Source organism: Rhodopirellula europaea 6C, assembly GCF_000338295.1.
Lineage (GTDB): Bacteria > Planctomycetota > Planctomycetia > Pirellulales > Pirellulaceae > Rhodopirellula > Rhodopirellula europaea.
This window is the reverse complement of the sequence record NZ_ANMO01000216.1, coordinates 57,672-173,014: the sequence shown is the minus strand read 5'-3', so window position 1 is coordinate 173,014 and position 115,343 is coordinate 57,672. Positions and strand designations below refer to the sequence as shown.

At 55.6% G+C, this 115,343-nt stretch carries 54 protein-coding genes (2 of these 54 cut by a window edge); 33 read left to right on the top strand and 21 right to left on the bottom strand.

Translation table 11 applies throughout. The features are described 5' to 3' along the window. The 6 genes from RE6C_RS22865 to RE6C_RS22835 form a co-directional block, all read left to right on the top strand. Window positions 1-221 carry the final stretch of an amino acid adenylation domain-containing protein gene (locus RE6C_RS22865; protein WP_008660472.1) on the top strand. 2,530 nt of this gene lie to the left of the window's left edge, so the window shows 221 of its 2,751 coding nt (coding positions 2,531-2,751); its start codon lies beyond the left edge, outside the window; it ends in the stop codon at window positions 219-221. Beyond that, window positions 218-1,192 carry a serine aminopeptidase domain-containing protein gene (locus RE6C_RS22860; protein ID WP_008660471.1) on the top strand — a complete coding sequence of 325 codons (975 nt, stop codon included), beginning with the start codon at window positions 218-220 and terminating at the stop codon, window positions 1,190-1,192. Before RE6C_RS22865 ends, RE6C_RS22860 begins: the two co-directional genes overlap by 4 nt. Window positions 1,193-1,303: 111 nt before the next feature. Continuing rightward, window positions 1,304-1,594, top strand: a complete 291-nt coding sequence (locus tag RE6C_RS22855; protein WP_008660470.1) for a hypothetical protein — start codon at window positions 1,304-1,306, stop codon at window positions 1,592-1,594. A 171-nt stretch (window positions 1,595-1,765) separates the two neighbouring features. Continuing rightward, window positions 1,766-2,047: a hypothetical protein gene (locus RE6C_RS22850; RefSeq protein WP_231845665.1), complete on the top strand. Its 282-nt coding sequence runs from the start codon at window positions 1,766-1,768 to the stop codon at window positions 2,045-2,047. A 71-nt stretch (window positions 2,048-2,118) separates the two neighbouring features. Beyond that, window positions 2,119-2,793 (top strand): hypothetical protein, encoded by a 675-nt coding sequence (locus RE6C_RS22845; RefSeq protein ID WP_008660468.1) that lies wholly within the window; start codon window positions 2,119-2,121, stop codon window positions 2,791-2,793. A gap of 130 nt (window positions 2,794-2,923) precedes the next feature. Then, window positions 2,924-3,925 (top strand): lysophospholipid acyltransferase family protein, encoded by a 1,002-nt coding sequence (locus RE6C_RS22835; protein WP_008660467.1) that lies wholly within the window; start codon window positions 2,924-2,926, stop codon window positions 3,923-3,925. A 39-nt stretch (window positions 3,926-3,964) separates the two neighbouring features. Here RE6C_RS22835 and RE6C_RS22830 read toward each other — a convergent pair whose 3' ends face one another. From RE6C_RS22830 to RE6C_RS22820, 3 genes are read right to left on the bottom strand one after another with little or no spacing between them, the layout of a single operon-like run. Next, the gene (locus tag RE6C_RS22830; RefSeq protein WP_008660465.1) at window positions 3,965-5,002 is read right to left on the bottom strand and encodes an ABC transporter substrate-binding protein; all 1,038 of its coding nucleotides are present in this window, start codon (window positions 5,000-5,002) and stop codon (window positions 3,965-3,967) included. Window positions 5,003-5,010: 8 nt separating this feature from the next. After that, entirely contained in the window at window positions 5,011-5,826 is an 816-nt protein-coding gene (locus RE6C_RS22825; RefSeq protein ID WP_008660464.1) for an ABC transporter permease, read from the bottom strand. Beyond that, the gene (locus tag RE6C_RS22820) at window positions 5,823-6,722 is read right to left on the bottom strand and encodes an ABC transporter ATP-binding protein (RefSeq protein ID WP_008660462.1); all 900 of its coding nucleotides are present in this window, start codon (window positions 6,720-6,722) and stop codon (window positions 5,823-5,825) included. The genes RE6C_RS22825 and RE6C_RS22820 overlap by 4 nt, the downstream gene beginning before the upstream one ends. A 142-nt stretch (window positions 6,723-6,864) precedes the next feature. Here RE6C_RS22820 and RE6C_RS22815 point away from each other — a divergent pair, with 142 nt between their 5' ends. Beyond that, the gene (locus RE6C_RS22815; protein ID WP_008660461.1) at window positions 6,865-7,635 is read left to right on the top strand and encodes an MBL fold metallo-hydrolase; all 771 of its coding nucleotides are present in this window, start codon (window positions 6,865-6,867) and stop codon (window positions 7,633-7,635) included. A 60-nt stretch (window positions 7,636-7,695) separates the two neighbouring features. Here RE6C_RS22815 and RE6C_RS22810 read toward each other — a convergent pair whose 3' ends face one another. Then, the gene (locus RE6C_RS22810) at window positions 7,696-8,544 is read right to left on the bottom strand and encodes an SDR family NAD(P)-dependent oxidoreductase (RefSeq protein ID WP_008660460.1); all 849 of its coding nucleotides are present in this window, start codon (window positions 8,542-8,544) and stop codon (window positions 7,696-7,698) included. Between the two features lie 301 nt (window positions 8,545-8,845). On the opposite strand from RE6C_RS22810, the gene RE6C_RS22805 reads away from it, so the two are divergent. Next, window positions 8,846-9,379 (top strand): ATP-dependent zinc protease family protein, encoded by a 534-nt coding sequence (locus RE6C_RS22805; RefSeq protein WP_008660459.1) that lies wholly within the window; start codon window positions 8,846-8,848, stop codon window positions 9,377-9,379. Window positions 9,380-9,505: 126 nt separating this feature from the next. Further along, on the top strand, window positions 9,506-10,723 hold the full coding sequence (locus tag RE6C_RS22800; RefSeq protein ID WP_008660458.1) for a RimK family alpha-L-glutamate ligase: 1,218 nt from the start codon (window positions 9,506-9,508) through the stop codon (window positions 10,721-10,723). Here RE6C_RS22800 and lpxK read toward each other — a convergent pair. Together lpxK and RE6C_RS29605 are read right to left on the bottom strand one after the other, a co-directional pair. After that, window positions 10,696-11,793 carry a tetraacyldisaccharide 4'-kinase gene (gene lpxK, locus RE6C_RS22795; RefSeq protein WP_008660457.1) on the bottom strand — a complete coding sequence of 366 codons (1,098 nt, stop codon included), beginning with the start codon at window positions 11,791-11,793 and terminating at the stop codon, window positions 10,696-10,698. The two genes, RE6C_RS22800 and lpxK, sit on opposite strands and share 28 nt — an antisense overlap. Further along, a complete protein-coding gene (locus tag RE6C_RS29605) occupies window positions 11,790-14,468 on the bottom strand; it encodes a DEAD/DEAH box helicase (protein ID WP_236618445.1) in 2,679 nt (892 codons plus the stop codon). The genes lpxK and RE6C_RS29605 overlap by 4 nt, the downstream gene beginning before the upstream one ends. Before the next feature lie 399 nt (window positions 14,469-14,867). Here RE6C_RS29605 and RE6C_RS22780 point away from each other — a divergent pair, with 399 nt between their 5' ends. Beyond that, window positions 14,868-16,112 carry an ABC transporter substrate-binding protein gene (locus tag RE6C_RS22780; RefSeq protein ID WP_008660453.1) on the top strand — a complete coding sequence of 415 codons (1,245 nt, stop codon included), beginning with the start codon at window positions 14,868-14,870 and terminating at the stop codon, window positions 16,110-16,112. 91 nt (window positions 16,113-16,203) lie between these two features. After that, window positions 16,204-18,945: a PAS domain-containing sensor histidine kinase gene (locus RE6C_RS22775; protein ID WP_008660452.1), complete on the top strand. Its 2,742-nt coding sequence runs from the start codon at window positions 16,204-16,206 to the stop codon at window positions 18,943-18,945. Window positions 18,946-19,000: 55 nt separating this feature from the next. Here RE6C_RS22775 and RE6C_RS22770 read toward each other — a convergent pair whose 3' ends face one another. Next, the gene (locus tag RE6C_RS22770; protein ID WP_008660450.1) at window positions 19,001-22,855 is read right to left on the bottom strand and encodes a hypothetical protein; all 3,855 of its coding nucleotides are present in this window, start codon (window positions 22,853-22,855) and stop codon (window positions 19,001-19,003) included. Window positions 22,856-23,509: 654 nt separating this feature from the next. On the opposite strand from RE6C_RS22770, the gene RE6C_RS22760 reads away from it, so the two are divergent. The 6 genes from RE6C_RS22760 (at window position 23,510) to fliM (ending at window position 70,499) form a co-directional block, all read left to right on the top strand. Beyond that, complete coding sequence (locus RE6C_RS22760; RefSeq protein WP_008660448.1) at window positions 23,510-24,682, top strand: ABC transporter substrate-binding protein; 1,173 nt, start codon at window positions 23,510-23,512, stop codon at window positions 24,680-24,682. A gap of 115 nt (window positions 24,683-24,797) precedes the next feature. Then, entirely contained in the window at window positions 24,798-26,147 is a 1,350-nt protein-coding gene (locus tag RE6C_RS22755) for a DEAD/DEAH box helicase (protein WP_039963108.1), read from the top strand. A gap of 545 nt (window positions 26,148-26,692) precedes the next feature. After that, window positions 26,693-45,094: a cadherin-like domain-containing protein gene (locus RE6C_RS22740; protein ID WP_008660443.1), complete on the top strand. Its 18,402-nt coding sequence runs from the start codon at window positions 26,693-26,695 to the stop codon at window positions 45,092-45,094. A 99-nt stretch (window positions 45,095-45,193) separates the two neighbouring features. Further along, window positions 45,194-67,744, top strand: a complete 22,551-nt coding sequence (locus RE6C_RS22735) for a tandem-95 repeat protein (RefSeq protein ID WP_008660442.1) — start codon at window positions 45,194-45,196, stop codon at window positions 67,742-67,744. A 156-nt stretch (window positions 67,745-67,900) separates the two neighbouring features. Then, window positions 67,901-69,205 (top strand): glutamate-5-semialdehyde dehydrogenase, encoded by a 1,305-nt coding sequence (locus RE6C_RS22730; RefSeq protein ID WP_008660441.1) that lies wholly within the window; start codon window positions 67,901-67,903, stop codon window positions 69,203-69,205. Between the two features lie 7 nt (window positions 69,206-69,212). Then, window positions 69,213-70,499 (top strand): flagellar motor switch protein FliM, encoded by a 1,287-nt coding sequence (fliM, locus tag RE6C_RS22725; RefSeq protein ID WP_008660440.1) that lies wholly within the window; start codon window positions 69,213-69,215, stop codon window positions 70,497-70,499. Between the two features lie 212 nt (window positions 70,500-70,711). Here fliM and RE6C_RS22720 read toward each other — a convergent pair whose 3' ends face one another. Beyond that, window positions 70,712-70,969, bottom strand: coding sequence for a hypothetical protein (locus RE6C_RS22720; protein WP_008660439.1), 258 nt, complete (start codon window positions 70,967-70,969; stop codon window positions 70,712-70,714). A 344-nt stretch (window positions 70,970-71,313) separates the two neighbouring features. On the opposite strand from RE6C_RS22720, the gene RE6C_RS22715 reads away from it, so the two are divergent. From RE6C_RS22715 to RE6C_RS22695, 5 genes are all read left to right on the top strand, one after another. Then, a complete protein-coding gene (locus tag RE6C_RS22715) occupies window positions 71,314-72,558 on the top strand; it encodes a hypothetical protein (protein WP_008660437.1) in 1,245 nt (414 codons plus the stop codon). A gap of 100 nt (window positions 72,559-72,658) precedes the next feature. After that, window positions 72,659-74,539 carry a S1C family serine protease gene (locus tag RE6C_RS22710; RefSeq protein WP_039963177.1) on the top strand — a complete coding sequence of 627 codons (1,881 nt, stop codon included), beginning with the start codon at window positions 72,659-72,661 and terminating at the stop codon, window positions 74,537-74,539. Then, window positions 74,536-75,615 carry a S1C family serine protease gene (locus RE6C_RS22705; RefSeq protein ID WP_039963101.1) on the top strand — a complete coding sequence of 360 codons (1,080 nt, stop codon included), beginning with the start codon at window positions 74,536-74,538 and terminating at the stop codon, window positions 75,613-75,615. The genes RE6C_RS22710 and RE6C_RS22705 overlap by 4 nt, the downstream gene beginning before the upstream one ends. Then, window positions 75,612-77,681, top strand: a complete 2,070-nt coding sequence (locus RE6C_RS22700) for a trypsin-like peptidase domain-containing protein (RefSeq protein ID WP_008660430.1) — start codon at window positions 75,612-75,614, stop codon at window positions 77,679-77,681. Before RE6C_RS22705 ends, RE6C_RS22700 begins: the two co-directional genes overlap by 4 nt. A gap of 125 nt (window positions 77,682-77,806) precedes the next feature. Next, window positions 77,807-78,793: an alpha/beta hydrolase gene (locus RE6C_RS22695; RefSeq protein ID WP_008660428.1), complete on the top strand. Its 987-nt coding sequence runs from the start codon at window positions 77,807-77,809 to the stop codon at window positions 78,791-78,793. Window positions 78,794-78,816: 23 nt separating this feature from the next. Here the strand turns inward: RE6C_RS22695 and pepT are convergent, their stop codons facing one another. The 4 genes from pepT to RE6C_RS22675 form a co-directional block, all read right to left on the bottom strand. Beyond that, window positions 78,817-80,055, bottom strand: coding sequence for a peptidase T (gene pepT, locus RE6C_RS22690; protein ID WP_008660426.1), 1,239 nt, complete (start codon window positions 80,053-80,055; stop codon window positions 78,817-78,819). Further along, window positions 80,052-80,684, bottom strand: a complete 633-nt coding sequence (locus RE6C_RS22685) for a DUF3299 domain-containing protein (protein ID WP_008660425.1) — start codon at window positions 80,682-80,684, stop codon at window positions 80,052-80,054. Before RE6C_RS22685 ends, pepT begins: the two co-directional genes overlap by 4 nt. Window positions 80,685-80,862: 178 nt before the next feature. Next, window positions 80,863-81,540 carry a DUF4190 domain-containing protein gene (locus RE6C_RS22680; RefSeq protein ID WP_008660424.1) on the bottom strand — a complete coding sequence of 226 codons (678 nt, stop codon included), beginning with the start codon at window positions 81,538-81,540 and terminating at the stop codon, window positions 80,863-80,865. 153 nt (window positions 81,541-81,693) lie between these two features. After that, entirely contained in the window at window positions 81,694-82,713 is a 1,020-nt protein-coding gene (locus tag RE6C_RS22675; RefSeq protein ID WP_008660423.1) for a sugar phosphate isomerase/epimerase family protein, read from the bottom strand. A gap of 2,228 nt (window positions 82,714-84,941) precedes the next feature. On the opposite strand from RE6C_RS22675, the gene RE6C_RS22665 reads away from it, so the two are divergent. The 3 genes from RE6C_RS22665 to RE6C_RS30870 all read left to right on the top strand — a co-directional run bounded on the left by RE6C_RS22665 (window position 84,942) and on the right by RE6C_RS30870 (window position 86,484). Next, on the top strand, window positions 84,942-85,133 hold the full coding sequence (locus RE6C_RS22665) for a type II toxin-antitoxin system RelE/ParE family toxin (protein WP_236618441.1): 192 nt from the start codon (window positions 84,942-84,944) through the stop codon (window positions 85,131-85,133). A 731-nt stretch (window positions 85,134-85,864) separates the two neighbouring features. After that, window positions 85,865-86,107, top strand: coding sequence for a ribbon-helix-helix domain-containing protein (locus RE6C_RS22650; protein ID WP_008660414.1), 243 nt, complete (start codon window positions 85,865-85,867; stop codon window positions 86,105-86,107). Further along, on the top strand, window positions 86,107-86,484 hold the full coding sequence (locus tag RE6C_RS30870; RefSeq protein WP_081605742.1) for a type II toxin-antitoxin system RelE/ParE family toxin: 378 nt from the start codon (window positions 86,107-86,109) through the stop codon (window positions 86,482-86,484). The genes RE6C_RS22650 and RE6C_RS30870 overlap by 1 nt, the downstream gene beginning before the upstream one ends. Window positions 86,485-87,025: 541 nt before the next feature. On the opposite strand, the gene RE6C_RS33725 is transcribed toward RE6C_RS30870, so the two are convergent. From RE6C_RS33725 to RE6C_RS32545, 5 genes are all read right to left on the bottom strand, one after another. Beyond that, on the bottom strand, window positions 87,026-87,283 hold the full coding sequence (locus tag RE6C_RS33725) for a ParE family toxin-like protein (RefSeq protein WP_039963095.1): 258 nt from the start codon (window positions 87,281-87,283) through the stop codon (window positions 87,026-87,028). Further along, window positions 87,280-87,477, bottom strand: coding sequence for a hypothetical protein (locus RE6C_RS22640; protein ID WP_008660408.1), 198 nt, complete (start codon window positions 87,475-87,477; stop codon window positions 87,280-87,282). The genes RE6C_RS33725 and RE6C_RS22640 overlap by 4 nt, the downstream gene beginning before the upstream one ends. A gap of 176 nt (window positions 87,478-87,653) precedes the next feature. Then, a complete protein-coding gene (locus RE6C_RS22635; RefSeq protein WP_008660406.1) occupies window positions 87,654-88,136 on the bottom strand; it encodes a hypothetical protein in 483 nt (160 codons plus the stop codon). An 878-nt stretch (window positions 88,137-89,014) separates the two neighbouring features. Next, entirely contained in the window at window positions 89,015-90,361 is a 1,347-nt protein-coding gene (locus RE6C_RS22625; RefSeq protein WP_236618440.1) for a tyrosine-type recombinase/integrase, read from the bottom strand. Between the two features lie 753 nt (window positions 90,362-91,114). Continuing rightward, window positions 91,115-91,255 (bottom strand): hypothetical protein, encoded by a 141-nt coding sequence (locus RE6C_RS32545; RefSeq protein WP_173401823.1) that lies wholly within the window; start codon window positions 91,253-91,255, stop codon window positions 91,115-91,117. Between the two features lie 277 nt (window positions 91,256-91,532). On the opposite strand from RE6C_RS32545, the gene RE6C_RS22605 reads away from it, so the two are divergent. Further along, on the top strand, window positions 91,533-92,084 hold the full coding sequence (locus RE6C_RS22605) for a hypothetical protein (protein WP_008660394.1): 552 nt from the start codon (window positions 91,533-91,535) through the stop codon (window positions 92,082-92,084). Window positions 92,085-92,138: 54 nt separating this feature from the next. Here RE6C_RS22605 and RE6C_RS22600 read toward each other — a convergent pair whose 3' ends face one another. The 4 genes from RE6C_RS22600 to RE6C_RS22585 all read right to left on the bottom strand — a co-directional run bounded on the left by RE6C_RS22600 (window position 92,139) and on the right by RE6C_RS22585 (window position 96,617). Then, a complete protein-coding gene (locus RE6C_RS22600) occupies window positions 92,139-93,038 on the bottom strand; it encodes a sirohydrochlorin chelatase (RefSeq protein WP_008660392.1) in 900 nt (299 codons plus the stop codon). 26 nt (window positions 93,039-93,064) lie between these two features. Beyond that, window positions 93,065-93,445, bottom strand: a complete 381-nt coding sequence (locus RE6C_RS22595) for a heavy-metal-associated domain-containing protein (RefSeq protein ID WP_008660390.1) — start codon at window positions 93,443-93,445, stop codon at window positions 93,065-93,067. A gap of 222 nt (window positions 93,446-93,667) precedes the next feature. After that, window positions 93,668-95,095 (bottom strand): S41 family peptidase, encoded by a 1,428-nt coding sequence (locus tag RE6C_RS22590; protein ID WP_008660389.1) that lies wholly within the window; start codon window positions 95,093-95,095, stop codon window positions 93,668-93,670. Between the two features lie 184 nt (window positions 95,096-95,279). Next, window positions 95,280-96,617 (bottom strand): sensor histidine kinase, encoded by a 1,338-nt coding sequence (locus tag RE6C_RS22585; RefSeq protein ID WP_236618439.1) that lies wholly within the window; start codon window positions 96,615-96,617, stop codon window positions 95,280-95,282. Window positions 96,618-96,815: 198 nt separating this feature from the next. Between RE6C_RS22585 and RE6C_RS22575 the strand changes: the two genes are divergently transcribed. The 7 genes from RE6C_RS22575 to RE6C_RS22545 all read left to right on the top strand — a co-directional run. Continuing rightward, window positions 96,816-97,163, top strand: a complete 348-nt coding sequence (locus tag RE6C_RS22575; RefSeq protein ID WP_008660384.1) for a hypothetical protein — start codon at window positions 96,816-96,818, stop codon at window positions 97,161-97,163. 262 nt (window positions 97,164-97,425) lie between these two features. Further along, on the top strand, window positions 97,426-101,658 hold the full coding sequence (locus tag RE6C_RS22570) for a hypothetical protein (RefSeq protein ID WP_008660383.1): 4,233 nt from the start codon (window positions 97,426-97,428) through the stop codon (window positions 101,656-101,658). Continuing rightward, the gene (locus RE6C_RS22565) at window positions 101,655-112,175 is read left to right on the top strand and encodes a PVC-type heme-binding CxxCH protein (RefSeq protein WP_008660381.1); all 10,521 of its coding nucleotides are present in this window, start codon (window positions 101,655-101,657) and stop codon (window positions 112,173-112,175) included. Before RE6C_RS22570 ends, RE6C_RS22565 begins: the two co-directional genes overlap by 4 nt. Next, window positions 112,175-113,431 carry an aminotransferase class V-fold PLP-dependent enzyme gene (locus RE6C_RS22560; protein ID WP_008660380.1) on the top strand — a complete coding sequence of 419 codons (1,257 nt, stop codon included), beginning with the start codon at window positions 112,175-112,177 and terminating at the stop codon, window positions 113,429-113,431. Before RE6C_RS22565 ends, RE6C_RS22560 begins: the two co-directional genes overlap by 1 nt. A gap of 164 nt (window positions 113,432-113,595) precedes the next feature. Further along, window positions 113,596-114,774 (top strand): quinolinate synthase NadA, encoded by a 1,179-nt coding sequence (gene nadA / locus RE6C_RS22555; RefSeq protein WP_008660379.1) that lies wholly within the window; start codon window positions 113,596-113,598, stop codon window positions 114,772-114,774. Beyond that, the gene (locus RE6C_RS22550) at window positions 114,771-115,247 is read left to right on the top strand and encodes a DUF423 domain-containing protein (RefSeq protein WP_008660377.1); all 477 of its coding nucleotides are present in this window, start codon (window positions 114,771-114,773) and stop codon (window positions 115,245-115,247) included. The genes nadA and RE6C_RS22550 overlap by 4 nt, the downstream gene beginning before the upstream one ends. Before the next feature lie 18 nt (window positions 115,248-115,265). After that, window positions 115,266-115,343: the 5' end (the start) of an aspartate carbamoyltransferase catalytic subunit gene (locus RE6C_RS22545; RefSeq protein WP_008660376.1), read on the top strand. It continues 954 nt past the right edge of the window; 78 of the gene's 1,032 nt are visible here — the first part of the coding sequence; the start codon lies at window positions 115,266-115,268; its stop codon lies off the right edge, out of view.

The following is a 115,343-nucleotide window of genomic DNA, read 5'->3' as shown; positions in this document are numbered from 1 at the left end:
CCGCAACCACGTTGCTGCTCAGCCGAGATTATGTGGTGCCTGGAATCGATGCCCCGCAGTCATTGATCAATGGTTCCGTCATTCAAATGGACGACGAAATCGGCTGGGACCGTCCCGAACTCAACGAGTCAGCGTTCTCGTCACCCGGTGCGATTCGGCACATCACAAAACTCTTGGTCGATGAATCCGACGCCGGCTGTGCAATCGAGGTGCAATCATGAACCCAACCAACACACCCACGACCTCATTCGCAAGTCCCACCATCGTGCCAACGTTGGTCCCGTCAAAGCAGCGGGCGGCGAAACGAGAGCACGCCACCGCGGAACAAGCGGTCGTCTTCGGTAGCCAAAATCATTTGGTCGGCATCTATCATCCAACCACCAATCCAGTCGACGCCGAAACGGCAGTGATCTTTGTCACGCCGGGAATGTTGCACAACGCCGGACCATTTCGACTGCACGTTGACATCGCACGCCAACTCGGTTGTCGCGGCGTTGCATCCTTCCGGTTCGACTTATCAGGTATCGGTGAAAGCTTGCCGGTGGGTGCCAGCGGTCGTTCGATCGATCGAGCCAGCGATGAAATTCGCGAAGCGATCGATTGGCTTCAAGAACAACACGGCATCCAAAACGTCATCCTCTTCGGATTGTGTTCGGGCGCGGACGATTCGATTCACGCAGCACAAAGAGATTCGCGAGTATCCGGAATCATCACGATGGATGCGTGCGGATTTTCCACGCGTCGCTTTCGTTGGAACCGCATTCGACACCATTACGTTCCGCGACTTGCCTCGCTGGACGCATGGAAACGTTTGAGCCGACGGGTCCTTGGAAAAACCTCCGCGTTGGCTTGGTTGCTGCAATTGCTACCCGACTCTTCCAGTCCCGAATACTCAACGATGCCGATAGGATCTGATTTGCGTGAGTATCCCGCTCGCGAAATTGCGGAAGTGGAATTTCAGAGTCTGGTGGATCGCGGTTGCCGACTGCACATGATCTACACCGGCGGAGCGTTGGAGATTTACAACTACGCCGAACAATTCTTTGAAATGCTGCCCGGTGTTCGCTGGAACGACCAGGCCACCGTGGATTTCTATCCCGAAATGGATCACGTCGCGATTCTTTGCGAAGACCGGAAAAAGATCGTTGATCGCGTGACGGAACGGGCGGTTGAGTTTGCTCAGCAAGGCTGAGCGTGAACGTCGACAGCGGGCAGATCCCCTTGCTTTTTGACGCTTGATGACGAACGATGAAGGAAGCGGGAGCGGCTGAGCTTCCGAAAACGTTGGTCAAGGAATGGTTGGATGTCTCGTTTTTTCTTTGGAATGTTGACCGGTGCCGTGCTGATGTACGGTTCGATGCATTACCACTTGGTACGTGGTGAAGAAGGATTTTTCCTGGTTCCGAAGATCAGCAACAACCTGCAAGACGTTTACGTCGACATCCGCGACTACACGCTTGATGATTGGAAGGAGCACAAACCGTTGGCTGCTGCGATCATGAAGAGCAATCGCTCCGAATTGCTGTCCGACTCAACCCTGACCGGATTTCGCGAAAACGTTCATTCGCTGGTCGATGGATTGTTTGACAAGTGATGCAACCGTCACGACCGCTTCATTGAATTCGCTTGCATCATTCGTGTCATTCACGACAACGCGATTCTGAGCCGGATCGTTCGAGCTCGACGGCCGACCAAGTCGATGATTTCCAGCAGCGCTCAGTTCAGAGCGTAGGCTTCACGCGTGATGGGAATGATCGCAATGGACATGAATCGAAATCGGTACTTCATGATCGGAGTCCTGCTGATATTGCTGGGCGTCCAATTTCGAATGGTCGACTCGTTTGTTCTCAATGAACCAACGACGCGAGCGATGGCGAAGATGTCAAAGAAGTCCAACGTTGTCGCCCAAGATTCGTTCAGTAATTTTCTGATGCAGGTGCACCCGAAACCAACCAAACGAGTCCACCCGCCACGCTGGTTGGGATTGGCGATGATCGCCGTTGGCACCGTTGTCAGCCTGCACGCGATCGCCATGCCTCGAGAGTGAACGACTCTTTGGAAATGAGCGCAAACGCCTTGTTGATGACAGCTTCGCACCTCGCGTGAAGAGATCAATCCATGCCTGACAAACGACTGATACAAGGGAACTCGATCGCGGCCAAGCTCATCATCCCCGTGATGCTGGCCGTTTCGTGCGTTCTTTGCTTTGGCGTCGCCACGGTTTCGGCGGCCGATCCAGTCGGGGCAGGGCAATCCAGTTTCAACCGCCAGGACGCGCCGTCCATGTCCAATGGAGCGGCGGGTGTCGGTGATCCGTTGACGACCGCGGGAGTGATCTTGCGAGAAGGCACCCGCGTCGGACCGGTCACGGGACGCTTCGTGCTCAGCGGCCATCGATGGCGTTTTCTACCCGAGCAACCGGATTCGGTTCGGGAACAGAACTTGGACACGCTGGTCCAACACGGGCTGGCTCGCAAACCCACCCAAGAAGAAGAAACGCTGCTCGGAAAGAAGCAACCGATCGGTCGTGGAATTGGAACCTTTGATTCCACCAACCTGGAAGATCCTGACTTGCCAATCACCCCGGCAGCCATCGCGGTGCCGATGACCTTGGTGACCGAAAACCTGATGCTTGACCGAATCTCACGGGCAATTGAGGAAGATTCCAACGACGATCGCTGGACCGTCACGGGTTACGTCACCGAATTTCGGGACGAAAACCGTCTGGTGATCGAAACCACGGTTCGAGCCCCCATGGTCCCCCAGTCCAAAACGGTTCTAGGCGGACGTTGAATTCATCTGGCGACGCATGGCGAATTGCGTCAAAATCCCCAGATATCGCCCACTTCGGCGATGCAAATTCGAGCTGAGCAGGAAAGTCGCCAGCCAAATCACTCAACGTCCTGAATCCGGGTAGGAAACCGTGAAATCGCGTCTGCGTCTGATGCGTCAACGTGCTCTCGACGCGATTGCTTACGCGATGGTGCGTTTGATCGTTGCGTCGATCCAAGTCATGCCGCTGGACATGGGCGATCGATTTTGCCGCGTCGTGGCAGCGATCTTGAGCGGCCCGCTACCCATTCGAAAACAGGTCATCCAATCGACGCTGGCACAGGTTTTCCCCGACCTGCCCGAACAGAAACAAAAAGAACTGACCTTCGCGATGTGGCATCACTTGATGCTGATGGTTTGCGAAGTCGCCTGGGCACAGCGCCGATTGCATCGCAGCAACTGGCACCGACACGTTCGTTTTCATGGTAACCGGACGATGTTGCAACACATGTTGATCGACCGCCCCTCGGTCTATGTGACCGGTCACTTCGGCAACTTCGAAGTCGGTGGTTACACGATGGGGGTGATGGGAGTTGGCACGCTGACCATCGCCCGGCGACTGGACAACCAACATCTGCATGAATGGGTCGAGGACTTTCGCAGTGCGAAGGGCCAAAGCATGGTCGACAAAATCGGGTGCGCACCGATCGTCGAAAAACACTTGAGCGAAGGCGGAATGCTTTCTCTGTTGGGCGATCAACACGCCGGCGAGAAAGGGTTGTGGACCGAGTTCTGTGGCGTTCCTGCATCATGCCACAAAGCTCTCGCTCTGTTTTCACTGACGGCGAACGCTCCGATGTTGAGCGTGTACACACGTCGCGTTGAAGGCAAACCGATGCAGTTTGAATCCGGATTGCTGGGCGTCGTGGACCCGGCCACCGGTTCAGAGAACGGACAATCCGTCGGCCAACTGACCGAGTGGTACAACGAACAACTCGAAACGATGATCGACCTGGCACCCGAGCAATATTGGTGGCTGCATCGACGCTGGCGGAAACCTCCTGAAAAAGTTGCCCGGCGGTTGGCAAAGAAGCGAGAAAAAGCGTTGCAAGCCAACTCGACGTCAACGGCTTCGACATCGCAGGCCGCGTGAACGGCACTGCATCCGAGTTGACCAGGTTGAAACGCGGACTCAATCCGCCGAAGTCAAAAATTCAGTCGTGAAGCAGTCTTCCGCTTTCACGGCGTCCGCGTCGACCAACTCCAGTTCGGTCATCTGCTCGACCAATTCTTGCCACCGCGTTTCGCTCATCGAGCCGACTTCGTCGCTGTTGCCAGACGGCATTGCCAACGGAATCATCTGTTCGGCTCCAAAACGCAGTGCTTCTTCGGTCATCCCATGTTGATTTGCATCGAGAATCGCCGCGTTCGCTTGCTCCGGTGAATCCAAGAACTTCTTCCAACCCGCGACTGTTCCTTCCACCATCGCGCGAACGACTTCGGGAGATTCTCGAATCATATCGCCAGTCGTCACCAAAACACTCGAGTAAGGATTCCATCCCAACTCGCTGACCATCAACGTGCGAACCTCCAGTCCTTGTTGTTCGGCGATCAACGGTTCCGCGACACTGTAGGCTTGCACCGCGATTTTGGGATCGGTCACCATTGCCGCGATGCTGTTGTGGTAAGGCACCTGACGAACATCTTTCAGATAGCCGCGCTTTTCGAGAAACGCGAGATACGCTCGGCCGGCTTGGCGTTGCAACGTCAACCCAGACAGATTCTCCAGGCTTTCGACACCACTATCCGCTCGCACGAGAATGCATCGCGGGTGGTCCTGAACGGCTGCCATGACAGCAACGACGTCCGCACCTTGAGCCCGAAACAAAACCACATCGTCCGCATTGGTGATCGCGAATTGGCTGCGTCCCATCGCCAGCTCGGGTGCGATCGGGGTGGCGCGTCCGCCTGGTTGGATATCAACATCGAGTCCCAGCGAATCGTAAGTTCCATCGACGACTGATTGATAAACGCCGCCGTGCTCAACTTCGGGGTACCAGTTCAACTGAACCGAAACACTGCGAATCGAATCATCTGAATCATTGCCAGATGAGTCTGCTGATTTCTGTGAGCAACCGATCGCGGCCACAAGCAGCAAACAGCCAACGGACGACCAACTTCGCATCCATTCAGACGCACGAAAGGTTGCAGAGTGGGCTGGCGATTGCATCGGTGAACTCAATTCACGAGGAGGTATCGTTTCAAAAACATTCGACTCAGTAGATTCACTCCGCCAAAGAGAATCAAACCCAACAACGTAGAGACTGCCAAAGCTGCCATCAATGCGTCAGTCATCGTCCGGGCTTGCCAGCCCGTCATCACGGCGCCGAGCCCCTCATAGTCAGCCCCGTTGCTGACAAAGAACTCCGCGACAATTGCACCGATCACGGCCAACCCACTGCTGATTCGTGCACCGAGCACCAAAAACGGAATGGCGGTTGGGATCTGGACGCGACAAAGTCGCTGCCATCGCGTGGCACCATACATTCGCAGCAAGTCATTGTGTTCGGGACGAACCGAGGTCAGCCCCGTGGTCACGTTGTTGACGATCGGAAACAAACAAATGATCACAGTCGCGATGACCGCGGTTCGAAACTCGTAACCCGACCAAATGACCAACAGTGGAGCGATAGCGACGATGGGGACAGTTTGCAGAAACACCACATATGGAAAGAGGGCACGTCGCAGCAATCGTGACTGACTGAACAAGATCGAGACGCTGCAACCGATGATCACCGCAACGAACAAACTGACGGTTGCGGTCCACAGTGTGATCCAGCCCGATTTCAGCAAGACATCCCGATGTTGCCACGCCGCTTCGGCAACTTGCCAAGGTGTGGGCAGGAGAAGCTTCGGCAAATCAAAGAGCTTCACGACAAAATGCCAAGCAGCGATTCCCAATGCAGCAACCGCAATCACCGCGAAGGCGGTCCAAACCATCTCACGCCAACTTTGGGCATTCGTCTGAGAGCCTCGTTGCATCTCGTTGCTCATGAGGACGCCCTTTCCGAATTGGACGACGCAGCGTTCTCAAGACCATCGCTGACCTTGCCAAAGAACTCTGCAAACTCATTGGTTCGTCTCAGGTCCTCGTGTGGCTTCGATGTCGAAAGCGGATTGACCATTTCACTGACGATGCTTCCGCGATGCATCACACAAATACGTTCACTGAGCTGAATCGCTTCGGCAATGTTGTGTGTGACCAAAACGCTGGTGAATCGATGATGCCGCCACAAATTCAAATACAAACGGCCGAGTTGATTCCTCAGCATGTCATCCAGTGCCGCGAAAGGTTCATCGAGTAGCAAGAACTCAGGTCTCGTCACCAATGCTCGGGCGATCGAGGCTCGCATCTTCATGCCACCAGACAATTGGTGAGGATAGCGAGTTGCAGCCTCGGTCAGTTGCACTTCCTCGATTGCCGCCAACGCACGTTCCCGCAGTTCTTTCGCGGAGGAGCGTTCGCGACGCCGCCCCAGGGTGAGTGGCAAAGCAACATTCTTGAGCACATTGGTCCACGGCAACAGGGCAGGTTGCTGAAAGACAAACGATGTTGAAACCGAGCGGCGATCAGCCGCGCACGGATGTCCTTCTTCGTGAGCTTCGTCGTATTGGGATTTTTCTACAGCGTCTTCCTGTTTGTTTTCGCTGCCGTGCTGGCTCGGATTGCTTCGCTGGCAGACACCGCTGGTCAGAGGCTGCAGTCCGGCAATCACCCGAAGCAGGGTGGTCTTGCCACATCCACTCGGGCCGACAAATGCCAGCCTTTCTCCTTGCCGGACGCTTAGATTGATGCGATCGAGGGCGCACACGCCTCCGGGATAGGTTACCGTGGCATCGCGGCAAACGACTGCGGTGCCAGCATCGATCTTGTCGGGTAGGGCGTTCATGTCAATCAGAGTTTAATCATTCGACAATGGACTCTGACAGGACGTTTGGTATCTCGCCGACGAGACAGCGCACGACGTACAAATGAGCCCACTTGGACGACATCTCTAAGATGGTGACATTGGGGAAGGCATTGGAAATTCGATGAAGACACTGGAAGTGCATTGTTTGGGAACGGCTGGGTATCATCCCAACGAATCTCGTCACACATCGTGTTACTTCCTACCGAAGTCCGGCGTGCTGCTTGATGCGGGCACGGGAATCTTTCGCCTGCCCAAGCTCATCGAAACCGACCATCTGGATATCCTTCTCAGTCACGCACATCTCGATCATGTCGTCGGGCTGACGTTCTTGTTGGATATCCTTCATCAGCGGCCGGTGAAGGATGTTCGTGTTTGGGGTCAGCAAGACAAGCTGGCAGCCATCCGAGAACACTTGTTCCACGAGAGCCTTTTCCCGGTTGCGATTCCGGTGACGTGGAAAGCGATTGACGGTCACTCCACGTGCGACCTGCACGGAACGGAGATGACTTGGCGACCGCAAGAGCATCCCGGTGGATCGGTGGCTTATCGGCTGAACACACCGCGGCCAGATTCTTCTCCGTCGGATCCACCCGCCACATTGGTCTATGCAACGGACACGCTTGGCGAAGACGATCCGGAATCACTTCAATGGATGTCGGGTGCGGACTTGCTGATGCACGAATGCAATTTCGACAATCAAAATCAGAAGTGGGCGGAGAAGACCGGGCACTGCTATTTGCGAAAAGTACTGGACATCGCTGGTCAAACCAAACCGCGACGTTTGTTGCTCACGCACATCAATCCGATTGCCGAATTGGATATCGCAGACGAAGGCCAATCGCTCGACTGTCCAATCGAAATCGCGACGGATGGAATGAGCGTCGCGTTTTGATATTGATCGCGCCTGTATACTGATCTTGTGGTAAAGATCCTCGCTACTACTCAGACGTGATCAGGTCGCTGCCGTTTCGCGGCGAGCCTCTTCGACACGGTACATCTCACGCCAAGGCAATTGGATGCCGCCGTCGATCGTCAACGTGCTGCCGGTGATGTATTCACTGCGTGGGTCACACAGGAACACTGCACCGCGACCGATTTCGCGAATTTGACCAAGACGCCCCCAGGGCAACTTGGCCCCTTCGGAACGCAACGTTTCTTCTTTGAAGAACTTTCGTTCGCCAGGCGTGTCGATCCAACCCGGGTGAATCAGGTTCACGCGAATTCGTTTCGGTGCGAGTTCCACCGCGGCGGTCCGAGCCATTTGATCGTTCGCGGCTTTGGCCATGTTGTAAGCCATCGCGCCGGGCATCGGCATGTGCGCGTGTGGACTGCTGATGACAACAATGTTGCCCCCGTTGCCACCGTCAACCATCTTTTGGGCGCCCGATCGAACGAGATGAAAGGCGCCCCACATACTGACATCGATCGTCCGTCGGAACTCATCCATGTCGGATTCCAACATCAAATGCCGATCGCTGTAGGCCGCATTGCTAACAACGATGTCCAAACCGCCCATTTGCTCGCACGCCTTGGAAACCATGTCCTGGACTTGGTCAGCATCTGAGATATCAGCCCCGATTGCGAACGCGGAGACGCCCATCGCCTCGCACTCTTTCACGACGCTCTCGGCTTCCTCGGGATTCGAATGATAATTGATCGTAACCGACGCACCCGCTTGAGCCATCTCCAACGCGATTCCACGTCCGATTCCGCGTGAAGCTCCCGAGATCAATGCACGCTTCCCCTTCAACGGTTGAGAAGAATCGGCGGGCGGGATCGAATCGGATGATTCAGCGGACATTCATTCAACTCCAGGGGCAGGGCAAAGGACGGAAAACATTTCCGGCAAACAAATCAGAATAAATCGCCCTCGGAGTATAGCGAATCGGTAACAATGTGTCCGATGCTCTGACGTGGCACCCGCCAAAGTTTTTTGAGCCGCTTGACGTTTCCCACTCTCAATCGTCAATCTGCACGCATCCCATCGCTCATCGTATGCGCTCAATCGATGGAGAGCCCAACGCTGAATGACTGATAGCTTCGGTTGTCACGCACGACCGATTCGACCAGCCATTTGCGATCCTATCCACCAATGATGGCCAATGACAAACGATCCTAGCCCTCATCATCCTGAAACGGAATTCAACGGCTCGAAATTGTTGCCAACAGACCCGTTGGTCGTGATCGGGTGGCGTGAGTGGGTTGGATTGCCAGAGCTAAAAGTTCGACACATTAAGGCCAAGATTGACACGGGTGCACGGTCCAGCTCGTTGCACGCGTTCGATGTGGAAACGTATTTCGAGAACGATGTGGAGCGGGTTCGCTTCTCGATTCACCCCGTCCAGCGTCGTGACGACCTGCACATCGAAGCCGATGTGCCGATTCTGGAGCGTCGCCATGTGCGCAGCAGCAACGGCAATGTCAGCGAACGGATCGTGATTCGCACCGCACTTGAAATCCTACGACGCCGAGTGTTGGTGGATCTGACCCTCGCCAATCGTGACTCAATGGGTTTTCGTATGCTGGTGGGCCGCGAAGCGATTCGAAATCGATTCTTAGTCGATTCCGCCGCATCGTTTTTGGCCGGCCGCAGAAGACGCAAACGTCCCAATGGGACAGAACCACCGTTGAACTGAATCGCCGTAACGTGACCGTCGCACTCGGTCGAAGATAGACACTGCCTTTACACTCGCTTCGGAAGCATCCGTTGCCGGGTCCTGTGGTCCACCTTCAGCAACTCCCAGCATCCTGAGAGAAAACCCTTGAAACTTGCCATCCTGTCATGTTCGCCACGTTGTTACAGCACACGACGATTGGTGGAAGCTGCCGAACAACGAGGCATCAAAGCCAAAGTTCTAAACACGCTGAAGTTCGCGATCGACTTGGCCGAAGGTGAACCCGATCTCTACTATCGCAGCAAGCAACTCAGCGACTACGACGGTGTACTTCCTCGTATCGGTGCATCGATCACCTACTTTGGCACCGCGGTTGTCCGGCAATTCGAGCAAATGGATGTGTTCTGCGCCAACTCATCGGCAGGAATCAGCAACTCGCGGGACAAACTGCGTAGCTTGCAAATTCTGTCTCGACATCAAATCGGGATTCCCAAAACGACGTTTGTTCGCGACCGCAAAGACATCCTTCCCGCGATCGAGCGTGTTGGTGGATCTCCCGTGATCATCAAATTGCTGGAAGGAACCCAAGGCGTTGGCGTGATCCTAGCCGAGAACGTCAAGGTCGCCGAAGCAATCATCGAAACTTTGCAAAGCACCAAGCAGAACGTGCTGGTTCAACAGTTTGTCGCCGAAAGCCGCGGCAAAGACATTCGGGCGTTCGTGATTGGCGATCGCGTGGTCGCCGCGATGCGTCGTGTGGCCGTTGGCAATGAGTTCCGCAGCAACGTTCACCGTGGCGGTCAAACTGAAGCGGTGGTTTTGGATGAAACCTACGCAGAAACCGCCGTCCGGGCCGCTCAAATCATGGGCCTGCGAGTTGCCGGAGTCGACATGCTCGAGGGGGCCAACGGTCCGCAGGTGATGGAAGTCAATTCTTCACCGGGTTTGGAAGGCATTGAATCGGCAACCAAGCTCGACATCGCTGGAGCGATCATCGATTACATGTCCGCACAAGTTGACTTTCCCGAAGTGGACGTTCGCCAGCGTTTGACCGTCAGCCGCGGATACGGCGTGACTGAGTTGCACGTCCGCGATGGATCGGACTACGTCGGCAAGACCATCGACGAATCCGGTTTGCCCGAATTGGACATCAATGTGCTGACGCTCTACCGAGGCACGACGGTGATCCCTAACCCACGATTGAAACGAACGCTGGAACCGCACGACCGATTGCTTTGTTTTGGAAAGCTGGAGGCGATGCGGGGCATGGTTCCGGAAAAAGTCCGCAAGCAGCGTCGTCCTAAAATAAAACGCCTACCCGATTCGGCCGCGACCATTCACGCCGAATCTTCTCGCGACGACTGATTTTCCACCGAGCCACCCATCAACAATTCTAACCGCAGTTGAAGCGGTTCTTCGGAAGTACGATAGGCAAGTTCGATGGGCATGTAGCCCAAAGGCACTCCGGCGATGGAATCGGTCGCTAACTTCACAGCGTCTTTGTGAGTGCAAAGCAGACGTTGCGGCGGTTGCGGGCCGCCTTTCAACTTGGTGACCCAAGAACGCAATTTCTCGCGAGTCGCTCTTTCATACGAATCATGGTCGGGCAGTCGAAGATGATCGACCACGATCGCACCACAATCCAGAACGGTTTGCTCAAACGCGTCGGGGTTGCCAATGGCTGATACCAACGCGACCGGTTGATCGACCAAAACCTCGATCGCCTCCCAATCTCCAACGGAACTCTGAATCGTTGACGGGCGGTGCTCCGTTTCGAGCACCGGGCAGTCAGGAGCATATTGAGCGATCGTGGACCGTATCGCCAGGACTTCCTCTGGATCGACTTGATCGACCCGGGTGATCAAAACCCAATCCGCACGAGTGAAGCTGTCGAGCGGTTCACGCAATGTCCCTCGTGGCAGAACGTGCCCATACCCAAACGGGCAAGTCGCATCCACGACAACAATGTCCAAATCTCTTTGCAGACGGCGATGCTGAAACCCATCGTCCATGACCAAAACCTCCGCGGCCAACTCTTCCACCGCAATGCGAGCGGCTTCGACTCGGTCGGGGTGCTGCACGTGCGGCACGTCGGGTAAACGCTCTTGAAGCTCCATCGCCTCATCGTTCATTCGGCCATCGCTAGCACCGTAGCCCCGACTGACGATCGTCACTCGAAAGTCCATCGCACGAAGCCGACGACACAGATCTGCCACGACCGGCGTCTTCCCCGTCCCGCCGGTGGTCAGATTGCCAACGCTGATGACCGGAACCCCAGCGTGGCAGGTTTCACGATTGCCGCTGTCGTATTGCCGACGTCGATGCCGGGCGGCCGCGTTGTAGAATCCACTGGCACACCACAGAGCTCCTCGAGCCATCGACGAAAAAGGATCTCGAGATTGGCCGCTCAGCAGCGGTCGATAGTCCCAACTCATGGTGTCGATTGTTCCTCATTCTCAGCTGATTCGCTGATCAATGGTTTGGTATTTTTGCTGCCGGTGTTGCGGCGACCACCGGTTAAATCATCCGTCAGGGGCGATTCGGACTGACTCAGTATTTCATCCGTGCTTTGCGGGTCGATCTTCCGGCAAGCTTCCGTCAAAGTGTCAGCGATGTCGTCCAACCAATCCTCCCACGTCTCAACAGTGGTTCCCTTAGGAGGCACATTCGCCATTTCGTCGCACAGCAAAATCATTCGCAAGCAATGCCTGAAAAGAATGCCTTCTTCCTTTTGAAGCTTTCTCGCCGTGACATACTTATTGAAATCGCCCCCGAATTCCAGCAATTCGCCCACGATCCACACCGGGCGAACTCGCACGTCATCGACCTTCGGGAATTCATCTCGGAACAATCGCAGTAGCTTTTCGCCGATGGTCAGCGGCCACACCCGAGGTTCCTCGAACATCACTCGCCCAAACCCGCGGTCCTTCACCTCTTCTTCTTCCTCCTCTTTGCCGCCGCCCAGTTCTTCCATCGTGGCCAGCCCCCGCTGCAGCAGCAGCGCGTCCAAACGATTTTGGGCCAAGGCACCCGGCGGGACGATGTCGTATGATGGCATGCGGGCAAATTTCGCGACCGACCCCGGCACCTCCAGCATGCTTTCCATCGCCGCAATGCGTTCTTGTTCATCGGCGTCCGCCAACTGATCCGCCATGAAAACGCCGAACAACGGATTGACACTTTTCAGCTGAACCAGCCGCTCCAGCCGAACGGTCGGTTTGGCAGTTTCCGGTCGGTAATCCTCAAGCTCGTAACCGCGTTTGGCGAGAGCTTCCGCGTCGTCGAGCGTCTGATTTTCCCCCGCGGATTCCTCGGGCTTCGATTCAGGTTCCGCCGCCCGCATTTCGTCCAACAACTCACCAAACAACCCACCGGTTGCAACCGGCTCGGGCTCATTTGTTCCCGGCTTTGGTTGCCCAGGTTTGGTTCCCTTTGGCGTGGGCTTTCGTTCGGCGGCAATTCGGGGTGGTGGATCCAACTCGATGTAACCGCCCGACCACATCGTGATCAGCATCCGATTGAGATCCTTTTGAGCCACCTCGATCCGCGAAGGCGTCATCAACCGGCGCCCCACCAAATCACGAATCGGCTCGACGTTTTGATCTTTGGACAACAAGTACGCGAGCAACCGCCAAGGCACCTTTCCGCGACTGGACAGATCCGCCGATTTGGCGACCTGTAATTGTTCGAACTGAGTTTGCGTCCAATACGATTCACCGGCCCGGCGTTTTGGCATCTTCTTCTTCAGTTGTTTTTTCGCCTTCAACAATCCCGGATCCTTGGTGTCCTCCGGAATGGAATCGTATTTTTGACGCCATCGATTGATTTTGACGTCGTCCTCATGAGCCAAGGCGAACACGTAGCCTCGATCATCAAACTGGGGACGTCCGGCACGACCAAAGATCTGCTGCGCCGAAGCGATGTCGACCAACTTCTTCTTGTCACGTGGCCCCTTCAGCAAACTCGGCAAAACCACGCTACGTGCTGGCAAATTGATGCCAGCTGCAAGCGTTTCAGTGCAAACGCAGATGCTGAGCAGCTTCTTTTGAAACAACTCTTCGACGATTCGGCGATAACGAGGAAGAATTCCGGCGTGGTGAACTCCAACGCCTCGCATCAGTATTTGCTTGAGTTTTGGGCCAACACCATTGGTGAAATCGGAGGCGTTCAGGATGTCGGACAACTCCTTCTGGCGTGCTTTGTCGATCAGCGATTTGCCTTTGAGCATTTCAGCATTGGTCCAGCACATCGATCGACTGAAACAAAACAGCAATGCTGGAGTTCGACGTTCTTCGTCATCACCGGCCGCAATTTTCTCACAGAACTCGTTCAGCAAATCGTCTTCAACCCACTCGTACTGCAGTGGGACCTTTCGCTCTGTGCCTTGCACCAACTGAAGGTTTCGACCGTGAGCGTTTCGCAACCAACTCGTGAATGCCATGGAGTTGCCGACCGTCGCACTCAACAGCAATGTCCGAACGTGCTTGGGTAGCAATCCAAGCGTCAGCTCCCAAACCACCCCACGTTCGTAATCGTTGAACGAGTGAAACTCGTCCATCACCACGCACGTGACGTCGTCGAATTCAAATGCCTCCGGGTTGAGCAAACGATTGAGCAAAATTTCGGCGACAACCACCAACACCGGAGCGTCCGGATTGACGCTGCGGTTGCCGGTCACCAAACCAACCTGGTCCGCTGAGAATCCCCATCGCACGGCCGACTCTCTGAGTTCGTCCAGTTTTTGATCGGTCAGAGCGATCAATGGCGTCGTGTAGTACATCCGTTTGCCGGTCCGCAACGCTTCGTAGACAGCAGCCTCGGCGATCAACGTCTTGCCAGTGCCCGTCGGTGCACAGACGAGCACCCCATGCTGAGCCGCTGGTCCATCTTCGGTCCGCTGCGTATTTCCAGTGAAATACGCCAGCAACGCTTCCTCTTGAACCGGATACGGCTCGTAGGCAAGCAGCTCAAAATACTCCTCCGCCAACGTGTCTCGATCGAGATCAGGCTCGACCGTGGTAGGGCGGGGGGAAGGGGCTCGGGTGTCGACGGCGAGTTGGCGTTCATGCCGTCTTTGTATCACAACACCGGCAAATTGGGGCAGGCACAACGGGCACCTTCTCCGCCTTCGTCACATGCCTATGACTTCGCTTTCAATCAACCTCCAGCTTAGTTCGTCTGCGTACCCACAACTCAATCGCAATGGAGCATCCCACGCCGAAGCCACAATTCGGTCGTCGATCAGCGAGACTGTTGACCGTTCATTGTCGTCAAAATCGGAAATTTTAAACTCACCGCGATCCCAGCGTTCGACCGTGTTGAGACCCTCCATTTTTGGACGGGCGCCGTTTGAAACCAACGACTCGCAAATCGCCTCCATTTTCGACACGACCATCACGAACACGTTTGTTTGGCTGCTGCACCGATTTGATTCACCTAAGACTCATGTGGTGTGGAACATTCAGGAACTAGGTTCCCTGTGAGTCTTTCACATAAGGGGCAATCTTTCATGAAGACTATTGGGGCAACTGCGCGAGCACTTTCGCTCAAACAGCACTTAACACTGGCGACCATCTTCGCGGTCGTCTGCGTTGGCACACCGTCAGTCGGTGGAGAAACGCCGAAGTCACTCACTGCGTCACCCGTCGATGCGCAACCATTGATTTTCGGGATGTCGACCGCTTTGAGCGGACCGGCCGCGGAACTTGGTATCAACATGCGACATGGGATCCTGGCCGCGTTTGATGAGGCGACGGCGAAAAATCGTCTTCCGTTCAACACGCTCGAGCTCATCGCCCTCGACGATGGCTACGAACCGGCCCGCACCGCTCCGAATATGCATCGACTGACCAACGAGCACAACGTGCTGGCAGTCGTCGGCAACGTCGGAACCCCCACTGCGATCACCGCGATCCCGATCGCACAGCAAACCAAAACACCATTTTTTGGTGCGTTCACAGGAGCCAGCGCGCTGCGAAAAGCAGATTCAGCCGACTATGTCATCAACTACAGAGCCAGCTACGCAGAAGAAACAGCCGCGATGGTCGATGCTTTGGTAGCCAAAGGCATCAAGCCCGAAGAGATTGGATTCTTTACTCAAAACGACAGTTACGGTGATGACGGCTTCTTTGGCGGCTTGGCTGCGATACGACGACACCAACCCGTCAAAGTATCCAGCGTTCCGCACGGTCGTTACCGTCGCAACACATCACAAGTCGAGGACGGACTCGCTGATCTGCTGATGCATCAGCCACTGCCAAAAGCCGTCATTATGGTTGGCACTTACGAGCCCTGCTCGAAGCTAGTTCGCTTGGCACGCATGAACGATTTCAACCCTCAGTTCCTAGCGGTCTCGTTCGTGGGCGCCGATGCACTTCAACGATCGCTCGGCGATCTGGCCAACGGGATCGTCGCGACACAGGTGGTTCCTCATTTCGATAGCGACCTCCCAATCGTCTGCGAATATCGCGACGCAATGCATGATTACGATCCCGATCTGCCGTTATCGTTCGTGTCGCTGGAGGGCTATGTCGTCGGACGAATCCTGATAAGGGCGGTCAATTCAATTAGTGGCGAGATCAGTCGGTCGTCCATCTTGACGGCCTTGGAACAACTCGGGCAATTCGACATCGGCTTGGGCACGCCATTGACGCTGGACGTCGAGGACCATCAAGCCAGCAGCAAGGTTTGGCCTGTTTTGATAAACGCTGATGGAAGCCAGTCACTCTCGTGGAAGGAACTGCTTCGTGAATAGTCTAAACGACGCCGATCATGGGACAACGAAACAACCGTCAAGAAATGCTCATGACGCTCAACGCCGAGTACGGTGGCTCAGTGCAACTGCGGTGTGCAGCGGCATTCTGTTCTTCGTCATCGCAACCGCTCTGTTGAATTGGCACGAAGACAGTCGCGCAAAAGCCAACGCTATCGAAGCCCAAGTCAACGAGGCGAGACTAGCGATGAGCCGAGCGACCGTCAGCCGCAATCACGAAGCAACCCAACTACTTTCGGAATCAACGGCGTTAAACAAGGACTTCTTGAACCGTCAATACGACAATTGGCGAGAAGAACTGTCACTAGTCCAAAACACCTGCAATTCACTCAATGCCGCTCTTTGCCTTCAAGGCGAAAAGCAGCTTCGAATCACAATGGAACCGCTGAAGGAATGGAGCATCGAAGCGGAAGCGTGGAAAAACCGACACACCTATCTCACCGCAACGGCTCAACAGCGATACTCCGAATTGAACTTGATCCTCGCTGAACTGCTGCAGACGGCTGAGAACCAACGTGGCATTCAACGCCTACGTTTGGCACTTGGACTGCGAAGTCATCTTTCAAAAACCCCCAAACCGATTGCGGACATCCTGAAGGACTGTGCCGGTTCGACGCTGACCAACCAACTCAGCGGCGATATCAAACAACTTCGTTTCTACCTCAGCCAGCTAATGACGACTCCTGATGTCGATGACTTGGCAGACATGAGCGAGAATAAAATTCGCCCGCTCTTGTTGCGACTAAAAGCATCAACTGAAGAAATTGGGAAGCTGGACGTGGTTCAGCAAATTGAAACCACCATTTTCAACCCACTGCCAAGCAACATGGCCGATAGCGGACAAACGGAAGATTCAAACCTTGAATCGCCCGGGCTCCTCGCCTTGCAATTTGCACTCGCGGAAAGCAGATCGGAGCGTCAGCGTCTCAGCGAACTCGCAACGGAGCATGCGAACGTGCTCGAACAAGAGCGAAGCAGGCTCGCGTTCGCCGGCACGACGTTGAAGAACCGATATGCAGAAAGCTTTGCCAGAGCAATTCGAAACGTCTGGAGGATCAACCTCGCCTCTGGGGCCATTTTGGGACTGGTGTTCCTCATACTCACCCGCAAGGTATCGCAAGACATCGCGATGCAGGTCGACGCGATTGATAAAACGGCAACCGACTTGGCGAACGAGCAACTGTTTCTTGGCTCCGTGCTATCCAACCTCCCCATTCCTCTTTACTGGAAAGACAAAGCCGGAGTCTACCAAGGATGCAGCCGCTCTTTCGCGGAATGGATAGGGCTGTCATCAGAAGCCGAAATCGTTGGCAAAACCGACATCGAACTTCCTTGGAAACCAGAAACTCGTGAACACAAAAATGTGCTCGAGGATTCGATCATGCATTTTGGAATCCCCATCAAGAACCAGGAGATGGCGAAGCAACGTTCCGATGGAAAACAGTTCATCGTCCTGGCTAGCAAGACACCGTTGTGCAATCTCAATAATGAAAGCGTTGGTTTGGTCGGAGCTTACATCGACATTACCGAGCGGAAAGCTGCGGAGGAACGGCTCAACGGTTTGGCCAAAATTCAAGCGGAGTGCCCGAGCGAAATTTACGTGTTCGACATGCGGACCTTTGAATTGCTGGAGGTCAATAATGCCGCCTGCCAAAATTTGCTCATTGACGAATCAGGGTACCGTGGCAAAACACTCTTGAACTTCATGGACGAATCCAATGGCGAGAGATTGAAAGAACATCTCAAACCGATCATCAACAGCGATGCGGTCGAAGCGGAATACGAGACTACTCATGTTCGATCCGACGGAACGCAATATCCCGTTCATGTTCGTACGCTCACGATCGAACACAAGTCCGAGCAGGTTTTCGTCGCCTGCGCGACGGACATGACGGTCTACAAGAAACTCGAAAACAAACTGCTTCAAGCTCAGAAGCTGGAGTCCATCGGACAGCTCGCTGCTGGTATCGCACACGAAATCAACACACCCATGCAGTGCATCGGCGGCAACATCGATTTCCTCCAAGAACATTCGGATCGTCTGCTGACTGTGGCTGATACGTTCCGAGGATTGCTGGAGATGAGTCCTGAGGAACGTGAAGATCGCCTAGAAAACGTGGCGAAGATCCTCGAAACAAATCGTTTCGACTTTATTCGTTCACAGTTCCCGATGGCGATTGAAGAGACCTCGACCGCGGCCAAACGAGTCGTCGAAATTGTCCGGGCGATGAGAGTCATGTCGCATCCGGGATCTCAGGTCAAAAGCGACACTGATATCAACACACTGATTCGTGATTCAAGCATTCTCAGTCGCAACCGTTGGAAGTGTGTCGCTGAAGTCGAGCTTTCGCTCGATAACGGCCTACCCACCATCGATGCCCTGCCGGCTGAACTCAGTCAGGTGTTCCTGAATCTGATCATCAACGCAGCCGACGCCATCGGTGAAGTGACTGACGATGGCTCTTCTGGACTGGGCAAAATTGATGTGAAGACACGATTCGATGAAGAAAACGTTTACATCGAAATTCGCGACAACGGGCCTGGAATGTCGGATGAGGTAAAGGCAAAAGCTTTTGAACCATTCTTCACGACGAAGGAGGTTGGCAAGGGCACCGGCCAGGGATTGTCAATCACTTACGACGTCATTACCAAACTGCATGGCGGAACGGTAGAGATTCAAAGTGATCTCGGCGAAGGAACTCTCTTCACGCTCTGTCTACCACGTCAAAATCATCGCCAGAAAGCGTCTGACAAACCAATCGCTGACGTAGCAGGAACGCTGGTCCCAAGTGAGTTTGCATCGGCTGTAGTTTGATTTGGGTGAGGGACATCCTCGCTAACTGACCCCAACGTGCAGCTGCCTCGCTGTATCAACGACCAAACAATTTGTCGATTCGCAGCTTCTCGAAGCCCTTGTTCAGACTGTCTTCGAGCTGTTGCTGGCCCCTACCAATTTGCTCCTGCAAGAAGTTCGCACCGGCTTCTTGAGCCGCACGTGTTCCCATATCAGCCACAATCCGCTGGATTCCTGACGAATCCAAACGAGGACGATCCAAGGTTCCGTTGACCGGAATGGTAATCGTTTGACCGGTCAGTGCACTCAAGTCGCTACCGATCCAAGAAGCGTCCAGCGGTATTTGGGCGATCAAATCTAACTGCCCATCCATCGTCACTCGGCCGCTGGTGGTCACCTTGGCTCGGTCAATTTCTAAAAGTAATGCACGGTGATCGACGACCCCACCGGCGACATTGAACTCAATCGTTTGTGCTGGCATCGTTATCAAGGTGCGACCACTGCGAGGTGGATTGGCTCGTGAACCCAACGCGGCAAGTGATTGCAACTGACGTGCACCCGCGATCACCTGATCGGCCAACGGTCCGGCGTTCATGCGAACTTGATCCACTTCCAACCGTCCTCGAATCGTCGATTGATTCGGGTTGTCAATCGAAACCATTCCTTGTTCCAGCGTTGCACTGAACGTTCCATCGACTCGAGCGGCATCCGCTGCGATCGGGGCAATGTACTTCAGCCACTGCCCGGTGATCTCAGGAGTGAGTTGGACATTCTTCGCGATCGGCCCCGGCTTCAAATCAATCCAAATAGCGGGGCGATAGTGAACATCTCCCGCCAACAAGAATCTGCCATTTGCAGCTGAATTGCTGTTCGCCACTTGATAGGTTGCGGGATCGTTAGGGTCATAATCCAACGGTGCGACAATCGGGCCATATTGTTGTTCCACGTAGCGACTGGCGCCGAGCACCGGAATGGTGCTCGGTGCGATGGAGACAACAGATTCAGTCATCTTGAATGGAACTTCTGCGGGTCCAAACCACATTCCCGCCGCGTCGACGCTTTCCCATCCCAAACTGCCGTCCACGTTGAAGGAAACTTGATCCTTAGGCCCTTGCACATACTGCAATTTCAAAGGAGTCGGGTGGACTCCCTCGGCAACGATCAATGTGCCAGTCAAATCGGTGAGTCGCCGCGCGACTTCGTCCATTTTGAAATTCGCGGGGCCTTCCATACGCAACGATTGCTGCTCGCCTTTCCAATCGACGGTTCCCGAAAGAGTCGTCGCGAACCAGTCGCCGGCGATCTGCATCGCTTTGGCCTGAAGCGATGATTCCTGCATGTTCCATTCAGCCCGACCATCAATGCGAAGATTGGGTTCGGCCCAAACAACACGCTTGGTGCTACTAAAATTGACAGATGTCGGCGGGACAGTCTCGACGAGTTCGAACTGTCGTCCGGTCAGATGCGAGTCGAGGAACAAGACCGCGGGGTCGCCGGTTGCCACGATGCTGCCTTCCATTTTCCCTCGCAGCAACCATTCACTGGATTCGGTGTTGCCTGCTCCCGTGTTGCGGAAAGCAACTTGTTGGACGGATCGCGATTTTGGATTGGATTGCGATAGCCGTGGATCCTGCGGACGAGTTGCCATTCGTTCCCGCACACTGCTTTGCAATCGTTCCAGTTCCGCTTGCCATGCAACTTCGATATCGGTCATCCCACCGATCCATTCACCCTGAATGGCGGCGGATGCGGCGTCCCCGGCAACCGTCATCGAACGAATGATCACGTCCTGCTGTGGGTAGCTCGCCTTGCCATCAAAATGCAGCTTCACGAGTTGCTGTTCCCAAACCTGCTCCGACAAGGGAACTTCCAGTTGTGTGATTTGGGCGTCCACCGATTCCAGCAACGCCGCACCGGACTGGCTCATGCCACCTCGAGCGTTGAACCGGAAACCGCCTTGAAGTGACTCATAACCGGTAGGCATCCAGGGTGCCAATGTCTGCGCGATTGCATTGAGTTGACCTTGTCCGCTCATTCGCAATGGAATCAATCGGTCGGCATCCAAACCAGAGATCGCCTGCACCAACTCGACGTCTGCCTCGAGACCGTCACCGAGAACATTCAGCTTTCCGCTGGTCAATTCCGTCAAGTGTCCACCACCACTCGATTGCCAACGCCCGGTCACGTCCAATTGCGACCGTAACGAGGAAGGTTGAAAGCTTTGTCCAGGAGTCAGCTCGATTGCCAATCCTGTCATTCGTCCATCCCCACGCAGACGCCACAACCCGTCGTTCTGAGCGTTCCATTGCAGCCCGCCTTGGACATTGCCTTCCAACCTTCGTTCGTCCAAGTCAATCAAAGGACGCAAGATTCGGGCAAGCTTTCCAAAGTTAATGTCCACATTCGCCGATCCGCTTCGCAAGTCGCCCTGGCCATTGATCGCCGCAAATGGGCTTTCGAGTTCAAATTGCTCGGCGAAAAGTCTTTGAGAATCGCTGGCAACGACCGCCAACACGTCGATGGGGGCAACTCGGACTTCGCCTCCATCGGATTGAGCCTGGATGACACCGCTGCGGATGACCAAGCGACGACGCCGGACGTTTTCGCCACCAAGAGCCGCGGACCGTCCGTTCGCGATGGGTTCGATCCGAGCCTCGACGATCCCATCGACCAACGTGACTCCGTTTCGCAAAGGCAACAACTCTGGCAATGCGCGTCGCAATCGTGGCAGGTTCACTTGAACCGTCGCGGTTGCGTCCACTTGGTTCAGCCAAGCCAATGGATTCGTTGACGTTCCCGCCAATGAAACCGAATCAGGGAATAATCCATTCATTTGCACGCTGGCGAAATCCGTCTTCGCAGCAATTTGCCGTGCGTTGACTCGTCCGCCGCGAATTTGCAAATCGCCGTCGAAAGTCGCCAACTCGTTGTCCCACAACTTCCGGCCGGTCTGAGCATCAGCCGCCACCAAGTTCCGAACATACAATTGACGCAAAACGAGATTGGGTTCTCCCGATCCGGTCAGAATCAGTTGTGTCTTCCCTGAGACGTCTCCTGTGATTGCCGTCGGCAATTCGCTGCTGGGGAAGCGTCGTTGAGCCAAGGTGAGAACGGAAAGCGGCAGTGAGTCGGCGTCGATTTCAACCGCCAACTGCTCGCCATCGGCGGAAACGTTGGCTGGATCCATCGCTAACTTAAGTTGTCCCGCCAGCGATCCGTCGCCACCGCCGGGTTGGCTCAAGACACCGTCAAAGGTGACATCTAGTAAAGAAGCATCGAGAATCGCGTTCGCGTGGGATTGGCTCAGCGTCCATGTTTGGTTGCTCGATGCATCGGTCGCCTGGATTGCGAGATCTTGGATTTTGACCGTGCCTCGCGGGATGAAGTTGGATGGTTCATCAGTCGGGACGAGAAGCTTTGCCAAATCCTGTTCGATCGAAGTGGTTCCATTATCAACAGTGCAAGATAGCTGTACCCCTCGGACCAGCACCTCGCCGAATTGTCCCGTTTGAGGATCGCCCGACCAAAGGTTGCTCAGTGAAATCGAAGTTTGCAAATCGTCAACAGTGATCTCGGATCCACCGGTGCGCCCGACCAGGTGCAAGCCTTGAATTTGCAGAGGCGTCAGCCAACCAAACTGCATCGAAGCAACGTCCGCATCCAAATCATACGAGTCAAGCGTTCGCACCAACAACGAACGTCCCATCGGCGAATGACTGATGAGACTGGGAAAAGCACCAATACCGAGAACAGCAAAAACGAAAAGCACCAAAACCAGTGTTCTTTTGCGTTGCAGTCGGCCCTGACGTCGGCTCCGAGTGCGAACTTCTTGCGAACGTTCCATGACACCCAATTTGGCATCGAGGTCGTAGTTCCGGCCCGCTTTGCGTCGCATCGCCATCGATTCAATCCATGAAAAGTAAGCTCGCATCCTCTTCCATTGTGGTGCGGCGTGGCTAAGCATACTCCTTTTAGACGAACGACCCCAAGAGACGTTTTTGAAACCATCGCCCGAGTTCAGCGTCGGCGGGAGTCCGTCGTCATCCGTCGTTGACCGATCAACAACGCCATCACGCTTGAACAGAACGAGTTCTCATCAAGTGCTCGGTCGGCGCATAAAAAAAGCTCCCGGAAAGTACGAGGTCCTAGGGGGGCGGAGGACAACGCGCTTCTGTTCCGGGAGCCGGTGGTCGGTTTGTTCGATCGAGTGAGCACATCCTTGTGATCACCAACCGAACGTCCGTCATTTCAAAATCCTAACAAGCGTTTCTAGGTCGATCCGTGACCATCCAAACGTCTTGAGAATCTCGCAGCCAATCTCTCAATCAAAAACTAAAAGACGACCGATGCGAGATGCGATTTCAAAACTTCGCACGTCGCAATCGGACCGGGTTGGAGGTCCGTTTGCGACGATGGGGGCAACTTAGCGGGGGCCGCTTTCATGGGTCAAGCCGAGTTCGTAAAAACTCTTTCAGGTTCTTGATGGTCCTTTGACTCCGAGTCATTTTGGTCCCGAGAATCGTTTAGAATCAGCGTGAAAACTTTATCGATTTTCTTTTCACTCCCGTCAAAGCCAACTCCTTCCATGCAGTTCTCTTCACATTCCAACACCGAGAAAAATTCACAGGTTTCTACGGGTGATCCCTCATCTGCCGCGTCACGTTCCGCCGAGTTGCGTCATCACTCTGCAGCAACATCGGATCACCGAGGCTTGATCAACGCGACTGGCTCAAGTGCTTCGATTGGTCAATTGCTAGCAAACCTCGTTCGTCGCTCATTCTGTCTCGTGCCGGTCGTCATGTTGCTGGCCTGCGCTGGCTGCCAGCCTCCTGCGGACTCGTCAGCCGACTCAGGCAACAAAGAGTTGCACTTCGCGGTCATCCCCAAAAGCACCACTCACATTTTCTGGCAATCCGTCAAACACGGCGCAGAGCAAGCCGGCGAAGAAATCGGTGCGAAGATCACCTTCCGAGGCCCATCGAAAGCGAACGACCGCGATGAGCAAATCAATGTCGTTCAAGGATTCCTGAATGCTCGCGTCGATGGAATCTTGCTCGCCCCCTTGGATGCCGACGCGCTGGTTCGTCCCGTGAAAGAAGCGAGCCGAGCTGGTGTGCCCGTTGTGATTTTCGACAGCGGATTGAACACCGACCCTGGCGATTTTGTTTCCTACGTCGCAACCGATAACTTCGAAGGCGGCAAACTGGCGGGCGAGGCGATGGCAAGCGCCTTGGGAGAAAAGGGCGGTGACGTGATCTTGCTGAGGTACGAACAAGGCAGTGAAAGCACTCATCAACGCGAAGAGGGTTTTCTGTATTCCATCGCCGAGTACCCAAACATCCGAGTTTTAAGCAGTGACCAGTACGCTGGCACCACCACGGAATCCGCCATCGACAAAGCTCAGGCATTGCTGAACCGGTTTGGCGATGAAGTCGACGGAATCTGCACCGTCTGTGAACCAACTGCCGAAGGAGCCCTGCGTGCTCTCCGCGAAAGGAACTTGGCCGGCAAGGTCAAACTGATCACGTTCGACAGCAGTGACTCGCTAAGAGAATCCCTTTCGGCCGGCGAAGTGAACGCGATTGTGCTGCAGGACCCGGTCGCGATGGGCTATCAGGCGGTCAAAACGATTGCCGCTCATCTTCGTGGCGAAACACCGGAACAATTCATTGATACTGGTGTTTTCGTCGCGACGGCAAACAATCAAGACGACGAAAACATCGCTCGGCTCCTCCGTCCGGCGGTCTCAGGAGAGTGAATTTGACTGACACAGGTGCATCTACGGGTCGTAACCCGACAAAAATTGCGTTCCCGCCGCATCTGATCAGTGTTGCAAAGGACAAGTTGAGGATAGACTTCCGGGCATGAACAGAATGAGAAATCAACGCCCACCGCGTACAGGACGCGGATCACGACCAGCTCGCTTCGAAGAACCGGTCGACACAATTGCTCTGCTAGAATCCGTTGGACCGGTGGAAACCCCGCCAGAGATGGATTCCTTTGACGAATTGGATTTGTCGCCGATCATGCGTCGAGCGGTCAAAGACGCGGGATTCACAACCCCGTCGCCCATCCAGGCCGCATTGATCCCGCACGCTTTGAATGGCAAAGACGTGATCGGCCAAGCTCGGACGGGAACCGGCAAAACTGCCGCGTTCAGCATTCCGATCCTCGAACAGCTCGATTCCCTAGAAGATTGTCGCGACCCGCAAGCGATCGTGATCGTCCCGACTCGCGAATTGGCTGACCAGGTCGCCGCCGAAGCCGAACGGCTCGCTCGTGGAGTTCCGACGGAAATCGCCGTTTTATCCGGCGGCAAAAACATGAACCGCCAGCTACGCCAGCTGGAAAATGGCACTCAGCTCGTCGTCGGCACCCCCGGTCGTGTACACGATCACCTGCAACGAGGAACACTGCGAACCAACAACGTGTGGTGCGTGGTCCTGGACGAAGCCGACCGTATGCTGGACATCGGATTCCGGCCGCAAATTGAGCGAATCATGCGGAAGTGCCCGCGGAACCGGCAAACGCTGCTGCTGTCGGCAACGCTTCCTCCGGTCGTTCGCCGCTTGGCCGAAAGCTACATGCACGAACCGGTCGTGATTGACTGTTGCCGAGACGAGATGGCTGTCGACACGATCGAGCAGCGATACTTCACGATCGCTCAAGACGACAAAGTCAAACTGCTAGAATCGCTTCTGAAACGCGAAAAACCTGAACAAGCGATCATTTTCTGCCGAACGAAACGCGGAACGGATCGCCTACATCGGAAGCTCTCTCATGAATACGGTGGAGCTTGCGGTGCGATTCACGGCGATTTGCAGCAACGCGAACGCGACCGAGTCCTCCAAAAACTTCGCGATGGCAATCTGAAATTCCTCGTTGCGACGGACGTTGTGGGACGCGGAATTGACATCAGTACGATCTCACACATCGTCAATTTTGATGTCCCTCAAGATTGCGACGATTACGTCCACCGTGTCGGCCGAACTGGCCGGATGGGCCGCGACGGTGTTGCCTACACGTTCGTCGTTCCTGGAGAAGGCGATATTCTGACCAGCATTGAGCAACGCATCAATAAATTGCTGATTCGGGACAAAATGGAGGGTTTTGAATCGCCCGCCGAGAAGGCTGCAGCGGTTGCCGCGGCGGCGCCCGAGCCAGAGAAAGAGCTACGTCGCACCCTCAATCCTATGACGCGAAAACGCCCTCGCCGGCGTTGATTTCGTTCAGGGAACTTTTTTGCAGACCCAACGTCCAACTTGACGCAAGATTGTGTCGATTGTGACGGCTGTGAGTTGCGAGACCTTTGACCCACCGTTCCCGCCCCCTCCTGTGGGTGTAATTCTTGGGTCGCTTTCGTCATCAGAACCGGTGCAATTGGCACATTTATCCCGCGAGAGAACGCTGCGGTAAGTCGCGACGACGCAAAAATTTGCGACGTTATTTACCCCAACTATACTCGTCGGACTGATCGCGCGAGCCACGCCCCAATTGCCCGACATTGACGTCGGTGCGATCCCCAGCAACGCCGTGAGATCAGCCTTGTCATCCACGACTGATCTTTGATTGGCCGCAATTCCGCGGTCCGTTGAAGCTCCGAGATTCACAACAAGTTCGGCGGATTGGGTTGGAAATTGGCTGTTTCGGAAGCCAACCAAGACCCAATCTCTGGTCTGCCTAGAAGGTTCGGTCTATGACCTCGCGTCAGCGAAACACAGTGTCTCCGTCCACGGAAAATGCCTCCTCCCGCGATCGTGCGCCATCGGTGCCAGCTCGTCGTCGGTCCAAGACGTCCAAACGCGGAGGCGAAAGTCGCCAACAGCGTCGACGTCACTTGGTCGAGACGCTCGAAGCTCGGCAGTTGCTGGCTGGGCCACAGCTCATTGGGGTTCAACCCAATGAGGGCGACTTAATCGACGATGGTGCCGTCCGCCAAACCGCCCCTCGCGTGTTGACGTTCCGTTTCGACGAGAACCAACAGATCGACCCAACCACGCTGGGCGGCGTTGAGATCAGTCGCGCCGGTGGCGATGGCGACTTCAACGAAAAGATCGTGATCGAACCGGGTTCGATCACGTTGGGCGATCCCAACGAAAACGAGATCATCGTTCGCTTTGCCGAAAACCTGCCGGACGATGACTACCAAATCAAACTGTTTGGTTACGACAATCCCGATGAAGACATCGTCGGCATTCGCAACTTGAACGGGGAACTGTTCGTTCCAAACGAAGCCGGTGAGCGTGTCCAAACAATCGACTTCGATTTGGACCTGGGTGCACTGATTGAATCGGTCGTGCCGCAGCCGGTTGTTCGCAATGCTGATGGCAGCCTGACGCAGAACCGCAACGAAATCGTTGTTTACTTCAACGAAGATCCGTTGTTCGTCGAAAACGATGCCAACGGCAATCCAACCACACGATCGGCCGAAAACCCTCGTTTCTATCAGTTGCTGCTGACCCAAGACACGGTTCGCACCACCGACGATGTCGTCTATCAACCCGCCAAGGTTGTTTACGACCAAAAAACTTTCACGGCTCGTTTGTTCTTCGATACGGACGACATCAACGATCTGAAGTTCGAGCAAGCTGTCCTGACCGCTCAGGACGCATCGCAACTGGCACAGCTCGAGGCCGCCTTGGTCGCCGGAACGCCTTCGGTGGCCGAAGCCGAAGCCAACTTGGCCGCGTTCAAAGACTCATTCGCTGTTCCCGTCGGTGGCGGCACGTTCCGACTGCGTATTGGCAATGCCATCAGCAGCTCGGCTGAACTGCAGCTGCAACCCGCTGAAGTCATTCCTCGTCCGTTCACCAGCGTTGCTCTGGACAACAGCGGCAGCGAGTTCTTGATTCGATCGTTGTTGCTCGGCGAAGACCAACCCGAACGAGCCGTGACGTTTGTCAATTCCGCCGCGGGTGGATTGGCAGTCAGCCTGGACGCCAACGGTCGCGTCGTGGTCGACTTTGGTGGATCCACACCGACGGTCAACGATTTGCGAGTCGCAGTGGCAAGCACGCCCTCGGTCGCCGGCTTGGTTGAAGTGGACCCCAACAGCTTTGGTTCGCTCGCGTTGCCATTGAGCTTGACCAACAAAAGCGATTTCAATTTGGTCGGTTTGGGCGGCACGCTCACGACCGCGTACAACCTTGGCGAACTCGGTTCGACCGGTGAGTTGTCCAGCGTTCTGATCCGCGAATCCATTTCGCCGATGCCGTTTGATTTGGATCTTCCCGGTGGGAATGACGATCCAGGGCACCGCGAAGTCGACACCGCTTTCCAAGGTCACCTCAACCCGTTGTTCGGTGCTGACTCCGTCGATGGCATCACCGAGATTGCCTACAACTTCGAGTCTAACGTCGCATCGACCGGCGGCACAACGTTCAGCAACCAAATCACCGAACGCCAACGTCAACGCGTTCGCGAAGTGCTGGACCTATGGTCCGCAAAGATTGGTGTGCAGTTCCGCGAAACGGTTTCGGAAGGCATCACGTTCGCCGTCGGCGACAACGCTCGTTTGGCGAGCTCGGTCAGCTTCAACGTGATCAACGCGAATGTTCGTGTTGACGAAACGTTTGCTGATCCAGCGATCGTCTTTAGCAACCAAGTCACATTCGGCACGGCTTACGGCGAAGACTTCACTCGCAAAGCAGCCGCCGGCGTCGGTTTGTTACTCGGATTGGAATTCGCACCTGAATTGCCACCGGAGACATTGCTGAGCGGTTCGTTCGCATTTTTGAACGACACAATCAATCCAGAAACCGAAGCCGACCTGAAGGATCTGGAACCAGTCTTCCCGGGCAACGCAGATGTGTTGCACGGCCAGTACCTGTATCAACCTGACAGTGTTGATATCGACATGTACCGGTTTGAGGTCAACCTCAACGATGCTGATCGATTGGGAACGTTGACCGTCGAAACTTTCGCGGAACGCCTGGCTCAATCCAGCTTGCTCGACACGACGTTGACGTTGTTCCAGGAAGTCCCCGCATCGGCAACTTCCGACTTCGACTTGGGTCCATCGTTGTCGGTTGAGTTCTTGGCCGTCGCGGCTGGTGCCGAAGGCAATCAAACTCGAATCGAATTCGTTCAAAGCGACCGCGCCGCCAACGATGATGCAGTCCGCGTGCTGCGTCGAACCGGTGATGACGGCCAATTGTTGGACAACGTCATCCTGCTGGACGTCCCCCGTCGCAGCAGCGTGGGTGAAGTTCCGGTGTCCGCATTGATCGATGCAATCAACAACGACCCGTTTGCTTCATCGCTGGTTCAAGCTCGCTTGGTCGAAGGTAACGACACAACCGACATTTCACGACCGAATGAAGTCCTGGACTTCTCGCCCATCAGTCTCGCTGGCGGTGGTTTGGAACAGCTCAGCCGCAACGACGACTACTTCAGTGAAGACTCGTTCCTCACCGCATCCTTGGGAGCGGGAACCTATTACATCGGTGTCGCCGCAAGCGGAAACGATGAATACAACCCATTGATTCCTGAAAGTGGTTTCGGCGGGCGAACACAAGGTGAATACGAACTTCTCGTCAAGTTCGACCCCAACGTCGATGAAGTCAACGTGCTTCGCGACATGGACCTCGAAGGCAACAATGCCGGCGATCGAATTGGTGTTCCCGGAACGCCACTCGATGGTGACGGTGACGGAGCCGCTGGCGGTTTGTACCAGTTCTGGTTCCAGACTCGTCCTGAAGAACGAATCTTGGAATTCGAACTGACCGGCAACTCGATCACGCCTCACCAAACGATTGAGGTCATCAGTGGAACGGGTGCTCGTCGGGTTTATGAATTTGTGCCGATCGGACAAAGCTCGACCGTCCCAGGCAGCGTCGTGGTTCAGTACAACGCCACCGTCGGTGCGGGTTCCCCCGCAGCGGGCTTGGCGAACGAATTGGCGACCTCCATCAATCTTTTGACGGGTGTCACCGGCGTATCAGCCGAGGTAATCGGATCGGGTGAATTGGTCCAGTTGTCGGGCGAACGTTCCGTCGAAACGTCCACCAATTTCCGCGGCATGACCATTCATGGTCGCACGATTTTCGTCGATAAGATGGGCGCGGCTCAGGCCGACGGCAGCATCGATTCGCCGATCAACAACATCGCCAGCGACGATGTGCTCAGCGCGTTTTCGGTCGCTCGATTTGGTGACCAAGTTCGCATCGTCGGTAACGGCGGTATCGATGGCGACATCGAAACCGAAGCGGACAACTTCAGCTATCAATTTGGCATCACCGAAACCGGTGGCCAAGTGCTGGAAGACGGCCGCAACATGGAAGTCCCGCAAGGCGTGACAGCTGTCATTGACGCGGGCGCCGCACTAAAATTCCGCAGCGCTCGCATTGGCGTCGGCAGTAGCAGCTTGCAAATCGACCGCAGCGGATCCTTGCTGCAAGTCTTGGGCACACCTCGATTGGTTGAATTGTCGACCGACAATGACGTCAACGATCCGGCATTCGATCCCACAACAACTCTGTTGACGCACGTTTCCGATGCGACCTCCGCGTATGACAACGGCAGCGTGATCCTGACCAGTATGCGAGACCGTGGTGTGGATGTCGCTGCGGCTGGCATCGCTCCGGCAGCGGGCCCTGGCGACTGGGGCGGAATCGTCTTCCGCAGTGACTTTGATGCGGTTCAAGGTCGAAGTTCGTTGGAAGACGAAGGCATCTTCGTCGACCGTGTGAACCACGCAGAAATTCGCTTCGGCGGTGGCAGCAACTTGCTGATCGATTCGGTTCAGCAGTTGGTCAATCCGATCACCATGATCGGTCGACGTCCTACGATTTCGTTCAACGACATCACTCGCAGTGCTGATGCTGCGATCAGCGCTTCACCGGACACCTTCGAAGAAACCACTTTCCAAGGTCCTAAGTTCCAAGTCGCTGGACGTTTCATCGCGGATTACGACCGCGTTGGACCGGACATCTATTCGAACCAATTGATCGATAACAGCATCAACGGTTTGTTCATTCGTGTTCAAACCACCGCGAACCAACCACCTCGTGAGTTGACCGTTGCCGGTCGATTCGACGACATCGATGTGGTTCACTACTTGGCTGAAAACCTGTCGATCGTCGGTACCCCCGGCGGTAGCATCGAAGACGGCATCCGTCCCGATTTGACCAGCTCGGCCGGCAACGTGAATCTCGGCGGCAACTTGGAGCAAGGCACCTACAACTATCGCATGACGTTCGTCGACGTGTTCGGCTTTGAGTCAGCGGCTAGCGATCCGAGTGGCGATTTTGCGGTTCCGTCGACATTGAGCGGATCGTCGATTGAACTTCGCAATCTGCCCGCCATCGGCGGTGTCAGCAACTTCGTCGCCCGTCGTTTGTATCGCAGCATCCCGGGCACGAACGACTATGTCTTCGTCGCTCAGCTGGATGCGACACGTCAAACCTTCGTTGACACTGGCGAACAAACTGCTGCCAACAGCACACTGCTCGATCCAGATCTGGATGGCGTTCGCGGTCGTTTGGACGCTTCGCTTACCATCGATCCCGGTCTGATTGTCAAGCTGAACGGAGCACGCATCGAGCTTGGCCACGGCACTCAGTTGTTGGCCGAAGGCACGGCACAACGCCCGGTCATCTTCACCAGCTTGCTGGACGATCGTTTTGGTGCTGGTGGAACGTTTGATACCAGCAACGACGCGGCAACTGGCACGGTGTTCGATCCCGATCGCGGCGATTGGTCCGGCATCTATGCAGGTCCAAACTCGCATATCAGTCTTGATTCAGCGACGATCGCGTATGCCGGTGGCGTGAGCTTGATTCCCGGTGGTGAAAGCCGCGGCTTCGTTCCATTGCAGCTGCAACAGGCTTCGGCACGCGTCGTGAATTCGCGGTTCGAATTCAACGACGACGGGCAAGATGGTGCGGGCGATGTCGGTCGATTCGGCCGACCAGGCGTTACGCCTTCCACGATTCACGTTCGTGGCAGCCAGCCAATCATTGTTGGCAACGATTTCGTCGACAACCGCGGCAGCATCATCGACATCGACAGCAACTCGATGACAGCCGAACGCATCATCGACCTTGGTCGCCAAACCGGTTCAGTCGATAACTTCGCCGAACTGGACGACAACTATGGTCCATTGATTCGCGAAAACCGCTATGAAGTGGTTGCCAATGCAGCGGCGGGTGAACGCCAGCTAAGCGGCTTGGAAATTCGCGGTGGCCAACTGACAACCGAAAGCATCTGGGACGATACCGATATCGTTCACATGATCTTCGACAGCATCGAAGTCGGAAACCTTCACTCCACTGGCGGACTGCGTCTGTTCAGTCGTGCGGAAGAAAGCTTGGTCGTCAAGCTTTCCGGAAGCGGCACTGCATTCAGCCCAACAAGCGGAACCGGATTGACCGCGACGGGAACGATCGGCGACATCGACGATCGCATTGGCGGTACGGTCCAAATCATCGGGATGCCTGGATCACCAGTGGTCTTGACCAGCCTTGCGGACGATACCGTCGGTGCGGGTCTGATGCCAGATGGCACGGCGTTCTTGGACACCAACGGTGATTCCTTCGCGAGCCGTCCCGACACCAATGATTGGCGAAGCATTCTTTTCGACGAGAATTCGAATTACACAAACATCGAGTTCATCCTGGAACGCGAACTGAAGTCGGAAATCAGCCCAGGCCTGAATGGCTCGGTTGTCACCGCTCAAGCTTTGGGAACCCTTGCTCCGAACGAGTTGTTCAGTGACGAACAGAATCGCTTGGGCTTCGAAGTGGAAGGTTTCCTTTCGCAAAGCAACGATGTCGATACCTATGCATTCACGGGCGAAGCAGGAACTCAGATTTGGGTCGACCTCGACCACACATCGTTCACGCTGGACACCGTGTTGGAAATCCTTGATCCCGACGGAAACGTTATCGCTCGCAGCGACAACTCCTTCGACGAAGTCAATGGCGACGCAGAAGTGGCCATCCTCGACCCAAGTGCTGAAGGCTTGGCCGGATCGCTTCAAGCGAATTCGAACTTCGATGGATTCATGGACTACGACACGGTCAATCCACGTGATGCCGGTCTACGAATCACGCTGCCAGGACCTATTGGCAACTCGTCGAATTACTTCATCCGAGTTCGCAGTGCGGCAGTCAATCCAGACGACGCCGAAGGCGGCCTGACCCGTGGTGGCTATCGTTTCCAAGTTCGCTTGCGTGAAGAGCAAGAGTTCAGCGGCAGCATGGTTCGCTTCGCAGACATTCGATATGCGAACAACGGTATTCACGTCCGCGGTGCCATGGCGAATTCGCCACTTTTGGGTGAAGCACAAGAGAACGAGCAGTTTGGCAACACGTCCAGCAACGACATCGCGGTATCCGATCTGGATACGCCTGGCCAACGAGCACAGTACCTCGGCAACACCTTGGAAAGTCGCAATGGCGTGCTCAGCGTCGGCGGCTCATTGGACACCGTCGCAGACATTGACCATTACCAAATCGATGTGCTCGGATCACAAGGTGCGGTCAGTCGTGACACGTTGATCTTCGACATCGACTATGCCGATGGCTTCAATCGTCCCGACACGATGCTTTCGATCTTCTACGATCCCGATGGCGAAACAGGCGATGCTCAACCACGATTGGTTGCGATTGGCAACGACAGCAACATCTTGGAAGACCAAACCATCCAGGGCGACTCGCCAATTGATCTGTTGCAGCGAGGCAGCATCGATAACGGGGACGCTTACATCGGTCCTCTCGCGATGCCAGGTGGTGACGGAACGTACTACGTGGCCGTCACGGGCGAAGGAACAACACCGGATGTCTTGTCCGATCCGTTGGTCCGGTTGGAACCAATTGATTCCATTTTGCGAATTGTTGATGACCAAATCGCCAACAGCATCCAAACAACAGCAGACGCACCGGTCGAACCATTCTTCATCGACACCAGTGTCTTGCCGTTCGGTTGGTCGACGACACTCGATCGTGCACGTGATGTTGGGCACAACTCCAAGCAAACCTTCAACGGTTCGCGAAATGTGGACTTGTTCCCTGATAGCGTTCAATTCGAATCAGAATCCAATAACTCGTTGCTTGCTGCGGACGACCTCGAAGCCAACCTCGGCTGGAGTCTAAACGACGACCCCAATGTCGGGAACTTCTTCGGCACAAATACCTCGCAGCAGCTCCCACACACCAAGGTGTTCGGGACCACGGTCAACGAAGTGGTCGATGTGTACCAATTCGTTGTCCCTGTCGATGGCTCACGAGTCATCTTGGACGTCGACAATGGTTTCATTCCATTTGCCTATGACACCAACCCTGGCTTCGGCGGCATCGACGTCGATCCAGACATCGAAGATTTCGAAAGCGACAGCGTCGACTTGAAGTTGCAGTTGCTGGATGCCTTCGGCACCGTGATTGCGACGAATTCATTCGCGCCAACCAGCTACGGTGCTTTGGGAAGCACGAGCGACCCATTGAGTCTGTTCAGCGAAGACCCCTACATCGAAACGTTCTTGCAAGCGGGTGTTTACTTCGTTGCCGTCTCGCCCGAAGCAACCGCCTACGACCCAGCGAACCAAGTGTTCTCGTTGGACGTTGCGGATCGCCCACAGCAGGGCACCTATGAACTCAACGTTTCGGTCGAGGACCATGTCACCAGTGGTGGCGACCCGAACAATCAATCGCTGTACTTTGATCGTTCCGAGATTCGCGGCGATTTGGACAGCGTTGCGTTTGACCTGACGGGTTACAGCGACGCTGACCAACCTTACCTGTACTTCGATTACTTGCTCAGCGACATTGGGGATGACGAAGTTCGCGTCATCGCTCGAAGTGACCAACAGGGCGACACCGTTTTGGCGGGCAATGCTGCGGGCATCGCTGGTACCAACGGCTCGTTGTTGCAACAAGACGCCTTGGAAAACTGGTATCAGGCTCGACTGGACCTGGGAGAATTCGCGGGTGACTCCAACGTCATCATCCGCTTCGAATACGACACCGACCTAGCTGCCGGTACCGGTCCGGTCTTCGGTGGAGAAGGCCTGTACCTCGACAACTTCATCGTCGGCTTCGCAGAGCGTGGTGAGTTGGTTGTCGGTGCTGCATCAGGCCGCACTGGATTCACCGGACAATCGCAGTCTGTCCTCGGCGAATACCAACTTGAAATCCGCCCTGGTCAGGAATACACATCGACGACTTCGGCAACGACTCAGACTCCAACGGCCTCGTTTGATACAAACGAGCGACTGGCACGGACGATGACGATTGTCGCTCCTCACCCATCGCAATTGAGCGACGGTGACACGTTCACCATGTCGGACAACGTCCGCAGCGTGACGTTTGAATTCAACAGTTCCGGATCGGTTCTGGCTGGTAACATTCCCATCAATATTGTTGGCGTGACCACCCAAATCGAAGTGGCGGAACGAATTCGAACAGCGTTCAACCTTCCAGCCGTCCAGGCCTTGATTCCGATTCAAGCAACGGATTCATCGGGTGATACGACCGGTGGCAACAATGACATACGGATCAATTTGTCCGCTGCCGTGGTTGGTGATTTCTACAAGGTCGACAGCGTCGCAGATGTGCCGGACGCGGCCGATCCAATCGTGCCGGCAGGAACTCCTTTCCGCTTGCCAGCGATCTACACCGAGTTCATTGGCGACCAAAATGTCCAGCGTCGACAAGACCAATTTTTCATCGACTCAAACAAAATCAGCGACGTTCACGCGATTGGAATTTGGAGCGAACCAGGCGACCGGGGCGTTGATCCCCAAGACATCAAGACGCGTTCGCAATTCGCGTTGGACCTTGGGAACTTCTTCGGATTCAACAACGATGGTTTCTTTGCGGGAGAGGAAAATCCTTACCTGCAACAGCCTCCGATTGGCAACACGACACCGGGCGGTGTCCGCAATCTGCCCACGTTGAACAACTCCGTCATCGGTGGTTTGGCTCCTTCGGTCACGATCGTAAACAACACAATCGACAGTGCTGGCTATTCCGCGATCAAAGTGGATGGCGAAACACGACCATGGCAGATTGATTCGTTCTTCAGCGGTGACTTCCTCGGCGACATCGGCTTCGGCGACTTCATCGCAGATGGTTTGACGATGACCATCGACGCCGCAGGCACTCGTGTCACATTCGAATTCGAAGACATTGGGGGTGGCGTCGTGCCAGCCGGTGGTAGCGGTGTGATTGGTGGTGACGGATACGTTGATGGTCACGTGCCGATTTACATCCGCCATACGGGTCAACTCTACAACCCGCCAACGATTCCTCAGGCGGCACGCCGTGACTACGCTCACACCCGTCACGAAGCGATGATGGCAATTTATCAAGCCATCCAGGGCAGCATTTTGATGACCAATGACCTGGTTCAATTGGTTCATCCAACAATCGGGCCATCCATCCAGTTCGGCGATGAACTGGAAGAGAATCGCTACCTCAGCGACATCTCGTTCCCGACCGCAACGGTGTTCCTGGAAGGTGTGACTGGGATCTATTTCGACACTTCGTTCGCCAAAGGCGGTGGAAACCCATTCGTTGCCAGCCCAGCGGCCGTCGCGGAAGCTCCACAACCTTTCTCGCGAATCGTCAACAACACGATCTATGGTCAGGATGGAACTGAGTCGCAGTTCTCCCAGGCCGCGATCATCGACGGCGTCGATGGAGACGACACCATCAGCGGTGCTCGTGACACGAAGGTTGGCCAAGCCCACAACGGTGCCTACATCACCGACGGAACGATCGGCAATGGCAACTCGTTGCTGACCGCTCAGCAAGACGTTGACTTCTATGAAGTCGAACTTCGTGCGGGCGATCGTTTGACGGTCGACATCGACACGTTGGCAGCCGCCTTGGACATTCCCGAAGGCCCCGATTTGGTCCTGCGACTGTTCGACTCGAACGGCGTTGAAGTGGCATCCAATGATGCCGCCGCAGCTCCGTCTTATCTCGAAACGGCAACGGATCCAACACAGGAAGACACCTTTGTCGACACGGGTATCGATCCGGTCGACACTGCCGACGATACGCAGCCGAACCTTCGTGCGGTCGATCCATTCCTGGACTTCACCGCGACGGCCAAAGGTACCTACTACGTTGCTGTTTCGTTGCAATCCAACGGCGAATACGACCCGAACGCATTGTCTGGCCGCGCCAAAAGCAACGACATCACCGGCAACTACACCATCGCAATCGAAGCTTATGCGGCTCGCGATTTCGTGCTGAGCATCGACGACCAGAACCTGGCCCGAAACACAGGCAACTTGGGATCGACCGGTGATGATTTGATCGGCACCTCGGTCGTGATCACACAGATTCCTGATCGTCAGGACGGATTCGTTGCTCCTAACAGCACAAACTCGATTCGGTTCCTATTCACGGATTCCGTTGGTGGCATCCGCACAAACGACAACGGCGAAACAGTTGTCAACGTTCCGTTGCAACCTGGCGATGGTTTCCGAACGCCGGAAATCATCTCTGCACTGCAAAATGCGATCAACGGAGCAGGAGTTGTCGACAACCCGACGCTGACCAGCCCTCCATTGCCCAACAACGAATTTGACAATGGTCCCGATGACGATGACATCGGTGCTGTTGCGGGCCCAATCACCCGGGTCGAAGCACTCGCTCTCGGCGGACTTGCCGGCAGTGCAGCCGGATTGGAACGTTTCAACTTCTCGATTCCGTTCCCATTCGGAACGGGCAGCGACTTCCAATACGGATTTGGCCACGACCGAACAAGCGAAGTCGACAGCTTGGGATTTGCTGGCACGACAACGTCAGGGCTCGGCACAACCGAACTCTACCTGCTGATCAAGAACGCAGCGAAGGTCGAGATCATTCCACCAGAAGGCGGCACGACTCCGTTGCGAATGGACCCTCAACCAGGTGTTGAGATGGACCAATTGCTACCTGAAACAGGTGTGATGTTGACCGGTGGCAGCAGTGCGACCTTGATCAACAACGTCTTGTCGAACTTGAACCAAAGCATCGTGGTCGAGGAAACCCAATTCCGCGGTTTCAGTCACCCAACCGATCCGGATGAACATATCAAGCCATCCGAAGTCGTTGTCACAAACAACCTGTTCCAGCACGACCAACCACAAACGACTGTGTTCCGTCAGAACATCAACAGCGTTAACAATGGTGGCGTTGGACTGACGACCGATGGTGCCACCGGCCCTAGCAGCGTCAACGGCGGCACCGATGACTTCAACATCACGTTGGGCAACAACGATGCTCTGTTCGTTAACGCCAATGGTGACAACTTCATCCCAGCGTTGTTCTCGCTGGCGATCGACAGTGGTGCGAGCTCGGTGGTCGAACGTGACGCATTTGGTGGCGTGAAGGAAAGCGTTGGTCTGGGTACCAGCAACATCCTGGCACCAACCCGTGACGGAAACGGTGTGCTGCGTGCGGACAACGATCTGGCAGCTCCTCCATCCGGTGTCGGCGGAAGCTTGTTCATCGACCGCGGTGCAAACGAACTGGCCGACTTCAACGGCCCGGTCGCAACGTTGCAGGACCCGCTCGATAACGATGCCGAGGGTCGTGACGGCGATAGCTCCGACAGCTTCCTGCGATTGACGGGCGGCAACCAACAGAAATTCACCATCCAACTGCGTGACACAGGTGACTCGTCCAATCCATTCTCCGGAATCGGAATCGATGATGACACCGTCGTGGTGGCTGCGATCAACGGCTTGCGTCCCGTGGGCGCCAACGTCGCGGTCTTCGAAAATGAAAAGTTGTTGACCGAAGGCATCGACTACACCTTCGATTACGACGAAACAAGCAACCTGATCACGCTGACTCCGCTTGCCGGTGTTTGGCGAGAAGGAAACGCTTATAGCATCTCGTTGAACAACCGTGACCGCAGCGTCATCGTTGCTCCCGATCCAAGCGAAGTGCGTGATGGACAACAAGTCAGCATCACTGACTCGGACGGAGGCACGGTCGTCTTCGAATTTGAGTCGGGCTACCAACTGTTCTTGCCTGAAACGTTGACGCTGGTCGTCCCGGAAGTTGGCATTGATGCAGGCGGTCTCAGCGATGGCGACTCGTTCCGTATCGGCGATGGCGAAAACGACACCTTGGTGTTCGAATTCGATCGCGATGGAACCGTCTTGGGCAATGCGACTCCGATCATCCTTCCCGATACCCAGGTCGACACACCAGAAGGTCGCCAAGAAGTGCGTGAGCGTATCGCTCGCGACATCGAAACGGCGATCAACACGGCACTTGCCGCCAATCCAAACTTCGAAGTCGAAGTCGTCGTTGATGGCGATCGAGTCATCCTTGGTGCTCCTTCGGGATACACCGTCGACACCTCGGCAGGTGGCATGGAACAGGATGCCCGTACGCTAGCCTTGCAAGCACCTCGTGCTGGCACCGCGTTTGGTGGCGTTCAAGTCGGTGACACATTCATCGTCAGCAATGGCAATGTGACTCGCACCTTCGAATTCACCGAAGACGGAACACTCAGCGATCCATCGTTCGTTCCTGTCGTGATCACGGTCGCTCCAAACGAGTTGACCTCCATCGAATTGGCTCAGGTCATCGCGGACACATTGTCCAACTCGGCACTCGGATTGGTTCCGACTGTCGTCGATGATGCGGTTTACCTGAATTTGCCTTCGGCTGGTTTCGTCAACATCAGTGCTGGCCAACTGACCGCCATCGGACTCAGCCGTCCGATTAGCGACGGCGACATCATTCGCGTGACTGAAAGCCCCGCAACGGTTTCAACGTCGATCGAATTGGGCACCGCCTATCCAGCCGGTTTGGCCGTGTCTGATTTCGGTGCAACTCTGGACAACAGTGTCTTCGTTCTACAAACGAGTGCTGGCGATCGAGTTCGAGTTCAAATCGACGCCTCCGAAAACGACTTGATCCCGACTCCAGGCAGCTTTGCTCTGGACATCACCGAAACGGTCACCGACGACGTCGGAAACGAAACTCTGGTTCTCGTTTCGCGAGATGAGTTTGCTCGCCGACTGGCAAGCCTGCTCCGCAACGCCGGACTGAATGGTGATCCAGTCGCTCAAGACCAGTTTGTGTTCTTGAACTTGCCAACCGGCGTGACGGCGACGTTCCAATCCGATTATGGCGGGTTGTCGTTGAGTGAAACTTCCGAGTTTGAAGTTCGACGCACGTTGGAATTCGACTTGATCACGCAGGACGAAAATGGACAGGACACCTTCGACGGTGTTGAGCCTCGCCACTTCCGTATGCCGTTCCGCTTGACCGACACCGCCAGCGATTTGGCTGACGCGGTTCGAGATGCACTGAACAACTCAGCCGATCTGATCAACGGCTTGGCCCCGGGTTCGCGAGTGGTTGCTCCCGGCCAGGTACAGGTCGAGTCCAACGAGACGGTCAACGTCAACGGACAAGACATCATTCCTCAACCGGCCATCATCACGGTCACCGCCGGAAGTTCACTCGAGGTTCGTGGCGAACCCGGTGTGACAGAAAGCAGCACGGTTCAAGTCTTTGGACCATTGTTGTTGACGATGCCAACCCTTGGCGGATTCAGCATCACCAATGGCAGTGCATTGATTCTGCGAGACGACGCGGGCAACGACGTTGTGCTGCAATTCGTTTTGCCAACGGGTCTGAACAACGTCACGCCTGTTCCGGGTGCGATCTTCGTTCCTTACGACTCAAACCAAAACGGTGCGACGTTGGCAGCGAACTTGGCTGCGGTTATCAATGCCTCGCCTGCTGACATGACCGCCACAGTCAATGCGAACAACCAGATCTCGCTGGGACGCATCGATCGCGATCGCGTCGACAACAACGGCTTGCCAGGTTTGCTCGTTCCGGGCACCCCAGGCATCTCGGTCGACCGCGGTATTGTGGCCGATGGAGAAGTGTTGCGACTGCGTCAGGGCGACGTCGACATCTCGTTCGAGTTCGAACTCAGCGATGGTGGTGGCGGAGTTCGTGCGGGCAACATTCCTGTGACGTTCAACTCCAGCAGCTCGATCGGTGAGATCGCTCAAAGCTTGGCAGCAACGATCAGCAACAATCGCGGTGGTTTGCGATTCGCAGTGGATCCTGCAACGGGTCAAGAATTGATGCCAGTGGCCGACGTGGAAGCTGGAACCGTTCGCCTGAACGATTTGCCGGGCACCCAAGTTGACATCTCGGGCTCGACCACACTGAATGTGGTTGGTGTTCCCGGTGGAGCGATCGCGATTCCAATCTCGCCGGACAACAATTCCGAGGATGTCAAACGAAGCATTCTTCGAGCCTTGCAAGGCGTCAATCAACCGGGGCAACCCGAGACAACCACGTTGCTAGCCGAAAACCGTGGTGGTTCGACCTTGTTCGTCGAGAACGCTTCGATCATCGACGGCCCGGTCAGCAACTACTACTTGCCCGCCATCAAGGATTTGGCTGGCAACCCATTGGCACCTAATCGCGAAGATCGCTCGACCCAGTTCACCATTCTGATGCCCGGTATCGGACTGGACTTTGGTGACGCACCCGACCCGGTAGCCGGTGTTCCAGGTCGTTACCCAACGACTTTGGCTCAAGACGGTGCTCGCCACGTGATTGGTGGTGCAAACAATCCTGTTTTGGGAAGTCGCGTTGACGCGGAAGTGGACGCTTTGGCTGTCCGCACCGCCGACGGTGACGACTTGACCATTGATGTGTCTCCGCTGACGCCAGCGGGCGGCCCATTGCCAGCAACCTTGTTCTCCAACACGATTGTTGACGGCGATGTTCGCATCGCAGTGAACCCATCGGACTTCTCTTCGCTGAACCTGTTCGATGGCGAAACGATCACGTTGACGGTTGGCGGTGTCGAAGCAACGTTGGAATTCGACGTTGACGGACGCTTCGAGGAAGACAACTTCGCAATCTCAATCGATGCCCTCGATGAGAATGGCAATGTCGACAACGCGTTGATCAATGAAGAAGACATCGCGGCAGCGATCGTCCGAGCCATCGATCAAAGCCCTCTTCGTCCTGCAGAACGCTCGATCTCTCAAGAGAATGGGGTGTTCGTTGTGAACTTCACCGGCAACGACGAAGACGGCGTGACCTTCTCCAGTGCGACCAACCCTGGCGGAATCATCAACCCAGGCGTGATCACACCAATTGAAGTCACCGCTTCGCCAGGCAGCGTGCTGCAGGCGTGGATCGACTTCAACGCCGATGGCGACTGGGATGACGCTGGCGAGTATGTCTTGCAAGACGTTCAGTTCGAAAGCAACCCAGAGACTCCTGGTCAAATCACTCGTCAGTTCGTGATTCAGTTCCCTGACACGGCTCCAGCCCCCACGGCCGGCGTGAGTGCAACTTACGCTCGATTCCGAGTTTCAACCGAAGGCGGATTGTCGCCGAGTGGCTTGGCTCTGTCCGGTGAAGTTGAAGACTACTTGGTGACCTTGTTGCCAGGTTTGCCACCGACCGTGGATGACGCCGCAGCGAACCGCAACTACACCGTTGCGGAAGGTGCGACGTTGCAAGCGATCGATGCGACGGGAACACTGACACCTTCCATCGCCAATGACAATGGTTTGCTCAGTGCGGTCGTCGAACCCGACGGACAAGACGTTGCGATCTTCGCCGACGACATTGGGTCGAAGACAATCTACGACGTCAACGATGCAACGCGTGTTGCTGGTGTCGTGAACATCGCCGTCGATGGAACATTCACCTTCGATGCTGATGCGGACTTCTCTGGGCAAGCGACCTTTGTCGTGCGTGCAACGGACGTTTCGCCCGGCAACCCGGATGGACAACTTGTCAGCTCGCGAGCGATCACGGCGACCATCACGGTCACTCCGGTCAACGATGCACCGACTTTGCAACCTGGTGTTCAACCGAGCGACGTCTTCACGACGGAAACAATCCTGGAAGACAACGTTGTCAGCCAAGAAGATCAAACATCGCTTGGACCAGTGGTCTTCTCAGCTGCCGACCTGATCGATCCGTACTTCGTCGCTGGACCTGGTTCGGAACCGAACGAGCAAGAGTTGTTCTTCCAGTTCGCTGGCACCGGCTCGACCGCGTTCCAAACGACGCAGGGCGGAACGTTGGCCATCACCAACAACGGCCGAACGATTCAGTACACACCTCCGCAAGATTACAGTGGAGCCACACCTGACTCGTTCATCTACCGAGTCGCGGATCGCGAGGCACCGGGCCAAAACGCGATTGTCAGCGCAACCGCCGCAACGGTTGGTCGCGTGAGCATCGTGATCACTCCGATCAACGACAATCCTCGTTTGGTGGACGACACTTACAGCACCAACGAAGACACTCCGCTGACCATCAATGTCGATGGTGCCGACGGCATTTTGAACAACGACACCGCCGGTCCAATCGACGAGCAGAACGACGGTCAGCAGATCTTCCTGGTGCCCGGTCAGTTCCAACGCATTGTCAACGGTCAAGTGATCAACAACCGCTTCACCGAAGCCGGTGGCACGGTTCGCTTGGACGGCAACCAACTGATCTACACTCCGCGTTCGCAGTTCAGCGGCACCGATCGATTCACCTATGAAGTTCAGGACTCCGAAGGTGGTGTCTCGACTGCGACGGTGACAATCAACGTTGGCAGCGTCAACAATCAGCCCGAATTCATTGGCATCAATGGCGTTCAAGGCGAAACGACTCTGCGATTCGACGAACGCAAGCAGACGGGCGAAGGTGTTAACTTCGACTTGAACGCTTGGTTCCGTGATCCAGACGGCGACGCGATGACCTATGAGGTATCGGCGACGGGTGGAACATCCGTGATCAACCCAACGGTCTCGGGCAACGAACTGAACATCGATTTTGTCCCGTTCCAAAACGGCGACAGCATCCCAGTGTTGATCACCGCTCGCGATCCTTCCGGATTGACCACCAGTCAAACGATTTTGGTCACCGTCACCGGATCGCCAGACGCTCCTGTGGTTCAAGGCAGCTTGAATCCGTTGCAGATCATCGAAGACAACGTCGCCGTCGAAGACCTGACGCAAGTCTTCTTCGATCCGGATGGCGACACGCTGACCTACACGGTCACACGTCTTGGATCGATCGTGAATCCGACAGCGGCCCAAATCGCTGCTCATCCTTTGGTTCAATCGATTGAGTTCTTTGGCGACTCGATGCGAATCACACCGAAGCCAAACCAATCTGGCCAGGTGACGATCGAACTGTCAGCTCGTGACGCACAATTCCAAGCAACTCATCAGTTTGAATTGCAAGTCTTGGCTGCCGAGGATGCACCGACCGGTGTGGAAGATGCCTACGCGGTATCGCTGGGTGGCCGTCTTGAAATCAACGACCCTGCCTTGGGACTGTTGCGAAATGACTTCGACCCGGATCTGAACTCGACATTGCAGATCGCATCGGGCTCGGTCACACAACCGACTTACGGAACGCTCACGCTCAGCGGAAACAACGACGGAACGTTCATCTACACGTTCAACCCTGAGTCCAGCTCGCTGAATCCGTTGCCAACCGGCGACAGCTTCACCTACCGCGTGCAAGACAACACGGGTCGACTGAGTCCACCGGTGACGGTGACGATTACCTTCGGGCAATCGGCCTACCAGAATCCATCGGACCGATTCGATGTGACCGCGGATGGTTTTGTCACGGCAATCGACGCGCTCAGAATCATCAACTTGCTCAACCGTGATGACCTTCGTGATCCCAATGATCCGAACGCTGAATTGACGATCGATCGCATTCCGACTTCACCACCGGATTACTACGACGTCAATGGCGATGGTCGCATCTCCGCCTTGGATGCGTTGCAGGTGATCAACGAGCTGAATACTCGGTCGGTCAACGGTGCCGGCGGTGAACCGTTGCTCGCCGACAACACGACGATCGTTTCGGGATCGTTGGATTCGGCTTCTGCCGGACGTTTTGGTTCCACCCAAGCTTTGGCGTCTCCAGCGGCCACAACTGCCACGGCGGCCAACGCGGTACCAATTTCCTCGGCCATCACCAGTTCCCGAACCCCGGCTGGTGAATTGACTGTCTCTGCGGAAGCGTCGTTGGACAATTTGCTTTCGGTTGGTTTCGACATTGAGTCGAGCCAATCGCAACGCAACGAATTGTTGGCCAACGCACTGGCGGACGACTTAGAATCGTCGTTATCCGAACCAGGCATCGGATTGGACGGCGCGATTGACTCCGCCTTGGTTGATCTTTTCTCAGATGAAACTGATCACAACTAGAATTTGCTGACCTGAGGGGCCCGAAAACGGGCCCCTTCATTGGCACCCCCCTTATTCCCTCCCGTTTTTGATTCATATTCTGCAAGGCTTCGGTCAACCATGACCCAACGACGAAATCTTCGCCGACGCGGCAGTTCTTCGACGCAACCTCGCCGTTTGCACCACCAAACACTCGAGCGACGCGAATTGCTCGCGGCGGAAATTGTCAGCGGGCCTCGTTTGGTCAGCGTGGCCGCGAACACAGGTTCGCAGTTCGATCTGAACGACAACAACGTTCTGTCAGTGGCTCCCTCCGAATTGACATTCCGCTTTGATGGTGGATCGCAGGTCGACGGCAGCACGCTGGACGGAATTCGATTCGTTGCTGCGGGCGGGGACGGAACCTTCGACAGCGAAGACTTCAACGACCCAATCCAACCTGGATTCTTGGGTTTTGAAGGCGATCAAAGTGGCGGCCGAGTTGTGGTGGCTCGATTCGCTGAAACTTTGGCCGATGACCGCTACCGAATCGTGATCTCCGGTTACGACGACACGACCTCGGGCGTGGTCGCACTGCGTGATGCATCGGGACAAGCTGTCACGCCGGCTCAACCGGACGATCCTCAGCGTCCCGCGGTGAACATCGATTTCGAAATCGAAGTTGGGCCAAAGGTGGTCGCAGTTGTTCCACAACCGATCACGCTCAATGGCACCTCACGAGTTCAAGCTCGCGACCAAGTGCACGTGTACTTCAACGATGATCCATTGTCCAACCTCAATGCGGGTGTGGTTCGATCAACCGATTCAGTGTTGTTGCCAGTCGTCAATCCTGACTTCTACAAACTGATCTTCACGAACGACACGGTCGAGAACACAGACGATCCGGTCTACGCTCCGACGTTGGTCGAATATGATCCTGCGCTCAATCGGGCAACGCTGACATTCGATTCTGATCTGTCAGAATTGCCGGACGTCACGGATGGAACCACAACGTTGTTGGGGCCGCAATCCAACAGTGGCAGTGGTACGTTCCGTTTGCGAATCGGACGTGGCGATGACCTTCCGATGGCTCCTTCCAATGTCGCCGCGGTCGAACTACCTGACACGTTTACCAATGCGCAAGCACTGGGAACCAATTTCGGTGGCGGCTCTCAAAGTGTGTTGGTGGATGGTGGACTGATCCGCTCAACCACCGATGTGATCCCAAACTGGCCGGGCGCGTTTGACGCTGCTGGTCTGCGAGAATACCGCCGCGAGTCACAATTGACTCAGCAAATCGATACCACCACCGGTATCAACATTTACCCCTACAACTTTGCTGAACTGTACGGCACAGGTACCCAGGGGCAAAAACTCTCCAACGCGATCACCGAAGCGCAGAAGCAACGCGTTCGTGAGGTACTCGATCTCTATTCCAAGCGAATGGGCGTCCAGTTTGTCGAAACAGAAGACAGCGGTTTGCAATTCGTCACAGGTGACTTGCAAGCGGTCGTTCTGACCGCTGACACCGGTGCAGGTGAAGGCACGCCTTACAGCCTCTACCGCGTCAACGAAAAAGACCCATCGCGTGGCGTCTTGGTCATGGATGCCGGCGAACCATGGTTTGATGGCTATGGTTTGTCACCCGACAACCGTCCAAGCTGGTTTGTCGAAGCTCTGCGTGGCGTCGGCAATGTCATCGGAATCGGCGATTTGTTCGAGCAACCCGATGGCGTCGCCGCGGGTGGATCGAGCCCCGATGAACCCAACTCGGAATTCTTCAGCGAATTCGCCGGCAACTCGTTTCCAAACATACCGACCGAACCTGAATTCCTGAGCCAAAGTGACATCACGCTCGGCCAGGCATTGCATCGTCCCGAAAGCGACGACGTCGACTTCTACTCCTTCAATGTCGCAGAAACCGGTCGCATCACCGCCGAAACGTTTGCGCAACGACTCGAAGACAGCAGCTTACTGGACACTCTCGTTCAGCTTTACCGCGTCGTTCCCGCATCGGGATCCAACCCGGTTTCGTATGAGTTGGTTGCTTCCAACGACGACTTCTACAGCAACGATTCGTTGGTGTCCGTCGACGTCACCGCTGGCAACTACGTTCTCGGCGTAAGCAGCACCGGCAACGACTCGTACAACGGTGAAGTCGAAGGCAGCGCACTTGGTGGTCGTACCGAAGGCACTTACCAACTGCGTGTCACTTTCAAACCTGACAGCAACAACACCATCACCGACACGGCCGGCTCGCGCCTGGACGGCGACGCCGATGGCGTTGAAGGCGGTGAATTCAACTTCTGGTTCCGCACCGCTCGCGAAGTTTCCGCGGCCGACGAACCTCGAGTGTTGTACGTTCTGAAAGACGCCGATGGAGACGACACCAACGACGGTAGCTTTGCTACTCCAGTGCGGACGATCAGCCGTGCATTTGAGTTGGCGGAACCGGGCGACATCGTCCGTTTGCTCCCAAGTGCGGGTGCCGACAATTTGATTTCCACGGTCGCCGACAACCCCGCCTACGAAATCGGGCGGGGCGGTACAGGCGATCGGGCTTTGGCAGACGGCGACGTCTTCGAAGTCCCCAAGGGCGTCACCGTCATGGTCGACGCGGGTGCCATTCTGAAACTGCGGACCGCGAAAATCAGCGTCGGTAGTGAATCGGTCGATGAAGATCGATCGTTGGCTGCCCTACAAGTCTTGGGAACTCCGGTTCTTGTTGACTCCAACGGCGTAGCAACCGATGGTGGTCAGGTCTTCTTCACCAGTTTTGATGACCCAACCATCGGAATCGACAACAACCCGTTGCCCACCGTGCCATCGACCGGACACTGGGCGGGTGTTGAGTTCCGCAACGACTTCGACTTCGCTGAAGGCCGTCCTGTTTGGGAAACCGAAGGGATCTTCCTGGACTACGTCTCGCACGCCAACATGCAATACGGTGGCGGCAAGATCGACACCAACGCGCCGGTCGTGACCCCTCTGCAAATGCACGAGAGTCGACCAACGTTGATCTACAACACGATCATGAACAGTGCTGATGCCGCCATCAGTGCTGACCCCGACAGCTTCCGCGAAACCAACTTTCATTCGCCCCGCTATCAATCGGTCGCTTCGTTCACCAGCGACTACGGACGCGTCGGTCCTGAGATCGCCGGCAACACGCTGATCAACAACACGATCAACGCCTTGTTCGTTCGCGTCGACACTCCCGCTGCCGGCCAACTGCAACCGATGACGGTCAGTGGTCGCTTCGATGATCACGATATCGTCCACGCGATCAGCGAAGTGTTGACCATCGAAGGCAATCCAGGCGGACCTGTCTTGCTGGAAGAACGCCCCGATGTTTTGAGTGTCACAGTCCAAACTTCGACCGCCGGGGGTTCGCTGGCTGATGGGGTATACGACTATGTGATGACCTACGTCACCGAGGACGGAAACGAGTCGTTGGCGAGTTTGGCGACACGATCGGTGACGTCGACAACTGGTGCGGTTCGACTGAGCAACTTGCCTTCGGCGCCTTCTGAGTTTGCCGGTCGAAACTTGTATCGTCGCGATCTATCCGCTCCAGTTGGTGTCATCCGCTATGAACTAGTGATCCAATTGGATCGTCGCGCAACGTTTTATCTGGATGACGGAACAACCCGCGGCGGGATTCTCACCAGCGAGCAAAGCCCTGACCTAAGCGGAGTCACGACCAGCATTGATCCCAACTTGGTCGGAATCAGCGAACTGGAAGAGAACCAGGCTTACGACTATCGCATGACGTTCGTCGATCCATACGGCGGTGAGTCGCGTGCCAGCGCCGCCAGTTCGATGCAAGTCGTCGCCCGCAATGACGGAATCACCCTCGACAACCTGCCGCCCACCGCTGAAGGGTTCATCGGACGAAACCTCTATCGCTCCACACCTAGCACCGGTGAATATGTCTTGGTCGCGCGATTGATGCTGGATGAGACCAGCTTCATGGATCGTGGACTGACAACGTTCGCGTCGAACTTGTTGCTTGGCGAAACGTTGGGCAACGATGCTGACGGTGGAACCAAACTGCTGCCACGCTATGACGCGCGTTTGACGATCGATCCAGGCATCGTCGTGAAGTCTGAATTGGCTCGTATCGAAGCCACATTTGGTGCAGACTTCTATGCTGAAGGCGACGACGGAAACAAAGTCATCTTCACATCGCGTTCGGACGACACGTACGGTGCCGGCGGAACATTTGACAGCAACAACAACGGTGCCAGCACAGGTACCCCCGGCGACTGGGGTGGATTGGTATTCCGACAAGACACGACGGCCAGCCTCGATTTCGCGGAAGTTCGTTTCGGCGGCGGCACCAGCCCCGTGGAAGGTGGCTTCACCGAATTCAACGCCTTGGAAATCCTTCAAGCCGATGTTCGTGTCGCCAACTCAACATTCACACGCAACGCGGATGGATTCTCCAGCAACAGCACGCGTGAAGGCCGAGGATTCAACGACGAATCGGTCATCTTTGTTCGTGGCAGCCAACCTGTCATCTTGAACAATGTGATTGCGGACAACGAAGGTGCCGCGATCAGCATCAACCCAGATGCACTGAACTTCGACGACGTTTTGGACACCGGTCGTGCCACCGGTCCAAGCAGCATCATCGCGACCGAACTTGACAACCAAGGCCCATTGATCGCGGGGAACTTGTTGGACCTCAACACGCTGAACGGTTTGCGTGTTCGTAGCGAAATCATCACCACGGACAGTGTCTGGGACGACACCGACATCGTTCATATCGTTGAAGGTTCGGTCGTCTCGATGACTAACCACTTCTATGGTGCGTTGCGATTGAAGAGCGACGTGGGCCAAAGCCTCGTCGTCAAATTTGGCCCGAACGGCACGTTGGTTGGTAGCGGACGTCCGCTCGATATCACCGATCGCATCGGCGGTACGTTGCAAGTACTTGGAACACCCGGCAACCCGGTTGTCTTGACCAGCCTGAACGACGAAACCGTTGGTGCTGGCTTCACACCCGACGGTCGTGCATTGCTGCAGACCGCGGCCAACGCCACCGATCCAGCTGCTGGCGATTGGCAAGGACTGCAGTTGCAGGCCTACGTCAACGATCGCAACGTCGCCTACGTGCTCGAGAACGAGCGTGCATTGGCATCTGACATCACCATCAATGCCACCCCAGATGATGCACAGGTCATCGGTGACCTCGCGCAGCACGAATACGCCGGCGATGAAAACGAACGTCTCGGATTCAATGTCCGCGGCACCTTGGCGACCCCTCAAGACCAAGATGTTTATCGCTTCACCGCAACCGGTGGCACCGAGTTGTTCATCGACATTGATGAAACGTCGTTCGGGCTCGACACGGTCGTCGAACTGATCAATGTCAACGAAGACGTCGTCGCCAGCAGCAATAACAGTTTCTCGGAAATCACTGACGCAGAGGTCTCAACGACCGACCAAACCAAGCTCTATGCGAACCCCAATCTTCCCAACGGTGTTTCGGTCGACGATGTGCGACCGCTCTACCAATTGGGAACAGGTTCCGTTGAATCACCCAACGCACTCGATGCCGGATTCCGGGTGGTCCTGCCAGGTGACACGCAGCGTGACAACACTTACTACGTCCGTGTCCGCACACTGAACCAAAAGACCGATGGCCAGTACCAACTGTCATTGCGTCTGCGTGAGACAGACGAAACCGCCGGTTCAACCGTTCAGTTGGCCGACATCCGTTACGCCACTGACGCCATCGCGGTCACGGGTGCTCCGCTGCACTCGCCGCTCGTTGGTGACGTGGGCGAAGCAGTCCGCTACATCGATCCGACGCCCGCGAACCGCAACAGTGGCGATGAGCGAACACTGGAAACGGAAAACAATCGTCTCGGATTCACCACAGGAAATGCGCAGACAGTCGGCAACCTGTTGACCTCGGATCGCGGATCCTTGGTCATCACCGGCGAAATCGGCAACATCGACTCAACAAACTTGGACGTTCGTATCGAAGACGTTGATGTTTACCGAGTCGACTTGTTCGCACAGCAAATTTCGCCGGATGTCTTCGACAGCGAAAACCGATTCGTAACCACGACGTTCGACATCGACTACGCCGATGCACTGGGCCGTGTCAACTCATCGATCTCGGTTTACAACGCTGCAGGGCAACTCATTCTGCACAGCCGCGATTCAAACATCGCCGACGATCAAGGACGTCCTCTCAACGGAGTGGACATGGAAAACCTGGACGGCGGTTCCGCCGGCGTTCTGGATGCCTACATCGGACCAGTGGAACTTCCCGAAGGAACTTACTACGTCGCTGTTTCTGGCGAGGTTGCCGTTCCAGAGGCCTTGGATCAATTCTTCAATCCAAACTCGGCCAACCCGCTGACCCGTTTGATGCCAATCAATTCGGTACGTCGAATTGCTGATGACACGCTCGCTGGAAGCAGCACCATCGCTGATTCCGATGACGACCGACAGTTTGAGTTTCGCTCGCTCGAATACACGGCCGAAGCTCCGATCGTTGAGCCGATCTTCGACGACGTTTCAATCGTCCCCTACTCCTTCGACGACATCCGCTTGTTCGTTTCCCTGGATGGAGCGATCTCAGGCAACAACAACAGTGTGCTCGTTAGCGTCAATCCATTTACCGGTCGAGTGGACCGGTTGATCGGGCAATCGGGACAACCTACCGGAGACATTGCCATTCGTCGTGATGGCGAGTTGTTCTCGTACAGCCAGGGGCCACAAAGTGGACAAGAAAACAACGGCAACGTTGGTAACTTCCTGAATATCAGCCCATTCAACGCCGCTGCAAGCAACGTTGGTGACGATGGAATCACGTTCCTACGAGATAACCAAGCTGGAACTGATTTGGAAGGCGATGACGCCGCTCAACTCGACATCAATGCGATGGCCTTCCCACCAGGCCCATCAACGACCAGCATCAACACCTCCGCGGTCAACGACAACGAACGTTTCTTCTTGGTCGGAGAACGTGACAACAATGGTCGTCGTGGCGAGATCCCTGACGAACTGACTCGCAACATCCTATATCAAGCTGTTGCTTCAAACGGCCAAATCACGTCACTTGGCAGCACCAACGCCAACACGCACAGAAACTTCGATGGGACGATCCCCTATCGTTCGTTCTACGGAACAACTTCGGCGGACGTCGAACATGGTGTGATTGACACTGGGTTCATCTACAACACCGGAGCCGATGGTGGTGACATCACCGGCTTGGCTTATGCACCGGCCGGTCTAGGAATCGAGACATTCTTGGCCACGACCGACTTGGGCGGCATTCATGGTTTCGATCCCAACAACACCATTCCGGCTCCACAAGGCAACCTCGAACTGCAAGCCTACAACCGGGTCATCCCAACGACGTATTACGGTCGCGTTGTGGCTGACGCCAACCACTTTTCAGCGCCGTTCGACTTCACCACGGGCGAACGTCATCCCGTCTTCGAAAGCATGTCGTTTGGACCGCAAACGGTCGAAAACGGTCGACTGCAACAAATCATCTTTGCTGCGACTGACGACGGCTGGTTGTACGCATTGGAATTGGACGGGCAATCAATTAAACCTGCCAACGTGTTCTACAACGGTCGATCTGCAATTCAAATGCAGTTTGACAGCGGCCTAGCGGTTGGTGACGGCGCGCGGACGGTCAACGGAATTGCATTTAGCAACCTTGAGATCAACCCATGGCACACCACCACCGACCGCAATTTGGATGAAGGTCAAGGAATCTATCCAGACGAAGCACAAACCCGAATTCGAACGTTCGGTGGCACATCGCTGTACTACGGATTCGAAGTCACCGCAGATGCAGCTGACAACACAATCGCTCGTGCCGATGGTGACAACCTGGGACAAATCGCCCCCGGTGGTAGCCAAGGTTCGGTCGTTTCGCGTCCGTTCGACCTCAGCGAAATCAACCCGGCTGATAAACCGACGTTGTACTTCAGCTACTTCATCGATGTGGAAGCCAACGATGACTATGACGGGGAGATTCCGCGGGCTCAGAACGATTCGTTCCGCGTCTTCGGCGCCGGTGACGATGGCGAATGGAAACTGCTCGCCACGAACAATAACTATCGAGAGCTAGCATTCGATGATGAATACGACTACTTCAACGAAACCGGCATCCTCGTTCAGGAGATCTTTGACGACGGTAACGACTGGCGTCAGGCTCGGATCGATGTCTCGCCATTGGCGGGCAATGAGAACGTTCAAATCCGATTTGACTTCTCGACATCGGGATCGATGCGCACCCACTTCGGATCGATCAATGTATCCGGCACCGCGGGCAAGAACTTGGTCGATGGCGAAGTCATCTCATTCCAAGATGACTTGTTCAATACCCTTCTCTTCCAGACTGTCGTCGGACGCGACATCGTGTTCCCAACGGGCGCCGACCTGGAAATCGGGGATCAGTTGTCGATCGTCGGTCCAAACGGCCCAACCACAGTCACATTTGTCACTGTTCCATCGGCAACGCCGAAGCCATTGAATGAGGTCGTCTTCAATGTCGGCATGACTGCTAACGAAGTAGCAAAAACGGTTGTCGCTTCAGTTGACAAAGTACTCGCTCCTTACTTCGAAGGAGACGGGCGTGTCAGCTTCCGTGCCGCCACCGATGTCATCGTCGATGGCAACATTGCGGCTGGTCAGTCCAATCCAACTCAAGTCGAAGTGACTGCCTCGCGGATGATCATCCCAACGGCACAAACTTTCGAAGCTGGCGAGCAAATCGAAGTCACCGGGCCGGATGGATTGGTGACAACATTGACTTACACCAATGTCGACAACTCCGTTGCACCAGCAACGTTCTTCCCTGGTGAAATCTACGTCGCTCCGTTCGACAGCAAGCAAGCGATTGCCCAGAAGATCCTGGAGCAACTGCCAAACAACACCCAAGCCTACGTCAATGGCTCCGGTGACATCGTCATCCTGGATCCTTCGACAAGTGTTGACTTCATTCCAGCACCAACTGGAATCTCCATCAATGAAGAAGTTGCCAACGAAGGCCGAATCGAAATCACCATCCCCAATGGTGCCTCGATCGCCAACAACGAAGACATCACCTTCGTCGATACCGACGGCAACGATTACGTCATCCGTTTCGCGGACGTCAACGCTCCTGACGTCGTGGGTGATCAACTCATCCCGTTCTCGGACGACAACGCTGGCACACCGGGTGCGACGCTAGCTGACCGAGTCTTCCAAGATTTGCCAACTCGTTTCAGTGCGATCCTCAACGGAAACGTTTTGTCGGTTGCTGCCAATGCCGTCAGCTCCAGCAACGCCGGAACTTCATTTGCATTCAACACGATTGTTCTGACCGATGACATTTGGGACTTCGATATTCCATCGGGCGACCTGGTTCACCATGGTGAGCAGATCACCCTGTTTAGAAACTTCCAAAGCACAACGATTACCTTTATCCGAGAAGGCTTGAATGTCCCGAACGCCGGCGACGTCAGCGTCTACTTCAATGCCACCTCCACGGCCGAAGAAATTGGTACCGACATCGTCTTGGCACTCAATGCATTCGATGACAGCTACCAGGCCTACCTTGATCAATCCGGTGACGGGTTCCGCCTCGCCGGCAACCTCAACTTTGCAACGATCGGCTCGACCACGACGGTAACCACGCTCGTCCAGTCGCCCGTCTCCACTTACGCCGTCCCAATCACGCTTCCGAAGGGCAGCGAGATTGTTCCCGGTGAATCCTTCACCGTGTTCCGGAAAGACGATCCAACTGGAGCGACTCCAGAGACCTACACCTTTGTCACCACACCGCCGGCAAACAACTCTGAGATTTTCTATGACGTCAACGACACCGCTGACGCATTGGCACAACGTGTCGTAGAAGCCATCAACGCTGAACTCCAGGGAGTCGTTGTTAACGACCGCGAGGTTCATCTCATCAATGCGGTTTCAGTCGAGTTGTCCAATGACGATTCGCTGATGGTTTCTTACGAATCCACCGTGAATTCGGACGTCAACTTCTTTGCTGACACTCGGCCGACGCCGATTCAAGTGACGGTGAATCAGACGGCCAACGAGGTCACCGAGCAGATGCGAATCGCATTCGCAGAAGGCTTTGGTCGACTTGCATCTGAAGCGAGCGGATTCAACCAAATCGCGTCTGCCGAACAGTATCCAATCTACGGTGGCGACACGATTCGCTTGTACAACGCGTTCGCATTGGACATTGGATCCTACGGATTGTCTCAAACCGATACGTTCTTCGGGACCTCAATGCCCGGCGACGAATTTGGTGTTGGCGCATCATCGAGTTACGCAACCAATCAAATTCGAACTGCGGGTGCGGCCGACAACCAAGTTGAAGGTGTTTACATCGACGACATCATTATCGGCTTGGCTGAACGCGGTGAAATGGTCATCAACGCACCGACCAACAACACCAACTATGTCTTCGACCCATCGGTCCTTCCCGACTCCCACCCACAAGCCGAACAGCCTGAACGTCAAAACGAGACCTTGGTTGGTCCCTACTCGTTGGAAATCCGGACCGCCGATAAATATGGCGTTCCGCAGGACTATGATCCAATCAACCTCGTACTCAATGAACAGATCGGGGCGGGCCGATCATTTGACTCCAACGATCGTCTAGCAGACGGTGCAGTCACGCTGATCGCGCCAGCTGGATTCACGCTGATCGACGTCGGCACCAGCCTCGATTCGACGGTCACGGCCAGCGACACTTTCGTTTTGGACGATGGCACGCGACAGCTCACCTTCGAATTTGACAGCATCCTCGATACCAATGGCGTCGAAACCGGCAACGTCCGTGTTCCCTATGATCCAAGTGGCACGGATCCAGCTGATGTGGCGAGAGCGATTCGCAATGCGATCAATTCCCCACAAGTCCAAAACGTTCTGGGCATAACCGCTGCAACAGCAGACAGTGCAGAACAGGGTGACTCAAGCTCTTCACGAGTCGAGTTGTTCGGTCAAGCCATCACGGTGAACCCCAGCGGTGGCCGATTCATCAAGATGGATTTGGTCGAAGAAGAATCCGCCGCTGGCAATGCGACTAGCCGCCGGATCGCGATCGTCGATCATGACGAAGACACCGTCGACTACATCAACTTCCAAGACCAACTCGCTCAGTCTTCCGTAACAGGGTTCGTCAACGGCGACGTTGACACCTTTGTCGGTGTCGGCAAGATCGGCGACGCAGTGAACGTTGGCGTCTCTCCATTCAATGTCGTCGATGACCTGATTGTTCTGGGTACAAACCCACTGAACGACATCGACTCTGTTCGAATCTACCTCTCGGCGGGCCAATCGGTTGACATTGATGTCGACTCCCTTGGATTCACCAAAGCAGGTGACGCTCTGGAACTGCCCGTGATCTCGGTCCTGAACGCGGGAGATAACTTCGACTTAAACGCGAATATTCTCGGCATTTCAGGTTTCACCCCAACCATGGCCCCTGGGGAAACCGTTGGTGGAGCATTCTTGAACTTCACTGCTCCAACAAACGGCTTCTATGACGTCGTTGTCAGTAATAGTGCTTACTTTGGACTTGGCCCGATCAGCGGAACGGATCAGCAATTTGGTGAATACCAGCTGACGATCCGTCCAAACGCCGATGCCTCAGCACGCGTTCCTGACCGCGACGTTTTGATGGTTGACTATCAATTCGGAATCACCGATGTGAACCGAACCGATGACCAGGGTCAGATCATCATCAGCAGCAACTTCATTTCCAACTCGGCCAACTACGGCATCTCGGCGACGTTGGGCGACCGCGGTCAAGGGAACACGACCAACGGTGCAACCCAAGACACGTTGCCTGGCTCCGCTCGCTTGCTCCGCAACGAAAACCCAACCGGATTGATTCCCGGTGCGGTCATCATCAACAACGTCGTGTCCAACTCGGGCACCGGTGGCATCCTGTTCGGCGGCGGAACCTTCGACGATGGCGAAAGCCCCGCGCCGAACCTGTTCGGCCGAATCGTCAACAACACCGTGGTCAACACGGGTGGTGGCGACGGAATCACCGTCGATGGACGTGCCAACCCAACGCTACTGAACAACGTCATTTCCGGATTCAACGTCGGCATCCAAGTCGACACGGCAACATCAGGAAACACCATCGTTGGTGGCAATGCGTTCCACGAAAACGGGACCAACTCGACACTAGCGATCGCCAGCTCGTCGATCGTCATTCCCAACGGGACGCCATTGTTCGAAGATCCATCGCGGTCGCTGTACATCCCGGTTGAGAACAGCCCTGTCATTGACAGTTCGTTTGCCTCGTTGCCTGATCGCAATAGCTTCTTCAACACCGTCAAGAATCCGGTTGGCATTTCCGCTTCGCCAATCATCGCACCCGCGTTTGACGCCTATGGTCAACCGCGAGTCGATGGCCAATCAAGTGGGTCCGGTGGTGCTGGATCCAACGTCTTCATCGACCGCGGTGCCTTGGATCGTGCCGATGACCGTCGTCCCGTTGCATTGTTGATCAATCCGTTCGATGCCGATGGCGTCGAAGCGGCTGCTCAGAACGTGACGATGGGCGACACCGACCCAGGTTCTTCCTTCGTTCGACTGACCAACCCGCAACAAACCGTTGAGTTCTTTGAAATTCAATTGGTTGACCCGTCGGGCACCGGTCCTGACCCAGCCACGATTACCGTCGACTCGGTCTTGTTGACCGAAAACGGCCGTCGTTTGCTGCCTGATCAAGATTTCACGTTCGGATACAGTGCCAACAGCCGCACGATCCGGTTGACTCCTCTCGCTGGTTTGTGGCGTCAGGACGCGGTCTATGAAATCACCATGAACAATCAACCGCGAATTGCGTTTGATACTGTCAGTGGCGATCAGATTTCGGACGGCGATCAAGTCACCGTTCTGGATGCAGCCGGCCGACCGACCGTCTTTGAATTCGAGAGCGGCATCTCCGTCACTGTTCCACAAACATCCACGCTTACGATCTTGGATGTCACCAGCGGTTTCCGTGACCGAGATGTGTTCACGATCACCGCACCGGATGGAACCAGCCAGTCGTTTGAGATCAACCTCACCGGATCCACTGCGTCTGGGAACGTTGCAATCAACTTGGCTGGTGTCGGCAACATCGCTGACATTCGCGATCAGATCCTCGCCGCGATCAATTCCGTCCACGCCGGATCCGGTCAAACCCACGCTCAGCGATTGGACTTGGCCCCGGTGGCCATTGGTTTCGACTCGATCCAACTCGGGACCCTTTCCGGGCACACGGTGACCATGGGAAGCAATGGATCGACGGTCGCGGGCATGGAACTCAACGGCACCACAAACGGCGTCGAGTCCGGCCAAAGCTTCCTCTACACCAACAACGGCACCACGGTTGAGTTTGTCTTCGATGACAGCAACTCGTTCGTTGAAACCGAAACCATGCGTCAGGTGCCGATCAGTCGCACCGACACCCCAGACGAAATTGCCCAAGCAATCGTTGCGGCAGTTGGCGACGTGTCGCTCGGCTTGGATTCCGCTCAAGCGACCGGCGACGGCAGCGTCCTGCTCGGTGGTTTGGCGTCAGACGTTTTGGACATCACCAATTCCCAACTTTCACGTTCGGGAATGCCAGGTGTCACCGATTCACTGTCACTGACAGTGCCTACTGGACGAACCGGTGCCGACGTTGACGGCACAACGTTCACCTTGGACGTTGGCGGTGTCGCGACCACTTTCCGCTTCACAACAGACTCCTCGCTGACCAGCCCCGATCGTTTGATCTTGATCGGTGGCGGCGACGATGCCGCAACGCTTGCCTCGAAGGCTGCTGCGGTCATCAGTGCGGTCTACCCAGACGAACTGGCTCCGGTCGTTTCGGGCACCTCAATCAAGCTGAATGAAGCTTCATCGATCGTTCCTACTGGTGAAGTTCGCACAGTCACGACGATCAGCCTCGAAACCAGTGGATTGGTGCAGAGCGGAATCAGTGGCGGTGCGGTACCGGTCGAGTTCTTGCCGTCGGCTACCTTCAGCGAAGCATCGGTTGCAGCCACGTTGCAACGGACGATTCTCAACGCAAACCTCGGCCTTGAAATCTTTGCACCGGGCGGCGGCACATTGTTGATCAATGGTGCCAATGCAGTTTCGGCTCAGTTCACTCGAAACGGTGTTGTTGATGTCACCGGATTGAGCATTCCTGCCGTCTCGGACTTGTCCGGCAATGCAGTCCGCGAAACGCGAGTGAATGACGAAACCCGATTCACCATCATCATGCCCGAAGTTCGATTCGACTTTGGTGATGCACCGGCTAGCTATGCGACGTTGCTGGAAAGCCCACTGAACAGCTCGATCCCGGGCAACGGTGCTCGTCACGCGGTCATCAGCGATGGCACTTCGGTGCGATTGGGCAACAGCATTGACACGGAAGCGGACGGAACACCATCCAATTCGTCAACCAACGACGTGATCGGTGACGACGTCACGATTCCAATCTCGGCCAGCACTGCCGCTGCGTCGGTTTCGCTAGTGTTGGACACTGACATCATCGACATCGAAATCACGTCGATGCCAGCCGTTCGCGACACAATCACTTTGGTGATCGGAGCACAAACATTCACATTTGAATTCCTCGACGCGGCGACCAACCCATCACCAGGGAACATCCCGGTTCTCTTCAACACTGGTAACTCGCTAAGAGAAATCGAAATCGCGTTGTTGACGGCGATCCGTCCGCAACTCGACTTCACCGGTGGCGGAGTGGATGCACTGACTCATCCAACCAACGCCGAAGGAATTCGCGTTCGTGCCATCGATGATGAAGACGGTGTATCGATCGTTCGCTTCGACGATGGACTGAACTTCTTCCGCGTCTTTGGTGAACCCGGTGCGGGCGGACAAGTCCTCACGTCACTGAACGCCGATCAGGTTCTTGGATTCTTGAACCCGTTCGATGAAGCCGGCACCGATATCGCTGTCGATGTCGTGGGTGGTGGTTTGCTGAACGGCTGGATCGACTTCGACCGCAACGGCGTCTTCGATGACGACGAGCACGTGTTGTCGAACGTTCCTGTGACCACGGGAACCAACATCGTTAACGTCACCACGCCGTTGACCGTCGGCAACTTGCCGTTTGATACCTGGGCTCGATTCCGGGTGAACGACGCCGGCAACATTGGTCCTGATGGAGTCGCGATTGGTGGCGAAGTCGAAGACTACCTCGTGTCAGTCCTTCCGATTCCATTGCCAGAACCAGAACCTCGTTCTTACACCGCGTTCGAAGACGCGACGCTGGACGTCGATGCATCGCAAGGTTTGATCAGTGCCGCCAACCGTGCCGGCCAATTGCTGCCCGTGCGTTACTTCGTCGTTGACGAACCTACCAACGGCACGCTGGAAATCGACACCGATGCTGGCGACGACCTGAACGGCAGTTTCCGATACGTGCCGGACCCTGACTTCTACGGGATCGACACGTTCACCTATCGATTGTCGACTCAGCAAAACCTGGGCAACATCGATTGCGAAGTGGATGCCGGCGATCCGCCTGTGTGTGGAACCGTGACGGTCAACGTGGTGCCTGAGAATGATGCACCCGGTGCAACGGACCAATCGTTTGTGATGGTCGAAGCAACCGCGACCAACGGTGGTGCACCATTGACGATCACCGCTGCAGAATTGATCGCTGGATCGACACCTGATGCCAACGCTCAGTTCAACCCAGCGTCCAGCACCGATGTGCAGGACGAACCCAACCAATCCGTCTTTGTGCATTCGATCACGGCCGGCGGAGTCACGATCAATAAAGACAACCGTTTCGCAGTGGCCAACACTCCGGAAGGTGGCACGCTGACCGCGGCATTCAATCCAACGAACGAGTGGATCACCGAAGTCATCTACACGCCGGCTCCTGACTTCAACAGTGACAATGGAACCGTTGCCGGCGGCTTGTCCGTCGACGCGTTCACGTTCACTTTGATTGACAACGGCATCTCCGAATTGCCTTCCGACTTGGAAGCCAACCTGAACGCTTCGCTCAGCCAGGCTGAACGGGATGTTCTCGGAATCGCCAATGGTGTCCGCGATCAGTTCGATGCGATCGGACCGATTTCGGCTCCGGCCACGGCTCGAATTCGCGTCACGCCTCAAAACGACGCTCCAGTTTTGGCCGCCGATTACGTTGGCCTGACCGATGCCAATGGCAATGCGAACACGGATTACACCGGCTTCTTCACCGGTGCCGTTCCAACGCCGACCGAAGACTCCCTCTTGGTCTTCCCAACGGCCTACCTGACTCGCAACGACATGGCTGGACCAGTCGACGCCGCTGACGAGAACTCGGGCACAAACAACAACGACGCCCCCGTCGTTGTCACCGCTGTCGCGTTGGTCGATCCAACCCAGGGCACATTGACATTGGATCCGAACACGAACGAAATCACTTTCTTGCCGGCTCCAAACGTGTACGGCGAAATCGAGTTCACCTACACCGCCACGGACAACGGAGTCAACGAAAACACAGCCGTCGCTGACGTGAACGATGACACCGATCGTGGCGACCGCAGCCCCGCAGGGATCTCGGTCACGCAGTCGGCGACCATTTTTGTCGAACCGGTAAACGATGCCCCTGTGGCCTATGATCGCTTTGCAAGCACCGTCGAAGACACGCCACTGACGATCAGCGACGTGATGTTGCTCGATGGCGTGAACGTGACTCCTTCGGCCATCGTGGCCACGACTTCGGGCGTCACCATGGCTGACGCAGACCAGTTGCGAGACGGTGAGACATTGATCGTCACCGCTGGCAACGGACGTCGAGTCGTCGTGGAATTCAACACCACCGGCATCGCTTCGATCGGCACTGATCGCGTGGTTCAGTTCGCTGATGATGAAACCGCCGATGTGCTGGCAACGCGTCTCGAATTGACACTTCGCTCACTCGGATTCGGTGGCACCGTCAACGGAGCAACCGTCAACTTCGACGCGTCCGGTCAACTCTCGTTCGTTCCCGGACAGAACGCTGTGGTGGTCGATTCCGCTGCGGGCCGAATCACGGTTCCCGAAGGTGGTTTGATCTCCGACGGCGAGATTGTGACCATCACGGACAACGCCGGCACACCGACTCGATTTGTGTTCACCAAGACCGGATCGGTTTTGGTCTCCGGTGCCATTCCAGTTTCGATCAGCGACTCCAGCACCGCCGAAGAGGCTGCCACCGCATTGGCCGACGCGATGTTGTTGGCTGGCTTTGGTGCCGTCGAAACCGCTGGCACACAACAAGAATTCCGAGTCCGAATGGACAGTGTCGCATCGATCAGCGTCAACCGTGCGGCATCTGGACTGGTTCCTGACGGCTCGGATGTGATCGTTCCTGCCGGGAATGCGATCAACGGTGGAGACGCTCTCATCGTTGAGCTTCTCGATGGAACTCTCGTCGTCGCTGAGTTCCAAACCGGCACAACTTTGATCGACCCGAACGCAGTTCTCGTCCAATACTCGGCCAGCGATTCACGTGCACAAATTTCCGCTGCATTGGAAGCCGCGCTGGTCAGTCGCAGTGTGAACGCTCAGTCGGTCACGCTGACCTCCTGGCAGATTGACACCGTTGACATCACGTCAGTTGATCCAACCGGAACCGCGATCACGTTCAACGGAACCGACATCGTCCTGCCTGTCATCGGTGATTTGGTCAGCGGCCAAACGTTCTCGTTGACAGACGAAAATGGTGTCGTGCGTCGCATCGAGCTCAACACCACTGGTACGCTCTCATCGGGCAATGATGCGGTCGTCCAATACGACGCGGCGGGTTCGATCGATGATGTGGCGACCACGTTGGCTGATGTCCTTCGCACGCTGAACATCGGTGCGACAGCATCCGGCAACAGCGTCACTTTGCTGACCTCGAATGCAATCACACGATCGTTGTCGCCAACCAGCATTTCCTTCAGTGGAACCAACATCTTGGTCCCTGCTGGCGATCGCTTGATTGATGGAGAGCGATTCGAAATCACCGACAACGTTGGAACCACACACGTTGTGGAGTTCAACCTGTCCGGGCAACAAACCGCGGGTGCCGACGTCATCGTGCAGTTCACGGTTGCCGACTCGTCCGACATCGTTGCGACAACCTTGCAAGAGCAACTGCGTGCCGCAGGCATTGGTGCATTGGCCGACTCATCCGCTTTGGGTGTTCCATCGGGCCAATCGCTGGTTTCGCTGCAACTTGTCTCCGCGATTCGCATGGGTGAACTGACCGATGCCAGCGGAATGTTTGACAACCGACTCGGTGCTCCCTTCAACGAAAACGAACAGAGCCTCCGAATCGTTTCGTTCTCGACTCCAGGCGGAAACGCGATCGAGATCAACTCGGTTCCCGCTGGTGCAACGACCGCGACCATCGACAGTGATGCGGGCGGAACGTACACGTTCACCGTCGAGACGATCCAAGTCGCAGGTCAGGACCGTCGCTACTTCAGCGGCGTGACGTTTAACCCAGCGGAGAACTACAACAGCGAACAGCCATTCGCCGCTCGCGAATTGTTGCTCTACACCGTGGAAGACGATGCTTTCACACGCATCACCTCGCCTGCTCAAACGCGTCAAGACATCAACGCGATTCGCCGCTCGGTCAACGCTGGCACGATCACGATCACCGTTGACGCGGTCAATGATCCGCCAGTCTTCACCAACGACCTGAATACGGTCGACGTGTTGGAACGCGACGACATGAGCACGACCACCGTGCCAGACTTCTTGACCGAGATCTTCTCGGCAACCTCGACGGCTTCGGACGAGTTGCTCGCACAGATCGTGACCGGATTTGAAGTCCGCGTCGTTGCTGACCCGAATGGCGTCTTGGCCAGCCTCCCGGTTGTGAACTACGTCGGTGGCGACACAGAAGCTTCGCTCACCGTCGCACCGAACCCCGACAAAGTTGGCCAAGCAACGTTTGAGCTGTACCCAATCGAAAGCGGAATCGCTCCTTCACAAATCCCAGCGACCACGTTTACGGTCAACGTTCGCCCGGTCAACGATGCTCCTCGCATTCGTCCTGGACTGACCGGCGACGCAGTGCCAAACGATCCGGATGAAGCCTACGAAATCACCGATGTCACGGACACCGATGGTGATGGTTTCGACGATCAAGCTGTGATCCGGTACACGCTGCGTGAAGACAACACCCAACCGACCGGCAGCAGCGATCCTGCAAACGCCGTCACAACGGGCAACTACTTCATCCCGCTGAGCCGCGCGATCCCAGAAGCCTTGGTGCAAGTCGGCTCGTATCAACGAATTGGTCTGTTGGACATCTACACAGTGGGTGCTGACAACGAAGACCAGTCGCTCAGCGTTGGCTTCCCGACCGGTGGTCCACAACAACTCGAATTGTTCGACTTCCCTGACCGCACCGTTTTGGGCGGAACATTGACGCCGAAATTCGAAGGCAACCTGTTGATCGGCTTGGAGTACACGCCTCCTGTGGACTTCAACAACACGATTGACCCGAACACACCGTTCGACTCCTTCGAATTCGAAGTCCGCGACGACTTCCCCGGTGACGGCGAAACCTATTCGACCGACACGGGAACACTGGTCCAGGACCGTCGCCGATCCACATCGATCGTTCAATTGAACTTGAACCCCGTCAACGACCGGCCTCAGTTCGTTGCGAACACGCTCAACTACGAAGTCGCGGAAGATGGTGCTCCACAACGGATCAACAACTTCGCCGTCGGCATCGCTGCGGGTCCACCATTGAGTGCATTCGATGAAGTCGACTTCATCAACGGCCAAGACGTTCGCTTCACCGTCAAAACGCTGTCCTTCCTGGATGATGAGTTGCAAGACTTCTTCATCGCAGGACCAGAAATCAGCGACAACGGCGTGCTGACCTTCCAACCTCAAGCCGATGTCTACGGCACGTTCGAATTCGAAGTGGTCTTGACCGAAATCCTGCCTGGATCAAACCAACAGGAAAACAGCACGCGTGGTGACTTGCGATCGTCCTTGCCGGTCACGCTGACCATTGATGTTCAACCGGTCAACGACCGTCCGTTCATCAAACCAGAGTTCAGCACACCTGGCACGAACCCATTGAACTTCTCCTTGTCAGAAGACGGCACGTTCGACGTGTTGGTCAACGGCGACGGAACTTCACCGGGCTTGCTGGATGTCTTCGATGTTGGTCCTGCCAACGAGTCGGCCGACAACACACCAGGCGGCAACCAAACGCTGTCTTTGACCACGCCAATCCCAGTGACCACCGCTGAAGGCGGCACACTGCAAAGCGTGACCGAGAACGGTGAGATCACTCGGTTCATCTACACACCGCGAGCCAACTTCGTCGGAACGGATAGTTTCATCTACACCGTCACCGACGATGGGGTCACGGTTCCCGTTGGCAACAACGGTGCACCAATTGATGAGCCTCGCATCGCGTCCGGCACGGTCACCTTCGAAGTCTTCGGCGTCAACGACGCACCACAGTTCAGTGGTGCTGGCGATGTGACCAGCAACGAAGATCAAAACGATGGTGGCGGCCGCGGAAGTGTTGTGATCGAGAACTGGGCAACCAACGTTCAAGCCGGACCTCCCGGAGCGGACGATGAAATTGGCGACGGCACCAATGGCCAGCCACTCCGATTCGAGATCATTCAAACCTCGAACAATCCCGAGTTGTTTGTCACTCCACCATCGGCATCGATTGATTCCGAAGGCAATGCGACTCTGTCATACGTGACCGCGGAAGACCTCAATGGTTCAGCCACCTTCACGGTGCAGTTGTTCGATGATGGACCAAACGACGCTGGCAACGGTGATATCAACGCGTCCACCGTTCGGACCTTCACCATCACGGTGGATCCGGTCAACGACGCTCCGACATTCACCGCCGGACCGACCGTTCGCGTCCAAGAAGATCGTGGTCCCTACACAACGCAGTGGGCCACGAACATCTCCCCTGGGCCGATCGACGAATCCAATCAGTCGGTTTCGTTCGAAGTCTCAACCATCAATGCCGCTGACACTGCCTTGTTCACTCAAGACGGACAGCCTGCGATTTCGCCGGACGGCATTCTGACCTTCACGCCAGCACTCAACGCCAACGGTGCGGTCGACCTGCGTGTCGTCGCTCGAGACAGCGAAGGATTGGCTGGAGCACCGATTACCCTGCGTGTGAATATCCAACCGGTCAATGACTTCCCATCACCGGCACCGGACAACTTCACCACCGATGAAGACACCGTTCGCGTGATCACCGCGGCAGAACTGTTGGCAAACGATGTTGATGTCGACTTGAACGATGCCAACCCAGATGAGTTGCAAATCGTGATGAACTCGCCGCAGCTCTCACTTCGAGGTGCGTTGGTGACGTTCGACCCGGTCACGCAAACCATCACGTATGACCCAACCGTCTCGACTGAGTTGCAAGGGTTGAAATCAGGTTCAGCACCGTTGAACGATTCGTTCAGCTATGCCGTCGCTGACCGTGCCGGTGCCAATGCGACACCAATCCGAACCAGCAATTCGGTCTTGGTCAGTGTCAGTGTCACGGGTGTCAACGATGGTCCAGTGACCGAGCCAGATGTGCCAACGTTACAAAGCCCTGGCAGCACTGTCATTCGGGTCTTGGACAACGATGTGGATGTTGACGGGGTCATTGATCCGAGCTCGTTGACGGTCACAAAGCAACCAGCGTTCGGTAGCGTTTCGATTGATCCTGTCGAAGGAACAATCACCTACACGCCGTTCACCAACTTCCCTGGCAATGACGAATTCCGTTACATCGTCGCGGATGATGAGGGAACGTTCAGCACCGAAGAAACCGTCACGATCAGTCCCAACGCGGCACCGGCCGGACGTGACAGTGTTCGCTCAGGCTTCCTGAACGAAGCGATCTTGATCGACATCAGCAACAACTTCACCGATGCGGATGGACTGGACTTCAGCTCAATTCAAATCGAACGTCAACCATTGGCGGGTGAAGTTCAAAACGTCGGTGATGGAACATTGCGATATGTTCCAGCGGTGGGCTACACCGGTCGCGATTCGTTCGACTACTCGATCGCTGACTCCAACGGCCGTCGCAGTGGTTTGGCTACCGTATCGTTGCAGGTTGTTATCAGCCGTCTGCAGAACCCAGACCTGAACGCCGACGTCAACGATGACGGTGAAGTTTCGGCCCTGGACGCATTGTTGATCATCAACCACCTCAACCGCTTCTCGTCGTTCCCTGCGGGATACACGCCGACGGTGGATGAAGATTTGGTGGTAACGCAAGGCGACAACGGTCGACCAAGTGCTTCGCAGCCGGGTCGCTATTATGACGTCAGCGGTGACCTGCGCATCAGCTCGCTCGATGCCTTGCAGGTTATTAACGAACTGAACCGACGCGACAACAATCAAAGCGAACCGCTTGGCGAACCTATCGTGGCCGCGAACAGCGTGGCGGCAACCGGAACGAGTGCTTCCGCTGCCGTTTCGAGTTCCGATGTCAGCACGAACGGGTCAGGCTCCACGGCCGCCGGTGAACCTCTGATCGAAGTCTTGTACGAAAGTGACAAGGTCATCGGCCAAAGTTCCGCAGACCTTGGTGACGACGTTCTCGACAGCATCGCTTCGGCCAATACAAACGGCGGAGAAGGCTCCTCAAGCAGCGATGACCGCAGCAAATCGCTGCAGTCTGCCGTCGATGCGGCCATGGCAAAACTGCTGTAGAGCCAAGACAGGAATCACTCGGCAAGCTCGTTGACGTTGACCTCAACGAGCCGATGCCAGACAATATCAACGACCGGCTGAGGTTGGGGTTTCCCCGATCTCAGCCGGTTTTCGTATCACGATTCTTTTGATCGCCACCTGAACTCATAGGTTCCCATGTCGACCGCTTCCACGACCGACACACAAACCGACGCTCTCCAATCCGACGACCTTGCCGCCCAGTGCGTTGATATCGCCCGTCGTGCCAAAGCCGCATCTCGTTTACTGGGGACTCTGGACACCAACGTCAAGGATCAATGGCTCATCGAATCCGCGGACGCCTTGATCGACGCATCCGACGCAATCATTGCGGCCAACCAACTGGATTTGGAGAACGCGCCAAAGTACGGCCTGACCGAAGCGGGTATCGATCGTCTGCGTCTGGACGAAGCTCGAATCGCCGGAATCGCCACGGGTTTGCGAGAAATCGCCTCGTTGAACGATCCCATCGGCGAAGTCCTCGATGGATTCGCACGGCCGGGCGGAATGCGAATCGAAAAGCGTCGCGTGCCCCTGGGCGTCGTCTTCTTCATCTACGAAAGTCGCCCCAACGTGACCGCCGATGCAGCCGGAATCTGCGTCAAAAGCGGCAATGCGGTGATTTTGCGAGGTGGCAAAGAGGCCGCTCACAGCAGCCGAGCGATCATTGAAGTTCTTCACGAAGTCGGCCGTCGCGTCGGGATTCCCGAGGATGCGGTCCAGTTGGTCGGAACAACCGACCGCGCCGCGGTGGGGCACTTCCTAAAGCAAGCCGACCACATTGATGTCACGATCCCACGTGGTGGCGAAAACCTAATTCGCCGGGTCGCCGCAGAAGCGACCATGCCGGTTATCAAGCATTACGACGGCAATTGCCACGTCTACGTGGATGAGTCCGCCGATATCGAAATGGCAGTCGATATCATTGAAAACGCGAAATGTCAGCGAATGGGTGTCTGCAACGCCTGCGAATCGCTGCTGATTCACCAATCGATCGCCGCCGAAGCACTCCCAGCGATCGCGAAACGCTTGTCCAGCCGCGGCGTTGAAATGCGGGTCGACAAACGTGCAGCAGCCTACGTTCCTGATGGCGTTCCCGCCTCGGACGCTGACTTTGCTGCTGAATTCCTGGGTCCGCAGATCAGCATCGCCGTCGTGGACTCATTGGACGCTGCCGCGGACCACATCAATCACTATGGATCAGGTCACACCGACGCCATTGTCACCAGCAGCATCGCCGCATCCGAGCAGTTCACCGCTTTGGTGGATAGTTCCGCAGTGATGGTGAACGCCAGCACTCGCTTCAATGACGGTGGAATGTTCGGTTTGGGTGCCGAAATTGGAATTTCCACGGATAAGTTTCACGCAAGAGGGCCATGCGGGTTGCGGGAACTGACCAGCTACAAGTACATCGTACGTGGGAACGGTCACATAAGAGGCTGAGGACACGATGTCCAACGAATCACTGAGTCAAAATCAAGTCGAGAATCTTCTGAAGGCCATGGAAACGGCCGATTTGGACGAGGAAGGTACCGGCGCACCGACCGAGCCCAAAGACTCTGCCGATTCCAAAGACGCCGAAGGCTCGACCGTTGGCGGTTCCGCCCCCGTCGTCGGTGCGGCTCATCCAGCGGATTCCAAGCCCTATTCGCCAGGTGTACCGGCCGGTGCCCGTGTGACGGCCTACGATTTCAAACGCCCAGAACGCGTGGGCAAAGACCAGATGCGGGCGATGCATTCGCTGCACGAGTCCATTGCCCGAAATTTCGGTGCATCGATTTCCGGTCTGCTGCGGACGATGATCGAGGTCAAACTGCTGAGCGTGGACCAACTCACCTACAGCGAGTTTGTCTTCAGCCTCGACAACCCAAGCTGCTTCAATGTCATCAAGCCGTTGCCGCTGGAAGGCCACTGGGTGCTCGATATCGCACCCGGATTAGCATATGCAATCATCGATCGAATGCTCGGCGGCGACCCGGTCCCTGGTGAAACGATCCGCCGTCCACTGACCGAAATCGAAACCCGGTTGATGTGTCGCGTTGTCGATCTGTTCCTCGAACAAATCGTGCCCGCCTGGGAAAACGTCATTCAGCTAGAACCGACGATCCATACGACGGAAAGCAACCCCCAGCTCGCCCAAATCGTTCCTCCCAATGAAGTCGCGATCCTGGTTGGTTTCGAAGTCCTGCTTGGTAAAAACCGAGGGATGATGAACTTGTGCATCCCCTTCAATTCAATCGAGAAATACAACGCCAAACTGTCTCGTAACGGATGGGTGGGCTACGGAAAAACAAACCCAACACCACAATCTCGACGCAAAATCGCCGGCAGCATCGACGCAGCTCCGGTGGATGTGGTGGTAACTTTGGCACGATCAAAGATCCGTACCAGCGATCTGTTAGACCTGAGTGTTGGCGACATTATCACAACCGAACAAGCCGCCAGCTCCGCTTTGGAATTGTCCGTTCAGGACGTTCACAAATTCGCCGCCGTTGCGGGTGCCTACAAAGGCAAAAAGGCGGTGCAAGTTCAATCGACGGTCGAGCCGAAACATCTTGAGCCGGAGTTCGACCCGGAGGAAGAGCTGGCGAACGACTCATCCGCCCCCGCGGAGGCGGAACCTGTCGAAGATGAACTGGAAAACGTCTTGGACACGGCTCAAGGCAAAATTCCAACGGCAACGCAGTCACATGCGTCACCCCAAGCTGCGCCCACCAAACCGGCACCAACTCGCTGACTCGTCGCCGAGTCACCAACACAAAAGTTGCAGTCCGTCAGGCCAAAACGGTGAAGCCCTCGTGCCTACGCCCCATACGCGGATCGCTCGGCAAATCAAGTGTTCGAACTGCGACCACCATTCATTGATTTCGTCAGCAATGCGAATCGTCTTATCTTCTGGCAACAAATGATTGCCACTTGTCTCTGTCCGAACATGACATGAGCAAGCAATCAGTTTGGACCAGACGGAGAGGCGATCGACGGTGCGGTCAAACCGCTCTTCTGTGCCGCTGACTCCGCGCGACGAAGCGCCGCCTCGACACGATCGAGCAATTCGTCAGACAGTTCAGGCGTCTGAGCCGTATCGCTGATACATGCGATGAATTCAGCACCACAGTGCTGGCATGCAACGGTACATCCGAGTAACGATGCGCGAATATCGATTCGCCGCCCACACGTGGGGCAAGATTGATTGAATCGAATGGACATGATTAACCTTTCTACTTCCAGCCACTCGGCTGGTTAAATCCGTTTGACAGGGGGAATAATATCCACAAACCCTCGACAACGCAAACTCATTTCACGCAAGCTTCACATAGATGCTCAAGCTGCAGCCATGGTAGCGCCGCCGACGGGTTCGGGCAAGGATCTAAATTGAGGAAGACTGCGTGAAGACGAACGCCCTAAATCGCCCCAAAGCACTGCACGCACGAACACTAACCGACCTCGAAAGTATGGCTTTCCCCTGCTTCGCAACCGGCAAGACGGTTATCCTGTAGGGGACCTCAAAACGATGCTTCGACGAATGGATTTTCACGCTCAAGCCGGTTCCTATGACACGCTCGTCCCGCAGCCAGACGCCCATCATCGCTCTTTTCGCGACTTTTATCGTTGCCTTTTCAGGAACGAAAGCATCCGGACAGGACACCTCCGGCGAGGCTGATCTGGGACCGAAAATTCAATTCGAGACCATCGACGGAGACACAGAAACGGGACAGCTCAGCAACCTGACGGGTTCATCCCTTTCCGCGATTTTGGCGGGCGGTGAATCCAAGCAGTGGGATCTGACCGAGATTGCACGGATCAAGTTCGATGGATCGGAAAAGACCAACCCACCGACTCGCGTTGTTCTTCGTGGCGGCTCGGAAGTGGCATCGGCCGCGACGTCCATGGAAGACGAGAAGCTGCTGGTCCGCTCGATCGGCCAACCGTCATTCACCGTGTCCATTCGGTCCGTTCAATCAGTTCGGTTCCGAGCTCCTTCCGCCGCGACAGATGCTGACTGGCTCGCTTTGGTCGAAGAACCACAACGCCGCGACCGCTTGGTCATCCGACGCGAAGGAGATGTGTTGGATCCGATCGAAGGAACGATCTTAGAAATCAACCGAGACTCCGTTTCGTTCGACCTCAGTGGAAACATTGTTGACGCCCCCCTGAAGAAACTCGAGGGCGTGATCTTCTCCACGACCAGCGACCGTGAAACGGAAAAGCCCATTCGAGTCCGCGACCAACGTGGATCGAACTGGATGGCCGATCAAGTCAACTGGAATGCCACCGACCGTACAATTCAACTCGATCTTGGCAACGACATCACGCACTCCATTCCAGTCAAAGAGTTGTTGGAGATCCAGTTCTCCGGTGGCATCCTCTATCTGTCCGACGCAGAGGTTGCTGAACAGCGTCAATCGGATCCACTCAAAGCACTGCTTGGAGACGACCTCGCCTCCACTTGGTTCGCGACCGAAACCGACACCAAGAATCTGACAACGGTTCTGTCTTCCGATCATGTCATCCGTATCCCCGAGGTATATCAGAAACTGGTCGCCGCCGTCCGAGTCGCATCGGAAGTGGACCAGTTCGCACCGCTAACGGTTTCGGTGCTGTTGGACGATCGCGTCGCTTGGACGCTCGAAATCAAAGACCGCAAACCACACGGCTTGATCTTGCCAATCGAAGACGCACGGCGGCTCACACTTCGAAGCACCCAACCCGGGTCGGACGCATCCGAGACATTGCCGACAATCAACAACGCTTTGGGGCATCGGATCGAGTGGCTGGGTGCCCGCTTGTTAAAATAGAGTCATGCGTCGGTCCGACGCTGCTCAGATGATCTTTGCAACGACGTCTCCACACTGAGAAGAACGATTCGCTATGCCATCTCGATGCCTCGATTCCGCCATGGTGCGAATCGGTTGTTTGACGCTTGCTCTTGTTGCATCAGCGACTTCGTTGACGGCCACTCTTCATGCCGAAGAGTCTTCCCTTCTGCCTGACGAACAAAAGTGGATTGAGCAGTTTGAGTCCGCTCGCGTTGCCGGCATCGCAAAGGCCACTCCTTCCACGGTCATGGTGTTTGTTCCCGGCGGCGGAGGAGGCGGAAGCGGCGTCTTGATCACTCCCGATGGCTATGCGTTGACCAACTTTCACGTCAGCAGTCCCGCGGGCACCTACATGCGATGCGGTCTCAGCGATGGCAAAGTGTATGACGCGGTGGTTGTCGGTATCGATCCGGTCGGCGACTTGGCACTCATTCAGTTGTTGGGCCGCGACGATTTCACAACGGCTGAGTTCGTCCCCAGCCGCTCTGTCCAAGTCGGTGACTGGTGCTTCGCGATCGGCAATCCATTCTTGCTCGCGACGAATCTGCAACCAACCGTCACCGCTGGAATCATCAGCGGAGTGCGTCGCTATCAGTATCCTTCTGGCACGTTGCTCGAATACGGCAACTGCTTTCAAACCGATGCTTCCATCAACCCCGGCAATTCCGGTGGTCCGCTGTATGACAACGACGGCGATTTGATCGGGATCATCGGACGGGCTTCGTTTGAAAAACGAGGACGCGTCAACGTGGGTGTTGGTTACGCGATCTCGGGCGACCAAGCACAAAATTTCCTGGGGTGTTTGCACAGCGGTCGCATCGTCGACCATGCCACTCTTGGGGCCACTGTTGGCACGGACGAAGACGGCAGTGTCCGAGTCACCAACATCCTCAGCTCCAGCGATGCTTACCGACGCGGTCTGCGTTACGGGGACGAAATTCTCGAGATCGACGGCCAAGTCATCCAAACTGCCAACGATGTTCAAAACATTCTTGCGACGTTCCCTGAATCATGGCGAATCCCAATCACGTATCGGCAAGAGGGAACGAGCGTAGAAACTCTGGTTCGTTTGGCCAGCGTTCACCGCGGATCGGAATTGCTTGAGAAGATGAAGTCGGCGTTGCCACCACCTCCCCCCGCTCCGCCAAAGCCACCCGCTCCGTCTGATCCCGAAGGAGACGCCCCCGACGACTCAGAATCAAACGATGAGACATCGCCAGACGGCACGGACAACCCCAAACCGGACGATGCGAAACCAGTGATGAAGGATGCGGCGGGCGAACCGATTCCAGTGGTGGCCGCCAAGCAGATTAAGATCCGTGAAGGCTATGCCAACTACCACTACAACGAACTGCACCAATCGAAATTCATCGAGCGACTTCGCCGACAATTCAAAGACGTCGTAGCAAATGATTCCGTTTGGCAGATCCGTGGCAAAACCATTCCCGTCGTCGATGGCCAAGAAGCTAGCGATTTTCAAATCACGATTGGCGACGGCCAATTCAAACTGAAAATTGGCGACGAAGTTCAGCAACTCTCACGTGGCGACGAACTGCTGCAAGTCGTCGACGAACAACGCGACGCGGGTATCCTGGCATGCTTGAACGCTCTGCAACGCATGCTGACGCTCGGCCCCAAACAATTCGGCGACACTTACTACTGGGGCACCATGCCGCTGTCTGGCCAGCGTCTTCTTCGCGACACCGTCGTTGGCATCCACTCCGATTTGGAAACTCGATTCTTGCATCATCCACAATCCGAACGTTTGGAAGTGATTGAATCCATCGCTGGCAACGACACCGACCCCGCTGAACTTTGGTTCGATGCAGGCGACAACGCACTGCCATCGACCATGCAGCTCCGCTATGGACTGACCACCGTTTTAAATTTGCAAATCACTGATTGGTCGGCCGGACCAGCCAACCTACCTCAGGTTCCAGTCGATGGAGATGCATCATGAGTTGCGTTTCAAAACTTTCGAGAGTCACCATGAACTCACCTCATGACGCCTCGAGTCATGCGTGGTTGCTGCGTCTTCTACTGGGGTGCATCACTGGGTCGTTGGTCGCATTTCTCACGCCAGAAAAGTTGTGGGCCCAGCCTTCGATGGCTCGCCCTTCCGACCAAGTCCAATCAAAGATGGTCAAGGTCTATGGTGCCGGCGGGTTGTCCGGACTGGAGGCTTACCAAAGCGGCTTCCTGGTTTCCCCAGCGGGTCACATCGCAACAGCATGGAGCTATGTCCTGGACGTTGATCCGGTCGTCATTCTCCACGATGGCCGACGATTCGAATCGAAGATTGTGGGCTTTGAACCGGCACTTGAGACGGCGGTGTTGAAGATCGAAGCGGATGACCTTTCCTTCTTTCCCATTCCAGAATCCGACGACGTTTCCTGGGGCGATCCGGTCCTCGCGGTCAGCAATTTGTTTGGCATCGCAACGGGGAACGAACCCGCCAGTGTGATGCAGGGCCGAGTCGCGGCGAAAACCAAACTCGACGCTCGTCGCGGAACCTTTCAAACACCTTATCGCGGCGAGGTATTGCTTCTCGACTTGGTCGCCAACAACCCCGGTGCGGCTGGCGGAGCACTGGTCGATCCCGAAGGCCAATTCCTCGGCATGCTTGGAAAAGAACTTCGAGATCGAAAGACCGGCGTTTGGCTGAACTACGCCATTCCAGCTGGCGTTCTTCGGCAACCGATCGGCGACATCATCGCGGGTCGCAAAACAACGCTTCCTGATGAATCCAATCCGGTTCTTCCACGCGAAAAATCGCACTCGCCAATTGGCTTGGGCATTGGATTGATCCCGGACGTTCTCGAAAACACTCCCGCCTACATCGACTTCGTTCAGAAAGACTCACCCGCCGCTCGCGTGGACCTTCGACCGGACGATTTGATTGTTCTCGCCAATGGTCGTCGTGTTTCGCACCAGCGTGCTCTTCGTGATCTGTTGAGGCGAATCGACCGCCGCGACCAAGTCGCCTTGGTGGTTCAGCGAGACAACGAAATTCTTGACTTGGTATTACGTCCATGATTCGCAAATATTTCCCGGCACGCTTGCACCGCAGCTTTCACGTGAATCGCATATCCAATCCGTTTGAAATGCTTCTTACGGTTGCCCTGCTGTTTTGCACGACGACGTCCGTACACGCCGATGACCCAACGCCCGCGCGATACCAAAGCATTTTGGCAAAAGCCGTGCGGCATGTTGCCGAGGACACGCTGCCCTCCGTCGTGACCATCGAAGTCATCGGCGTCATGCAAGCCAACGGCGAAGTCCGGCAAGATGCACCAACGTCGGGCGTGGTGATCGACGAGCAGGGCCATGTCCTGACGTCGTCGTGGGTGACGGGCGGTGACTCCGCTAGCATCATCGTCAACGCTCCAAGCGGCAAGCGTTACCCGGCCACAGTCGTCGCGAAAGACGAGCACCGAGACCTTGTGTTGCTGAAGGTGTCCTCTCCCGATGAAACATGGCAACCGATTCCTTTTCCGACGAGCGATCCAGCCAACGACCAAGTCGGGGAAACAATGGTTGCGGTCGCTCGTTACGGTGAAAACAACACGCCGATGGTGAGCACGGGAATCCTTTCCGCAGTCGGTCGACTTGATGGCACCGCGATACAAACCGATGCCCGAATATCACCGGCTTTCTATGGCGGTCCCTTGGTCGATCTCAAAGGTCGTTTTCGCGGTGTCGTCATTCCCGCAGTCGGCGAGGGCGGCGCAGAAGACCCAACCGCTTGGTACGACTCCGGAATTGCGTTCGCAGTCCCCAGCTCGATCATCGCTCAAAAGCTGGACCAATTGCGTCGTGGTGAAAACATCCAACAAGGCCTGCTCGGCTTCGTTGTCGCGGGCAGCGACCCATATGCCGAAGGAACCGAACTGAGTGTCGTCCGCAAACGATCGCCCGCCGACAAAGCCGGATTGAAAGTCGGTGATCAACTGAAATCAATCGGCGGCCAAAGCGTCACCCGACGACAAGAAATCAAACTTGCACTCGGGCAATACGACGCAGGAGACGAAGTCCAAATTGAATACGAGCGGGATGGAAAACGCATGACTTCCGCCGCGAAGATGATTGCAACAATCCCACCGCTTCAACCACAGTTCATCGGCTTGATCACAGCGGATGAAGTGATCGAACAAACCGAAGAGGAAGACACGGATGCAGAATCGAGCTCGTCGACTGCAGTCATCGTTCAACATGTTTGGAACAAGTCTCCCGCTGACGGCAAGCTAAAGGTCAACGATCGTTTGATTCAACTCGACGGTTCACCGATCCTGGACTCCAACGCAATGCGACAACGTCTTTGGGCATCCGACCCCGATGTTCCAATCGAGTTGACGATCAAACGCGACGGCAATGAACAGGTGGTCTCGGTCGATCCTCTGACGCTAGATGGCTCCCTGGACCGCATCGCAGCTTTCGAGACCTCCGAACCATTGCCGGCCGATGACTGGAACGTTGACACACTGCAATTGCCTGACATCACCAACGCGGCGGCAATCTGGTTCCCCAAACCAGAACCCACCGTCGATACACCCCCGGATGAAGCACCGACGATTCCGCTCGCTTTGGCAATCGTTCTGGCTCCACCCAAAGACCGTGATCCATCCGTGATCCTGGGCCCTTGGAAAGACCTTGCTCGCCAGCATCACGTCGCCGTTTGTGTGATCTGCAGCGATGGCGACGATCAATGGCGTCCCAACGAAGTGGATTCAATCAGCAAACTGACAGCCGCATCGCTGAAGCAATCCGGTGCATCGCCGTCCGCGGTCGCTCTGATTGGCGGAGGTGCCTTCATGATGGATGAGAAAGCCAACCCTGCTGATTCGATGGCTCTCGGTGCATCTCTCTCGACCGTGAACGTTTTCACTGGCGTTGCGATCTCGAATGAGACCGAACCGCCTGCCGTTCGCCTACGAAAAGACGGACCGCCGCGGCTTCTTCGGGTCCTGATCCCGAGCCCTCCCAATTCGGAGCTACCGTTTTGGGCCGAAACACTTCGCCGAATCGGCTGCCCGCTGCAAACCACCCCCACACTCAACCGTGACCTGTGCCTTCAATGGACTCGATCCTTGTTGGCGATGTGATTCGCAAAAGAAAGCCTGCCGATCCACCGTTTTTCGCGCAGAAAGCTTCAGCCGTGGTCTCTGGTTGAATAGCTCCTCAGTCCGGAGCACTCGCCAAACACCTCGCCTCGATGCATTGTCGACACATGAATTTCTTTCGAATGAACGGCCGTCGTTTCAAAGCCATCAGGCGATTTGCTTTGATCGCCGCCGTTACACTTGCTCCCGGTTGGGGCATTCACACCTGGTGGGGAACTTCCGAGAACACGACCATGGCTCAGAACATCAACGTTCCCCTGCCCACGCTCGGCGGGGCTCAATTGTGGACCGATCACGATTACCGGGCTGGTTACCGCATCCAGCAAAACGCGGTGACCAAGCACTGGCGTCTGCTTGATCCCAACAATGTTCGACGAGCGTGGGGCAGTCGTGAAGACGTCGATGAAGCACTCGACAAATTACAACCTGAAATCGCCTCGCCATGCGATCGGCCGGTTGTTGTCCTGCTACATGGTTTGATGCGAACGGACAATTGCATGAAGTCGCTGGAAACCAAACTTCACGCCGAAGGCTACGAACAAACCATTCGGTTTGGATACGCGAGCACACGTGGCTCTCTGGCTGAATCAGCCGCAGCACTCCGTGAAGTCCTCGAGAATCAATCGCCGGAAGCCGAGTTCGCATTCGTCGGTCACAGCATGGGCAACATCATCACTCGGCATTTGATCGGTGATCTGCAGGCCGATAGCGATCCCAAAAACCTGCTGCCGCGATTGAAATCAATGGTCATGCTCGGCCCACCCAACCAAGGTGCCGCGATCGCGCGGCGACTTGCTCCCACTGGCGTGTTTGGTTTGGTTGCTGGCCCCGGTGCGATGGAATTAGGCACTCGCTGGTCAGATGTGGAATCGCACTTGGCCACCCCACCGTTTCCCTTCGCAATCGTTGCGGGAAAGGTCGCAACACCGATTGCGAATCCCTTGGTCGATGGCGATGGGGACTTCGTCGTCAGCCTCGAAGAAGCCCAACTGGAAGGAGCGGAAACGGTTCACCAAGTGCCCGTGCTGCACTCATTCCTGATGGAAGAACCCGAAGTGCAGGATTGGACGATCGAGTTCCTCAAAGCTCATTGAATCTGGGCATTGAACCGACAGACTCAAACTCGCTTATCGCTCCACAGCTTCAACAACTCAACCAAATGATTCGCGGAGATGACCATCTCATCCAGACTCGCGAATTCAAGGACGCTGTGGATATTGTGTTGACCGCTGGACAAATTCGGTGTCGGCAATCCCTTCTCGGTCAATTGACTGCCATCGGTTCCGCCTCGAACAATCGCCGTTTGACAAGGCAGCCCCAAATTCTCGAACGCCTGTTCGGCCAACGAGACTGACTCGGGCAGCTTCGCCAACCCATCAGCCAGATTTCGATACTGACGTCGAACCTCACACTCCAATTGCATTCCCGGCCATGCCGCCGTGGCTTCCTCGGCCAGCTTGCGAACTTTGTCCGCGTAAACCGACAACTGTTCGCTATCAAAGGATCGCAGGATCAGCTCCACGCGAGTCTGCCCCACGCCGCCGACAATGTCATGCAAATGGACGAAACCATCTCGACCGTCGGTGGTTTCAGGCGTCTCGGAATCTCGGGGCAACGAAGCGGCAAAATCGGACGCCGCACGCAACGAATTGACCATTCGGTCCTTCGCGATCGCCGGGTGGATGTTGTGCCCGCGAAAGATCAACGTCATCGCGTCAGCCGAAAACGTCTCAACATCAATGATGCCTTGCCCGCCACCGTCGACGGTGTACGCCACCGTTGCATCGAGCTTTTGCAGATCCAGCTTGTCCGTGCCGCGTCCGATCTCTTCGTCGCAAGTCATCACGACGCGAACCGGACCGTGTGGCAGATGAGGATTCTCGACCAATGTTTCGGCGAGTTCCATGATGATCGCGACACCGGCTTTGTCATCACCGCCCAACAACGTCGATCCATCGGTGGTGACCAGAGTGTGCCCGATCATCTTTTCCAGATCGGGACATCCGGCGACGGTGATCGTGTTGCCGCTGGGAAGCGATATGTCCCCGCCGCTGTACGACTGAACGACTTGAGGATCGACCGACTCGCTGGGTGCTTCCGGTGACGTGTCCATGTGAGCCACCAAAGCCACCGTCGGTGCGGTGCCATCGATGGTTGATGGGACGGTTGCCGTCACAACCGCATGCTCATCCAAAACCACATCGGTCAGTCCCATCTGAGTCAGCTCATCCGCCAACATCTTCCCCAATTCGCGTTGGCTCTCAGTACTGGGGTAGGCTTGAGACTGCGGGTCAGCGGCGGTGTTGATTCGAACGTAGCGGAGAAAACGTTGCAGCAAGCGGTCTTGGTTGATCATCGGACGCGAAGTCCCTCAATTCGAAACACGGCCATGTGAGATGCCCCATCGGGGCCCTTGCCGCCCGGGTATCGATACTTCTCAGTATCCAAGACGAACTTGCCTTCCACCATGATGGGTCGCGGCACAAAATCCGTCGTCCGTCCCGGTTGCATCTCAATCATCACGCAATCAAACAACGCCGCACCGGGCCCGAAACAGCACTCCTGGTTGTCTCGCACCAAAACGAATTTGTCGATATCGGTTTCTTTGTACAACGTGCTTGGCAACATGTACCCTCGCAGACGCACGTTGCGGCCGTTCAAGAACTTCAGCTCTTTGGTCAGCTTCTCCTCGTCGAAGACCTCGCCCTTTTCGATATCAAACGTCAAATCATCGAACGTGATGTCTCCCTTGGCCAAATCCGCTTGGCTGCTTTTACGGACCTCGACCTTTTCACGCCCAGCGGCCTCACCTCGCATCGCCGCTCGACGCTGCTCGATGATGGATCGAGCCGTCGCGGTACGCTCCTTCTGCGTCTGAGAGTCATCCGCGACGCACAGGGTGGGAAGCATCGTTGCAACGGCCAGGCATCCAGCCATCGCTATCGAAGGAATTCGAGAATTCAGTTTCATCTGACGAGCATCCATCGTTCGTGGAAGAAAATTGCTGTGCCGGTCGTCTGCAAACGCGATGCACCCATCGTACCAATGTCGGACGTGGGGCCCACAACATCAAAACGCAATCAGACGTGAACGTGCCAAATCAGTCGATCATTCACGATCAGCCGATCATTCTCGTCCCAGCATCCAGCCGATCGATGTCCCGTTATTTGTACAGGTCGACCCGCATTTTGTAGAACATCGCGTTTTCAAAGTCATCTTTGCTTTGTGGAACACGATTGACCTTGAACGTGCCCGCCAACTTACGTTTCGTCAGACCCGCTCGCACCGATTCACCCGGCGGCAAAGTCACCTCAATCATGTCGCTACTACGAGGATCTCCGCCAAAACAACACGTGCCAAGGTCGGGAACCAACACGAACTGGCGAAGCATGCCACTGCCGCTGCTGGGGTGGATGTACCCCTTCAAGAAGATATCTTCCCCATCAATCTTCAAAGCATCAGGCGTGGGCAAATCAGGCCCATTGGGCTCCGACTGCAGCTTGTAAAACGCCACGCGTTCATACCCCTCAGGAACTTCCGTCAGATACGTGTAGGTGTGAAACCCGATGCCACCTAAGAAAAGCACGGCACAACCGACCACGCCAACTTTCGCGACGCCCGCGCCGCTGTATTCGTCCGGGAAACGACTGATCGCTCGCAATGCAATCACGCCCGCCAAAATCCCGGGGACGGTCAGAATCAGCATCGGCGAGAACGTCGGCATCAATCCGGGCAACGACAACGCCAAGAAAACCAGCGACGCAATCGCGCCGCGGTTGATCGCTTTGTAGGGAAACTCAGCAGCGTCTGCGGCCCCTGAAAACTGGACTTCAGCGGACATAACTGGAAACCAACCAATCGTAGGAAGACAAAATCGAAGCGAAACGATCACCACTGTTTCGGTCAAAAAATACAGTGATACCCGGGTGCTACGACACGGGATGCCGGTGGGTTCGGCATCGAATTGGGCCCATTCTTATCCCATGTCCACCGATTAGTGAAATGCCTCTCTCAACATTGCCAGACTCTTCGGAATGGCGGATTCGTGAGCCTCGCTGCCTTCGAATTCCAAGCTGATGTATCCACGATAGTCAACCTCCCGCAGAATCTCTGCCACCCGGTCGTAATCAATGTCCAGCGTGTACCAGGTGCCCCCTCCAAAGTAAGTCTTGGCCTGAACAAACACCGCGTCGGGAGCCAGTTTCCGGTACTGATCGTACTGATTCTCTAGAAAATTGCCGGTGTCCAGCGTTGCCCGCAACCACGGCGAATCGACTTCTCCAATGACCCTTAAAACTCCGTCCGCGGTTCGCCCGAGCCCCCAATGATTCTCCAGCCCCATCACCACACCACACTTCTCGGCGACCGGCAGACACTTTTCAAATCCTTCCCGGACCCAACCGAAACCTTCCTCGTCGGTGTGTCCTTCCAAGGTCGGCTCGATGCCCTTGTTGGCCATCAATTCATCGAAGCTGCCCGACGTTCCCCAACGACCAGTGTTCACTCGAATCGTGGGAATCCCCATCGCATACGCCAGCTCGATGCAGTGGATCGTGTGATCGATGTTCTTTTGACGTTCAGCCGGGTCGGGCGAGACAAACGATTGGTGAGTCGACATCCCACACAGACTCAAGCCTCGACGAAAGGCCCGCTGCTTGATCCGTTGCAACGTGCCGTTCGATTCGTCGGTCATCTGAACATGCAACACCTCCACCGCATCAAATCCCGCATCAGCGGCCAAGTCCACGCACTCCTCGATCGAAAGCTTGCTATCGTCGCGATACCGCCAGTACGAATAGGTCGACACCGCGATCGGATTGGGCTTCCGCGATGCAGCAGCTTCTTCTTTGTCAGAATCAGCTTGAGCCAAAGCCACGCGACCGGAACATGCCGACGCTCCCGCCGCCGCAGCCACCCCTGCCATCCAAGCCCGACGTGACGCCTGCTTCTGCGGTCCAACTTCGTCGCGATTGCTGGAGACAACTGGGAAAGGTCGATTGGTCTCGATGCTCATAGCGGATTCCTTGGATGCGTGAATCAGTGTGTAAGTGATAGCCCGCCAAACTGGCCCCGGTGCGAAGCCCAACTCATTGTAGCGAGCCACACCGATCGCAGAACATCAACTCGAGTCGAGTCAGGACGCGAACTGACGCCTCGACACCACATCCACTCTTCGCGATCGCCCCCGCAACCGAGACAAACAACTCTGCAACAATCCAAGCTACGTGACGCACCCAATGCTCGTACTGTCCCTCCTGAAAAAGGGCCAAGACCTCACCCAGAATCCAAGGCTACTTCCCAACGTGCCGCAATACCTCCAAACGATCAATCGCATCGTTGGAATCAAAAACTTCCCTTGACCCGATCAGCTCGCCCCGATCAGCTCGTCGGTCGCATCTACCAACAACGCCACCAGGAACCGTGCAACATCATCTGGCTCAGCGAACTCGCCTTTCTCACATGTTCGTCAATGTACACACGGTTGAGCAGGTCGGCAGGAATGATCGGGCACAACCATGTAAGCCGTTTGGGTGTCAGCCCCGGTTTTACGTGGGACCAGTGGCGTTTGCCAAAACAGTTCAAATGCCGAAAGAATCTTGCCGACTTGCTTAGCATGTCAGTCTCTAAAACGGCATCAACAATCCGAGTGTTGACCGCGCCGGAGCAGCGGGCTGTTGATTTAGCCATATACAGAATGACAACAATTAGCCGATGGGCGTTCGCCCCGGTTGGCGTTTGACCAACCGCCGCCAACGCGGTACCGCCTATTAAATCAACAGTCCGATAGGCCTGCCTGCAAGGTGTTCAGTGTTATGGACCCTATCCGCTTGCGCTAGCTTCCGTTTGAACTGTGCTGACTCGCCTCGCTTGAGGTCGTGCAGCTTTCCGATACCGTCTTTCGGCAGATTTTCACATGGCGCACCTCTCCCGAAACGAAGTTTGGGGAGAGGTCAAGCGACGCCGTTCAGGCGTACGCGAGGGTGAGGGCCGGGCATGGGAAGTGGCGTGTGCTGCCCTCACTCCCTACCGCAATATTTCATAGATTGCCATTTCCGACTTCAAATTGCTCGTTGGGCTATTGAGGCAGGATGATCGCCTACAGCTCTCCTCAAGAAGCGTGGACGAGAGAGGAAACCAGCCGGCCTCACGCTGTAACGGCCTCAAGACAACAATGCAAACAAACCTCGCGATGCCTGAAACACGACCAGTGAAATCAAATCCAGCTTACGCTTCCAACCACGGAAGGTGCACCGAAGGCCTAGCATAAACACCATGTTGTATGACCCTGAAGTGGCAACACGGTCAGAATATGATTTTTGACTCGGAATAGAAGTCGGCAATTTTGAGTCGGTTGGAACTGAAGTACTCGGTCACGTCGTTGGGCGGGTCATGAGACGACAGGGCAGCGAAGGGCCGGTCGCCCAATTGCATGCTCCCAGTCGAAACCAAATAGTCCGCGCGGAGACCAATTGTCCCACCTATCGTGAATCGGTGGTTGCGTGCAGTACCAAGTTGCCCTACAGGCAACGGTAAGTGCGTCGATCGCGTCCAGCATGCGAACGTACAGATCGAACGGTGCACATACGGGAACAGAGACGCACGCGAATCCGGCGTTGCAGAACGCTCCGATTTGGTCGCGGTCATCTACGGCGAACCACTCGAGGTCAGGTCCGTGGCAAATCCCATGGGCGGCGGTTTGGAAATCGGCCTCGGAGAACATTGACCTGCGTCGCACAACGGAAGGTTTCTACGATGCCGCCCTAAACGAAGCGAGCGATGCCCTGAAGTGGATTTGATTTTATAATGGAAGCGAGGTCAGCACTACATCGACGGTATGCCCGCAGGTCCTATGCGTAAACACCATGTTATACTCCCGGCGCACTGGAGTGAAGCTATGAATCTGAACCTACCAAGCGAAGTCAATGATTTCGTGAAAGGTCTTGTTTCCCAAGGAAGATTCAATTCTGAAGAAGATGCCATCGTTGAAGGTGTCAGGTTGCTGATGGGGCGTGAGCAATTGCGAAGCGAGATTCAAAAAGGCGTTCAGCAATTGGATGCGGGTAAATTCTACGACGAAGAAACCGTGTTTGACGAGATCAACGCGGAAATTGACAACGTAGAAGCCGAACATCAAGGAAGCATGAGAACATGCCGAGACTTCGCTATTCTGCGGAATCGAAAGAAGACCTCAAGTAGATCGCTCGATTCATTGCCCGCGATAAACCAGTCGCGGCCCGTCAATTGGTTCAAAAGCTTCGCGAGAAGTGTTGTTTGTTGGCCAAGGATCCCGATGTCGGCGATGCGCGTCCGGAACTTGGCAACGAGATTCGATCCACGTACGTTGGCAGCTACGTGATTTTCTTTTGCCGCGTCGAAGGATTCCTTGAGATCGTCCGAGTTATTCGAGGGGATTTTGACGAACCAAAAATCTAAGGTCACAGAACGGAAGTTTTTTACGACACCGCCCTAAACGAAGCAAACAATGTCTGAACTACGGGAAACTGTACCAATGCCACCGCCCGTTGCCAAAGAACGAAGGTGCGCCGAAGGCCTAGCGTAAAAACCATGTTGTCAGACGCGATCCACTAGGGCTGAGCCTGCATCTCAATCGCTGCCCGCCGGTCTCCAAGGTAGCCAGTTAAGCACCAGCTATGTAAATAGCCAATGGGAATTGCAATGAGCAGAAGGAAAATCATTGAGACGGACCACCATCGGCGGACCACGGCCCACATAATCGCGCAGGCCCATCCGAACCAGAACAGAACGCCAAGACCACCACCAACGAACATTACAAGCCAGTCGACTACGTCAAAGTTGCCAACAAATGGTTCTTCACTGGCGTCGTATGCTGCCGTTGCAAACGTCCAGATTGCAGCACCAACTGCAGACGTTGCTATTGCCGAAGCAAACCAGCGCGGTGCAACAGATCGCAGCAATTTGGGCTCGACGCTGGTGGATGGAGATTGATACGGGTTGGCCAAATGATCGACTAGCGTCTGACAACGGAAGTTTTTTACGACACCGCCACTATCAACGCGCAGATGTCCTTAACAAGATTTGATTGTATAATGGGAGCTAGGCCTGCACCACATCGAAGGTGTGCCCGCAGGGCCTTAGCGAAAAACTCATGTTGTGTGACCCGGTAGCCCCGGTTGGAGGTCTCCATGAATGTACAGCTCAGCCCCGATGCGATGCAATTCGTAAGGGGATTGGTAGCGTCAGGACAGTTCGAGTCAGCTGAAGCGGCCGTTGCGGCGGGCGTGCAATTGTTGAAAAGCCAACAACAGTTGCGTGCGGAAGTACAAAAGGGAATTGATGAACTAGACGCCGGCCAGGGAATCGACGGTGAGGTGGTGTTCGCGCAGTTGCGAGATCGCGCAAGAATTGCGATGGAGTCCGCCGAGTAATGGCAAGATTGATAATCGCGCCGTCCGCCCAGCAGGATTTGTCGGACATCTACGATTATATCGCACGCGATAAACCCATCTCCGCGGCAAATTGGGTCGAAAAGATTGAAGAGAAGTGCAAGCTAATAGCCGCAACTCCGGAATTTGGAGAGCGGCGGCCAGAGTTCGGTGCCGAGATTCGTAGCAGTGTTGTTGGTCGCTACGTCATAATTCTTCAGGCCAATCAAGAACGGTATCGAAGTCGCGCGCGTATTCGCCGGAGACCGCGACATCCGTTCGCTATAGGGTCACACAACGGAAGGTTTTTACGACAACGCCCTGAACGAAGCGAGCGATGTTCAAACTACGGAAGATTGTACCAATGCCAGCCCGCGTGACCAACCAAGGAAGGTGTGCCGGAGGCCTAGCGTAAAAACCATGTTGTGCGACCGGCAACCTACGCAGTACGTGAATTGTGCCAGTCAGCACCGCAGTGAAGGCATTGCTGTGCGTATTTTGATGCGAGAGGTTTTGTGCAGTGGGGACAAGGAGGGCCAACCGCCGCACTGGGGCGATTTGACAACAGTCGGTCGATCAGCAACCCAGCGCCGAAATTCCAAACGAAGAAGCCGAGCACCCAGAACGGTACGAAGAGCAAGATTGTGTAACCGAACCACCAGTCGAAGCGCTGCGCCACGTAGAACAGCAGCGATGTACCGATAAATGTTGGCATGACCGAGACATTTAGGAGGCCGAGCCAGAGAGGTTGTCCCATGAGGCCCTCGCGGTAGGTCGCACAACGGAAGGTTTTTACGACACCGCCCTGAACGAAGCGAGCGATGCATGAACTACAGGAAATTGTACTAAGGCCAAGGCCCGTTGCCAAAGAACCAAGGTGTGCCCGAAAAGCCTCAGCGTAATAACCATGTTGGGCGGCACCTACGCGCCGATCAAGCGTTCGTATTCCGCATGATTGCCAATCCAGAACCACAGCAATCCATCATCGGATTCAACGGCCAATGCACGGTAGTATCTGCCGACACGCGCAGATCGAAATCGCCCCACTTTTTTGAAATGTAGTGACGGGTGCGTTGGGTCAGTTCTGAGCAGTGCGAAATTCTTATCGGCCAACTTCCGTATTGCTTCGGGCAGTTGCTTGTAGCATTCCCAGAACGACGGGCTTGCGTGGTGATTCATAACTGCGTCGAGTTGCCCGCCGAGTGATCGCGCAACGCAGCGTCAGCAAGAGAATCGAGACGTCCATCTTTTGCGTCGATCTCGATGCGTTTGTCAAATTGCGCAGCGTCAAAGTCCAAGAACCATTCGCGGAACTTCGCGAGTTCCTCTGGTGGCAGATGTGAAATGGTCTTTTCGAGATCTTCAAGTGTCATTGAGAGTTACCTTTCGAGCGGTGCCGCCCAACGGAAGGTTTTATGACACCGCCCTAAACGAAGCGAACGATGTCTGAACTACGAGAGATTGTACCAAGGCCAGCGATCGTTGCCAAAGGACGAAGGTGTGCCGCAGGCCTAGCGTAAAAACCATGTTAGGTGACGCTGAAGTGCGTTTACGGTCTCAATAGCGTAATGCCCCGATCCGTTTCCCATTTGTGAAGATGTTGGGCAACCAAATGCCGATCTGATTGCGAATGTTGTTTGTTGAGTGTGAATTGTAGCAGGACATTGGCAAACGATTCGTCGAAGTCAAAGTGCGGGAGCCACGCGGCAGCATTGATGGCCCAAAAGCCAGACGATCGGAAAGCGAGGTCAACCACCGCGAAGAATGGGAACGTATCGACAAGCGAAGATGGAAGACCAGCGGTTTCGAGTCGGGAGGTGATCAGGTCGCGGGCAGTGGGATAATCGCCACCGTAACCCGGTTGGACGAGCGGGAGCATCGAAGGCGGCAAGCCATCACCGGAGAGCGAAACGACTGTATGGTATTGCGTGACCCAATCGTAGCCAGCGTCGACACCAACGACGACGTCGGCACCGCCAGCGTTCGTGAACAACGGAGGCAACCACGTGATGTTGCGGTCTCCATTGCTCATAGATTGCGTCACACAACGGAAGGTTTTTACGACACCCACCCCGAACGAAGCGAACCAGCGTCGAATTACCAGCCATCGTACCAAAGGATCGCCGTTTGAACAAAGAGCGAGGGTGTGCCGCTGTCTCCATCGTAGTAAAACGTCACCGAAGCGATTGACGTTCATGGCCGAACGAGTCTCCAATGGAGAGCGGCCTAGCGTAAAAACCATGTTGTGTGCCTACGCGCTACGAGCGACGTTGCAAACCGGACACGCGGAATCCGGTTTCCCATTGAAGCGTTCACCGCAGTTGGCGCATTCACGCGGTCGATTCGCAAGAGAAACGAACACTGGCTTGTCATCCGTACGATCAAAAGAGGCGATTTCCGTACAAGACGGGCATGTGATCGAAGCACCATTGGTGGGAGATTCAGAACACGTTATCCATCGGGTGGTGTATGCAGTTGGTGGGTACGGCGCGTCGCAGTGCGGACATTTCAACGTGTGAGACGTCCAGTAAGCGTCATCGTCGCGCCGCAAGCGACTCTGGGACCAGTCTCCGAGCCAGCCCCACAGAATGACGATGGCGACAGCGACCACAAACGCGATGGCAAAGTTAGTGACCATGGCACACAACGGGGTTCTGGACGACAGGGTGTCGTACATGCTTGGAAATGGGGGAGAACGGGTGTTGATTTTAGCTGAAGGGGGCTCGGTCTGCAGCAATTGGGCGACCGGGCGAGGGTTCCGTGACGCGGGGTTGCGTTTGCTGGTTCCGAGGCACGGGTGCAAACGACGGTGTTTTTCACCCTGAATTCAGGTTGCAAACACACCTTCCCCGCTGGCAGACAAGACCAACGTCCTGCGGGGGGAGAATCCAACTCGCATCTGCGAATGGCTTAGGTCTTGATCGCCTGAGAATGTTCTGCGTCCCTGATTCGCAGGATTCGCTTGGCAACCTCTCGCTGCACCTGCGAGAAGAACTCGGGCGACTCCAATCGCTCACGTTGTTCCGCGGGGAGGCAACGCAGCGTCGGTTCCCAGATGTCTTGCAGTGGGATTTGCAAGGAAACCCAATCTCGGCGTGGCATCGTCGCTCGCATTCCCGGCAACGGAAGCAATTGACCTTCTTGCCAAACGCCCAACGTCACCGCATACGCGCCGTTTGGATCGGGATTCGGATCCACCTCGAGCCGCATCCGACCCACGGAGGGCCGAGGTTTCGGTTGCCGACCGGAAGAACCCGACGACGAACCAGGTTCGTTCCCCAACCGATCCAGTGGACTGGCGACCGCCGTCGCTTTCATCTGTGCGACCTTGGTGTACAGCGAGGTGGTTTCCAGATTGGTGTGCCCAAGCAACTTTTGGATGAACCGAATGTCGGTGCCGGATTCGATCAAGTGCGTCGCAAAGCTGTGGCGGAAACTGTGCGGCGTGACCGCCTTGCCAATTCCCGACAGAATCCGAGCCTGCTTGACCGCACGTTGGATCGTCCGCGGAGAAAGATGCCGGCCAACACGCCCGTCTTCGGAAGGAAATAGGTAGCCAACTCCTTGGGTGCGCCGCCACAACTGCCGCATCAGCGGCAACAAATCGTCGGCCAACATGACGTAGCGATCCTTTTTGCCTTTGCCAAGTTGAACCCGAATTTGTTGGCGATCGAAATCAAAGTCCGACCACTGCAAACGGGCGACCTCCAAGACTCGCAAACCGGTTGCATACAGCACGGTGAGAAGCAACTTGTCACGCAACGTGCGAGCGGCCTCCATCATTCGCTGGACCTCTTTCTTGGACATCACGACTGGCAATTGCTTTGACTTTCGCGGGGACACCAGTCCAACCGTGCAACGCAACAAACAGAATTTGTCCAGGCCGGTTCGCAGTGCCGACAAAGTGACGCTGAACTCCGACGCCGACGCGCCGCCATTGACCAGCAGTTCCAAGTAGTCCCGAATGTCCTCTTGGTCGATCTGGTCCAGCGGTCCTCGGTACCAGCGAAGGAAGCAGACCCAAGCGGAGCGATAGTTTTTGATGGTGTTGACGGAGTAAAATCGGATCCGCAACTCGCGGACCAGACATTTAACAACCAACGGCTTGGGCGGCTGAGTCGACAGGTCGACGACGGCATGCTCCGCTTTGAATTCCGTCTCCACGGCGTGTCGCGGGGCGTCTCGGCCGCGGGCGTCGCGCCAGGGTTGGCCATTGGTATAGAGACGGGGTGCATCCGGTGCGACAAGACGAGACATGGGCTGCTCCAACTAACAGGGCGAAGACACGTTTCGAAAACGTTCAGCGAGCCAAGCGTGACAAACAATGCGAATTCATCTCGATCCAGCCCTGTTTTCGGAACAACGAATGGCCGGACAGTCTTCAAAGGCCAGATCCGTTGCTGAATCGACAACAGATTTCTGACGACTAGAACGTGATTGAGGGTCGGGTGAGACGTTCGATCCCATGCCCGCACTCCCGGCCCGAAGCGGGACGCCCCTCCCGGAGCAGAGGTTGTGCAGCGTTGAAGTGCTGTGTTAGTGACGTCTTGCGAACCTCGCACGTTGGTGGCGGGCGAGTCCATCTTGCTGTCGGTTGGCCACTCTTGGCCGACATCCGTAACTTGGACGGGCAAGAGTGCCTTTTTGTACCCCACATCTTTTGGGAGCGGCTTGCGTTGGGAATACAAGCGGTTCGAAGCCAAACATCCCTTGTCCAAGAACCATTAGTGTTCGATCAGCGGAGATTAGTGTTCCCTTGACCGCTCTGGCGGAACACTAATCCACTCTAATTGGACACTAATCTTTGGTGTTTCGAGATGTGGGGTATAAAACGGCAAGAGTGCCCATCCTACATGCGTTGAAACCGCGTTGGTGACTCGATCGACAAGCCGCAGCGGGAGGGGGAGTGCGAACCGTTTCTCACGCCGGCCCCTCGCGTACGCCTGAACGGCATCGCTCGACTTCCCCCGCAACTTCGCTTGGCAAGCGACTGTTGCCGATCGCAGGAAGTCAACCGAATGTGTCTTTGGAATACAGCTCAGCCTGAAGAAGGTTGAGTGCAGTGTCATTCGGCGTCGCGATCGGCGGCGTTTTGCCATGGCTGGCCGTTGCTGCAGAGTCGCGAGAATCGATGGCGACGGGCAGAGACATGGGTTGCCCCAGCGAAGAAGGTGGAACCTCACATGCCTCGAAGATCACTTGTCCAAGCGTGAAACGTGGTAAATCGTGACGTTCGTATCGATCAAGACACACGCGAGCGTGCAAAAATCTGGCGAGTTCGCCGTTTTGACTCAATTCTAGATTGAGCGGCGAGCCGGCCTGGATAGCTTGGGAGTGTCGCCGCAAGTCGCGTCGACGCGAATTAAACGGAGTGCGGGGTACGGGCCCCGGTCACGCGATTTTGCTAGAGGACGAAGGGTATCAGGACATGAGTGAAACGAGTCAACCGATGATCGACGAGGTGGATTTGATTCTCACCAACGCTCGCTTGCGAGACGAGTTGGAACCATACCGAGACGATTCCATCGACGATCCGACGACGCGGAGCATGCCGCTTCAGAAGGAGAACGAGTACCTCGCATCGATCCTGGCCTGGGAACGGGCACCAGCACTTGCGATCGCTCAGTGGTTCAATCCACCGCTACAAATCCCCGCCCCAGAATCGCTGGACGATGCGGCGCTGTCGGTCGAGCTGCAGCGTACGATCCAACAACTGCATTCCCAAAACATCAAGCTCACGTTCACCGATCACCTTTCCGATCGCGAACTGTATCGAGTGATCTACCGCGACATTCTTCCGGCGTGCGAAAAGAAGGTCGACGCGCCCGGCAAGAGCTTGGAATGGCGATGCCTGGACGACAACGATACTTACCTGATGTACTACGCGACTCCCGTTGAGCGTCGTCGATTCCAAGAAGAGCACCAAGCCGAGTTGCCCAAAGCAAAACGCCCTCAGTTCCGCCGCAAGCTTCCCGATTGATCAGACAACCCGACACAATCAACGACTGACGAATTGCCCCGAAGGATTCGGGCACTAACCGCCGACGTTCTCGGATTGCAGGGAATCAATTCGATCGGCGATGGCTGCGGCGACTTTGGCATCCGGTCCCAAGTACCGTGAAATGACAAATTCAATTTCACTGAATTTGGCTGCGGCTTCTTTGGTTTGACGCTCGATCGCATCATACAATCGCCCCGAGAACAACAGGTGCGGTTGGACGATGACTCGACCGAACCGACCGCTCGCTGCAATCTGTCCCAGCGTGTCCGGCAACCGCGGTTGTGCCATCGCATAAAACGTCGTGAGCAAACCATCCGCGTCGATCGCATGCCGATCCGCGATGGAAGATGAGTCGGCTTGTTTCAACCGGCCGCGAACGGTGACTTCGGTGAGCAGGCGCATGTCCGATGAAGCACATGGGTCCAAGCTTCCGCGGCCGACCATCACCACCGCCGTCGAGATCGGGGCATTGTCCATTTCGCCGACGGACACCGATTCGAGTGATTCAGCCAAACGCTCGCGAACCAAATCGATCATGTGCGGCTGTCGCGAAATCGGACGGCTGTAGCCCGCGATTCGGTCGAGCGTTTGCGTCTGGCGAGCGACCGCTTCGACTGCGTCGGGAATGTCTGACTTGGCATGCCCCGCGGCAAACAACAAGAGTGGCGAAACGGTGATTTGCTTCGCGCCCGCGTCGAGCAATCGTCGCCAACCCTCATCAATCGTTGGCGACTGAAACTCCAGCAAACATGGCTGAACAATCGATCGACCAGCGAGAAGACTTGCCAGTCGATTGCCCAACTCGAAAAACTCTTCGGTCCCGCGTTCGTCACGGGTCCCATGACCGATCAGCAAAATCCCATGGGTCGGATGACCGACCGAAGCGGGCTGCGTGATCGAAGTGGCTTCTTCTGGTGATGCACAACGTTCCATCGAGCCACTTTCTTCAGTGAATTTGCTTACTGAACTTTCTGGGCCGAAGAGAACCCTTGTTCTTGCAGAGCGGCCAAGGCTGACGTGACATCAAACCCGGCGTCGTACTTCACAACGACTTTCTTAACCGTCAAAGCGTTTGGATCAGGTTGATCGACCAAAGCGACTTCGTTGACCGCACCGTTCTTTTCCAACGTTTCTTGAACACGAGGAAAGCATGCGAATTGGCAGTGCATTTCAGGCACTTCCAAAGTCATCGTGCCCGCTTCGGCCATGATCTCAGGAGTCGCGACAACAGAGGCGGCCGGTGCGGCTTCGGTTTCAGGTGCTCGGTCGGGTGTCGCTGAGATCGCGACCATGATTCCAACGGCGGCCAAGGCAGCAACAACGTAAACGATCGATTTCATCAGTGAACTCAATGAGAGTGAAGCGGACTTTTCGGTAGCCTGACAGGTGCAAAACCACGACGAGATCGCCGTCTCAGACCACCATATAGCTTACCAATGCGGAATCCAGACTCACAACCGCCATTCCAAACGGAAGCGATCTCGGAGCTTATCAATTTGGAAAACCCGTTTAAAATCGCCCCGAACAACCATAGAAACGCTGGCAAGTGGCCAGCCTTCGACTCAAGCGGCCGCGGCGTTTTGCTTGGAAGCGTTGGCCGATCGAATGGCCTCCACCGCGGTTCGCAGGGGTTTGTCCAACTCCCAGGCTGATTCGGCAGGCGTTCGCTCGGGGGCAGCGGCGTCCTCGTCTGTCGAGTCCGTGGCCTCGTTCGAGGAAGCCTCAGCTTCGGCATCCGAATCCACTTCTTCATCGGGCGTGACGAGCTTCAAACGAGAGTCCTTCAAATCGCGGTTCTTCAGCGATGGGTAAGAAGCCTCTTCCCAGAATCGAGCCAGTTGCCGCAGATCCTCTTCCGCGATTTTTGCATCCATGCCCGGATCAGGACTCACGCCCCAAACGTCCTCTTCGGTGTCATCAACGCCACGGTGAATGTTTTGGTCACTCGGACGATAGTACTTGGCCACCGTGAGACGCAGAGCACTGCGTCCATATTCCAGCGGCAAGATATTTTGAACAGTACCTTTGCCATAACTCCGCGTACCAACGATCGTCGCTCGACCGTGGTCTTGCAGTGCCGCGGCAACAATTTCACTCGCACTGGCGGAATGCTCATCGATCAAAATCGCGACCGGCATATCGGGCGGCACCAAAGTCCCCGCCGTTGCCGACACCTCGTCTTCGACCACGCCGCCGCGAGTCTTGGTGCTGACAATTCGTCCTGAACTCAGAAACATATCGCAGACATCAACGGCAGCGGTCAGCAACCCGCCTCCGTTGCCTCGAAGGTCCAGCACGAACCCCGACACGTCTGACTTCGGCATCAAACGACTCAAGACCGAACGTAGTTCACTGACCGTTTTGTCGCCGAAACTGGTCATCCGGACATAGACGATGTCGGGATGCTGCTTCAAACGGTAGACCCATTCATTGCCTTCGTTTCGATAGTCACCGATCACGGATTCCAGCTGAATGGTGTCCCGCTGCACCTTCACTTCTAGTTTCTCGTCACCACGTTCGACCAATAACTGCACCGTGGTTGCGATCGGTCCTCTCAATCGTTCGCTGACGGATCGAATGTCCATGTCGCCGACGTACTCGCCGTCCACTTCCAAGATCGCGTCTCCCGGCATCAGACCGGCCCTGAGCGCAGGCGAGCCCACCAATGGGGTGATCACGCGAACGGGTTCGCCTTCAACCGGTTGATCGACGTAGATTCCGATTCCCGCGAATTCTTGCTGGATCGTGTCCTGAAAGGCTTGGTAGCTGACCGGCGGAATGTATTCGCTGTGTTGGTCCAGCGTCGATGTCATGCCCGCCATCGCCGATGTCAGCAATTCACGGCGATCCACAGGTTCGACATAGTACCGATCGATCATTTCGATGGCTTCGCTGACCATCATCGCAGATCGTGTCCGCAAGTAGATGGCATAACACGCGAATGAAATGACCAACACGGACAACAGCAGAGTCAGGTTTCGCGGGAGCATGGCGGTGTCAGATGGCGGAGATGAGCGAGAACGCTGCCATGGTATCACGAGGGGCACCGCCGCCTAAACCACGCGTGCTTTTCTTCGCTTGCTTGGCGTGACCGATCCGTACTGGCCGATCTGTACTGGCCAATTTGCACAGGATGAGACGGAGCAGGCAGGACCACATCCCGACGCAGCCACATCAAACTCGGTTGAGTTCCTTCGACGCTTGCACCGCCGGCAAGCAGACACAGAAGCGGGATCCTTCGCCCGGCGTGCTGGTGACGGAAACGTCGCCTTGTTGGGCCTGAGTCAAATGCTTGACGATGGCCAGCCCCAACCCGGTGCCGCTTGTGCTGGATTCTTCGTTGCGACTGCCGCGATAGAAACGTTCGAAGATACGTTGTTGTTCGGAGTATGGAATGCCAACGCCGGTGTCCTCGACTACGAGAGCCCACTGGTCGGTTTGCTCAACGATCGACACCCGTATCTCTCCTCCCGAGGGAGTGTAACGCAGTGCGTTGCCGATCAAATTGTTGGCGATCGTCAGCGTGGCTTCTCGATCAGCAATGATCTTGGCTTCACCAGAAGGGACCTCTTGAATCAAATCCAACCCGTTCGCCGCGGCAACCGGTTCGTAGGTTCGAATCGCGTCTGAGACAATTTCCGACAACGATACGCTGGACAAATGAAGATTGGCCGGTCCGGCTTGTGCGCGAGCCAATTGCATCATCTCGTGAACCAATCGTTCCAGCCGCAAACATTGCGACATGATTTGTTGCATGAAGTGCAGAGCCGCATCGGGATCATCCTGCACCGCCAACTCGACCGTTTCAGCGTAGCCTTTGATGGCTGCCAACGGCGTTTTCAATTCATGCGATACGTTGGCGATGAATTCACGTCGCATATCTTCCACGCGGCGCGTTTCCGTTTCATCACGAAGCGACAACTGCAAATTGGGTTCTTCGCCGGTATCAATCAAATCCACTCGGACACGCAGCGGACGCATGACTCCTTGGTCATGCAATTCGACAGTGAACTCCTGCGGTTGTTGTTCTCGGACCGCCGAACGAATCGATGCCAACAATTGCGGCACACGCACCAACTCGGTGAAGCAACGTCCCAGCAAAGCGTCCCGTTTTTTTAGTCCCAGCAACCGGACTGCCGAAGGATTGATCAGCAAGACCGAAAAATCCTTTGTCAGCACAATCACACCGTCGCTGAGTTGCAGCAGTGCGGAAGCGTTCTGCCGAGTCTCCGCATGCAGACAACGCAGTCGTTCCTGCCACTTCTGAATTTCTTCGGTGCTGTCGCGGACGTAGGCAGCCACCGCATCATCTTGTTGCGAACTGTGCCAATGACGGAAGACCAGCAACAATCCGATCACAACCAGACTGACCAAGCCCACCAACCAAGAAGACGCGTTGGCGACGACCAAAACCAAAATCAGAACCATCCCGGCGACTGCGGGACCGAACGATCGCAATGGTGGCTGCGAAAAGCAGATCGGAGAAGGTCGTAGTCGGGCGTCCTGGCTCATACGGTCATTCGATTCGACAAAGATAAGCGTAAGATCACGGGCTGGTTGTTTCTTCCACGAATTGCAGCCATGCTAATTTGAATCGCCATCTCGAGTTCTCTCTCGTCTTCGAGCTCTCGATCGTCATTCAGTGACCGCCCAATCGATCCAGTCTAACGTTTGGTTTTTCAAGCAGTATCTCGCAAGATAGAATATTCGATGAAGGTTTCTGAGGGGCAGCGTGGTTCGCGAACGGGAAACGAACGAATCGATTCGTCCCCGGACGAAGCCGAACGGATTGGCGCCCACTCGATGCCGTTGACCGATTTTGCGGGAGGCTGCCTGATGTCGCTCAGTTCGGTGGCTTTGTCGTGTGGTCTGTTGTTGATCAATGGTGCCTTTGTAATGGCATGTCTGTCAGCTTTGAGTGCCGCCGGAGTGCCCTGGTTCCAAAGCGAGGAGGCCAGCCAATTCATCTTGTTCGGCGGTCCGGTCGCACTGCTAATCATTCAATGGATGATGTTGGACTACCTCCGCTTCCTTTGGCGTCGCCGCCAAGCGGGCTAGGTCGTAATAGCGAGTTCGGGCTCAATTCCAGCTCCGTTGCGAGCGTTTTGTTCGCTCGAGCGGTCCGTCTGACCAGATCGTAGGGATTGGCAGGGTTTTGATATGGGCGGATGTTGTCTGGATCGACAGGAAAAGCTGTTACCGGTGACGTGATTTGCGTAAACTAGGAAACCTCTTCTGATTGATCGCCGCGCCACTATTCTGTGACGGTGCCCCGTTGACCGGACCGACGTCCATCTCGAATTCCCACTGCCTGATACCGATGGACCGGTACCCGGTCCAAATCGATGCGCCGGTCCTGGATGCTGTTGCTCAGTTTGCTCGAGGTCAGTGCACTCGAGGTCAGTGCGTCAAAACTCAGTGCGGCAAAACACTGTGCGGCAAAACACTGTGCGGCAAAATCGGCATGGCATTGGTGTGTTGCCTCCTGGTGACGATTGGGTTTGCGTCACAAATCGTCGCCCAGCCACCTGGAACGATTCCAGCGCCGGAAATCATTCGCGGCGATTCAGGCGGAATTGCACCGGATGCGTTTGTGTTCTTGGACGAATCTGGCACCCCCGTGGTCATCCCTCGGATGTCGTTCGAGGAGATCGATCGCTTGCGACGTCTAGAGCAGGGAATCCAGGTTCAGGATCGACGAGCGACGCTGCAGCGAATCAACTTGGTCGGATCGGTTCATGATCAGCGTGCCGAGTTTGAACTCGAATGCCACTTTGTCATCGATCCCCGAACCATCCGAGAAGGCACGTCGACACCCATCGTGTTGGACCTGGGTTTGAACGGTTTTCACTTGCTGGAACCAGCAACCGTCCAAAGAGTTGCCAACGATGACGAACCATCCGGCAATGACACCGAGGGTGATGAAGCCTCCGGCGAAGCGGACACACAAACCGTGTCCTACACCGAACTCGCTCGCGCGTTTGTACGAGTCGCTCCAAGCAAAACGGCCGCTCGTGACGAACTACTCGACGCAGCTTCGGCCGCGGCGACCAATGGCAGTGCCACTGTGACAAATTCGTCTCGCGCAAACGCTGGGTTGAATTACGAGTTAGTTTTGCCAGCCGAAGCTGCGTTGCCCGACAAACCGATTGACTGCATCTGCAAACTCAGAATGTCAACGCGAGTTCGCCGGCTCGGACCACTGACCAGCTTCCTTCCTTTGTCGCTACCGACCGTGCCGACGAGAGTGGAAGTATCGGTCGCTCCGAATCAGTCAGACGCCGCCGAGAATTCGCCTCCGTTGATAACCGCCGAGATAGTTGGAAGTGGCCGCGAAGTGCTGCGCCAGCTATCCAAACGTGAGCCGGATTCCGACGATGAAAACCGACGACGCTCACGATTCGAAATCGATAGCCAGGGCGGTGAATTTGCTTTCAAGTGGCAATGGCTGCCATCGGCGACCCAGGCCGCTCGTTTGCTCGAGACCGAGTCCAACGCGATCTTGCGATGGGAATCGCCCGCGGATCCTCCGAGCCTTCAGGTTCAGATGATTGTTCGGAACTTGCGTGGTCAATTGGATGCATTCGAAATTGAATTGCCCGAACAAGCGGTTTTGTTAGGCAGCCCAGAGGTCGCCATCAACGAAGACAGCCGCGATAGCACGTTGACACCTGATTCGGTCGGCGATGAAGTCGCGGACGCCGCTTTCGAATCCGGCAGCGCCATCGACGTCACGGGTTCCGGTTGGACCATGACATTGCTTGAGGCGGACGCAACTAACGATTCGGAATCAACTGGCACGAAGCAAACCACACAAGACAATAGTTCGTCACCCACACGCCGCGTTCGTTTTTCAACCGAACGAGCCGATGCGATGACATCAACGTCTTTGGTTGAAGTCCGCTTGCAGTTGCGACTGCCAGTCCCGGAAGCTTCGGCGAACACACCGTGGACAATGCAATTGCCTCGTGTTCCAGACGCGATCGGACAAAGAGGCACCGTGACCGTCGTCACCGCCGAAGACCACCGCCTTCGCTGGCGACCTCGTTTGGGTGTGGAGGCAATTGCTTCCGATGCAACATCGGTCAACGTCGGCGAACGAGCCCAAACGTTCCGGTTCCTTCGCGACGCTTTTCAATTGCCGGTTTGGTTGTCGGGCAAACAGCGACAGCAGCGATTGAAAATCGCGATGGACCTCAGCATGACCAACCGGTTGGCTCGTTCGGTGATGACGGTTCAATCCAGCGGCGCGGGCATCGACCCGCAAGACATGCAGCTGGATTTGCAAGGATGGCAGCTGACTCATTTGACCGCGGACGATGAAGACGAAGAACTCGACATTTCGATCTCAGAGGGCTTGGTTCAATGGCAAGCGGATGCGTCCGATGGCAAGTGGCCACGCCAATACATCATCACTTGCGAACGAGTCGTCACCGAACAGATGGTTGCCGAACCGTTGACGCTGACACTGCCGAAACTGCAGACCAACGAATCCTCCAGTGCGGTCACAGAAGCAACCCTTCAGGTGACCGATGCAAAACGTCTGCAATGGACGGTGGATCTTTCACAAAGTGAAAATCTGCAACGAATCAACAATGATTCGTCCGATCGTTTTCGGTTGCTTTCGGTCGATAGCCCTTGGAGCGTGACGGGTAACTTCACTGAACGTCCACTGCGTCTGAATCTATCGGGCGGTACATCGATGGACACGCAAGGCAACCAATGGGTCACTCAAACACGCTGGAATCTCACCACAGCGGTTGACCTCGAGGGCATCGCTCAGTTCGCCATCCCGACTCCGAATGCACAATCCGTTCAGTGGACATCGGTGGTCGACGGCGTTCCCGCGATGGTTCGCAAATCTGATTCGTCGGATAACTCAGATAGTTGGACCACCTACGAAATTGTGACGCCGCGATTGTCGGTTGGCACTCACGAGATCGAGCTGATTTCGCGGACGATGCTGCGTGACCTGCTCAAGCCACCAGCAAACTCTGAAACACTGATTCGAACGGCTGCGGATGATCCGTCATTGGATGCGGACGACGAAGCTTCCGAGCAACCTCTCGCAGAGGATTCGGCCGAAGTCGATCTCGATGCGTCACCGGACAGCCTTCGGGAGCCTGAGTCATCCATTGATCAGATCTTGGCAGCGATCCCCTATCCGATCGCCGACCAAGTCACCCTGGACTCAGATTACCTGTTGACCGTTCCCAACTCGGTCACCGATGGAGCCGGTCAGGTTTGGATGGTCACGATCGGCGATGAACGATTGTTGTCGGGAACACAAAGAACCACGTCTGCTGGCACAAGTGCGGCACCAATTCCAAGCAACGAGTGGACGCTCACATCCATTCCGGATGCACCGTTCAAACTGGAGTTTCATCAAGAGTCGCTGGAAGAGACTCCTGTGCGAGTCACGCGAGCTCTGATCCGCAGTCTGGTCGGGCAACGCGTTCGTCACGAACAGTTGGTGGCCGTGGTTGAAGGCGGCCAACAAATCACGATTGGATTTTCGCAGCCACTCAAAGCCATCCAAATCGAAACGCGTCTGAATGGCAACATCGTCGCAACGTCTCGCGGTCGAAGCGGCCTGCGAATTGACGTGCCCACCACCAGTTTGGGAACTTCGCAACCGAGCGACACCGAATCGCCGACACGATTTCTGCTGGACATTCGGCTGTGGACGGAAACCGATTCCAGCCCATGGTGGACCAGCATCGAGCCGTTGATGAGACTGCCTGTTGGGTCGGCACAAATCGATTGGCAGCTTTCCGTCCCCACGGACTCACACCTGTTTTGGGCTTCCTCGTCATGCGGACGATTGATGCGTTGGGAACGTGAGCAACTGCGTTTGTCGCGGCAACCGATGGCCGACGATGCCGAATTGCTCGAATGGGTCACATTCCCATTCCAAGAGAACGCGACGCTGTTGGGTTCACTCAATGAGTCGACCACGAACTCCGCCTTCACTGTTCCCAGCAACCAGTACCTTTTCTATTCCAGCGATCCCTACTCGTTCTCCGCTCTCACAGTTTCGCGAACGATGATGTGGTTGGCCGTTGGAAGCTTGTCGCTATTGCTCGCCGCGTCGACTCAGTTGTTCCCTCGCAGTCGACATCCTTTCGCGATTGTATTATTGGCGGTGGTTTTGGCCGGCGTTCTCGTTGCGGCTCCCGATGGAGTGATCGTGACGGCTCAACTGATCATGATTTCGCTTGTGTTGGTCGCGGTCTTCTACGCGATCTCGGCATTGATATCACCGCCCGCCTCCGACCGCGTGTTGCAGTCGTCTGGCGCATCACGAGCGTCGGAGAAAATCCCACCGTTTGGTTCCACCCGAGTCAATCGCAAAGGGCAGGGCTCTTCACCCGGCTCGCGATCGATGATCAACGAGTCGACAGGGACGCACGTTCCGGGCGGATCCTCCAGGCATCGCGGAGACTCCGGCCAACGCTCCAACACCGAATCCGAACCTCGCCCAAACCCTTCGGACGAAGGCCACGACGAAGAAGGAGCCGCGGCGAGTCATTCTCCAGGAACGTCGTCATGACGCGGTCTCGATCAATCCGATCGGCCTGGGTGATTTGGGTCGCCATTTGGTTCGTCACAACGTCGCTTTCTTTCAAAGGCGATGTTGCCGCGCAAGAAGCGGACGCAACGACAGCCGAAACAAGCGAGGTGGTCGAACCGACACCAGACACGACGGAGTCAGACGAACCATCGGTCACGGATGAATCAACCGTTCCCGACTCGCCCGACGAGGACGAACTGGTCTCTCGCGAGGTTTCTGAAAGGCTGTCTCAATGGGAGGCATTGGCTCAACAAGTCCGCAGCGATGAATCATTGCGGTGGATCTCTTTGTTCGGATCTCAAATTGCAAGACTCGTCCCAGACAACTTTCGGCCCGTCGCGGCCGACGAACTGAGTCAGGCTCTCGGCGAAGCGGCCGAAGTCGCTCCTGAAACGTCCACCGACGATATTCTGCAATGCGAAATGGTGGCAACGATTCGCAACGGATCGTTGATCAGTAACGCCAGTCGAATGCTGTTTTCATCGCAAGCCGGCAGCGAACATCAGTTTGGCAATGTCAGTTTTGCCGTCTCGCGACTTCGTGAAATGGACGATGAATCTGGCGTCGAATCCGAAACAACGGCAGCATTCGAATCCGATGAATCGGGAATGCTCAGGATCACCACAAACGATGTGAGCCAACCACTCGCGGATCGCAATCTGGCATGGAATTGGCGACAGCAAGCATTGCCGACCTGGAACGGCAGTCGGTGGGAACTCGTTCTGCCGCAAGCATTGATTTCTCGTTTATGGATTCGTGTTCCGGCAAACCAAACTCTTCGCTGCGAACAAGCGGTCCTGCGTGAAGTCACCACAGACGAACTGCCGAATTGGTACAGCGAAGCTTCGTCGATCAGCGCCACCGATTCGGCTTCGGACAACGATCGCTGGATTTTCCTTGAGTCAGCTGGTTCGTCGCGTTTGGATCTGCAACTACAAACCGTTACCGATGATGCTGCGGAGGTCCAAACGGCAACGATCGTCCGCAGTTGCAGGTTGTCCTTCGATCACGATGGATCAATATTGAATTGGCAATGTCGCTTGGTCATTGATCCGCAACCAATCGCGTCCATCCCGCCTTGGGTCTGGCTCCGCGGTGATGTGACTCGCATCGCAATCGATGAGCAAGAGATTCCCTTCACTTCCCGCCCCATCGCTTCGCAATCAACCGAGACGTCCTCGCAATCACCGTTCGCTTCACTCATCGAAATGACGGCGATCGAAGAATCTGAACCCACATCCACCGCCGACTCGCGAATCATCGTTTTGGAAGGAACATCGCCGCTGCCTCAAAAAGGCAACTTGATCTCCTTGCCCGAACCGGTCTTTCCATCTTCGTTTGTGGTTTCCCCGACGCCTTGGCAATTGCAATGGACGATGCCGGCTCATCTACACGCAACGAGTTGGCAGTTGCCCGAACAATGGGAACTCACCCCACCATCGTTGGACGCATCAAAGTCACCCGACTTGCCGGCGACTTGGAACGCCGTTGGCCCGCCGCCTTCACGAGAAACATTGGTGACGGATTCGCTCTTGGATCCCCCAGTTGCCCCAGACCAAACTCGTTTATCGGCTGCTTCCGTCGCGAGCTCGTGGGGCATCGAGTTAGCGGAATCGCAACCACTGTTGTATGCCAACCACCAATCTCGGTTTCTGTTGGAAGACAACGCGATTCAGGCTCGCAGCACCATTCAGATGACGATGTCTCCCGACCGGTTGGCTCCCATCCAATTAGAGATCCAAGATGGGTTCTCGTTCGATTCCATCACAGTCGGTGAAACACGACGAACGTTGACCATCAACGCTCCCAATCGTCGTGGTCGCAGAATCACGGTGTGGCCCAGCCCCGACGAGATCGAGGAACTGCCCACCGGTGAAGGCACTCTCGAAATCCGCGCCACCGGACAATCGCGGCGAGACCCGAACAACCCTCGCGTCAATGAATTGTGGATGATTCGAGTGCTGGGATGTCCGGGCCAAATGACGGCAGCGGTCATTCCTCCCGCCGATATGGGTTGGACAGCGGAAACCGCCATCACGCCTTCGCGAATTGAGTTCTCTGAGCTAACCGCTCAACAACGACGCTACTTCGCCCCGCTTCCCGGTGACGCGATCGTGCTCAGCCATTCGATTCGCCAAACCCCATCTCTTGCGTTGGAAACTCCCGACAGCACGATCGTCGGGTCATGCCAAACCAGCCTCACGGTTGCTCGAAGTGGCAAGGAACGAACCGGAATCGAACAACAGGTTCAGGTGCAAGTCGAAGGTTTGCCGCAGACATCACGTTTCGTCAAAGTCCGCTTGGCCGCCCGCTCGGAACAGGCTTCACCACAAGACATGAAGTGGCAGACACGCTTGTCATCCTCCGCCGCCGTTCATTCAGTCGATGAGGAAGCTGTCACTCGGCGTTGGGTGCCGCGTCAATCGATGGATCCCCAATCAGAATCGAACGCCGAGTCCCAGGCATCGTCCGACACGTCGGACTCGGATGAAATCGCAAGCGGGTCCGATGGATGGTTTGAATGGAGCATCCCGGTCCCTCGAAACTTCAACGACAAATCGTTGCTGATCGGAAGATGTTTTCACGCAACCAAAGAAAACGACGCGGGTTCCAAAAACGACCATCCAACGCGTGCACTTCCGATCGGTTTGTTCCGCTTGGCGGATGCGACTTCGCAAACTTGTGAACTGTTGATCGATTCCGATCTGCAACTGGCTCGTCCCGTCGCGAATTTGGTTGGAATCCCAACGGCGGACACTGACACCGCATCGAAACCGTTCCGCTATCGATACGAAACCTCACCGCATGTGATTGTGCGAGTCCGTCACCGGAACCAAACGCCACCGTCCAACTTGGTGCTTCAGCAGCACACACACGTGATTGCTTCAGCCAGCGGAACCGACCGAGCTCGCACGCGATTCGAAATGATCGCCACGCAACCGATCGAAGTGAAGTTTCCTTGGGATGCTCATTTGATTGAAGCACGCATCGATGGCGTGGAAGTCCAACCGCAAATGACGCGTCAGCACCACCTTCGGTTTCTAGCCGTCAAACAATCTGAGTTGGTGCTTGAAATTGAGTGGACGACAACCTCCTTTGAAAAATCATGGATCCGCAAACCGGAAGTCACTGACCTGCAAGTCGTTGGCCTGACCCTGGGTTCGCAGTTTCGCGTCTCTCCTGCCGAAGACAGCTTGCAACTTCCGTTGCTCGGGTCCTCTGAAGAACCTCCTCTGATCTTTTCCCAAATGGTGATTGGAATCGGATGGGTCGGCGCACTTGTCATACTCGCAATCAGTCTGGCTGCAGGCTGGGCCGCGAGATGGGGACTGGCATGTGGTTTGGCTTTGTGTCTCTTCGCCATGCTGCTTTGGCCTGAGACGCTAGTCCCTCTGACAACCTGGGTTGCTCTGCCGCTAACCATCGGTCTCCTGCGGATCGCGACCCAACAATGGCAAGCATCCAAGACTCCCACATCATCGTTTGATCAAACGCCGGGTACATCCGGCCAATCCAATCATTCGAACGTGCCATCGCGTTCCCCTGACAATGATCCAACTAGCGACTTCTCCAGTTCCGCGTTATTGCGTAGTTGGCTGGGTTGGGCGATTGTAAGTTACTTTGCGATCAGTGGCGATGTTGCCTCCGCTCAAACGATGGACATCTTGGTTCCGTTGGATTCCGCCAACCAACCAATGGGCAACAAGGCGTACATCCCCGAGTCGCTGTACGAAGAGTTGTTTTTGGTTCGTCCCGATGAACGTGTTCGACAAGTTTCGTTTCTGAACACCAACTACGAATTGGACCTGACGTCGGAAAGTTCCAAACGAGCCATCAGTTTGGCTCACGACGAGTTCGCCATCGAGCTGCTCGCCCGATTCACCGTGGAAACAACCACTCCCAGCAGTCGACTTCGGCTTCCGTTTTCGCCTGAAACGATCGAAGAACTGGTACTGATCCGTCCGGATGAGAGCACGCGGGTATTGACGACCACCACGGATCAACAGCCGGGCACACTGATCGTTGTGCCTTCGGGAAATCGGTTTGACTTGCAACTTCGCCTGCGTTGCAAAACGACACACAATGCGACGGGCACGCAAATCGCAATCGATCTTCCGCGAATTCCGCAAGCTCGTTTGGTCGTGCGTCGAGATTATCGCATCGACAACTTTCGATTGGTCACCGATGAAATTGCTTGGCCAGCGGTCGATCGTCCGGTTGGATTTGGAATCATTTCCTCCAACCAATTTTCCATCGGCCCGTGCAATCGGTTGCAGATTCACCTGCAAAGTAAAGCGACCGCAGACGCAATCGCGAGTGGATCTGCACCCAACCCAAACACAGGCAACCAAACAGGCGACACATCTGACGCAGACCAACTCCCCGTCGCTTGGAATTCTGCATCGCAATGGAACCGTCGCTACTGGCTGAACGCCACTGCGAAACAATGCTCCGTTGAATGTGAACTCGAACCGTTGCTACCGCCACCATCGGGCGGAGAAGTCATCCTTCGTTTCCACCGAGAAACCAGTTCACCACCGCGTTTGATTTCCCGAGACTGGAAATTGATTCAGCAAACACCGACCCAGTGGAAGCTCACTCGCGTCAGTTCGTCTGACGAACCCATTCGATTGGTTTGGGATCTCAGTGCCGATTGGTCGGCACGAACAACTGAGGACGAGCCCACATCGCCCATTTCCAATGCAGTCGAATCAACATCGCCTGATTCCTTGCCGCTCGCTTCTGGAAGGTTGCTGACTTGTCCCGGACTGTCACTGCATGACCGCTGGGAAGAGCCCACATCAGACGACGAATCAGCCCTCGTCAACTCACGCACCGAATTTTCGGAGACGTTGGTGGCGTGGACATTATCGGGTGATTTGCAACCGCTTTGGCCAGCATCGCTTGGGACAGAACGCGTTCCGACCGAACAATTTTATTCGCAATGGTCAGGACCGATCAGCCGTCTCGACAGGGCCGCCAAAAGTTCCGGAACGACTCCGATCGTTCAAATTGGATTCTCCAATCAATCGACGCTGGTCTTCAGTTCGCGGCAAGAGATTCATTTGGATGCGACGCACCAAACGATTCGTCTCGATGCGACCTTTGAGCCAACTCCGGCCAACAACAATTCATCGACCACCGACCCGCCGTCAGGAAATCCTGATGCAAGCGGTGAAGCGACCGTGGCCGCCATGGACGAAAGCGTCGAACCTCACATCATCAAGGTTGTGCTTCCACCCCAAACCCAAATCTTCGATTGGCAAATCAAACAACCTGGACTGCCCGACAGTTCACCCGATCTGCTCGACGGGAATGCGTCTGATTTAGAAACCGCCGATGCGACCAATGACGAAGCGGCGGATGCGGAAGCGACAACGAACCATGCATCAAAACCGAAAGGTGCCTCCGAAAACGAATCCGGAACTCGGTGGGAACTGGTCCGAAAGAACAATCGTGATTGTTTGCTGATTCGGCACGAAGGACGAGGCATGGAGTTGTCGATCGAAGCTCAGGTCTCATTAAAAAAGAACAATGACAATGCCCTGGCATTGATCGAAGTCGAACCAGTCCACTCCGTCGACAAAGTTGAATCCATCAGCGAAGTGGTTGTCTCTCGTTCTGCCGACACCAACGTTCAGTGGAAAACGCCGCCAGAGATCGAAGGCGAAAAGTCCGGCGACGCGGGCCCGGCTTCGATGCTGGCGTCAGGAATGATATTGATGGATCAATGGCTGGTCCGCGGATCAACCACCAAGGCATTGGGCGACGCTCGCTTCCGATCCAATCTGGTACGGCATCCATTTCAAACCGACGTTCGCGTTGCGTTGCGATGGGAGGAAGGCCGGTGGGTCGCCCAAACCGATCTGCAATTGAAATCGAAACAGCAACCTGATTTCTTGGATGTCGAAATGCCCACGCGTTGGTGTGACGCTTTGCAAATATCCCCACTCTGTGCCTCGACTCGACAACCGACGCTCACTCCGGCCCGGCAAGTCATTCGCATTCGTTTGGCGGACAAGGACATCCGATCCATTCGTCTTACAAGTCGTCTTGCGGCGGGTGACTTGGTGCGTGTGAGCGTTCCCAAAATTCGCGTGCTACAAACTCAGCGTTCGCGGACCGATATCGTGGTCCCCAACCGATTGACCAACGCTCCGATTCGCTGGGAGACCAACGGTGTTGAACCCATGCAGCAACCAAGGTGGAAATTGCAGTTGCCATCAACATCGGGCGATGAAACTTCGGAAGAGTCCTCGGACGACGACGCAACGGACGCGGAAGAATCCGCCTACTTCCGTGTCGCCAACGAGAACTGGTCGGTCGAATTGGAAAGAATGCGGAAGACCAACAACTTGGCCTCCGTCATGCACGCGGATCACCAACTGCTGAACGATCGCTACCTGGTCAGTCGCTTTGACATTGTCCCCGGGGATGCATCGCACTTGACGCTGAAACTGCCTGAATCAGCCCAGTTCGTCGCGGGCTGGACGAATGGATTGCCTGCAGACGTGATCCAGTTGGACAACAACCGGCTTCAGTTCTTGTTACCTTTGAGTCGCCTCAGCCAAGGAGTAGAAGTTTTATTGGAAATGGACTCACAAGTCTTGAGTTCCAACACACCGACTTGGCACGAGATTCAAACGCCGATTCGATCCACGTTCACCCGCCTGCTATCTCGGCGGAGTGATGGGACGAATTCACTTTCGTTGTCACACCAAAGCTCTGCCGCTCCCATGATGGCTTCCCAAAACTTGACTTCGAACCAAACCGTCACGGACTGGAGTCCGTGGCGGTCAATCAAGCCAGACCAACGCTGGCAAATCCTCGCCACCAACACCGTCCGCTCGATCGCTGCCGCTTCGGACTCACTGGCCGACCGACGTGACGAAGAAGTCGCTTCGTGGATGAAACTTTGGTTGCAGCGATACGACTCAATCAGTCAAGCCGCCGGGATCCCATTTGATCCCGCGAATGCTTCGGCAGAAGACTCTGTCTCGTTGGAACGCCTTTCCGCTGAGTTTTCCAGCAGACCACCCAAATCGGTGTTCTCATGGAATGAAATGGAGTCCTTCCTGGCCATGCAAATCCAGCGTTACTCGGCTGGCGAAACCGACAACTGGTGGCAAGTCAGTGACTCAAACAAACGTCCCGATGGCCAGTGGTCCTTCGCCCTCACAAGCCAACAACCAGATCGCTGGATCATCGACAGTCAATATCAATCAACCCGGAACGAGCTTCCACCGCAATGGTCGGTCGCCTCCCGGTCTTCCATCGCGACACAATGGGCTCAACAGGGGATGCGTTTCTTATTGCTGTTGACCAGTGCGTGTTTGCTGATTGTCTTGCGTCTTCAACCGGGGCGCAATCGACATCAAACCGAAGAGGCCACATGGGTGACCAACGTCCAAGACTTGATCGCCAACCCTGCCACTTGGATCTTTGTACTCGGTTGCATCGCATTGGTCTTGGCACCGATGCCTCTCGCACTAGCGTTGATGGTGACCGCAGTGATGCTCAGCGGATTCGAAGCCTTTTGGAAACCGCTTCGAAAACGTTTGCGAATGTGGGCGTCCGCCCTGCTTCTGCTGGTCATTTGGATTGGCCCAACAGAGCAAGCGATCGCACAACCCGCTCTTCAAACGATCGATTCTCCTAGTCCCGCCGAGATCGCCAACATGATGCGGATGCGTGACGGGTGGAGCCTGCAATTGGTCGCCTCGGAACCAATGGTCGTTGATCCCGTCTCGGCTGCCTTTGATCCCCAAGGACGATTGTGGGTGGTGGAGATGCCCGACTACCCGCAGCCGGTCGATGACTCGAAACCGATCCAGGGACGCATTCGTATTCTTCGTGATATCGACGGCGACGGCACGATGGATCAAGCCACCACTTTCGCCGACGGACTGAATTTCGCGACTGGAGTGTTGCCATGGCCATCGAAGGTCGCGAGCAAGAATGAATCGCAGATGGACGGTGCGATCGTAACCTTGGCCGGCGAAATCGCTTGGCTTCGCGACACTGACGGCGATGGAATCGCTGACGATCACCAAACGTGGTTTCGCGGCTTCACAACCGGCAACGAACAACTCAGAGCCAACCATCCGATCCTCGGACCGGACGGATTGGTTTACGTTGCGAATGGATTGCGTGGCGGAAAGATCGAGGCTGTTGCCTCACGATTTGATCCAGCCGCTGGACCTTCCACGCTTTCGAAAAACGACTTCTGCTTTGATCCGCATGGCGGCTACTGGGGTCCGGTTTCTGGCAACAGCCAACACGGTTTGACGATCGACGATTTTGGTCGTCGAATCGGATGCAGCAATCGCAATCCAGCGATCCAAGCGGTACTGAGTGCCAACACAATTCAAAGAGATCGCGAGCTGGCACCGACGGATGCTTTGTTGGACATCGCCGTCGCGGGTGAACATTCAGAAGTTCATCCGATCAGTGACGCTTGGACAACCAGCCACCTGCACGCGGGACAATTCAGTGCGGCCTGCGGTGTCTTGGCGGTCGATGACGAGTGGTTGTTCGTTTGCGAACCGACCGGTTCATTGGTCCAGCGTCAACGAATGCGACTGGACGGCGAGAACTGGCATGCGACGCGAGAAGAGAACGACGCCGAGTTGCTCGCCAATGAGCACACCTGGTTTCGCCCAGTGGATTTGGTTGCCGATCAAAATGGATCGGTGCTGGTCATCGACATGGCTCGCGCGGTCATCGAGCATCCCGATTGGGCGCCCGAGGAACTGAAGAACCGACCGGACACATGGCACGGAAACGACCTTGGACGCATCTGGCGACTGGTTCCTCCTCAAGCCGAACCCGGCTTTGACGCCATCCAAAGCAATGAAGAAGCGATCGAAGCATTTCGTTCCGATGACGCCGTCCGACGATCATTGGCGACTCTCCACCTGACGCAGCAGTTAACAAATCCGACCGCTAAATCGCTCGTTCTTGAAAGCCTTTCCGAACTGTTGTTTTCGGGTGATACAAAGCCAGCGACTAAGGCCCGAGCTGCATCCTTGTTGGCTCAGCAGAACAGCCTGAATTCTGACCAGCTATCGAAGCTTCAATCGGAATCAGAACCTCGCCTTCGCGCCCTCGCCGCCCAACACACGACGACCTGGAACACCAACAACTTCCGCGAATTCGCAAGTGACGAGAGTGCATTGGTTCGCCGAGTCGCACTGGAAAGCTTTCTCGCCTCCGATGAATGTGCACGAATCGCGAAACTTCCGCAGTCTGATGAGTTCCTCTCCGTTGTTGATACGCTGCACAACGTTGCGGTGGAACAAGCGGACTCATCATTGATTGCGAAACTCCTGGCTTCGGTTCCCCAACCGATGCTTCAACTTCTCATTCGCCGGTCGATTGAGAACGAAAATCAGCAACTCTCTGCACACTATCGGTCCAATCGCTTGCAGTGGATTGAACGTTCCGCCGCGTCAGATCCCGATACAACTCTTGATCTGATTTCAAACGTTCAAGACAACAATGACGCATTGCAATTTGTTGCAAGTTGGATCAATGGCACGCGTTCGACATCGGCTGTGAAGAAAGCGACGTCCGGTCCGAAACAGGACTTCTTCGCTCGCGTTGCTGACGTCGCGAAAACGACGCTGGCGGATTTGGACCAGCAACTTGTCCAACGCGAAAATGCGGTGAACGTTTTGCTGCAACTCGCTCCCAGCTCGACCGAATTGCGAGATCAGTTGACCGAGTCCACGAACGCAAACTTGCGGTCACGAATTCTCGAAGGATTGCTCAGAAGCGACCCCGAGTGGACGCGATCCATCTTGGTCTCACATCCGGACCCGTGGCGTCCTGAAGAACGCAGCGTCGTTTGCCGACACGCTCGTTCTGATCCCGGCATGGCAAAGTGGTTGCTCGCGGCGGTCCAGGACGGAAACTTGCCGCGGTCATTTGTGGACGCGACCACGGCCAACGCTTTGCGAGCACATCGCGATCAAACCATTCGCGAATCTGCCAATCAAACCTTTGCTCCACCGGAAGATCGCGCCGAGGTTTTGCAAAAGTATGCGGTCGTCGCGGATCGATTCTCGACGGCCGATGTCGCAAAAGGGCGACAGTTGTTCGTCCAACACTGCTCCAATTGCCACCGCATGGAAGACGTTGGACACATGGTCGGACCTGACATCAGCGACAGCCGCACGAAGACTGCGGAAGCGTTGTTGGTCGCGATTTTGAATCCCGATGCCGCCATTGACGCGTCGTTCACGCGTTACCAAATTTTGACCGTCGACGGCGAAGTCGTGTCGGGGCTGTTGCACAACGAGAACTCTGAAACGGTAACACTGCTGGAAGCAGGCAATCAGCAACGCCGTGTGGCTCGCGACGACATCGAAACCTTCCGAGCCGTGGACACATCCTTGATGCCAAGTGGAATGGAGCAAACACTGTCGGTGGATCAAATGTCCGATTTGATTGCCTACCTGAAACGCTGGCGGTACACCGCTGAAGGTTTGTGATGCCATCACGTTCCACGTCCATTGCTGAAACGAATTTGTCTGAGACCAAACGCCGTATCTACCTGGACCACGCTGCGACATCCTGGCCCAAAGCGGATGGCGTGACCGATGCGATGGTTGAGTTCTTTTCGAGCGTTGGCGCATCGGCCTCTCGTGGCAACTACGCTTCTGCGATGAAGGCGAGCGAACTCGTTCGCTCGTTGCGTCACAAGCTGGCCCGATTCATCCATGCCGAATCAGAGTCGTGCATCAGCTTTCATGGCGGCTGCACTCACGCATTGAACTGTGTCATTCATGGATTGGTCGGATCATCAAAATCCATCGGCGACGGTTCGCATCTTTTGCTCTCCGCGGTCGAACACAACGCAGTCATCCGTCCACTTTTGGTGGCTGCGAAGTCCTGCAACGCGACCGTCGAAGAGGTCCCCACAGACCGCAACGGTTTGCTCGATGCTGATGAAGTGATCTCACGCATCAACAATGAGACTCGATTAGTGGCACTGTCTCACGTGTCCAACGTGACGGGTGCGGTGCAGCCGATTGCGGAGATCGGGGCGGCCGTCGCGGAAGCCAACCGATCCCGTGCTGACTTTAAGCAAATCCTTTTTCTTTGCGACGCGGCACAATCGTTTGGCTACTTGCCAATCAACGTCGCATCACTCGGCGTGCACGCGTTGGCAGCACCCGCTCACAAAGGTTGTGGTGGGCCGCCGGGGATTGGAATGTTGTACGTATCGCCGAAGTGGCACTCCGCGATTCAACCTTGGATGCAAGGTGGCACCGGAGACGACGGTCGGTCTGACGAGATGCCCGAATCGATGCCTGCGAAACTCGAACCGGGCACCATGAATCTGCCCGCCATCGCGGGATGGTTAGCCGCGATGGAATCCATGGCGACGCCGAATGAACTTGATGACTCGTCCCAAAAGTTAGCCGCCCTATCACAGCGACTTCACGTTGGCTTGAACGGCATCGATGGAATCAAAGTCTTCGGTCAACCGGGGCCACTTCCGATTGCCAGTCTCGACTTTGGACCAGCTCTTCCGCCCGACGACGCCGCCGCGATTCTGGACTCGGAGTTTGGGATCGAGGTCCGATCGGGGCACCACTGTGCCGCTCGGCTTCACAGTCATCTTGGAACCGAAACCGCCGGAACACTTCGCATCAGCGGGGGTCACGGCACGACCTCCGATGAAATCGATGTGGTGGTGGCCGCGGTCGCGGAAATTGCCGCTCAAATCACATCCTTGGTGTGATCCCGCCACGGATTTCATCGCCCGGGTTTGATCTCAGCCGCGAATGAGACGTTTTTCGTGGTGGGTGATCCAAACCGTAGGCATGGAAACAATGGGGTGGATCGGTTTCAATAATGGTGTGTCGTCACACGACGCATTGCCGATCCTCTTTGATTGAAATCCCCATGGTCGATTTGCCAACCACCACGCCTCCCGCACAACCCACGACCGGAAACGACGAAGTCGATGCGCTGCATCCTTTGAAACCGTACCGATCGCTGGAAAACGAGGTTCTTCAGCAACGAATTGAAGCGGTGCGACAGGAACTCGGGGACGAATTGCTGATTTTGGGGCACCACTATCAGCAAGACGAAGTCATCGAGCACACCGACTTGCGCGGTGACAGCTACCAGTTGTCCGAGATGGCCGCCAAGAGCCAAGCGTGTCGCACCATCGTTTTCTGCGGCGTTCACTTCATGGCCGAAACGGCCGACATCCTGGCCAATCGACCGGATCGAATCGAGGCTCGTGATGGCCGGCGAGTCGATGTGTTGCTACCGGACATGGCCGCGGGTTGTTCGATGGCAGACATGGCCGCGATCGCTCAGGTCGAAGCGGCCTGGGCCGACATGTCTGAGGTCATCGATACCGAACAAGTCATCCCGGTCACGTACATCAACAGTGCCGCAAGCCTGAAAGCTTTCTGCGGCCGCAATGGTGGAATTGTCTGCACCAGCAGCAACGCGAGAGCGGTCTTGGAATGGGCGTTCGAACGCGGCCAACGTGTGTTCTTTTTCCCTGACCAGCACCTTGGTCGAAACACCGCGTTGACGATGGATATCACCGAAGAACAAATGCCGGTGTGGGATCCCTACGCGTTGGAAATGGGTGGCAACACGGACGAACAAATCAAATCGAGCCGCGTGATCCTTTGGAAAGGTCACTGCAGCGTGCACCAAATGTTCCGTGCCGAACATGTCGATCGTTTCCGAAAGGAGCATCCAGGCATCAAGATTTTGGTTCACCCCGAATGCCCGAGAGAAGTCAACGACATCGCGGACGTCAGCGGCAGTACCGGAAAGATCATACAGACGGTCAAGAATTCACCCGCGGGCACGAAGTGGGCGATTGGCACCGAACTGCACTTGGTCAATCGATTGAAGGACGAACATCCTGAGCAAGAGATTCACTTTCTCAGCCCGGTCGTTTGCATGTGCGCAACGATGTACCGGATCGATCTGACCCACCTTTGTTGGACACTCGAAAACTTGCGAGACGGCCGCTTGGTCAACCAAATTCGCGTGGACGAAGAGACCACCAAGTGGAGTTTGATCGCGTTGGAACGCATGTTGGCGGTGAAATGACGCCCACCAAACCCTACGAGACCAACTCACCATCCGAACCAATCACGACACCGACTGAAACGGAATCTTCGGTGGGTCGAACCGGAATGATCATTGCGGGATTGGCGGGAGCCTCGGCCGTCGGTATCGGGGCCTTTGGTGCTCATGGTTTGCCGAATTTTCTCGAGCAATCCGGCTTGGATCCCGAAACGGTCGCTCGTCGCGTGGATCAATTCGAAACCGGAGCCCGGTACCACTTGGCTCACGCGATTGTTTTGCTTGCCTTGGCGGTCGCTCCCATGCGGTGGTCCGGGTGGCTGCGAACCATTCGAGCGTTGATGGTGGCTGGATTGGTTTTCTTTTCCGGCAGTCTCTACGTGCTGGTTTTGACTAATACACCGGTGATGGGTGCGATCACCCCAATCGGTGGCGTTTGCTGGATTGTGGGTTGGCTGATGTTTGTCGGCTGCCGTGACTCGTCGACAAGTCGATGATGCTTTAAACTCCCGGCCATGGACGCATCGCCCTCACCCGATCAATTGTCATTCCCGGCCGCCTGGCGGCATCCTCATCTGTTGGATTTGGAGCGG

Excerpts from the sequence above, each read along its gene's own strand:
- RE6C_RS22760 (WP_008660448.1), top strand. The coding sequence starts at position 23,510 with ATGCAGTTCTCTTCACATTCCAACACCGAGAAAAATTCACAGGTTTCT.
- RE6C_RS22600 (WP_008660392.1), bottom strand. The coding sequence starts at position 93,038 with ATGGAACGTTGTGCATCACCAGAAGAAGCCACTTCGATCACGCAGCCC.
- RE6C_RS22585 (WP_236618439.1), bottom strand. The coding sequence starts at position 96,617 with ATGAGCCAGGACGCCCGACTACGACCTTCTCCGATCTGCTTTTCGCAG.
- RE6C_RS22705 (WP_039963101.1), top strand. The coding sequence starts at position 74,536 with ATGAGTTGCGTTTCAAAACTTTCGAGAGTCACCATGAACTCACCTCAT.
- RE6C_RS22720 (WP_008660439.1), bottom strand. The coding sequence starts at position 70,969 with ATGTCCATTCGATTCAATCAATCTTGCCCCACGTGTGGGCGGCGAATC.
- RE6C_RS22820 (WP_008660462.1), bottom strand. The coding sequence starts at position 6,722 with ATGAACGCCCTACCCGACAAGATCGATGCTGGCACCGCAGTCGTTTGC.
- RE6C_RS22830 (WP_008660465.1), bottom strand. The coding sequence starts at position 5,002 with ATGCAATCGCCAGCCCACTCTGCAACCTTTCGTGCGTCTGAATGGATG.
- RE6C_RS22695 (WP_008660428.1), top strand. The coding sequence starts at position 77,807 with ATGAATTTCTTTCGAATGAACGGCCGTCGTTTCAAAGCCATCAGGCGA.
- pepT (WP_008660426.1), bottom strand. The coding sequence starts at position 80,055 with ATGATCAACCAAGACCGCTTGCTGCAACGTTTTCTCCGCTACGTTCGA.
- RE6C_RS33725 (WP_039963095.1), bottom strand. The coding sequence starts at position 87,283 with ATGAATCACCACGCAAGCCCGTCGTTCTGGGAATGCTACAAGCAACTG.
- RE6C_RS22560 (WP_008660380.1), top strand. The coding sequence starts at position 112,175 with ATGCCATCACGTTCCACGTCCATTGCTGAAACGAATTTGTCTGAGACC.
- RE6C_RS22685 (WP_008660425.1), bottom strand. The coding sequence starts at position 80,684 with ATGGATGCTCGTCAGATGAAACTGAATTCTCGAATTCCTTCGATAGCG.
- RE6C_RS22855 (WP_008660470.1), top strand. The coding sequence starts at position 1,304 with ATGTCTCGTTTTTTCTTTGGAATGTTGACCGGTGCCGTGCTGATGTAC.
- RE6C_RS22650 (WP_008660414.1), top strand. The coding sequence starts at position 85,865 with ATGAATGTACAGCTCAGCCCCGATGCGATGCAATTCGTAAGGGGATTG.
- RE6C_RS22590 (WP_008660389.1), bottom strand. The coding sequence starts at position 95,095 with ATGCTCCCGCGAAACCTGACTCTGCTGTTGTCCGTGTTGGTCATTTCA.
- nadA (WP_008660379.1), top strand. The coding sequence starts at position 113,596 with ATGGTCGATTTGCCAACCACCACGCCTCCCGCACAACCCACGACCGGA.
- RE6C_RS22755 (WP_039963108.1), top strand. The coding sequence starts at position 24,798 with ATGAGAAATCAACGCCCACCGCGTACAGGACGCGGATCACGACCAGCT.
- fliM (WP_008660440.1), top strand. The coding sequence starts at position 69,213 with ATGTCCAACGAATCACTGAGTCAAAATCAAGTCGAGAATCTTCTGAAG.
- RE6C_RS22640 (WP_008660408.1), bottom strand. The coding sequence starts at position 87,477 with ATGACACTTGAAGATCTCGAAAAGACCATTTCACATCTGCCACCAGAG.
- RE6C_RS22575 (WP_008660384.1), top strand. The coding sequence starts at position 96,816 with ATGAAGGTTTCTGAGGGGCAGCGTGGTTCGCGAACGGGAAACGAACGA.
- RE6C_RS22735 (WP_008660442.1), top strand. The coding sequence starts at position 45,194 with ATGACCCAACGACGAAATCTTCGCCGACGCGGCAGTTCTTCGACGCAA.
- RE6C_RS22635 (WP_008660406.1), bottom strand. The coding sequence starts at position 88,136 with ATGAGCAATGGAGACCGCAACATCACGTGGTTGCCTCCGTTGTTCACG.
- RE6C_RS22595 (WP_008660390.1), bottom strand. The coding sequence starts at position 93,445 with ATGAAATCGATCGTTTACGTTGTTGCTGCCTTGGCCGCCGTTGGAATC.
- RE6C_RS22680 (WP_008660424.1), bottom strand. The coding sequence starts at position 81,540 with ATGTCCGCTGAAGTCCAGTTTTCAGGGGCCGCAGACGCTGCTGAGTTT.
- RE6C_RS22565 (WP_008660381.1), top strand. The coding sequence starts at position 101,655 with ATGACGCGGTCTCGATCAATCCGATCGGCCTGGGTGATTTGGGTCGCC.
- RE6C_RS22730 (WP_008660441.1), top strand. The coding sequence starts at position 67,901 with ATGTCGACCGCTTCCACGACCGACACACAAACCGACGCTCTCCAATCC.
- RE6C_RS22850 (WP_231845665.1), top strand. The coding sequence starts at position 1,766 with ATGAATCGAAATCGGTACTTCATGATCGGAGTCCTGCTGATATTGCTG.
- RE6C_RS22715 (WP_008660437.1), top strand. The coding sequence starts at position 71,314 with ATGACACGCTCGTCCCGCAGCCAGACGCCCATCATCGCTCTTTTCGCG.
- RE6C_RS30870 (WP_081605742.1), top strand. The coding sequence starts at position 86,107 with ATGGCAAGATTGATAATCGCGCCGTCCGCCCAGCAGGATTTGTCGGAC.
- RE6C_RS22550 (WP_008660377.1), top strand. The coding sequence starts at position 114,771 with ATGACGCCCACCAAACCCTACGAGACCAACTCACCATCCGAACCAATC.
- lpxK (WP_008660457.1), bottom strand. The coding sequence starts at position 11,793 with ATGAGTTGGGACTATCGACCGCTGCTGAGCGGCCAATCTCGAGATCCT.
- RE6C_RS22810 (WP_008660460.1), bottom strand. The coding sequence starts at position 8,544 with ATGTCCGCTGAATCATCCGATTCGATCCCGCCCGCCGATTCTTCTCAA.
- RE6C_RS22710 (WP_039963177.1), top strand. The coding sequence starts at position 72,659 with ATGGTGCGAATCGGTTGTTTGACGCTTGCTCTTGTTGCATCAGCGACT.
- RE6C_RS22780 (WP_008660453.1), top strand. The coding sequence starts at position 14,868 with ATGAAGACTATTGGGGCAACTGCGCGAGCACTTTCGCTCAAACAGCAC.
- RE6C_RS22805 (WP_008660459.1), top strand. The coding sequence starts at position 8,846 with ATGACAAACGATCCTAGCCCTCATCATCCTGAAACGGAATTCAACGGC.
- RE6C_RS22570 (WP_008660383.1), top strand. The coding sequence starts at position 97,426 with ATGGACCGGTACCCGGTCCAAATCGATGCGCCGGTCCTGGATGCTGTT.
- RE6C_RS32545 (WP_173401823.1), bottom strand. The coding sequence starts at position 91,255 with ATGTCTCTGCCCGTCGCCATCGATTCTCGCGACTCTGCAGCAACGGCC.
- RE6C_RS22860 (WP_008660471.1), top strand. The coding sequence starts at position 218 with ATGAACCCAACCAACACACCCACGACCTCATTCGCAAGTCCCACCATC.
- RE6C_RS22605 (WP_008660394.1), top strand. The coding sequence starts at position 91,533 with ATGAGTGAAACGAGTCAACCGATGATCGACGAGGTGGATTTGATTCTC.
- RE6C_RS22700 (WP_008660430.1), top strand. The coding sequence starts at position 75,612 with ATGATTCGCAAATATTTCCCGGCACGCTTGCACCGCAGCTTTCACGTG.
- RE6C_RS22815 (WP_008660461.1), top strand. The coding sequence starts at position 6,865 with ATGAAGACACTGGAAGTGCATTGTTTGGGAACGGCTGGGTATCATCCC.
- RE6C_RS22825 (WP_008660464.1), bottom strand. The coding sequence starts at position 5,826 with ATGAGCAACGAGATGCAACGAGGCTCTCAGACGAATGCCCAAAGTTGG.
- RE6C_RS22770 (WP_008660450.1), bottom strand. The coding sequence starts at position 22,855 with ATGCGAGCTTACTTTTCATGGATTGAATCGATGGCGATGCGACGCAAA.
- RE6C_RS22675 (WP_008660423.1), bottom strand. The coding sequence starts at position 82,713 with ATGAGCATCGAGACCAATCGACCTTTCCCAGTTGTCTCCAGCAATCGC.
- RE6C_RS22625 (WP_236618440.1), bottom strand. The coding sequence starts at position 90,361 with ATGTCTCGTCTTGTCGCACCGGATGCACCCCGTCTCTATACCAATGGC.
- RE6C_RS22845 (WP_008660468.1), top strand. The coding sequence starts at position 2,119 with ATGCCTGACAAACGACTGATACAAGGGAACTCGATCGCGGCCAAGCTC.